At 65.3% G+C, this 114,460-nt stretch carries 105 protein-coding genes (2 of these 105 cut by a window edge); 54 read left to right on the forward strand and 51 right to left on the reverse strand.

Going from position 1 to position 114,460, the window contains the following annotated elements:
• Positions 1–163, forward strand: partial view of a DUF3117 domain-containing protein gene (locus ADBZ9O_RS10685; RefSeq protein WP_005059648.1) — the 3' portion only. The gene continues 5 nt to the left of window position 1, outside the view; the window shows 163 of its 168 coding nt (coding positions 6–168); its start codon lies beyond the left edge, outside the window; the stop codon is at positions 161–163.
• A 77-nt stretch (positions 164–240) separates the two neighbouring features.
• Here ADBZ9O_RS10685 and glgA read toward each other — a convergent pair whose 3' ends face one another.
• The gene (glgA, locus tag ADBZ9O_RS10690) at positions 241–1,401 is read right to left on the reverse strand and encodes a glycogen synthase (RefSeq protein ID WP_526530968.1); all 1,161 of its coding nucleotides are present in this window, start codon (positions 1,399–1,401) and stop codon (positions 241–243) included.
• A gap of 175 nt (positions 1,402–1,576) precedes the next feature.
• Between glgA and glgC the strand changes: the two genes are divergently transcribed.
• Both glgC and ADBZ9O_RS10700 read left to right on the forward strand, forming a co-directional pair.
• Positions 1,577–2,791 (forward strand): glucose-1-phosphate adenylyltransferase, encoded by a 1,215-nt coding sequence (gene glgC, locus ADBZ9O_RS10695; protein WP_526530970.1) that lies wholly within the window; start codon positions 1,577–1,579, stop codon positions 2,789–2,791.
• Positions 2,792–2,901: 110 nt separating this feature from the next.
• Entirely contained in the window at positions 2,902–4,143 is a 1,242-nt protein-coding gene (locus tag ADBZ9O_RS10700; protein WP_526533046.1) for a diguanylate cyclase domain-containing protein, read from the forward strand.
• A 7-nt stretch (positions 4,144–4,150) separates the two neighbouring features.
• Here ADBZ9O_RS10700 and ADBZ9O_RS10705 read toward each other — a convergent pair whose 3' ends face one another.
• The 7 genes from ADBZ9O_RS10705 to ADBZ9O_RS10735 form a co-directional block, all read right to left on the reverse strand.
• Entirely contained in the window at positions 4,151–4,678 is a 528-nt protein-coding gene (locus ADBZ9O_RS10705) for a DUF4126 family protein (RefSeq protein WP_526533048.1), read from the reverse strand.
• An 87-nt stretch (positions 4,679–4,765) separates the two neighbouring features.
• Positions 4,766–5,440 carry a methyltransferase family protein gene (locus ADBZ9O_RS10710; RefSeq protein WP_526530972.1) on the reverse strand — a complete coding sequence of 225 codons (675 nt, stop codon included), beginning with the start codon at positions 5,438–5,440 and terminating at the stop codon, positions 4,766–4,768.
• A 22-nt stretch (positions 5,441–5,462) separates the two neighbouring features.
• On the reverse strand, positions 5,463–7,103 hold the full coding sequence (locus tag ADBZ9O_RS10715; protein ID WP_526530974.1) for an ABC transporter permease: 1,641 nt from the start codon (positions 7,101–7,103) through the stop codon (positions 5,463–5,465).
• Positions 7,100–8,053, reverse strand: coding sequence for an ABC transporter ATP-binding protein (locus ADBZ9O_RS10720; protein WP_526530976.1), 954 nt, complete (start codon positions 8,051–8,053; stop codon positions 7,100–7,102). Before ADBZ9O_RS10720 ends, ADBZ9O_RS10715 begins: the two co-directional genes overlap by 4 nt.
• The gene (locus ADBZ9O_RS10725) at positions 8,025–8,705 is read right to left on the reverse strand and encodes a TetR/AcrR family transcriptional regulator (protein WP_526530978.1); all 681 of its coding nucleotides are present in this window, start codon (positions 8,703–8,705) and stop codon (positions 8,025–8,027) included. The genes ADBZ9O_RS10720 and ADBZ9O_RS10725 overlap by 29 nt, the downstream gene beginning before the upstream one ends.
• Positions 8,706–8,779: 74 nt before the next feature.
• Positions 8,780–9,835 carry a class I SAM-dependent methyltransferase gene (locus ADBZ9O_RS10730; RefSeq protein ID WP_526530980.1) on the reverse strand — a complete coding sequence of 352 codons (1,056 nt, stop codon included), beginning with the start codon at positions 9,833–9,835 and terminating at the stop codon, positions 8,780–8,782.
• 44 nt (positions 9,836–9,879) lie between these two features.
• Positions 9,880–10,545, reverse strand: coding sequence for an O-methyltransferase (locus ADBZ9O_RS10735; RefSeq protein ID WP_526530982.1), 666 nt, complete (start codon positions 10,543–10,545; stop codon positions 9,880–9,882).
• A 333-nt stretch (positions 10,546–10,878) separates the two neighbouring features.
• Here ADBZ9O_RS10735 and sigE point away from each other — a divergent pair, with 333 nt between their 5' ends.
• The 4 genes from sigE (at position 10,879) to tatB (ending at position 14,083) form a co-directional block, all read left to right on the forward strand.
• Entirely contained in the window at positions 10,879–11,517 is a 639-nt protein-coding gene (gene sigE, locus ADBZ9O_RS10740; RefSeq protein ID WP_526530984.1) for an RNA polymerase sigma factor SigE, read from the forward strand.
• Between the two features lie 123 nt (positions 11,518–11,640).
• On the forward strand, positions 11,641–12,042 hold the full coding sequence (rseA, locus tag ADBZ9O_RS10745; RefSeq protein WP_526530986.1) for an anti-sigma E factor RseA: 402 nt from the start codon (positions 11,641–11,643) through the stop codon (positions 12,040–12,042).
• A gap of 75 nt (positions 12,043–12,117) precedes the next feature.
• Positions 12,118–13,626 carry a serine protease HtrA gene (gene htrA / locus ADBZ9O_RS10750; protein WP_526530988.1) on the forward strand — a complete coding sequence of 503 codons (1,509 nt, stop codon included), beginning with the start codon at positions 12,118–12,120 and terminating at the stop codon, positions 13,624–13,626.
• Between the two features lies 1 nt (position 13,627).
• Positions 13,628–14,083 carry a Sec-independent protein translocase protein TatB gene (gene tatB, locus ADBZ9O_RS10755; protein WP_526530990.1) on the forward strand — a complete coding sequence of 152 codons (456 nt, stop codon included), beginning with the start codon at positions 13,628–13,630 and terminating at the stop codon, positions 14,081–14,083.
• A 101-nt stretch (positions 14,084–14,184) separates the two neighbouring features.
• On the opposite strand, the gene ADBZ9O_RS10760 is transcribed toward tatB, so the two are convergent.
• The 4 genes from ADBZ9O_RS10760 to ADBZ9O_RS10775 form a co-directional block, all read right to left on the reverse strand.
• Positions 14,185–15,321: a P-loop NTPase gene (locus ADBZ9O_RS10760; protein WP_526530992.1), complete on the reverse strand. Its 1,137-nt coding sequence runs from the start codon at positions 15,319–15,321 to the stop codon at positions 14,185–14,187.
• Positions 15,322–15,347: 26 nt separating this feature from the next.
• Complete coding sequence (locus ADBZ9O_RS10765) at positions 15,348–16,682, reverse strand: lytic transglycosylase domain-containing protein (protein WP_526530994.1); 1,335 nt, start codon at positions 16,680–16,682, stop codon at positions 15,348–15,350.
• A 120-nt stretch (positions 16,683–16,802) separates the two neighbouring features.
• On the reverse strand, positions 16,803–17,423 hold the full coding sequence (locus tag ADBZ9O_RS10770) for a DUF1003 domain-containing protein (RefSeq protein WP_526530996.1): 621 nt from the start codon (positions 17,421–17,423) through the stop codon (positions 16,803–16,805).
• The gene (locus ADBZ9O_RS10775; protein WP_526530998.1) at positions 17,420–18,715 is read right to left on the reverse strand and encodes a magnesium transporter MgtE N-terminal domain-containing protein; all 1,296 of its coding nucleotides are present in this window, start codon (positions 18,713–18,715) and stop codon (positions 17,420–17,422) included. The genes ADBZ9O_RS10770 and ADBZ9O_RS10775 overlap by 4 nt, the downstream gene beginning before the upstream one ends.
• 24 nt (positions 18,716–18,739) lie before the next feature.
• On the opposite strand from ADBZ9O_RS10775, the gene ADBZ9O_RS10780 reads away from it, so the two are divergent.
• On the forward strand, positions 18,740–19,708 hold the full coding sequence (locus tag ADBZ9O_RS10780) for an HpcH/HpaI aldolase/citrate lyase family protein (protein ID WP_526531000.1): 969 nt from the start codon (positions 18,740–18,742) through the stop codon (positions 19,706–19,708).
• Here ADBZ9O_RS10780 and ADBZ9O_RS10785 read toward each other — a convergent pair.
• Positions 19,705–20,130, reverse strand: coding sequence for a DUF4190 domain-containing protein (locus tag ADBZ9O_RS10785; RefSeq protein ID WP_526531002.1), 426 nt, complete (start codon positions 20,128–20,130; stop codon positions 19,705–19,707). The genes ADBZ9O_RS10780 and ADBZ9O_RS10785 overlap by 4 nt on opposite strands.
• Positions 20,131–20,141: 11 nt before the next feature.
• Positions 20,142–20,789 (reverse strand): DUF4190 domain-containing protein, encoded by a 648-nt coding sequence (locus ADBZ9O_RS10790; protein ID WP_526531004.1) that lies wholly within the window; start codon positions 20,787–20,789, stop codon positions 20,142–20,144.
• Between the two features lie 195 nt (positions 20,790–20,984).
• Between ADBZ9O_RS10790 and ADBZ9O_RS10795 the strand changes: the two genes are divergently transcribed.
• The 6 genes from ADBZ9O_RS10795 to ADBZ9O_RS10820 all read left to right on the forward strand — a co-directional run bounded on the left by ADBZ9O_RS10795 (position 20,985) and on the right by ADBZ9O_RS10820 (position 26,622).
• A complete protein-coding gene (locus tag ADBZ9O_RS10795; protein WP_526531006.1) occupies positions 20,985–21,512 on the forward strand; it encodes a general stress protein in 528 nt (175 codons plus the stop codon).
• Positions 21,513–21,713: 201 nt separating this feature from the next.
• On the forward strand, positions 21,714–23,072 hold the full coding sequence (locus ADBZ9O_RS10800; RefSeq protein ID WP_526531008.1) for an ABC transporter substrate-binding protein: 1,359 nt from the start codon (positions 21,714–21,716) through the stop codon (positions 23,070–23,072).
• Positions 23,073–23,143: 71 nt separating this feature from the next.
• Complete coding sequence (locus ADBZ9O_RS10805) at positions 23,144–23,995, forward strand: carbohydrate ABC transporter permease (protein WP_526533050.1); 852 nt, start codon at positions 23,144–23,146, stop codon at positions 23,993–23,995.
• Between the two features lie 14 nt (positions 23,996–24,009).
• Positions 24,010–24,834 carry a carbohydrate ABC transporter permease gene (locus tag ADBZ9O_RS10810; RefSeq protein ID WP_526533052.1) on the forward strand — a complete coding sequence of 275 codons (825 nt, stop codon included), beginning with the start codon at positions 24,010–24,012 and terminating at the stop codon, positions 24,832–24,834.
• 4 nt (positions 24,835–24,838) lie between these two features.
• Positions 24,839–26,017 (forward strand): ABC transporter ATP-binding protein, encoded by a 1,179-nt coding sequence (locus tag ADBZ9O_RS10815; protein WP_526531010.1) that lies wholly within the window; start codon positions 24,839–24,841, stop codon positions 26,015–26,017.
• A complete protein-coding gene (locus ADBZ9O_RS10820) occupies positions 26,014–26,622 on the forward strand; it encodes a suppressor of fused domain protein (RefSeq protein WP_526531012.1) in 609 nt (202 codons plus the stop codon). Before ADBZ9O_RS10815 ends, ADBZ9O_RS10820 begins: the two co-directional genes overlap by 4 nt.
• A 124-nt stretch (positions 26,623–26,746) precedes the next feature.
• Here the strand turns inward: ADBZ9O_RS10820 and corA are convergent, their stop codons facing one another.
• The gene (corA, locus tag ADBZ9O_RS10825) at positions 26,747–27,853 is read right to left on the reverse strand and encodes a magnesium/cobalt transporter CorA (RefSeq protein WP_526531014.1); all 1,107 of its coding nucleotides are present in this window, start codon (positions 27,851–27,853) and stop codon (positions 26,747–26,749) included.
• 157 nt (positions 27,854–28,010) lie between these two features.
• Between corA and ADBZ9O_RS10830 the strand changes: the two genes are divergently transcribed.
• Complete coding sequence (locus ADBZ9O_RS10830) at positions 28,011–29,189, forward strand: NAD(P)-dependent malic enzyme (protein WP_526531016.1); 1,179 nt, start codon at positions 28,011–28,013, stop codon at positions 29,187–29,189.
• 22 nt (positions 29,190–29,211) lie between these two features.
• Entirely contained in the window at positions 29,212–30,057 is an 846-nt protein-coding gene (locus tag ADBZ9O_RS10835; RefSeq protein ID WP_526533055.1) for a glycine betaine ABC transporter substrate-binding protein, read from the forward strand.
• A 9-nt stretch (positions 30,058–30,066) separates the two neighbouring features.
• On the opposite strand, the gene ADBZ9O_RS10840 is transcribed toward ADBZ9O_RS10835, so the two are convergent.
• Positions 30,067–30,897 (reverse strand): SDR family NAD(P)-dependent oxidoreductase, encoded by an 831-nt coding sequence (locus ADBZ9O_RS10840; RefSeq protein WP_526531018.1) that lies wholly within the window; start codon positions 30,895–30,897, stop codon positions 30,067–30,069.
• 110 nt (positions 30,898–31,007) lie between these two features.
• Here ADBZ9O_RS10840 and ADBZ9O_RS10845 point away from each other — a divergent pair, with 110 nt between their 5' ends.
• A complete protein-coding gene (locus ADBZ9O_RS10845; RefSeq protein ID WP_526531020.1) occupies positions 31,008–31,379 on the forward strand; it encodes a DUF732 domain-containing protein in 372 nt (123 codons plus the stop codon).
• Between the two features lie 45 nt (positions 31,380–31,424).
• Here the strand turns inward: ADBZ9O_RS10845 and ADBZ9O_RS10850 are convergent, their stop codons facing one another.
• Complete coding sequence (locus tag ADBZ9O_RS10850; protein ID WP_526531022.1) at positions 31,425–35,183, reverse strand: multifunctional oxoglutarate decarboxylase/oxoglutarate dehydrogenase thiamine pyrophosphate-binding subunit/dihydrolipoyllysine-residue succinyltransferase subunit; 3,759 nt, start codon at positions 35,181–35,183, stop codon at positions 31,425–31,427.
• A gap of 167 nt (positions 35,184–35,350) precedes the next feature.
• Positions 35,351–36,157: a hypothetical protein gene (locus ADBZ9O_RS10855; RefSeq protein ID WP_526531024.1), complete on the reverse strand. Its 807-nt coding sequence runs from the start codon at positions 36,155–36,157 to the stop codon at positions 35,351–35,353.
• A gap of 144 nt (positions 36,158–36,301) precedes the next feature.
• On the opposite strand from ADBZ9O_RS10855, the gene ADBZ9O_RS10860 reads away from it, so the two are divergent.
• Positions 36,302–37,594 (forward strand): multidrug effflux MFS transporter, encoded by a 1,293-nt coding sequence (locus tag ADBZ9O_RS10860; RefSeq protein WP_526533057.1) that lies wholly within the window; start codon positions 36,302–36,304, stop codon positions 37,592–37,594.
• 235 nt (positions 37,595–37,829) lie between these two features.
• Positions 37,830–40,145, forward strand: coding sequence for an MFS transporter (locus ADBZ9O_RS10865; RefSeq protein ID WP_526531026.1), 2,316 nt, complete (start codon positions 37,830–37,832; stop codon positions 40,143–40,145).
• Here the strand turns inward: ADBZ9O_RS10865 and ADBZ9O_RS10870 are convergent.
• Both ADBZ9O_RS10870 and ADBZ9O_RS10875 read right to left on the reverse strand, forming a co-directional pair.
• Entirely contained in the window at positions 40,142–43,570 is a 3,429-nt protein-coding gene (locus ADBZ9O_RS10870) for a TM0106 family RecB-like putative nuclease (RefSeq protein ID WP_526531028.1), read from the reverse strand. The genes ADBZ9O_RS10865 and ADBZ9O_RS10870 overlap by 4 nt on opposite strands.
• 40 nt (positions 43,571–43,610) lie before the next feature.
• Positions 43,611–44,222 (reverse strand): LppP/LprE family lipoprotein, encoded by a 612-nt coding sequence (locus ADBZ9O_RS10875; protein WP_526533059.1) that lies wholly within the window; start codon positions 44,220–44,222, stop codon positions 43,611–43,613.
• Between the two features lie 66 nt (positions 44,223–44,288).
• Between ADBZ9O_RS10875 and ADBZ9O_RS10880 the strand changes: the two genes are divergently transcribed.
• Genes ADBZ9O_RS10880 through ADBZ9O_RS10890 form a run of 3 tightly spaced genes read left to right on the forward strand, consistent with a single transcriptional unit; the run spans position 44,289 to position 47,926 of the window.
• Positions 44,289–46,025 (forward strand): DEAD/DEAH box helicase, encoded by a 1,737-nt coding sequence (locus ADBZ9O_RS10880; protein WP_526531030.1) that lies wholly within the window; start codon positions 44,289–44,291, stop codon positions 46,023–46,025.
• A 10-nt stretch (positions 46,026–46,035) separates the two neighbouring features.
• Complete coding sequence (locus ADBZ9O_RS10885; protein ID WP_526531032.1) at positions 46,036–47,175, forward strand: acyltransferase family protein; 1,140 nt, start codon at positions 46,036–46,038, stop codon at positions 47,173–47,175.
• A gap of 34 nt (positions 47,176–47,209) precedes the next feature.
• Positions 47,210–47,926, forward strand: coding sequence for a siderophore-interacting protein (locus ADBZ9O_RS10890; RefSeq protein WP_526531034.1), 717 nt, complete (start codon positions 47,210–47,212; stop codon positions 47,924–47,926).
• On the opposite strand, the gene ADBZ9O_RS10895 is transcribed toward ADBZ9O_RS10890, so the two are convergent.
• From ADBZ9O_RS10895 to ADBZ9O_RS10905, 3 genes are read right to left on the reverse strand one after another with little or no spacing between them, the layout of a single operon-like run.
• Positions 47,923–48,504 carry a TetR/AcrR family transcriptional regulator gene (locus ADBZ9O_RS10895; RefSeq protein ID WP_526531036.1) on the reverse strand — a complete coding sequence of 194 codons (582 nt, stop codon included), beginning with the start codon at positions 48,502–48,504 and terminating at the stop codon, positions 47,923–47,925. The genes ADBZ9O_RS10890 and ADBZ9O_RS10895 overlap by 4 nt on opposite strands.
• Positions 48,504–49,745 (reverse strand): cytochrome P450, encoded by a 1,242-nt coding sequence (locus ADBZ9O_RS10900; protein ID WP_526531038.1) that lies wholly within the window; start codon positions 49,743–49,745, stop codon positions 48,504–48,506. The genes ADBZ9O_RS10895 and ADBZ9O_RS10900 overlap by 1 nt, the downstream gene beginning before the upstream one ends.
• A 57-nt stretch (positions 49,746–49,802) precedes the next feature.
• Entirely contained in the window at positions 49,803–52,949 is a 3,147-nt protein-coding gene (locus ADBZ9O_RS10905) for a hypothetical protein (RefSeq protein WP_526531040.1), read from the reverse strand.
• A gap of 170 nt (positions 52,950–53,119) precedes the next feature.
• On the opposite strand from ADBZ9O_RS10905, the gene ADBZ9O_RS10910 reads away from it, so the two are divergent.
• Positions 53,120–56,644, forward strand: coding sequence for an ATP-binding cassette domain-containing protein (locus ADBZ9O_RS10910; RefSeq protein ID WP_526531042.1), 3,525 nt, complete (start codon positions 53,120–53,122; stop codon positions 56,642–56,644).
• Between the two features lie 16 nt (positions 56,645–56,660).
• Here ADBZ9O_RS10910 and ADBZ9O_RS10915 read toward each other — a convergent pair whose 3' ends face one another.
• Positions 56,661–58,022, reverse strand: coding sequence for an FAD-binding oxidoreductase (locus tag ADBZ9O_RS10915; protein ID WP_526533061.1), 1,362 nt, complete (start codon positions 58,020–58,022; stop codon positions 56,661–56,663).
• An 18-nt stretch (positions 58,023–58,040) separates the two neighbouring features.
• On the reverse strand, positions 58,041–59,285 hold the full coding sequence (gene tap / locus ADBZ9O_RS10920; RefSeq protein ID WP_526531045.1) for a multidrug efflux MFS transporter Tap: 1,245 nt from the start codon (positions 59,283–59,285) through the stop codon (positions 58,041–58,043).
• 39 nt (positions 59,286–59,324) lie between these two features.
• Here tap and ADBZ9O_RS10925 point away from each other — a divergent pair, with 39 nt between their 5' ends.
• Together ADBZ9O_RS10925 and ADBZ9O_RS10930 are read left to right on the forward strand one after the other, a co-directional pair.
• A complete protein-coding gene (locus tag ADBZ9O_RS10925) occupies positions 59,325–60,167 on the forward strand; it encodes a uracil-DNA glycosylase (RefSeq protein ID WP_526531047.1) in 843 nt (280 codons plus the stop codon).
• A gap of 8 nt (positions 60,168–60,175) precedes the next feature.
• Positions 60,176–61,225, forward strand: coding sequence for an LLM class flavin-dependent oxidoreductase (locus ADBZ9O_RS10930; RefSeq protein WP_526531049.1), 1,050 nt, complete (start codon positions 60,176–60,178; stop codon positions 61,223–61,225).
• 1 nt (position 61,226) lies between these two features.
• On the opposite strand, the gene ADBZ9O_RS10935 is transcribed toward ADBZ9O_RS10930, so the two are convergent.
• Both ADBZ9O_RS10935 and ADBZ9O_RS10940 read right to left on the reverse strand, forming a co-directional pair.
• On the reverse strand, positions 61,227–61,667 hold the full coding sequence (locus ADBZ9O_RS10935; RefSeq protein WP_526531051.1) for a nitroreductase family deazaflavin-dependent oxidoreductase: 441 nt from the start codon (positions 61,665–61,667) through the stop codon (positions 61,227–61,229).
• 2 nt (positions 61,668–61,669) lie between these two features.
• On the reverse strand, positions 61,670–62,104 hold the full coding sequence (locus ADBZ9O_RS10940) for an HIT family protein (RefSeq protein WP_526533063.1): 435 nt from the start codon (positions 62,102–62,104) through the stop codon (positions 61,670–61,672).
• Positions 62,105–62,171: 67 nt separating this feature from the next.
• Between ADBZ9O_RS10940 and ADBZ9O_RS10945 the strand changes: the two genes are divergently transcribed.
• Together ADBZ9O_RS10945 and ADBZ9O_RS10950 are read left to right on the forward strand one after the other, a co-directional pair.
• Complete coding sequence (locus ADBZ9O_RS10945) at positions 62,172–63,569, forward strand: amidase (protein WP_526531053.1); 1,398 nt, start codon at positions 62,172–62,174, stop codon at positions 63,567–63,569.
• A gap of 17 nt (positions 63,570–63,586) precedes the next feature.
• Positions 63,587–63,862 (forward strand): ribosomal protein L7/L12, encoded by a 276-nt coding sequence (locus ADBZ9O_RS10950; protein ID WP_526531055.1) that lies wholly within the window; start codon positions 63,587–63,589, stop codon positions 63,860–63,862.
• On the opposite strand, the gene ADBZ9O_RS10955 is transcribed toward ADBZ9O_RS10950, so the two are convergent.
• Positions 63,859–64,350 carry a DNA-deoxyinosine glycosylase gene (locus tag ADBZ9O_RS10955; protein WP_526531057.1) on the reverse strand — a complete coding sequence of 164 codons (492 nt, stop codon included), beginning with the start codon at positions 64,348–64,350 and terminating at the stop codon, positions 63,859–63,861. The two genes, ADBZ9O_RS10950 and ADBZ9O_RS10955, sit on opposite strands and share 4 nt — an antisense overlap.
• The gene (locus ADBZ9O_RS10960; protein WP_526531059.1) at positions 64,350–66,176 is read right to left on the reverse strand and encodes an NAD(P)-binding domain-containing protein; all 1,827 of its coding nucleotides are present in this window, start codon (positions 66,174–66,176) and stop codon (positions 64,350–64,352) included. Before ADBZ9O_RS10960 ends, ADBZ9O_RS10955 begins: the two co-directional genes overlap by 1 nt.
• A gap of 128 nt (positions 66,177–66,304) precedes the next feature.
• On the opposite strand from ADBZ9O_RS10960, the gene ADBZ9O_RS10965 reads away from it, so the two are divergent.
• Genes ADBZ9O_RS10965 through ADBZ9O_RS10980 form a run of 4 tightly spaced genes read left to right on the forward strand, consistent with a single transcriptional unit; the run spans position 66,305 to position 70,637 of the window.
• Positions 66,305–67,351 (forward strand): 2,3-butanediol dehydrogenase, encoded by a 1,047-nt coding sequence (locus ADBZ9O_RS10965; RefSeq protein WP_526531061.1) that lies wholly within the window; start codon positions 66,305–66,307, stop codon positions 67,349–67,351.
• Positions 67,352–67,363: 12 nt separating this feature from the next.
• On the forward strand, positions 67,364–68,149 hold the full coding sequence (locus ADBZ9O_RS10970) for an acetoin reductase (RefSeq protein WP_526531063.1): 786 nt from the start codon (positions 67,364–67,366) through the stop codon (positions 68,147–68,149).
• Between the two features lie 58 nt (positions 68,150–68,207).
• Positions 68,208–69,512 (forward strand): GAF domain-containing protein, encoded by a 1,305-nt coding sequence (locus ADBZ9O_RS10975; protein WP_526531065.1) that lies wholly within the window; start codon positions 68,208–68,210, stop codon positions 69,510–69,512.
• 9 nt (positions 69,513–69,521) lie between these two features.
• The gene (locus ADBZ9O_RS10980; protein WP_526531067.1) at positions 69,522–70,637 is read left to right on the forward strand and encodes an adenylate/guanylate cyclase domain-containing protein; all 1,116 of its coding nucleotides are present in this window, start codon (positions 69,522–69,524) and stop codon (positions 70,635–70,637) included.
• On the opposite strand, the gene ADBZ9O_RS10985 is transcribed toward ADBZ9O_RS10980, so the two are convergent.
• The gene (locus ADBZ9O_RS10985) at positions 70,634–72,187 is read right to left on the reverse strand and encodes a class I adenylate-forming enzyme family protein (protein ID WP_526531069.1); all 1,554 of its coding nucleotides are present in this window, start codon (positions 72,185–72,187) and stop codon (positions 70,634–70,636) included. The genes ADBZ9O_RS10980 and ADBZ9O_RS10985 overlap by 4 nt on opposite strands.
• Positions 72,187–73,134, reverse strand: coding sequence for an AIM24 family protein (locus tag ADBZ9O_RS10990; RefSeq protein WP_526531071.1), 948 nt, complete (start codon positions 73,132–73,134; stop codon positions 72,187–72,189). The genes ADBZ9O_RS10985 and ADBZ9O_RS10990 overlap by 1 nt, the downstream gene beginning before the upstream one ends.
• 34 nt (positions 73,135–73,168) lie before the next feature.
• On the opposite strand from ADBZ9O_RS10990, the gene ADBZ9O_RS10995 reads away from it, so the two are divergent.
• Positions 73,169–73,372: a hypothetical protein gene (locus ADBZ9O_RS10995; RefSeq protein ID WP_526531073.1), complete on the forward strand. Its 204-nt coding sequence runs from the start codon at positions 73,169–73,171 to the stop codon at positions 73,370–73,372.
• A gap of 77 nt (positions 73,373–73,449) precedes the next feature.
• A complete protein-coding gene (gene abmR / locus ADBZ9O_RS11000) occupies positions 73,450–73,995 on the forward strand; it encodes an ATP-binding transcription factor AbmR (RefSeq protein ID WP_526531075.1) in 546 nt (181 codons plus the stop codon).
• Positions 73,996–74,031: 36 nt separating this feature from the next.
• Here the strand turns inward: abmR and ADBZ9O_RS11005 are convergent, their stop codons facing one another.
• The 4 genes from ADBZ9O_RS11005 to ADBZ9O_RS11020 all read right to left on the reverse strand — a co-directional run bounded on the left by ADBZ9O_RS11005 (position 74,032) and on the right by ADBZ9O_RS11020 (position 79,185).
• Positions 74,032–74,997, reverse strand: coding sequence for a DDE-type integrase/transposase/recombinase (locus tag ADBZ9O_RS11005; RefSeq protein WP_526524875.1), 966 nt, complete (start codon positions 74,995–74,997; stop codon positions 74,032–74,034).
• 35 nt (positions 74,998–75,032) lie between these two features.
• Complete coding sequence (locus tag ADBZ9O_RS11010) at positions 75,033–75,467, reverse strand: hypothetical protein (RefSeq protein WP_526528211.1); 435 nt, start codon at positions 75,465–75,467, stop codon at positions 75,033–75,035.
• A gap of 86 nt (positions 75,468–75,553) precedes the next feature.
• A complete protein-coding gene (locus ADBZ9O_RS11015) occupies positions 75,554–77,455 on the reverse strand; it encodes an ABC transporter ATP-binding protein (protein ID WP_526531077.1) in 1,902 nt (633 codons plus the stop codon).
• Entirely contained in the window at positions 77,452–79,185 is a 1,734-nt protein-coding gene (locus ADBZ9O_RS11020) for an ABC transporter ATP-binding protein (protein WP_526531079.1), read from the reverse strand. The genes ADBZ9O_RS11015 and ADBZ9O_RS11020 overlap by 4 nt, the downstream gene beginning before the upstream one ends.
• A gap of 160 nt (positions 79,186–79,345) precedes the next feature.
• On the opposite strand from ADBZ9O_RS11020, the gene ADBZ9O_RS11025 reads away from it, so the two are divergent.
• Both ADBZ9O_RS11025 and ADBZ9O_RS11030 read left to right on the forward strand, forming a co-directional pair.
• Positions 79,346–79,906 carry a DUF3558 family protein gene (locus tag ADBZ9O_RS11025; protein WP_526531081.1) on the forward strand — a complete coding sequence of 187 codons (561 nt, stop codon included), beginning with the start codon at positions 79,346–79,348 and terminating at the stop codon, positions 79,904–79,906.
• Between the two features lie 8 nt (positions 79,907–79,914).
• A complete protein-coding gene (locus ADBZ9O_RS11030; RefSeq protein ID WP_526531083.1) occupies positions 79,915–80,454 on the forward strand; it encodes a DUF3558 family protein in 540 nt (179 codons plus the stop codon).
• 6 nt (positions 80,455–80,460) lie between these two features.
• Here ADBZ9O_RS11030 and ADBZ9O_RS11035 read toward each other — a convergent pair whose 3' ends face one another.
• Positions 80,461–80,988 carry a SixA phosphatase family protein gene (locus ADBZ9O_RS11035; protein WP_526531085.1) on the reverse strand — a complete coding sequence of 176 codons (528 nt, stop codon included), beginning with the start codon at positions 80,986–80,988 and terminating at the stop codon, positions 80,461–80,463.
• Between the two features lie 138 nt (positions 80,989–81,126).
• Here ADBZ9O_RS11035 and ADBZ9O_RS11040 point away from each other — a divergent pair, with 138 nt between their 5' ends.
• Together ADBZ9O_RS11040 and ADBZ9O_RS11045 are read left to right on the forward strand one after the other, a co-directional pair.
• A complete protein-coding gene (locus ADBZ9O_RS11040) occupies positions 81,127–82,281 on the forward strand; it encodes a metallophosphoesterase family protein (RefSeq protein WP_526531087.1) in 1,155 nt (384 codons plus the stop codon).
• Positions 82,278–84,914, forward strand: coding sequence for an AAA family ATPase (locus ADBZ9O_RS11045; RefSeq protein ID WP_526531089.1), 2,637 nt, complete (start codon positions 82,278–82,280; stop codon positions 84,912–84,914). Before ADBZ9O_RS11040 ends, ADBZ9O_RS11045 begins: the two co-directional genes overlap by 4 nt.
• A 73-nt stretch (positions 84,915–84,987) precedes the next feature.
• Here the strand turns inward: ADBZ9O_RS11045 and ADBZ9O_RS11050 are convergent, their stop codons facing one another.
• Positions 84,988–86,214 (reverse strand): acyl-CoA dehydrogenase family protein, encoded by a 1,227-nt coding sequence (locus ADBZ9O_RS11050; protein WP_526531091.1) that lies wholly within the window; start codon positions 86,212–86,214, stop codon positions 84,988–84,990.
• 87 nt (positions 86,215–86,301) lie between these two features.
• On the opposite strand from ADBZ9O_RS11050, the gene ADBZ9O_RS11055 reads away from it, so the two are divergent.
• Positions 86,302–87,570, forward strand: a complete 1,269-nt coding sequence (locus ADBZ9O_RS11055; RefSeq protein ID WP_526531093.1) for an alpha/beta hydrolase — start codon at positions 86,302–86,304, stop codon at positions 87,568–87,570.
• Here the strand turns inward: ADBZ9O_RS11055 and oppA are convergent.
• From oppA to oppB, 4 genes are read right to left on the reverse strand one after another with little or no spacing between them, the layout of a single operon-like run.
• Positions 87,560–89,239, reverse strand: coding sequence for an oligopeptide ABC transporter substrate-binding protein OppA (oppA, locus tag ADBZ9O_RS11060; RefSeq protein WP_526531095.1), 1,680 nt, complete (start codon positions 89,237–89,239; stop codon positions 87,560–87,562). The genes ADBZ9O_RS11055 and oppA overlap by 11 nt on opposite strands.
• 11 nt (positions 89,240–89,250) lie before the next feature.
• On the reverse strand, positions 89,251–91,113 hold the full coding sequence (gene oppD / locus ADBZ9O_RS11065) for an oligopeptide ABC transporter ATP-binding protein OppD (RefSeq protein ID WP_526531097.1): 1,863 nt from the start codon (positions 91,111–91,113) through the stop codon (positions 89,251–89,253).
• Positions 91,110–92,021, reverse strand: a complete 912-nt coding sequence (oppC, locus tag ADBZ9O_RS11070; protein WP_526533065.1) for an oligopeptide ABC transporter permease OppC — start codon at positions 92,019–92,021, stop codon at positions 91,110–91,112. Before oppC ends, oppD begins: the two co-directional genes overlap by 4 nt.
• A 38-nt stretch (positions 92,022–92,059) precedes the next feature.
• Positions 92,060–93,031, reverse strand: a complete 972-nt coding sequence (gene oppB / locus ADBZ9O_RS11075) for an oligopeptide ABC transporter permease OppB (RefSeq protein WP_526531099.1) — start codon at positions 93,029–93,031, stop codon at positions 92,060–92,062.
• Positions 93,032–93,250: 219 nt separating this feature from the next.
• On the opposite strand from oppB, the gene ADBZ9O_RS11080 reads away from it, so the two are divergent.
• The 5 genes from ADBZ9O_RS11080 (at position 93,251) to ADBZ9O_RS11100 (ending at position 97,800) form a co-directional block, all read left to right on the forward strand.
• Positions 93,251–93,556 (forward strand): hypothetical protein, encoded by a 306-nt coding sequence (locus ADBZ9O_RS11080; protein WP_526531100.1) that lies wholly within the window; start codon positions 93,251–93,253, stop codon positions 93,554–93,556.
• A 72-nt stretch (positions 93,557–93,628) separates the two neighbouring features.
• Positions 93,629–94,120, forward strand: a complete 492-nt coding sequence (locus tag ADBZ9O_RS11085; protein WP_526531102.1) for a beta-class carbonic anhydrase — start codon at positions 93,629–93,631, stop codon at positions 94,118–94,120.
• A 142-nt stretch (positions 94,121–94,262) separates the two neighbouring features.
• Positions 94,263–95,192, forward strand: coding sequence for a sulfate adenylyltransferase subunit CysD (gene cysD, locus ADBZ9O_RS11090; RefSeq protein WP_526531104.1), 930 nt, complete (start codon positions 94,263–94,265; stop codon positions 95,190–95,192).
• Positions 95,192–97,042 (forward strand): sulfate adenylyltransferase subunit CysN, encoded by a 1,851-nt coding sequence (cysN, locus tag ADBZ9O_RS11095; protein WP_526531106.1) that lies wholly within the window; start codon positions 95,192–95,194, stop codon positions 97,040–97,042. Before cysD ends, cysN begins: the two co-directional genes overlap by 1 nt.
• On the forward strand, positions 97,039–97,800 hold the full coding sequence (locus ADBZ9O_RS11100; protein ID WP_526531108.1) for a 3'(2'),5'-bisphosphate nucleotidase CysQ: 762 nt from the start codon (positions 97,039–97,041) through the stop codon (positions 97,798–97,800). Before cysN ends, ADBZ9O_RS11100 begins: the two co-directional genes overlap by 4 nt.
• On the opposite strand, the gene ADBZ9O_RS11105 is transcribed toward ADBZ9O_RS11100, so the two are convergent.
• The gene (locus ADBZ9O_RS11105; RefSeq protein WP_526531110.1) at positions 97,787–99,358 is read right to left on the reverse strand and encodes an esterase-like activity of phytase family protein; all 1,572 of its coding nucleotides are present in this window, start codon (positions 99,356–99,358) and stop codon (positions 97,787–97,789) included. The two genes, ADBZ9O_RS11100 and ADBZ9O_RS11105, sit on opposite strands and share 14 nt — an antisense overlap.
• An 85-nt stretch (positions 99,359–99,443) precedes the next feature.
• Here ADBZ9O_RS11105 and ADBZ9O_RS11110 point away from each other — a divergent pair, with 85 nt between their 5' ends.
• Positions 99,444–100,037, forward strand: a complete 594-nt coding sequence (locus tag ADBZ9O_RS11110) for a cysteine hydrolase family protein (protein ID WP_526531112.1) — start codon at positions 99,444–99,446, stop codon at positions 100,035–100,037.
• Here the strand turns inward: ADBZ9O_RS11110 and ADBZ9O_RS11115 are convergent.
• Both ADBZ9O_RS11115 and ADBZ9O_RS11120 read right to left on the reverse strand, forming a co-directional pair.
• A complete protein-coding gene (locus ADBZ9O_RS11115; protein ID WP_526531114.1) occupies positions 99,993–100,556 on the reverse strand; it encodes a signal peptidase II in 564 nt (187 codons plus the stop codon). The genes ADBZ9O_RS11110 and ADBZ9O_RS11115 overlap by 45 nt on opposite strands.
• 70 nt (positions 100,557–100,626) lie before the next feature.
• Positions 100,627–100,920, reverse strand: a complete 294-nt coding sequence (locus tag ADBZ9O_RS11120) for a hypothetical protein (RefSeq protein ID WP_526531116.1) — start codon at positions 100,918–100,920, stop codon at positions 100,627–100,629.
• Between the two features lie 76 nt (positions 100,921–100,996).
• Between ADBZ9O_RS11120 and ADBZ9O_RS11125 the strand changes: the two genes are divergently transcribed.
• Positions 100,997–101,476, forward strand: coding sequence for an Rrf2 family transcriptional regulator (locus tag ADBZ9O_RS11125; protein WP_526531118.1), 480 nt, complete (start codon positions 100,997–100,999; stop codon positions 101,474–101,476).
• A gap of 38 nt (positions 101,477–101,514) precedes the next feature.
• Here ADBZ9O_RS11125 and ADBZ9O_RS11130 read toward each other — a convergent pair whose 3' ends face one another.
• Complete coding sequence (locus tag ADBZ9O_RS11130) at positions 101,515–101,685, reverse strand: hypothetical protein (RefSeq protein ID WP_526531120.1); 171 nt, start codon at positions 101,683–101,685, stop codon at positions 101,515–101,517.
• Positions 101,686–101,780: 95 nt separating this feature from the next.
• Positions 101,781–102,260 (reverse strand): DUF4429 domain-containing protein, encoded by a 480-nt coding sequence (locus ADBZ9O_RS11135; RefSeq protein WP_526531122.1) that lies wholly within the window; start codon positions 102,258–102,260, stop codon positions 101,781–101,783.
• 50 nt (positions 102,261–102,310) lie between these two features.
• Between ADBZ9O_RS11135 and ADBZ9O_RS11140 the strand changes: the two genes are divergently transcribed.
• Positions 102,311–102,733 carry a DoxX family protein gene (locus ADBZ9O_RS11140; protein WP_526531124.1) on the forward strand — a complete coding sequence of 141 codons (423 nt, stop codon included), beginning with the start codon at positions 102,311–102,313 and terminating at the stop codon, positions 102,731–102,733.
• 20 nt (positions 102,734–102,753) lie between these two features.
• Entirely contained in the window at positions 102,754–103,908 is a 1,155-nt protein-coding gene (locus ADBZ9O_RS11145) for a TDT family transporter (protein ID WP_526531126.1), read from the forward strand.
• On the opposite strand, the gene ADBZ9O_RS11150 is transcribed toward ADBZ9O_RS11145, so the two are convergent.
• Positions 103,909–104,322 carry a VOC family protein gene (locus ADBZ9O_RS11150; RefSeq protein ID WP_526531128.1) on the reverse strand — a complete coding sequence of 138 codons (414 nt, stop codon included), beginning with the start codon at positions 104,320–104,322 and terminating at the stop codon, positions 103,909–103,911.
• A 77-nt stretch (positions 104,323–104,399) separates the two neighbouring features.
• On the opposite strand from ADBZ9O_RS11150, the gene ADBZ9O_RS11155 reads away from it, so the two are divergent.
• From ADBZ9O_RS11155 to ADBZ9O_RS11175, 5 genes are all read left to right on the forward strand, one after another.
• Entirely contained in the window at positions 104,400–105,278 is an 879-nt protein-coding gene (locus tag ADBZ9O_RS11155) for an LLM class flavin-dependent oxidoreductase (RefSeq protein WP_526531130.1), read from the forward strand.
• Positions 105,278–106,438 (forward strand): lactate 2-monooxygenase, encoded by a 1,161-nt coding sequence (locus tag ADBZ9O_RS11160; RefSeq protein ID WP_526531132.1) that lies wholly within the window; start codon positions 105,278–105,280, stop codon positions 106,436–106,438. Before ADBZ9O_RS11155 ends, ADBZ9O_RS11160 begins: the two co-directional genes overlap by 1 nt.
• Positions 106,439–106,503: 65 nt before the next feature.
• Positions 106,504–106,914 carry a hypothetical protein gene (locus ADBZ9O_RS11165; RefSeq protein WP_526531134.1) on the forward strand — a complete coding sequence of 137 codons (411 nt, stop codon included), beginning with the start codon at positions 106,504–106,506 and terminating at the stop codon, positions 106,912–106,914.
• Positions 106,915–106,937: 23 nt separating this feature from the next.
• Positions 106,938–107,606, forward strand: a complete 669-nt coding sequence (locus ADBZ9O_RS11170; protein WP_526531136.1) for a pyridoxamine 5'-phosphate oxidase family protein — start codon at positions 106,938–106,940, stop codon at positions 107,604–107,606.
• 81 nt (positions 107,607–107,687) lie between these two features.
• A complete protein-coding gene (locus ADBZ9O_RS11175; RefSeq protein WP_526531138.1) occupies positions 107,688–109,091 on the forward strand; it encodes a DUF222 domain-containing protein in 1,404 nt (467 codons plus the stop codon).
• Between the two features lie 31 nt (positions 109,092–109,122).
• On the opposite strand, the gene ADBZ9O_RS11180 is transcribed toward ADBZ9O_RS11175, so the two are convergent.
• Positions 109,123–110,016: a DUF4436 domain-containing protein gene (locus tag ADBZ9O_RS11180; protein ID WP_526531140.1), complete on the reverse strand. Its 894-nt coding sequence runs from the start codon at positions 110,014–110,016 to the stop codon at positions 109,123–109,125.
• A 536-nt stretch (positions 110,017–110,552) separates the two neighbouring features.
• Between ADBZ9O_RS11180 and ADBZ9O_RS11185 the strand changes: the two genes are divergently transcribed.
• Positions 110,553–111,440: an ion transporter gene (locus ADBZ9O_RS11185; protein ID WP_526531142.1), complete on the forward strand. Its 888-nt coding sequence runs from the start codon at positions 110,553–110,555 to the stop codon at positions 111,438–111,440.
• On the opposite strand, the gene ADBZ9O_RS11190 is transcribed toward ADBZ9O_RS11185, so the two are convergent.
• The gene (locus ADBZ9O_RS11190; RefSeq protein ID WP_526531144.1) at positions 111,437–112,777 is read right to left on the reverse strand and encodes a flavin monoamine oxidase family protein; all 1,341 of its coding nucleotides are present in this window, start codon (positions 112,775–112,777) and stop codon (positions 111,437–111,439) included. The two genes, ADBZ9O_RS11185 and ADBZ9O_RS11190, sit on opposite strands and share 4 nt — an antisense overlap.
• Before the next feature lie 114 nt (positions 112,778–112,891).
• The gene (locus tag ADBZ9O_RS11195; protein WP_526531146.1) at positions 112,892–113,284 is read right to left on the reverse strand and encodes a hypothetical protein; all 393 of its coding nucleotides are present in this window, start codon (positions 113,282–113,284) and stop codon (positions 112,892–112,894) included.
• 284 nt (positions 113,285–113,568) lie between these two features.
• Here ADBZ9O_RS11195 and ADBZ9O_RS11200 point away from each other — a divergent pair, with 284 nt between their 5' ends.
• Entirely contained in the window at positions 113,569–114,081 is a 513-nt protein-coding gene (locus ADBZ9O_RS11200; protein ID WP_526531148.1) for a DUF4232 domain-containing protein, read from the forward strand.
• On the opposite strand, the gene ADBZ9O_RS11205 is transcribed toward ADBZ9O_RS11200, so the two are convergent.
• Positions 114,070–114,460, reverse strand: partial view of a DUF4097 family beta strand repeat-containing protein gene (locus ADBZ9O_RS11205; protein WP_526531150.1) — the end only. Its footprint extends 515 nt past the window's final position; only the last 391 of its 906 coding nucleotides appear in the window; its start codon lies off the right edge, out of view; its stop codon occupies positions 114,070–114,072. The genes ADBZ9O_RS11200 and ADBZ9O_RS11205 overlap by 12 nt on opposite strands.

A 114,460-nucleotide genomic window follows, 5' to 3' on the forward strand; every position in this document is an offset into this window, starting at 1 on the left:
GGCCATGAAGCCCCGGACTGGCGACGGTCCTCTGGAAGCAACCAAGGAGGGGCGCGGCATCGTGATGCGGGTACCACTGGAAGGCGGAGGCCGACTGGTCGTCGAGCTGACACCGGATGAGGCTGCCGCATTGGGCGATGAGCTCAAGAATGTGACCAGCTAGAGCTTCTTGTGACACCTAGCCCCGCGCCTCGGCGCGGGGTTCGTGTTGGGTGGCCACCGCCCCGGTAGCGCCCGCTACTAGGAGATCGCGCGGTAGATCTCGAGCGTCTGCTCGGCGATATGCGCCCAGGAGAACTCGTCGATACACCGTTGACGGCCGGCCACTCCGTACTGGGCAGCCTTCTCGGGATCGGCGACCAAGGCGTTGACGGCGGCGGCCAGGTCCGCCTCGAAACCCCGCGGATCCTCGGCGTCGTAATGCACCAGCGATCCCGTTTTGCCGTCGTCGACCACCTCGGGGATGCCTCCGACGTCGGAGGCGACGACCGCCGTCGAACAGGCCATCGCTTCCAGATTGACAATCCCGAGCGGTTCGTACACCGATGGGCAGACGAAAACGGCTGCGGCAGAAAGAATTTCGCGAATTTTGCCGATGGGGAGCATTTCCCGCACCCAGAAAACGCCGGTCCGTGCCTTGGCCAGCTCCTCTACCGCGTTGGCTACCTCTGCGGCGATCTCCGGGGTATCCGGGGCGCCCGCGCACAGCACCAGTTGAATCTGCGGATCGAACTTGTGCGCCGCCGCCACCAGGTGCGCGACACCCTTCTGCCGGGTGATCCGGCCAACGAATGCCACCACTGGGCGCGTCGGGTCCACCCCGAGATCGCTGAGCACTGAGTCGCTGGGGTCGGGCGCTACCGGATACCAGGCTGTGGTGTCGATACCGTTCTTGACCACATGCACCCGGTTCGGGTCGAGCGCCGGGTAGACGCGCAGCACGTCCGCGCGCATCCCCGAGCTCACCGCGACGACAGCATCGGCGGCTTCCATCGCCGTGCGTTCCACCCACGACGACACCCGGTAACCGCCGCCGAGTTGTTCGGCCTTCCACGGGCGCAGCGGTTCCAACGAATGCGCGGTGACCACATGCGGGACGCCGTAGAGCATCGACGCCAGGTGACCCGCCATCCCGGTGTACCAGGTGTGCGAGTGCACGACGGACGCCTGGGAGGCGCTGTTGGCCATCACCAGGTCCGCTGACAGCGTCGATAACGCCGCGTTGGCATCGGCCAGGGCCGGGTCCGGTTGAGCCAGGATCACCCCCGGTCGAGGTGCCCCCATGCAGTGCACATCGACCTCGCACAGCCGCCGTAATTGGGCTACCAGTTCGGTGACATGCACGCCGGCTCCGCCGTAAACCTCAGGCGGATACTCCCGAGTCATCATCGCTACCCGCATGCGCACGACGGTAGTAGTCGCGGCGCGCTACCGCAGCTTTGTGCACAAGGTGACGCGAATTTGGCTACTCGCCGCGCCAAATACCTTGACGGACAGTCCGTCAGACCGCAGAAGAAGTGATGCCAATCGGGCCGTTGCCCTAGCCGCAGTCCGCGGTGGCCGATAGGTTTGTCGTATGAGGGAAGCGCCACACGTGCTGGGTATCGTCCTGGCCGGCGGGGAGGGCAAGCGGCTGTACCCGTTGACGGCCGACAGGGCAAAGCCCGCGGTTCCTTTCGGCGGTGGCTACCGGTTGATCGACTTCGTCCTGTCAAACCTGGTGAACGCGAGATTCTTGCGGATCTGCGTTCTCACGCAATACAAATCGCATTCGCTGGATCGCCATATTTCGCAGAACTGGCGACTGTCGGGGCTAGCCGGTGAGTACATCACTCCGGTGCCTGCGCAGCAGCGCCTCGGCCCGCGTTGGTACACCGGCTCGGCGGACGCCATCTACCAGTCGATGAACCTGATCTACGACGAAGACCCCGACTACATCGTCATCTTCGGTGCCGATCACGTGTACCGGATGGATCCCGAGCAGATGCTGCAGCATCACATCGATACCGGCGCCGGGGCGACCGTCGCGGGTATCCGGGTGCCCAGGGCCGAGGCATCGGCGTTCGGCTGCATCGACGCCGACGAGTCCGGCCGGATCCGTGGATGGGTGGAGAAGCCGACCGACCCGCCCGGTACGCCGGATGATCCCGAGATGACGTTCGCGTCGATGGGCAACTACATCTTCACCACCAAGGTCTTGATCGACGCGATCAGGGCCGACGCCGACGAGGACCACTCCGATCACGATATGGGCGGCGACATCATCCCGCGCCTGGTCACGGACGGCATGGCATCGGTGTACGACTTCAACAACAACGAGGTGCCCGGCTCCACCGAACGCGATCACGGCTATTGGCGTGACGTCGGTACCCTCGATGCTTTCTATGACGCCCACATGGATCTGGTGTCGGTGCATCCGGTGTTCAACCTGTACAACAAGCGCTGGCCGATCCGCGGCGGCTCGGAGAACCTGGCCCCCGCCAAGTTCGTCAACGGTGGGTCCGCGCAGGAATCGGTTGTCGGTGCGGGCAGCATCATCTCCGCCGCCTCGGTGCGTAACTCCGTGTTGTCGTCGAACGTGGTGATCGAGGACGGCGCCATCGTCGAGGGCAGTGTGCTGCACCCGGGAGTTCGGGTCGGCCGCGGCGCTGTGGTGCGTAAGGCGATCCTGGACAAGAACGTTGTCGTCGGACCGGGTGAGATGGTCGGCGTCGACCTGGACAAGGACCGTGAGAAGTTCGCAGTGAGTGCAGGCGGGATCGTCGCCGTCGGCAAAGGCGTCTGGATCTGAGCCTCGGCAATTTTGACCGAAGCGCGGGGGAGACGAAGTCCGACGATCGCACGCGTGACACCGATTCCACCGAAACATTTTTCGATGCGCTGTGCCTGACGGCCCAGTCCCTGTTCGGGGTTGAGCGGGCGTTCATCTGTCTCGACGACGGCACCGGCGATCCCGAACCCGTGGCAGCCGAGATCCTCGCGGCGCTTGGCCAGCCCTGGCCCTGTCCCCGAACGGTATTGATCGTCGAGGATGCCCTGCGCGAGGCCGAGCTGGCCCAGCATCCACGGGTGGTCGCGCCTGGCGGCATCCGATTTTTCGCCGCCGCACCGATCTTCGGCCAACCGGGTATTCCGGCTGGAGTGCTGTGCCTCACCGACACCGTTGCCCGCGCTGTTGACCAGGACCGCCGCCGCCGACTCGACGACCTAGCCACGATCGCGTCCGCGCGCCTGCGCGCACAATTCCAGAAGCGCGCGTTGGAAGAGCAGGTGACGCTGTACCGGACACTGGTCGAGAACTCGGCGGACACCTTGGTCCGAGGTGGTCTCGACGGTATTCGGCAGTATGTGTCGCCCTCCCTGCGTTCGCTTCTGGGCTTCGGGCCGGAGGAACTGGTCGGCACCAGGGCAAGTGGTTTCGTGCATCCGGACGATCTTCCCGAGTTCACCGCGATGATGCGCGGTCTGATGGACGGCAGCATCGGCAGCTTCACCACCGAGCACCGACACCAGCACAAGGACGGCTCCTGGGTCTGGCTGGAGGCCTTCGTCCAGGCCACCAGGGACCCCGTCACCGGTGAACAGGACGGCTATGTCACGTCGGTGCGGGGGACCGCCCGCCGCAAGGAACTTGAGACCCGCCTGGTGCACAGTGCCTCCCACGACCCACTGACCGAGCTACCGAACCGGGCGCTGTTGTACGAACGGCTGGACCTGCTGCTGGCCAATGCGACGGAATTCGCGTTGTTCTGCCTGGACCTCGACGGATTCAAGCAGGTCAACGACAGGTTCGGGCATGGAGCCGGCGATGCCGTGCTGCAGGATGTGGCGCACCGGCTCCGATCCTGCGTGGACAGCGGAGACACGGTGGCGCGCCGTGGTGGGGACGAATTCGTCGCGATCCAGGTCTGCTCCGCGACGCAGCCCGAGGCCGCGATCACGTTGGCGCAACGCATGATCCGCGAAGTTGCGGCGCCGATGGACCTCGACGGCGTGCCGATCAATATCGGATTGAGCGTCGGGATCGCCTTCGTCCCCGGCGCGGGTACGGACGTTGATGGTGTGCTGCGAGCCGCCGACGCGGCCCTCTACCGAGCCAAGCAGGCGGGCAGAAACGGGTACCGCATCTTCGGTAGGGAGTGAGCCGGATTCAGCCGGCCGGTGCTCGTTTACGCCGTCGCCTGCGCCACAGTCTGACCACCCCCAACGCCAGCGCGACGATGATGACGAGCACCAGCACTGGGACCAGTAGCGCGACGATCACCAAACCGACGCTGGCGATATCTTCGATCGTCGACAGCACCGGGGCCGCCACCCCGGCGGTGGCCACGTTGGCCGCGGGCCGGACCGCGGATTTCGTCAGGTGCACCGCCAACGCGATGACGACGCCGATCGCCACGGGTATCCATTTGCCCGACTGGGCGAATTCACCGGGGTCGGCGACGGCCGCGGTCTGAGCGGCCGTACCTGAGCCGAACACGATGCCGCCCGCGGTGGGCCGGACGAAGGTCTGGATGGTGTCGTTGACCGAATCCAGCGCAGGCACTTTATCGGCGATGACCTCGACGACCAGCAGGACAGCGACGATGGTCAGCACCCAGCCGTTCTCCAGCCACGACCACCCGTTCGGTAGCGACACCACATCGGTGAAGCGGGCTGCGAGGCCGAGCAACAGCATGGGGATATAGGCATTCAGACCCGCAGCGGTCGCCAGCCCCAGCCCCGTCAGCAGCCCCTCCACGCTGTTCAGTATGCCGCCGCAACCTCACCACACGTGAGGAATCAGCCGGTAACGCACGTGCGTGCGGTAGTCGCGGTAGCCGTCGAGCTCGTCGGTGAGCAGCTCCTCCTCGTCGACGATCCGTAACGCAAGCGCCAACAGGGCGGGAATCACGACGAGCAGGCCCCAGACCGAATCCAGCGCAAGGGGCGTGCCCAGCATCATCACCAGCGCGCCGACGTACATGGGGTGGCGGACGATGCCGTACAGGCCAGAGGACACCAACGGCTGGCCGTCTTCGACGGTGATAGTCGCTGCGGCGTAATTGTTCTGGATGACCACCAGCTGTGCGAGGGTGAGCCCGATCCCAACGAGCGCAAAGCCGATCACGGTGACCGGTGTCGGCACCGACGACCAGCCGAACCGATGATCAAGGGCGCTGACCACGAGTAGGGCCACCACCATCGCCACGGTGGCCGCGATCGCAATCCGTTGCCGCGGCCTGGTTTCGGCGGTCGGGCCGGCATGCAGGCGCCGCGCCAATGTCTCCGGTTTGCAGACGGCGAGGTACATGCTCGGCCCCATCGTCGATGCCGTGAACACTGCGATGAAAACCCACGCCTGCCAATAGTGGAACGTCCACGCGGGCAGGAACAGCGCCACGCCGAAGAACAGGATGCCGAAGACCATCGACACGACGGACTGGATGACGAGTTTCATGGCTGTCCTCCCTCAGGTGGAACTAGCGCAGGTCGCGGCGTTGAAAAGTGATGACGCCCAACGTCATCAGGGCGACATCGGCGGTCAGCAGCCAGAGCAGGGGGGCCGCGGTGAAATCGGTGCCGATGCGCGGCGTGTGTGCGAACGGCCCGAGGTCGAGCAGCCACTGCGGGGCGCCGGCCAGTGAGCCCAGCAGGTACAGCGCAATGCACCCGACCAATACGCCCCAGGCCACCGGGGTGAATCGGGGCAACACACCGAACAGGGCGACTGTCACGGCCGCGAGCAGCCAGACCACTGGCAACTGCACGGCAGCGGTGGCCAGCACCGTCGGCAGCTTTCCGCCGATATCGTGCGCCGCCGCACCGTAGGTCAGCCCCGTGACCAGTCCGGCGATCAGCATGGCCAGGCCGGAGCCGAGCACCGCAATCATCAGATGACTTGCCAGCCACCGTATTCGGCTGACCGCACCGGCCAGCACCGGTTCGGCATGTTGACTCGATTCCTCCTGATGCAACCGCAGCGTCAGCGAGATGGCAAACGCGGCCGCCACCATGCCAAGCATGGTGAACGCGACGGTGATGAACGCCTGCTCCATGGCGTCGGTTCCGCCCAGGCGTGCGACGATCTCGCGGGCTACACCGCTATCGCCGATCTCGCTACCGACACCGTTCACGACGCTGCCGACCAGCAGTCCGTAGATGCACAACCCAATCGTCCACAGGACAAGCGCGCCACGGCTGAGTCGCCAGGCCAGCCCTAGCGGCCCGCTCAACGTCGGTGCCGCCGCTGGGCGGCCGAGCCGTTCGGCGATCAGGCCCGCGCCCACATCGCGGTGGGCCAGCAGTCGGTAGGCGAGCAGCGTGAGTAGCACGCTTGCCGCGATATGCAGTCCCAGGATCCAAAAGTGGTCCCCGGCAAATGGTTTGACCTGTAGCGACCAGCCAAGCGGTGACAGCCAGGACAGTGTGCCTGCACCGGCATCACCCACGGCGCGCAGGGTAAAGGCCGCTGCCAGTACGCCGAACGCCGCACCCCTGGCGAACCTGGCGCTCGGTGAGAGCTGTGCGGCGACTGCCGCCACCGCGGTGAACACCAGCCCCGAACCGATCAGGGCGAAGCCGAAGGCGATCGACCCGGCCGCCGGGATATCGAGGGTGAGCAAGCCGGCGATGCCGATCAGACCGGTCAACAACGTCGCACCCGATGTCAGGAGCAGTGCTGCGGTCAACGCGGCATGACGGCCCACTGCGGTCGAGTCGATCAACTCGGTGCGGCCGGTCTCCTCGTCGGCGCGGGTATGCCGGATCACGGTGAGTATCACCGCTACCGCGATGAGCAGATGGAACATCCCGGCCTTCCAAATCCCCACGGCGCCAAGGCTGTCGTTGTAGATGTTGCCGTAGAGCGCCCGTTGCGCCGGGCTGGCCATGATCGACGCCGCGAAGTTGGCCCGGTCGGCGTCCGTTGGGTAGACCGCGTTCACGCCGCCGACGTACACCGTCGACAACGGCACCGACAGCAGCAGGATCCACAGGGGTGCGACGATCCGGTCCCGGCGCAGGTTCAAGCGCAGTAGCCCCAGCGTGCCGGCGAAATTCCCCGTGCGCGCCGACGTGCGATGAGCGGGCCGCGGTGGGCGGTCCAGTGTGGCGGTATTCATGCGGGCACGCCCTCGGGGGAGGGGCCGGAAACTCCGTAGTGGCGCAGGAACAGATCCTCCAGCGTCGGCGGTTGGCTGACCAGGTTGCGCACCCCGGCATCACCGAGCACCCGGATCAGCTCGCCGATGCTCTCGCTGTCGACTTGCGCCCGCAGGGTGTGGCCGTCGAAGCTGATATCGGTGACGCCGGTGATGCGGGCCAGATCGCCTGGATCCCGCACCATTTCGGCCTTGATCGAGGTCCGGCTCAGGTGCCGCATGGACTCCAGCGTGCCGCTCTCGACGGTTCGGCCCGCCCGGATGATGGTGATCCGATCGCATAGCGCTTCGGTCTCGGCGAGGATATGACTGGACAGCAGGACCGTGGTACCGCGATCCCGCGCTTCGGCGACGCACTGCTGGAAGACGTTCTCCATCAACGGGTCGAGGCCGGAACTGGGCTCATCCAACAGTAGTAGGCGAGCGTTCGAGGAGAAAGCCGAGACCAGAGAGACCTTCTGGCGGTTGCCTTTTGAGTAAGTGCGGGCCTTCTTCCGCGGGTCGAGGTCGAAACGTTCGATCAGCTCCGCGCGTCGTGTGGTATCGATACCGCCACGCATCCGGGCCAGCAGGTCGATGGTTTCCCCGCCGGTCAGCGTCGGCCAGAGCGTGACATCGCCTGGCACATAAGCGATCTGTCGGTGTAGCGAAACGGCATCGCGCCACGGGTCGCCACCGAGGAGGCGGATCTGCCCACCGTCTGCCTGAGCCAGGCCGAGCAGGATCCGGATGGTGGTGGATTTGCCGGCACCGTTGGGTCCAAGGAAGCCGTGCACCTCACCCTCGTCGACGGTGAGGTCGAGTCGGTCCAATGCCCGCACCGCGCCGAAGGATTTGGTCAGTCCGCGGACCTCGATGGCCGCGCGGCCGGTCGAGGAGCGGTCACGGTTTGGCCGAGACGTCGTTGTCATGGTTGTCTCCTGGGGTTTCTGCCGATTTCTCTTGTTGAGCCACGAAGGCGTCGTACATGGTGGGGTCGGTCAATAGGCCGTTGGTGTAGATCTCGAGGGCCGGCAGCATCATGTCGTTGCTGTAGTCGCGCAGCACAGCGCGCAGATCCGTTGGGGTGTCGTGCATCTGCAGATACAGCAGGAAGCCGCCGCCGCCGATGATACCCAGGAATTTGGCCCTGGCTTTGGGGTCGCGGCTCGGCTTGATCGTCCCGGCCCGGACACCGTCTTCGAGATACCCCTCGGTGTTGCCGATCATCTTGCGCCACAACGTCTTCGCCAGGTCGCCGCCGGACTGCATGCTGCGAACCAGATAGGCGATCATCGGCGCGAACGATTCGATCTCGGCGACCTGGGTCAGCCAGGTGGCCGGATCGTGGGACTGTAGCGCCTCGGATTTTTCGCTGCGGATCTCCTCGGCGATGTAGTCGTCGCAGACCCGCAGGAGTGCGTCCTTGGAGCCGAAATGGTGAATCACCAGTGCCGCACTCACCCCGGCCGCTTCCGCGATGGCGCGCAGGCCCACGTCGAAACCGTGCTGACCCACCTGCTCGATGGCCGCATCGCGGATGCGGGCGGGGGTGGTCTTGTCGGCGTGGTCCACTGAACGCATGTTCAGCATGCTAAACGTGTGTTCAGTGTGCAGTCAAGGGGGTGGCCACCCAGGAATGCGACAGAAAAGTTCGATCAGTACCCGGGGTCGGGTGGCGCCGATTTCCGGTAGACCCGCCAGCGCAGCTCGATCGGGGAATCATCGCGCGGCACGTCAAAGACGTCCTGGCCGCTGACCCACTGCTCGTACCAACTCGTCTGCGGCCATGCGCCCTCGGGAAGGTGTGCCTTCTCGAAGTCGTAGACCGAGACGTCGTCGATCAGTTCCAGGGCCAACCCGGTTGCGGCCATTGCGATCTCGTCCTCGGTGAAGATCGAGGTGTAGAACTGCTGCCCGAGTTCGCGGGCCGCGTCGTCGGGCTGGTAACCGGGTTTGGGCAGGAACGCGTTGAAGACCAGCTGCCCGCCGGGGGCCAGGCACTCGGCGGCCAGTTCGAAGACACTGCGCACCTGCCGCGTCGTGCGGAAATCCGATACCACTTCCGAGAGCAGGATCAGCTGGTAATCGCGGCGCAGGTCGAGGGCAGAGGTGAACACGTCACCTTCGAGGACGTGCACGTTGAGCGATTCGCGCGCAGCGTCAGCTGCGATCACCTCGGCGAACTTCGGCGTCAGCTCGACGGCATCGACGGGGTGTCCGCGACGAGCCAACGCCAAGGCGTTGCGCCCGGTGCCGGCGCCGATGTCGAGGATCGGGTGAGCGGCGGGGTCCGTTGCTTCATTGGCCAGCGCCAAGACCCGCGCGTCCGGTTGGCTGCCGAACAGGGGTGGCTCTCTAGTGCTGAGCCACCGTTCATAGGCCTCTTCGAGCGTGGACCATTCGGTGGTGACTTCGTAATTCAGCACTGACGCCGACGGCGCTTGATAGGAAATGTTGACGGTCGCCCTGGGCGAATTGCTGTACGCCACAGCGAGTTGCTGCTCCAGCACCGACCTCAGATGAGCGAGCTCCTCGTCGCTGAACATCCGTCCGAGGTCGGCGAACACAATGCCGCACATCGTCACGTAGTCATCGATCATGCCGGGTACCGCTGGCAAGCTGATGCGGCCCTCCACCGCGGAACGTCGGTACAACCGTCGGGTCATCGACTCGCGCAGCGGCGCGGAACTTTCGTGCTGGTGGTTGCCCATCGGTACCTAGCTACCCGAATTCGGCACGGTTTATCAAGGCCGGCTCAGTCCCGGGCCGCCGCGAGGATGCCATCGCCGAGTGGGACGAGCACCGGCGTGAACCGTTCATCCTCGGCGATCAGCCGGGCCGCTTCCCGTACCGCGGTCACTTCGGCGTCCTGTGCAGCCGGGTCACCCGCGCGTCCGCCGAGCGCCGCGCGGTGCACGACGATCACACCGCCGGGCCGCAGCAGCCTGATCCCTTCGATGACGAAGTCCGGCTGATCGAGCGGTTCGGCGTCGATGAAGACCAGATCGTAGGACCCGTCGGCGAGCCGGGTGAGCACCTCCTGGGCGCGGCCGCTGATCAGCCGGGTGCGCGACGGGCCGATACCGCCCTGGACGAAGCCCTGTTTGGCGATCCGCTGGTGCTCGGGTTCGATATCGATGGTGGTGAGTACCCCGTCCACCCGCATCCCCGAGAGCAGCCACAGCCCGCTCACACCTGCGCCGGTGCCGACCTCCACAACGGCTTTGCCGCCGCTGAGCCTGGCCAGCATCGACAGCAAAGCCCCGACGGCCGGGGTGACGGCCCCGGCTCCGATGTCATCGGCACGTTCGCGGGCGGCGGTCAACACCGCATCCTCGGAGATCGATCCCTCGGCGTGGGCTACCAGCGATTCGGCCACACTGGCCCGACTCTGGCCGGGCGATTCATCTGCAGAGGCCATTCCCGCAGCGTAGAGCCAACCCCTGGCACGGCTGGGCAGGCGCGCCCGATTCCAGGGCCGCGCCTCGCCGAGACGACACGCCGGAAGTAAGGACCGTCACCTATTCGTAATGTGCGCTATCGCCGCAGGACAACCGGCCTGACGCACGCTTTCTCAGGAAAACCTAAGTTTGCTCATATGCGCGCCACACGCCGATAGACAACGGTATGGCGCATGGAACGTGGCGGCTTTCGGGCCGGGAATAGCCCAGAGCATCTCCATGTTGTCCGGAGCAATGACCTGCCGGCCCGATTCGGCAGTCCTGACCAGGAGGGTCTGACGACCGACACAACGATGGTCCGCACGAATATGCCCAACCGCGAGCTGATCGAGGACTCGGGATGGGTAGAGCCGTCGGAGGAACTGCAGGGAACTGCGGTTTTCGACGCCACCGGCGATATCGCCTCGATGCCGTCGTGGGATGAGCTGGTTCGCCAGCACGCCGACCGCGTGTACCGATTGGCCTACCGTCTCTCCGGTAACCAGCACGACGCGGAGGACCTGACGCAGGAAACCTTCATCCGTGTGTTCCGGTCGGTGCAGAACTATCAGCCGGGGACGTTCGAGGGGTGGCTGCATCGCATCACCACCAACCTGTTCCTGGACATGGTCCGCCGTCGCAGCCGCATCCGCATGGAAGCGCTGCCCGAGGACTATGACCGCGTGCCCGCCGACGAGCCGAACCCCGAGCAGATTTATCACGACTCCCGGCTCGGGGCTGATCTTCAGGCCGCCCTTGACTCGCTGCCACCGGAATTCCGTGCCGCTGTTGTCCTGTGCGATATCGAAGGTTTGTCGTACGAGGAAATCGGCGCGACGCTGGGCGTGAAGCTGGGCACCGTCCGCAGCCGCATCCACCGCGGGCGCCAGGCGCTCCGCGACTATTTGGCAGCACATCCACAGGACCCGGGTTTCGCCGCCAACTCGGCGTAACTATTTCCTGCTGTCTTGCAGTGTCCAGTGCCCTTTGGCGCGCTACATTCGAAAGAGGCGCAGTAGCGCATGTCAGATGGAGATCTGAGATCAGTCACGATCAGCCAGGAAAGGGGGCCGGTGATGTTCGACCGGGGACATGTGTTCCGTCGGGCGTTCTCCTGGCTACCCTCCCAGTTCGCGTCGCAGAGCGACGCACCGGTCGGGGCCAGGCGTTTTGGCTCCACGGAGCATCTCTCGACCGAGGCCATCGCCGCCTTTGTCGACGGTGAGCTGAGGATGAACGCCCACCTGCGCGCCGCCCATCACCTTTCGATGTGTGCGCAGTGCGGCGCCGAGGTGGAGGCGCAGAAGCAGGCCCGCACCGCGTTGCGGGACTCTTGCCCGGTCAACATTCCCAGCACGCTGCTGGGCATGTTGTCGCAGATTCCACACGCGCCGATCATCCCGCCTGATGACGCTGTGGGACCGCTGACCGGCGAATTAGCCGACGACGCAACTCGTAGTCGGCGTCGTCGCCGGTAGGGTGGAGCGTGCCGGACCCGGCCCAAGGGTCGGGCGCATGCGCTAGGAAGAGCCCTCGCTGCAGAAGAGGATGATTTGAGTTCCAATCAGGACAACTCCGCCCAGGGGTCGGCTGGCCCTCGCCTGGCGCCCCGTCCCGTCTCTCGACCGCCCGTTGACGACGCCTCCCGCCGCACGTTCGGCAGGCCCGACGGTGTCGACGGATCCTTCGTGGCTGCAGATCTGCGGCCGAAGAAGTTCCAGGACGGCGGCGAGTACGAGCCCCGCGACCAACCGCCGGACCCTGTCTTAGAAGAGGCCTTCGGCCGGCCCTACCTCGGTGGCGAGTCGCTGCAACGCCACCCTGTCGACGCCGGTGCGCTCGACGCCGAAAGGGATAAGAGTCTCGACGAGCCAGACGACCCGTGGCGCGACCCGGCGGCACCCGCCGCACTGGGCACCCCGGCCGTCGCCCAAGTGGCCCCTGAGGTCGTCAGCGGGCCCAGCGGCAAGCTCGGCGTGCGCGACGTGCTGTTCGGCGGAAAAGTCTCCTACACCGCACTGGCGATCCTCGGGGTCGTGGCTCTGGTGATCGGACTGGCCGGTGGCTGGGTCGGTCGCAAAACTGCCGAAGTCGTCGAGGCCTTCACCACGTCGAAGGTGACACTGTCCACCGCCGATAGCGGCGATATGCCCACCGGACGGTTCGCGCAGGTTGCGGCGTCGGTGGCCAACTCGGTGGTGACCATCGAGGCGGTCAGCGATCAAGAGGGTTCGCAGGGCTCCGGTGTCGTCATCGATGGCCGCGGCTACGTCGTCACCAACAATCACGTGATCTCCGAAGCGGCGCAGAATCCCAGCCAGTACAAGATGACCGTCGTCTTCAACGACGGCAAGGAAGCTCCGGCGAACCTGGTCGGCCGCGACCCCAAGACCGACCTGGCGATCCTCAAGGTCGATAGCGTCGACAACCTGACCGTGGCGCAGCTCGGTGACTCCGACAAGGTGCGGGTCGGTGAAGAGGTGATCGCCGCCGGTTCGCCCCTGGGTCTGCGCAGCACGGTCACGCACGGCATCGTCAGTGCGCTGCACCGCCCGATTCCGCTCTCCGGTGACGGATCCGATACCGACACCGTCATCGACGGTATCCAGACCGACGCCTCGATCAACCACGGCAACTCCGGTGGCCCACTGATCGATATGGATTCGCACGTCATCGGAATCAACACCGCAGGCAAGTCGCTCTCGGACAGCGCCAGCGGCCTTGGTTTCGCGATCCCGGTCAACGAGGTCAAGCAGGTCGCCGACGCGTTGATCAAGGACGGCAAGATTTCGCACCCGACGCTCGGCCTGAGTGCGCGTTCGGTCAGCAATGACCTTGCCTCCGGTGCCCAGGTGGCCAATGTGAAGGCCGGGGGGCCCGCCGAGAAGGCAGGCATCCTGGAGAACGACGTTGTGGTCAAGGTCGGCAACCGCACGGTCGCCGACGCCGACGAGATGACGGTTGCGGTACGCCAGCTGCCGATCGGGCAGGCATCTCCGATCGAGGTGGTCCGCGACGGCCGTCATGTGACCTTGCAGGTGACCCCGACGCCGGACAGCTGAGGTGTTCGCCAACCTCGGCTGGGGCGAGATGCTGGTGTTGGTCATCATCGGCCTGGTCGTGCTCGGCCCCGAGCGGCTGCCCGGCGCGATCCGCTGGACCGCCGGAACGGTGAAGCAGGCCCGCGATTACATCAGCGGTGCTACCAGCCAGCTGCGCGACGATCTCGGTCCCGAGTTCGACGATCTGCGACAGCCGTTGAGCGAGCTGCAGAAGCTGCGTGGGATGACGCCGCGTGCTGCGATCACGAAACACCTTCTCGACGGCGATGATTCGTTCCTGACGGGGAATTTCGACGGCACCAACCCACCCAAGAAGGCGATCGACAGCACCGCGGAGAAACCCGCCGATATCATCGTGGCACCCGGTGCCGCACTGCGGTCGCCCGCCGCTCCCGAGTCCGACACCACAGTGCCGCCGGGCGAGCGCCCCACCCCGTTCGACAGCGACGCCACCTGATTTCCAGGCCGTTGGTTGAGCGCTGGCGTCGCACATTTCGCACAAATGTCGAACGTGGGTGCTATGTCAAAGTTGCCGGTTGACGATCTCGGCGAACCGAACTATCGACGGGTGGTGTCCAGTCCCAACGACATCCCAGCCAACCCACGCCGTCGCGATGACAGGCTGTCGGCGATCTTCTGCAATTCCTTACCGGCCGCGGAATCCGGTGCGCTGAGTACCAGCGGCACCCCGGAGTCGCCCGCGGTCACCAGCGCTGGATCCAGCGGAACCTGGCCGAGCAGCGGCACGTCGGCGCCGACCACGCGCGACAGCGACTCCGCAACCCGCTGACCGCCACCTTCACCGAAGATCTGCATCGTCGATCCGTCGGGCAGGACCAGGCCGGCCATGTTCTCCACCACGCCGGCGACCCGCTGGCGCGTCTGCAATGCAATCGCTCCGGCCCGCTCGGCCACCTCGGCGGCCGCCAGCTGCGGGGTGGTCACCACCAGGATCTCGGCGGTGGGCACCAGCTGGGCGATCGAGATCGCGATGTCGCCGGTGCCGGGTGGGAGGTCGAGCAACAGGATGTCGAGGTCGCCCCAGTAGACGTCGGCGAGGAACTGCTGCAGAGCGCGGTGCAGCATCGGTCCGCGCCAGACCACCGGGGTATTGCCCTGGGTGAACTGGGCGATCGAAATCACCTTCACCTCATGGGCGATCGGCGGCAGGATCATCGACTCGACCTGGGTGGGACGCTCGTCGGTGCCCATCATGCGCGGCACGGAGTGGCCGTAGATATCGGCATCCAGCAGACCGACCGACAGTCCGCGTGCGGCCATGGCGGCGGCGAGGTTGACCGTCACGCTCGATTTGCCGACGCCGCCCTTACCGGAGGCCACTGCGTACACCCGGGTCAGTGAACCGGGCTGGGCGAACGGAATAACGGGTTCAGCCGCGTCACCGCGAAGCGATTTGCGCAGCTCAGTGCGCTGTTCGTCGTTCATCACGCCGAGGGAGACCTTGACGGCGCCGGTGCCGGGGACATCGGTGGCGGCCTTGGCGACGAGGTCGGTGATCTCAGTCTTCTTCGGGCAGCTGGCCGTGGTCAGCAGGATCTCGATGTGAATACCGGCGTCGGGTCCGACCTCGATGGCCTTGACCATATTGAGTTCGGTGATCGGTTTCCGCAGTTCAGGGTCGATCACCTTGGCCAGCGCGGACCGCACTGCCGACTGGAGTTCTGTGTCGCTCATATCAACGCACAGTCTAGGCGTCGGGGTCAGGCGGCTGGACCGGGCGGCGGTCCCAAGGGGAGCTGCGCAGCGGGAACCGGCTCGGGCGCCGGCGGCGGGGGCGGTGCGAAGGGGTTGAACGGCGCCGGAGCTGGGGGCGGTAGCCCGGGCAGGCCCTCCGGGGCAGCCGGCACCGCGTCGGGTGGCGGCACGAACCCCGGCGGGAACGCATCGGCAGGCTGCGCCGGTGGCACCGGCGCGGAATTCGAGCTGATGCAGAAGATGACGCAGGGCGCGGTGAGCGGCGTGGTGTCCGCTGGACCGGCGGCAGGTCCCGGGGGGACCGGCAACCGGTTTGCGACATCGGACTGGCCGAGGCTGAAGATCGAGAACTGGGACAGCGGATCCCCGGCGGGCAGTCCGATGGCGCTGACCGGCAGCCCGGGACCCAGGCCCTCGGGGTTGTCCAGATGCGCGTCGCCCATGGCTGGGATGGGACCGTTGATCGGCGGCAGGTCAACGGGCGCGACGCCGGTGGCATACGCCCCCGCCCAGCCGAGCACATTGCGCGCGTAGGCGACCGAGTTGTTGTAGCGCAGGATCGCGGTCATCACCTGCGAGGGATCGCGCAGGTTCAGGTTGCCGCTGCACAGGTAGCGGGCGGCGGCCAGCGCGGAGTCATAGAGGTTCTGCGGGTCGGCCTTACCGTCACCGTCACCGTCGGAGGCGTACCGCGACCACGTGCCCGGCAGGAACTGCATGGGCCCCATCGCCCGCGCGTAGTTGGTCCGGCCGGCTTGGCTGCCCGCCACGATGATCTCGTTGCCGGGCAGGGTGCCATCCAGGGCGGGACCGTAGATCGGACGCACGGGGTTACCGCGGGCGTCGGTGGCGCCGCCGTTGGCGTGCATCGACTCGATCCGGCCGATACCGGCCAGCAGGTTCCAGCTGATACCGCACGCGGGATACGCGCGGGCCATCATCATCTCGGCATTGCGGTAGGCGCTCAGCGCCATCGCGGGGATGCGCAGCGCACCGGGTGAGGTCACCACGACCGCTGGCGGCGGGGCGGCCTGCGTCGAGGCGGCGATATGGAAGTTCGTCGGTGTCCGGCGGACGGCGATCACCGTCGGCCCGTTCATCTCCGGGGGGACCGGGGCGACGGCCGCCAGTGGCGTGACATCCGCATCGCGGACGGGCGGTGCGGTCGCCAGGCCCGCGTTCGTCGGGCCGGAAGCGCCGACCGCCGCAGCGAGGATGAGCGGGGTGATGACCGCGATCCCCAGAGCGGGTCCGCGGGCCGCCTTGGACATCTGGGTCCGGGCAGAATTCACCGCACTCGCGAGGGTCGGGCGGGCGCCCAAGCCTCTCCCTATGCGCACGCGACCGCCCTTGATTTTGTGACCCGTTGGAAACCCGGTTGAGACCTGTGAACCAAGTCACCATACATACTCTTGTGACCCCTGTGGCAACAATGGTCCCTGCTGTTTGCGCCCCGGCGGTCAGACCTGATTCTCGGGTTCCGCGACGTCGGCTGGGTCGTCGGATTGTCCGCTCGGTTGACTGAGGTCACCGGCCGGTTGCGGGGTGCTCGTTTCCCTGGCTTCGGCTTTGTGTCGCTTGGACTTCGGCGGCTTGGCAGGCTTGTCCGGCTGCATCGCCGTCAGCATCTCGCGCAGCTCTTCGAGTTCACGCCGCAGGTAGTCGCGGGTGGCCACCTCACCGACGGCCAACCGCAGGGCCGCCAGCTCACGGGCGAGATATTCGGTGTCGGCCTTGGTCTGTTGCGCCCGACGACGGTCCTCGTCCAGGGCCACCCGGTCGCGGTTCTCCTGGCGGTTCTGTGCCAGCAGGATCAACGGCGCGGCGTACGCGGCCTGAGTCGAGAACGCCAGATTGAGCAGGATGAACGGATACGGATCCCAGCGCAGATTCACCGCGGCCAGGTTCAGGATGATCCAGACGATGACGAAGACGGTCTGGATCAGCAGGTAGCGACCAGTTCCGAGGAAGCGGGCAAACGACTCGCTGAGCCTGCCCGCGGCCTCAGGATCGATGTTGATGGCGAAGCGCCGTGAGCTGCGCGGGGTGTCGAGGCGCTGGCGGGCGGAGATCTCGCTCATGTCGCAGCTTCTGTCACGGGTAGCTCTGGTTCATCTTCGCGTTCCCGCCAATCGTGGGGCAGCAGGTGATCGAGAACGTCGTCTACGGTCACCGCGCCGAGGAGATGGCTCTCTTCGTCGACTACCGGTCCGCAGACCAGGTTGTAGGCGGCGAAGTAGCGGGTCAGGGCCGCCAGCGACATCTCGGGGGTCAGGTTGGGCAGGTCCTTGTCGATCATCCCGCTGACCAGTGAGGCCGGCGGTTCGCGCAGCAGTCGCTGCAGATGGACGCAGCCCAGATATCGTCCGGTCGGGGTGGCCGTCGGTGGTCGCGCCACAAACACCAGCGATGACAGCGCGGGGGTCAGGTCCGGGTCGCGGACCCGGGCCAGCGCTTCGGCGACGGTGGTGTCGGGCGCCAGCACCACCGGCTCTGATGTCATCAGACCGCCCGCGGTGTCGGGCGAGTGTTTGAGCAGCCGCCGGACCGGATCCGAATCCTCGGGATCCATCCGGGCCAGCAGCACTTCGCGCTCGGTCGGGTTCAATGCACCCAGCAGATCGGCCGCGTCGTCGGGATCCATCGCTTCGAGCACGTCGGCCGCACGTTCGGTCTCGAGCTGCATCAGCAGATCGGTCTGGTCGTCCTCGGGCAGCTCCTGCAGGATGTCGGCCAGGCGCTCGTCGTCGAGCGCGTTGACCACCTCGTTGCGGCGCTTCGGCGGTAATTCGCGGATGGCATCGGCGACCTCGACGGGCCGCTGATCCTCGAACTGGTGCAACAGCTGTGCCACGCCCTGGCCGGGCATCGCCAGGGCCGACGGGGTCAGGCCCTGCACGTTCTGCCATTCGACGACATAGACCGAGGTCCGTCGGCCAAGTCGGCGGTGGCTGCGCACCGCCACCCTGGTGACGATCCAGTCCCTGGACCGAATCTGCTCGATACCCAGATCGGTGACGACGACGTCGACGGCTTGGAGCTGCGTGAGTTCGGGATCGTCGACGCGGACCCTGGTATCGAGCACCTGCCCGACCACCAGCACCTCACCTGGGCGCTGAGCGAACCGGCGCAGTGAGACGTTCGCGGTGATCAACGTCACCGCATGCGGCTCGATCGCCGTGACCCGCAGGATCGGTACGAAAATTCTTCGGCGCGTGAGCAATTCGACGACCAGACCCAGGACCCGAGGCTGCTGGCGCACGATGCTCATGCTCACGACGACGTCGCGAACGCGGCCTAGCGACTCACCGTCGGGTCCGAGGACCACCAGACCCGCGAGGCGAGCCGCGTACACCCTGTTGACCGACGACATGACACAAAGGGTAGGAGTGAAACCGTGAATTCCGCTTATCGACCCCGTCGAACCTGCTTATCGGTACCTGGTAGTAGCCGCAAGATGATCGATAAGGCCAAGGGGCTGCCCGCCGACGAGATCTTCCTCGACCTCGAGGATGCCGTTGCCGCCGATGCCAAAGCCCACGCTCGTGACACGGTGGCCGCCGCGCTTGCCGAGCCGGGCTGGGGCGGTCAGTTGCGCGGGGTACGGGTGAACGACTGGACGACGCCGTGGACCCATCTCGACGTCATCGCCGCAGTTTCTGCCGCGGGCGCCGAGCTGGATGTCGTGGTGTTGCCGAAGGTCACCGACATCGCCCATGTACAGGCCCTGGATCTGTTGCTGACGCAGCTGGAGCTCGCCGGCGGGTTGGACGTTGGCCGCATCGGTATCGACGCGCAGATCGAAGATGCGCGGGGTCTCACGCTGGTCGACGCAATCGCCGCGCACCCGCGTGTGCATGCGCTGGTGCTCGGGCCTGCTGATCTGATGGCCAGCCTCAACATGCGCACCTTGGTCGTCGGTGAGCAGCCGGAAGGCTATGACGTCGGTGATGCCTATCACCACATCCTGATGAAGATCCTGATCGCCGCGCGGGCCAACGGGATTGCCGCCATCGACGGGCCCTACCTGAAGGTGCGCGATGTGGCGGCGTTCCGACGGGTGGCGGGCCGCTCGGCGGCGTTGGGCTACGACGGGAAGTGGGTGCTACACCCCGACCAGATCGCGGCGGGCAACGAGATTTTCAGTCCCCGCCAACAGGATTACGACCACGCCGAGCTGATTCTGGAGGCCTACGAGTGGCATACCTCGTCGGCTGGTGGATCCCGCGGCGCGGTCATGCTTGGCGACGAGATGATCGACGAGGCCAGCCGCAAGATGGCGTTGGTGATCGCCGGTAAGGGCCGGGCCGCCGGAATGGCCCGGCTGGCCGAGCCGTTCAGCCCGCCCAGCTCGTTGTCGCGCTAGCTACCTAAGACCCCGAGGAGCATGAAGCCCAAGCCGAACAGCAAGGTGGCGGCGCTGACGAGGACGGCGGCCAGTGCGATGCCATGACCCGCCTGGCCGGTCTGCCTGGTCTGGCCCATGGCGACGAACCCCAGCACCAGGGCGATCAGCGACGGCAGGAAGCACATGCAGGCGGGGATGCCGATCACCGCAATGACCAGCGCAGCGATCGCCTGGCCGTTGGTACCGGTCGGATGTACCGGCCGGTAGGGGTCATACGGGGCGGCGAACTGGCCCGGATACAGCGGGTAGGGCGCCGGATAAACCGGCGGGGGCAGGGCCGGGTAGCCCGGCGGATACGGCGGCGCATACGCGGGCGGGACGTTCTCCAGCGGCGGGTACTCGATACCCCGCTGCGGCGGGTCTGGCTCGGGTGTGGTCATCGGCTCAGGCGTCAGCGCAGCGCGAAGATCATCCAGACGATGCTGATGGTCAGGGACGCACAGCCGACCACCACGCCTGCCATGGCCAGGTTGTAGCCCTGCTGCCCGGTCTGCTTGATCTGTCGAAGCGCAATCCAGCCGAGCACGATCCCGACGATGGACCCGACACCGCACAGCACGCCGATCACCGATGCCACCAACGAGCCGATGGCCAAGGTGTTGGTCCCGGCCGGCGGTGGCGGCCCGTAGCCGCCGGGGTAGTTCGGTGGCGGGTAGCCGGCGTAGTTGGGCGGGCCGTAGTTCGGTGGCGGTGCGCCGTATTGGGGCGGCTGTGGAGGATAAGAGGGCGGGGGATAGGCAGCGCCATACCCCGGGCCATACCCCTGGGCGTAGCCCGCCGGGTCCTGGTATCCGGGCGGCGGATATCCGCCGGACTGCGGGGGCGGGTAGCCGGCCGGCGGCGGGTAGCCAGGCGGTGGGTAACCCGGCTGCGCATAGCCCTGCGGTTCCGGCGGGGCCTCGTATGCGGGCTGTTGCGCCGCCTCGATCGGCGGTGCCTCGTATGCGCCCTGAGGCAGGTTCGCATCGGACCCGTCCGACGGCTCCTTTTCGGCCTCGTCGTGCGGTTTCTCGCCGGAGTCGCCGCCGGGAAATGTCATGCTGATCAACCTAGCGTATGTGCAGGTGGAGCGGCAGGAGCCGGTCCTGCGGGCACCATTGCGACGCGCTGATCGTTGACTTTTTCCAAGAGCGTGTCTTGAGAAAGGCCGAGCGCTCCCCGGAAAGGCATGAAGGGCCGGATGAGGCCCGGATAAGTCGGAAAAGACGCTGGACAGAATGGAGAATAGCGAGCTATGACAAGTCCCTTTCAAACCGGACAGACCCCGGAGCCCAAACCCGGCGCCACACGGCCGGGGCGGCGCGGTCCCGTTGCGCTGCCGACCCCACCGAAGGGGTGGCCGATCGGCTCCTACCCGACATACGCGGAGGCGCAGCGCGCCGTCGACCACCTCTCCGATCAAGAATTTCCCGTCGAGCAGGTGACCATCGTCGGTGTCGACCTGATGCAGGTGGAACGGGTGACCGGCAGGCTGACCTGGCCCAAGGTGATCGGTGGCGGCGTGCTCACCGGTGCGTGGCTGGGCATCTTCATCGGTCTGGTGCTCGGATTCTTCAGCCCCAACCCGTGGTCGGCCCTGCTGACCGGTCTGATCGCCGGTGTCTTCTTCGGGCTGATCACCTCGGCGGTCCCTTATGCGATGGCCCGCGGCACAAGAGATTTCAGCTCGACCATGCAACTGGTGGCCGGGCGCTACGACGTACTCTGTGACCCCCAAGGCGCGGAAAAAGCCCGGGACATGTTGGCGCGCTTGACCCTCTGACCTCGCGCATCGGCACAATCAGGTCCGCGACGCGCGGTCGATAGTGTTGCATCTCACGCTCGAATGGCTCTACGGTTCACGCGCGGGACAAACCCGCCAGGAGAGCCAGAGGGCGGTGGTCGAGCGTTGGTCGCGACAAGCGCACGATTGCGAGGCCGATCCGCGCGGACACGCAAACTCGGGGCAGCCGCGCTGGCAGCGTTGACTGCGGCCTCGCTGGTCTCGGCGTGCGGGTCCAGCAGCGGTGGCCTGGTGATCAGCTACTACACCCCGGCAAGTGAGACGGCGACGTTCACCGCGGTGGCCAAACGGTGCAACGAGCAACTGGGCGGCAAGTTCACCATCCAGCAGATCAGTCTGCCCAAGGGTGCCGACGATCAGCGCCTGCAGTTGGCCCGCCGGCTGACCGGTAACGACCGCACGCTCGACGTGATGGCGCTGGACGTGGTGTGGACCGCGGAGTTCGCCGAAGCTGGTTGGGCGGTCCCACTTTCCGATGACCCGGAGGGTCAGGCGGAGTCCGACGCGACGTCCAATACCCTGCCGGGACCGCTGGAAACAGCCAAGTGGCAGGACAAGCTCTACGCGGCCCCGATCACCACCAACACCCAATTGCTTTGGTACCGGGCAGATTTGATGTCCGAGCCGCCGACCACCTGGGATGCGATGGTGGCTGAGGCCACCCGTCTGCATGCTGCGGGTAAACCCAGTTGGATTGCATTGCAGGCCAAGCAGTACGAAGGCCTGGTGGTCTGGTTCAACACGTTGCTGGAAAGTGCCGGCGGCTCGGTGCTTTCCGCTGATGGCAAGACCGTCACCCTCACCGATACCCCGGAACACCGGGCGGCAACGGTCAAGGCACTGTCGATCATGAAAGCTGTTGCCACCGCCCCCGGTGCCGATCCGTCGATCACCCAGACCGATGAAGGCACCGCGCGGCTTGCCCTCGAACAGGGCAATGCGGCGCTGGAAGTGAACTGGCCGTTCGTGTTGCCGTCGATGCTGGAGAACGCGGTCAAGGGTGGGGTGTCGTTCCTGCCGCTCAACGAGATTCCCGAGCTGCAGAGTGCGATCAACGATGCGGGTACCTTCTCCCCGGACGACCAGCAGTTCACCACGGCCTATGACGCGAGCAAGAAAGTCTTCGGTTTCGCCAATTACCCGGGAGTGCGCGAGGGTGAACCCGCGAAGGTCACCCTCGGCGGGCTGAACCTTGCGGTGGCCAAAACCTCGCAGCACAAGGCAGAGGCGTTCGAAGCCGTGCGGTGCCTGCGGAATCTGGAGAACCAGAAGTACACCTCCATCGAAGGCGGCCTGCCCGCGGTGCGGACCTCGCTCTACTCGGACCCGGCGTTTCAGGCGAAATACCCGCAGTACGAGATCATCCGTGAACAGTTGACCAACGCGGCTGTCCGCCCGGCGACGCCGGTCTACCAGTCGGTGTCGACGCGGATGTCGGCCACCTTGGCACCGGTCAGCGGTATCGACCCGGAGAAGACAGCCGACATCCTTGCCGAACAGGTTCAGAAGGCGATCGACGGAAAGGGGCTGATTCCGTGACGACCGCCGCCCCCACCTCTGCAGCGCCGTCCGCCGCGTCGCGTACCGACGACAACAAATCCGAGCGGCGCCTGGCGTTCTGGCTGATCGCCCCCGCGGTGATCCTGATGCTCGCGGTGACGGCGTATCCGATCGGCTACGCCGTGTGGCTGAGCCTGCAGCGCTACAACCTGGCCACGCCCGACGATATCGCCTTCGTCGGGCTGGACAACTACGTCACCGTGCTCACCGATGGCTACTGGTGGTCGGCCTTCGCGGTGACATCGGCGATCACAGTCATCTCGGTGGCCATCGAGTTCGTCCTGGGACTGGCGTTGGCACTGGTGATGCATCGCACCATCTTCGGAAAAGGCTTGGTGCGCACTGCGATTCTGGTGCCCTACGGCATCGTCACCGTCGCCGCGTCCTACAGCTGGTATTACGCCTGGACCCCGGGAACCGGATATCTGGCCAACCTGTTGCCCGAAGGTACGGCTCCCCTGACACAGCAGATTCCGTCGCTGGCCGTGGTTGTGCTCGCCGAGGTGTGGAAGACGACACCGTTCATGGCGTTGCTGTTGCTGGCCGGCCTCGCCCTGGTGCCCGACGATCTACTCAAGGCCGCCGAGGTTGACGGGGCGGGTGCATGGCACAGGCTGACCAGGATCACCCTGCCGCTGATCAAACCGGCGATCTTGGTTGCCCTGCTGTTTCGGACCCTGGACGCGTTCCGCATCTTCGACAACATCTATGTGCTGACCGCAGGGGCGAATAACACCGCCTCGGTGTCGATCCTTGGCTACGACAACCTGTTCAAGGGATTTAGCCTCGGTCTGGGTTCGGCGATCAGCGTGCTGGTGTTCCTGTGTGTCGCGGTCATCGCCTTCATCTTCATCAAGCTGTTCGGGGCATCAGCGCCCGGCGCCGACGACGGGGTGCGATAACGATGTCGGATCGGATTGGGGCGCGACGTGGGACCGGCTGGGCGGTCATCAACATCATCGTCGTGCTGTACGCGTTGTTCCCGGTGCTGTGGATCCTGTCGCTGTCGCTCAAGCCGACGTCAACGGTCAAGGACGGCAAGCTGATTCCGGAGTCCATCACCTTCGACAACTACAAGGCCATTTTCGAAGGGGACGTGTTCAACTCGGCGCTGGTCAACTCGATCGGCATCGGGCTCATCACGACGGTGATCGCCGTGGTGATCGGCGGGATGGCGGCCTACGCCGTGGCGCGACTGGCCTTCCCCGGTAAGAAGTGGCTGATCGGTGCGGCGCTGCTGATCGCCATGTTCCCCCAGATCTCCTTGGTGACACCGCTTTTCAATATCGAGCGACGTCTGGGCTTATTCGACACCTGGCCGGGCCTGATCATCCCTTACATCACCTTCGCGTTGCCGCTGGCGATCTACACGATGTCTGCCTTCTTCCGCGAGATCCCGTGGGATCTGGAGAAGGCCGCCAAGATGGACGGTGCCACCCCGGCCCAGGCGTTCCGCAAGGTGATCGCGCCGCTGGCCGCTCCCGGCATCGTCACCGCGGCGATCCTGGTGTTCATCTTCGCCTGGAACGACCTGTTGTTGGCGTTGTCACTGACCGCGACCAAGGCGGCGATCACCGCTCCGGTGGCGATCGCGAACTTCACCGGCAGTTCGCAGTTCGAGGAGCCGACCGGGTCGATCGCGGCTGGCGCTATCGTCATCACTATTCCGATCGTGATATTTGTTCTCATCTTCCAGCGACGGATCGTCGCTGGTTTGACCTCCGGCGCAGTGAAGGGGTAGCGCGATGGCTGAGATTGTGTTGGCTCACGTCAGCAAGAATTACCCCGACGGCGCGACCGCGGTGAAAGATCTGTCCCTGACAATCGCCGACGGCGAGTTCATCATCCTGGTCGGGCCGTCCGGGTGCGGGAAGTCCACCACCTTGAACATGATTGCCGGGCTGGAGGATATCTCGTCTGGTGAGTTGTCCATCGGTGGTGAACGGGTCAACGAGAAGGCACCCAAGGACCGCGATATCGCGATGGTGTTCCAGTCCTACGCCCTCTACCCGCATATGACGGTTCGCCAGAACATCGCGTTCCCGCTCACCCTCGCGAAGATGGCGAAGGCCGATATCACCAAGAAGGTTGAGGACACGGCGAAAATCCTTGACCTGACCGACTTTTTGGATCGCAAACCCGCCCAGCTGTCCGGCGGGCAGCGCCAGCGGGTGGCGATGGGCCGCGCCATCGTGCGCAACCCCAAGGCATTCCTGATGGACGAGCCGCTGTCGAACCTCGATGCCAAGCTGCGGGTACAGATGCGCGGCGAGATCGCCCGCCTGCAGAGCCGGCTCGGAACCACCACCATCTATGTCACCCACGACCAGACCGAGGCGATGACGCTCGGCGACCGGGTGGTGGTGATGCGGGCAGGCATAGCCCAGCAGATCGGTACGCCCGAGGAACTCTATGAGCGGCCGACCAATGTGTTTGTCGCCGGCTTCATCGGTTCGCCCGCGATGAACTTCTTCCCGGCCACGCTGACCGATGTCGGCGTCAAACTGCCGTTCGGTGAGGTCACGCTGACGCAGGAAGTGCACGATGTCCTGGCCACCCACCCGACCCCGAAGAACATCATCGCCGGGCTGCGGCCCGAGCATCTGGAGGATGCGGCGCTGCTCGACGGGTACGCGCGCATCAGGGCGCTGTCATTCGAAGTGACAGTCGATCTGATCGAGTCACTCGGCGCCGATAAGTACCTGTACTTCACCACGTCCGGCGACGGAGCCAAGTCCGATCAGCTCGCCGAGCTCGCAGCGGAGTCCGGTGCGGGGGAGAACGAGTTCGTGGCCAGGGTGTCCACGGAAAGCAAGGCCGCGAAGGGCCAACCCATCCAGCTGGCGTTCGACACGTCCAAACTGGTCATCTTCGATGCGGACAGCGGTGTCAATCTGACCATCCCGCCGCCGTCGACGGAGTGACACAGGTTCTGACCGAGGTCCGCGCACACCTGCGCGGTCATTTCGCTCGCCTCGCCACCGATCGGGAGCCGGATTCGGCGAGTGTCACATTCCTCGGGGTCGAACGCATCGAGGTGTTGCGGTTCGGACCCGACTCCGGTCCTGGGCAAGACGGTGTCTATCACTACGTCTCGTTGGGCTGTTCCCGGCATCCGATGGGTGATCCGACGGCGCTGGCCGCCGACCCGTTGCGCGGCCCACGCGCCGAAGTGGTTGTCAGCCTGCGGGATACGGCCCCCACCCCCGGGTTGGCCCGTACCGTCGCGCTACTGGCTGCCACGCCCGCGGTGGACGGCGTGGTGCTGCTACCCGATGCGCTGATCGACCTGGGATCGCCGCTGTGGAGCCCGTCGCCTTTCACCGCGGTGTTGTTGGCGAAAAGCGATGTCCCAGAATTGGTTTTGGACCCCCCGCGCGAACCGGTGACGTTTCTGAGCGCAACCCCGATCTCGGCAAACGAGGCAGCCTGGGTGCGCCTCAAAGGTGTTGACGCACTGCGCGAGACATGGCAGGCCGACGGCGTGGACGTCCTCGACCCGCGACGCCCCGCCAAGCAACCGCGCTGAACGCGACTAGCGTTGATCCTTTTTGGCCTGCCGCCGTGCGCCTGCGGCAATGGTGGAGGCCTCGCGCTTCTTTCGACCCGGCGATTCACGGGTGGTGTCCACCCGGGCCGGTGCAGCCGTGTGGTTAGAGCCAGTGGTTGCGTCGGAAGTTGCGGTACAGCAGGGAACACCCGCCGAACATGACCGTGAGCACCGCGGGGTAACCCCACACCTGATGTAGCTCAGGCATATCGTCGAAGTTCATCCCGTAGATGCCCGCAATCATCGTCGGCAGGGCGGCGATCGCCACCCACGCCGAGATCTTGCGCATATCGGTGTTCTGCTGCATGCCGACCTTGGCCAGTGCGGCCTGTACCAGTGACGTGAGCATCTCGTCGTAGGTGGTGATCTGATCGGCCGCGGTGGTCGCGTGGTCGAGCACGTCGCGCAGATATCGCAGCACCTCCTTGCTGACCAGATCCTTATGGTCGGCGGGAAGGCGGGCCAGGGCCACCGACAGCGGATTGACGGCCCGCTTGAGCTCGACGACCTCGCGCTTGAGCAGATAGATGTGTTCGATATCGGTCTTGCTCTCCGGCGAGAACGCGTCGGACTCGATCGAGTCGATATCGCATTCCATCAGCCGCGTGACGTCGACGTAATGGTCGACGACGTGGTCGGCAATCGCGTGCATCACCGCGTACGGTCCGAGTTTGAGGTGCTCGGGGTCGTGGTCCATGGCTTTACGGACGCTGGCTAGCCCGCTGTGGTCGCCGTGGCGGACCGTCACGACGAACTGTGGGCCGACAAAAATCATGATCTCGCCGGTCTCGACGATCTCGCGGGCCAGCGCCACCGACTCGTGCGGCACATAGTTGACCGTCTTGAGTACCAGGAACAGGGTGTCGTCGTAGCGTTCCAATTTGGGTCGCTGGTGAGCGTGCACCGCATCCTCGACGGCCAGTGGATGCAGTCCGAAAACCTCAGCGACGGCGTGCATCTGATGATCGTCGGGTTCGTGCAGCCCAATCCAGACGAACGCCTCTCGCCCTTCCGCGCACATCTCGCGGACCTTGTCCTGCGCGGCGGCGTGGGTGTACTTGCCCGGTAGCCGGGCTCCGTCGACGTAGACGCCGCAGTCCACCATCGCCCGCGCGACAGGAACGTGAATGCGCTTGGCGTCGACGACGGATGCAGGCTTAGCCCGGTTGGGGTTGATCAGTGACGGCGGTAATGCGCGAAACGACGGCATGGTGGCACCTCCCTGCGCGCGGTACGGGAGCCTGTCGGCTCCCTTGAAAACTCATGCGGAATGCTACGCGTCAGTAGTAACAACGGTCGTCACACAAGGTCCTCACAAGGGCAGAACCGCCCTCGGTGAGGCTGTCCGGTGAAGTAGCCTGACGCTCGTGGCCGAATCGGTGAGTCCCCCCCACCTCGTCATTGACGACGAGGAGATCTTCAAAGCTCATGAAGGCGGAAAGCTGTCTGTGGGGTTGAACTCCCCGCTGGACACCCAGCGCGCCCTGTCGATCGCCTACACCCCGGGTGTCGCCCAGGTCAGCCGCGCCATCGCCAACGACGCCACGCTGGCCGAGCGCTACACCTGGGCCAACCGGCTGGTCGTCGTGGTCAGCGATGGCAGCGCCGTGCTCGGTCTCGGTGATATCGGGCCTGCGGCGTCGCTGCCGGTGATGGAAGGCAAGAGCGCGCTGTTCAAGACGTTCGGTGGCCTCGATTCCATCCCGATCGTGCTGGCCACCAACGATCCCGACGAGATCGTCGAGACCCTGATCAGGCTGCGGCCGACGTTCGGCGCGGTCAACCTGGAAGACATCTCGGCACCGCGGTGCTTCGAGATCGAGCGCCGGGTGATCGAGGCGCTGGATTGCCCGGTGATGCATGACGATCAGCACGGCACGGCGATCGTCGTGCTGGCTGCGTTGCTCGGTGCCTCGAAGGTGCTCGATCGCGATATGACGGCGCTGCGCATCGTGATCTCCGGGGCCGGCGCGGCCGGCGTGGCCTGTGCCAACATCCTGCTCGCTGCGGGTATCGGCGATATCACCGTGCTGGATTCCAAGGGCATCGTGCACACCGGCCGCGATGACCTCAACCCGTTCAAGGCAGAACTGGCGCAGCGCACCAACCCCAGTGGTCGCACCGGTGGTATCGCCGAGGCGCTCGACGGTGCCGATGTGTTCCTGGGCTTGTCGGCGGGCCTGGTTCCCGAGGAGTGCATTGCCACGATGGCCCCCGGCGGGATCGTCTTTGCGATGTCGAACCCCGATCCGGAAATCCATCCCGATATCGCCAAGAAGTACGCCGCTGTGGTGGCCACCGGGCGCAGCGACTTCCCGAACCAGATCAACAACGTGCTGGCATTCCCCGGAGTGTTCCGGGGCGCACTGGACGCGGGCGCGCGCCGGATCACCGAGCGGATGAAAGTTGCTGCCGCCGAAGCGATCTTCTCGGTCGTCGGCGACGACCTGGCGGTGGACCATATCGTGCCGAGCCCGCTGGATCCACGGGTCGCGCTGGCGGTGGCCGCCGCGGTAGCGCAGGCGTCGCAGGTTGGCGAATCCTAAAATCAGGCGTCCCACCAAAGGTTTGACGTCGGTGATTCGGCTGGCGCTTATCGCACTGCTGGCGCTGCTCACGGCGTGCGGCGGGCAGTCAAGCACGGCGACGTCGATGGTCGTCGGTGCGGGCGCGGACCCGCAGTCCGCGCTGCTGGCCAATGTCTATGCGGCCGCGCTGCGGTCCTACGGCACGCCAGCACACGTCGAAACCGTGCCCGATCCACTGGCCGGATTGGATTCCGGTGCGGTCAGCGTCGTGCCCGGCTTCACCGGAGCGCTGTTGACCAGCTTTGCCCCCGGGGCGTCGGACACCTCTGATGAAGAGGTCTACAAGGCGATGGTCGGCACCCTGCCCGAGGGGGTTTCTGCGGGTGATTACGCCACCGCCGCCGAGGACAAGCCGGCAGTTGCGGTGACCGAAGCGACGGCCGCGAAGTGGGGCGGCCGTGATCTGACGGCGTTGGCGAGCCATTGTGCCCAGCTGCGCGTCGGCGCGGTGGAGGGCGCCACCACCCCTGCCAAGGTGGGCACGTGCACGCTGCCGGCGGTGCGCGAATTTCCTGATGACGCCGTGCTCTTCAACGCGCTTCGGGCCGGCGAGATCTCCGCGGCGTGGACCACGACGGCCGATCCGGGCGTGCCCGCCGAGGTGCTGGTGCTCGCCGATGCCAAACCGGCGCTGATCCAGGCGCAGAACGTGGTGCCGCTATATCGCCGCAACGAGCTGACCGCGCGCGAGGTGCTGGCCATCAACCAGGTGGCCGGCGTGCTGGATACCGCAGCGCTGAAACAGATGCGCCAACAAGTGGCCGGCGGTGCCGATCCGCGCGCCGTCGCCGAGGGCTGGCTCGCCGATAACCCTCTCGGCCGCTGAGGTCGAAGGTCAGTGCACCCGCGGTAGGGCCTTGGCCATCGCCGAGGAGAACAGCCGCTGATAGCCCGAACCGGTGATCCGCACAATCACATCCAGAGCCTTGGCGTCGGGGCCGACCAGCACTCGGGCCTTCTTCTTGCGAACAGCTTCCAGGATGATCCTGGCGGCGCGCTCCGGGGTGGTGTTGGCCAGCTTCTTGTCGAACATCTTGGCCAGCTCCTGGGGATCGAGCCCCTCGGCGGCGGTGGCGTTGCGGGCGATCGCCGTCTTGATCCCGCCGGGGTGGACTGTGGTCACCTCGACCGGGTGCTTGCTGTGCATCATCTCTTGCCGCAGGGCCTCGGTGAAGCCGCGGACAGCGAATTTCGCGGCGTTGTACGCCGCCTGGCCGGGCACCGCGAAGATGCCGAACAGGCTGGAGACGTTGACGACGTGACCGTCACCAGAGGCGATCAGGTGCGGTAGGAACGCTTTGGTGCCGTTGACGACGCCCCAGAAGTCGACGTCCATCACGCGCTCGATGTCCTTGAACGCGCTGACCTCGACGTCACCGGTGTAGGCGATCCCGGCGTTGTTGTAGATCTGGTTGACCTTGCCGAAATGGGCTTTGACCTCGTCGGCATAAAGCAGGAACGCTTCGCGCTCGGTGACATCGAGGCGGTCGGACTTGACCGGCACGCCGATGGCCTTGAGCCGCTTTTCGGTCTCCGCCAGACCTTCGGTGTCGACGTCGCTGATGGCGAGCTTGGCGCCGGAGCGGCCGAGCTCGAGGGCCAACGCCTGCCCGATACCCGATCCGGCGCCCGTGACCACAGCGACCTTGCCGGCGAAGCCTTCCATGCACCACTCCCTTGTTGTCGCCCCGTTGACTTGCGTCGAGTTTAGCCAGTACCGCCGGTACCGGTCAGGCCCGGGGTAACGGCACAGTCCGCTGTAGCGATTTCACAGTCATGAATTACACGCGCGCAGCGCTGGTCGTCTCGGCCGGACTGCTGGCTGCCTCATCGGCACTCGCCGCCCCCGCCCAAGCCGACCCGATCAATTCAGACTTTCTCGGCGCGCTCGCCAACTCGGGCCTGGGCGGTATCGACCCGGCGACCGCCACGTCGGTCGGCCAGTCCGTCTGCCCGATGCTTGCCGAGCCCGGCCAGAACCTCGCCGACGTCGCGTCATCGGTATCCGGCGCGATTGGCAGGCCACTCGGGCCGGCCACCATGTTCACCGGGCTGGCGATCTCGATGTTCTGCCCCGCGGCGATGTCATCGCTGGCCAACGGGGATAACCCGCTGGCCGGACTCCCGCTCAACCTGCTCGGCATCTAGACGATTTCGGCGTGCCGGGTAGCGCTACCCGGCACGCCGAAATCGCTAAGACCCGAAGGCTTCGTCGAGAATTTCCTGCTGCTCGACGGCGTGCACCTTCGATGAACCCGATGACGGCGCCGACATCGCGCGCCGGGAGATCCGCTTGATACCGGTCAACAGATCCGGCAACTTCTCCGGCAGCGCCAGGCCGAATGTCGGCCACGCGCCCTGATTGGCCGGTTCTTCCTGCACCCAACGGAATTCGGTCGCGTTGGGATACTGCTCCAACGTCTTGCGCAGGCGCTTATCCGGCAGCGGGTAGAGCTGTTCGATCCGCAAGATGGCCACATCGTCGCGCTTGTCCTTGGTCTTGCGGGCCACGATGTCGTAGTACAACTTGCCGCTGCACAGCAGGATCCGGGTCACCTTTTCGCGATCGCCGGTACCGACCTCGTAGGTGGGCTCTTCCAGGACCGACCGGAACTTTTGCTCGGTGAAGTCCTTGACGTCGCTGACCGCAGCCTTGTTGCGCAGCATGGACTTTGGCGTGAACACCACCAGTGGGCGATGGATACCGTCGAGCGCATGCCGGCGCAGCAGATGGAAATAGTTCGCCGGTGTCGACGGTACGGCGACCGTCATCGACCCTTCGGCGCACAGCTGAAGGAAGCGTTCGATCCGGCCCGAGGTGTGGTCGGGGCCCTGGCCTTCATGGCCGTGGGGCAGGAGCAGCACCACATCGGAAAGCTGGCCCCACTTGGCTTCACCAGAGCTGATGAACTCGTCGATGATCGACTGCGCGCCGTTGACGAAGTCACCGAACTGGGCTTCCCACAACACCATTGCGTCAGGGTTGCCCACCGAGTAGCCGTATTCGAAGCCGACGGCGGCGAACTCCGACAGCGCGGAGTCATAGACCAGGAACTTGCCGCCGGTCGGGGTGCCGTCCTCGTTGACCGCCAACATCTGCAGCGGGGTGAATTCCTCACCGGTCTTGCGGTCGATGATCACCGAGTGCCGCTGAGTGAAGGTGCCGCGGCGGGTGTCCTGGCCGGAAAACCGAATCAACTTGCCTTCGGCGACAAGGGTTCCCAGCGCCAGCAGCTCGCCGAACGCCCAGTCGACCTTGCCCTCGTAGGCCATCTCGCGGCGCTTCTCCAGCACCGGCTTGACCCGCGGGTGCACCGTGAAACCGTCCGGCACCGCCAGGTGCGCATCACCGATCCGGGCCAGCAGCGACTTATCCACCGCCGTGGTGAGTTTCGTCGGGATCACCTGATCGGATTCCACCGACTCGCTCGGCTCGATCTCGTGCTTCTCCAGGTCCCTGACCTCGTTGAAGACGCGCTCGAGTTGCCCCTGGTAATCACGCAGGGCGTCCTCGGCCTCTTTCATCGAGATGTCCCCACGGCCGATCAGCGCCTCGGTGTAAGTCTTGCGGACGCCTCGTTTGTGGTCGATGACGTCGTACATCGCCGGCTGGGTCATCGACGGGTCGTCACCTTCGTTGTGCCCGCGGCGGCGGTAGCACAGCATGTCGATGACGACGTCCTTGTGGAACTTCTGCCGGAAATCGGTGGCCAGGCGGGCCACCCAGACGCAGGCTTCCGGATCATCGCCATTGACGTGGAAGATCGGCGCGCCAATCATTTTCGCGACATCGGTGCAGTACTCCGATGACCGTGAATGCTCAGGCGAGGTGGTGAAGCCGACCTGGTTGTTCACGATCATGTGGATCGTTCCACCGGTGCGGTAACCGCGCAGCAGTGCCAGGTTCAGCGTTTCGGCGACCACGCCCTGGCCGGCGAAGGCGGCGTCACCGTGCAGCATCAGCGGCACCACGGTGTACCCCTCGGGGGTGTCGCCCTTGTCGAGCAGATCCTGTTTGGCGCGGACCAGCCCTTCCAGCACCGGGTCGACAGCCTCCAGGTGTGACGGGTTCGCCGTCAGCGATACCTGAATATCGTTGTCGCCGAACATCTGGATGTAGTTGCCGGTGGCGCCGAGGTGGTACTTGACGTCACCGGAACCATGCGCTTGGCTCGGGTTCAGGTTGCCTTCGAACTCGCCGAAGATCTGCGAATATGGTTTGCCGACGATATTGGCGAGCACGTTGAGCCTGCCGCGGTGCGGCATCGCGATGACGACCTCGTCGAGCCCATGATCGGCACACTGGTCGATCATCGCGTCCATCATCGGGATGACGGCCTCGGCACCTTCAAGTGAGAACCGCTTCTGGCCAACGTATTTGGTCTGCAGGAAGGTCTCGAAAGCCTCAGCGGCGTTGAGTCGGCTCAGGATGTACTTCTGCTGAGCCACAGTGGGTTTGACGTGTTTGGTCTCAACCCGTTCCTGTAGCCAGGCCTGCTGCTCGGGCTCGAGGATGTGGGTGTACTCGACGCCGACGTGGCGGCAATACGCGTCGCGCAGGACCGACAGCACGTCGCGCAGCTTCTTGTGGTCTTTGCCCGCGAAACCGTCGACCTTGAACTCGCGGTCCAGATCCCACAGGGTCAGGCCATGGGTGAGCACGTCGAGGTCGGGGTGGCTGCGGAACCGGTCCTGTTGCAGGCGCAGGGGATCGGTATCGCTCATCAGGTGGCCGCGGTTGCGGTAGGCCGCGATCAGTTCGATAACGCGTGCGTTCTTGTCCAGGATTGAGTCGGGATTGTCTGTGCGCCAACGGATCGGCTCGTACGGGATGCCCAGTTCGCGGAAGATCTCGTCCCAGAAATCGTCGGAGAGCAGCGACTGGTGAATGGTGCGCAGGAAGTCACCGGACTCCGCGCCCTGGATGATGCGGTGGTCGTAGGTCGAGGTCAGCGTGATCAGCTTGCCGATCCCGATCTCGGCGATCCGCTCTTCGCTGGCGCCCTGGAATTCGGCGGGGAATTCCATGGCACCGGCACCGACGATGGCACCCTGGCCCGACATCAGGCGAGGCACCGAATGCACGGTGCCCAGCGTCCCCGGGTTGGTCAGTGAGATCGTGACGCCCGCGAAATCCTCTGCCGTCAGCTTGCCGTCGCGGGCCCGCCGGACGATGTCCTCGTAGGCCGCGATGAACTGGCCGAACGCCATCGTCTCGCAGTTCTTGATCGCCGCGACCACCAGGGACCGCTGGCCGTTCTTGCCCTGCAGGTCGATCGCCAGGCCGAGATTGGTATGCGCCGGTGTGACGGCGTTCGGCTTCCCGTCGATCTCGGCGAAGTGCCGGTTCATATTCGGGAACGCCTTGACGGCCTGGACGATCGCGTACCCCAGCAGGTGGGTGAACGAGATCTTGCCGCCGCGGGTGCGCTTGAGGTGGTTGTTGATGACGACGCGGTTGTCGATCATCAGCTTGGCCGGGATCGCCCGCACACTGGTGGCCGTAGGAACGGTCAACGACGCGTCCATATTGCGCACGACGGCCGCCGAGGCGCCGCGCAGGATCTGGGTCTCCTCAGCGCCGGAACCGGCATCGGCAGATCCGCCGGTGGCGGCAGCCTTGGCCGGGGGAGCAGATTTCGCCGGGGTCGGCGTCCCGGCACCATTGCTGGTCGGTGGCGTCTTGACCGGCGGCGCGGGCTTTGCCGGGGCTGGCGCTGGCTGGGGGGAGGGCGGCGCCGCGGCAGCGGCCGGGGCGGGTGTGGCGGATTTCACCGCGCTGGTCTGCCCGTTCGACCCGGAGGCCGACACCTCCGACACCGGGTCCGGGTTGTAGTCCACCAGGAATTCATGCCAGCTGGGGTCGACCGAAGAAGGATCTTCCCTGAACTTCTGGTACATCTCTTCGACCAGCCATTCGTTCTGCCCGAATGGTGAACTTGTACTGCTCACGGCAGCTACTCGCCTCAATTCGTGTTCTGTTGTCTACAGGCAAGCTCTGCGCTGCGGCCGCTTGCCACATTTTCCGGCACCGGGTTAAACAATGTCGTGATGCCCGGGGACTCCCCGGCTCGTTTCGCCCCCGGTAAAGGCTAACGCGTTCTGCGCGGGTCAGCGGGCTACTGCCGACTCTCGATCGCCGGAAGCACGTGCAGGCTGCTGGGCCAGCGCCCCGGCGGTGGCCCGAACGCGGCGTGAGCGTTGGAGATGATCTTCTTGCCCATCAACCGATTGCCGCCGCCGCCGATGACCGCGCCGATACCTGCGGGCAGGATTTTGCCGAACGCCAGCGCACCTTTTTTGACCGCGTACTTCTTCATGAAGTACTTCAACAGCCGCGAGTTCAGCTGCGACAGCGCAGGCAGTGGCAGCGTCGCCGCGCCTTCGCTCAGCCATGCGCCGCTGGTACGGCCGGGCCCGACGAGATCGGTCACCGCCTGCTTACCGTCCTCGCCGACCAGAACCGCCAGCACCAAAGCGCGTCGGCGTTCGCGGTGCTCCGCGGGGATGCCGTGTACTTCGGCGACGGCGAGCACGTAGACCGCGGTGGCCTCAAGGAAGACGACCGTCTCACCGGCGGCGGCCGACAGGGCCACCAGCGTGCCGATGCCGGGGAACAAGGCCGCTGAACCGACTGCCGCGCCGCTGGCCATTACGGCGGCGAGGTAGTACTTCTCCAGTTTGGCGGTGATTTCGGCGGGTGTGGCCTGGGGATTCGCGTGGCGCAGCCGCTCGACGTAAGCCTTGATCGCCGGTGCCTGGACGCGTGACCCGGTCTCGATGACATGGGATAACGCGCGTGCGGCGGCGCTGGGGTCATCGTCACCCGTCGCGGTCAGGTTTCCGCCGGGTTGATACCCGGCAGGTGCCCTCCCCGCGGGCAGTTTGACAGGGGTGTTGTTTTTCTTGTTTCGTCCGGCGCTCATATGTGCCTCCCCTGGGAATGGCCTGCCCTGTCAGGCTAGCGAACAAGCAACGAACGGTGGCTTCAATCGGTGCCCGGAGAGTGACTCCGGTCACGGTCTGTCGCCTCGGGAAGAATTTTGCCGCTCCACGTGCTGACCTGGGGCATGGCCTTGGGTTCACCGGCAGCGAACAATGCTGCGCACGATTCGCTTGAGGCACCGCTCGTGGCTGCGCCGGGCACTCCCAGCCGGATGAAAATGACGGTCGTCCTCGGCGCGTTGTTGGCGCTGGGCCCATTGACCATCGATATGTATCTGCCGGCGCTGCCGAATATCGCCGACGACTTGTCGGTGACCTCGTCGGTGGCGCAGTTGACGCTGACGGGAACGCTGGCCGGGCTCGCGATCGGTCAGTTGGTGGTCGGGCCGCTATCGGATTCGCTGGGGCGCCGTCGCCCATTGATGGCCGGCATCGTGCTGCACATGGTCGCGTCGTTGCTGTGCCTGCTGGCGCCGAACATCGAATTGCTCAGTATCGCCAGAGGACTCCAAGGCATGGGGGCGGCGGCCGGGATGGTGGTCGCCATCGCCGTGGTCGGCGATCTGTACGCCGAGTCGGCCGCGGCGACCATACTGTCGCGGCTGATGCTGGTGTTGGGCGTGGTACCGGTGCTGGCGCCGTCGCTGGGGGCAGTGGTCCTGCTCAAACTCTCGTGGCACTGGGTGTTCGCCGTGTTGGTGGTATTGGCTGGATTGCTGCTGATCATGGCCGCGCTGGCGCTACCGGAGACGCTGCCGCCGTCGCATCGCCGACCGCTGCAGGTGCGCGGGATCCTGCGCACCTACGGCGAACTGTTGCGGGACGTGAAATTCGTCATCCTGGTACTGGTCGGTGCGCTGGGCATGGCGGGGCTCTTCGCCTATATCGCCGGTGCCGCGTTCGTGCTGCAGGGTCACTACGGACTGAGCCAGCAGAGCTTCGCCGTGGTGTTCAGTGCCGGTGCGATCGCGCTGATCGGGGCGACCCAATTCAATGTCGTGCTGCTGAAGTGGTTTTCTCCGCAGCGGATCGTGCTGTGGGCGTTGGTCGCGGCTCTGGTGGCCGGCGTGGTGTTCGTCGCCATCACCGAGACGCATACCGGCGGCTTGTACGGCTTCCTTACCCCGGTGTGGGTCATCCTCGGGGCGATGGGTTTCGTCATTCCCAACGCGCCCGCGGTGGCGCTGTCCCGGCATCAAGAAGCCGCGGGTACCGCGGCGGCACTACTGGGCGCCGCGCAGTTCGGACTCGGCGCCGCCGTCGCCCCGTTGGTCGGGGTCCTGGGCAATGACGAGAGTGCCCTGGCCCTGGTGATGGCGGTCTGCAGCGCCATCGCCTTGGTCTTGCTGCTATCGGTGCGCACGACGGGCACCGACCCGGCGCCTGCCACGGACAACCTCCTCGCCGAACCTGCATAGATCTGCATCCCCCTGCAAAGAAGTCCATGTCTTCAAAGAAGTCCAGGCCGTCAGCTTGTGGCCCGGAAAAGGAGTCCGTATCGTCGGCCCGGCATATCCGGGGTGGGATCCGAGTGGACCCGAGTAGATCAGTCGGCCCGGAATTGCGGCCTGGTTCGGGGCGGGCGGGCCGCCCCGATCCTGACGATCGGGCCTGATGACGAGGAGAAGCCCGCGTGCCCTATCAGGTGGCGATATGAGCGCTCCCAAGCGAAGGCCGCCCACTTCGGCTGCGGGGCGGGCCGGTTCGGGCCCCAAAAAAGCGCAGGTCAAACCAGGTAGCAAGACGGCCAAGAAATCGTCTGTGCAGGACTCCGGCGCCGGTGGGACACCGTTGAATCCGTGGAATGCCCTATGGGCCATGCTGGTCGGCTTCTTCATGATCCTGGTCGACTCGACCATCGTGTCGGTCGCCAATCCGACCATCATGGACAAGCTGCAGACCGACTACGACGCGATCATCTGGGTGACCAGCGCGTACCTGCTGGCCTACGCCGTGCCGCTGCTGGTCGCGGGTCGTCTCGGGGACCGATTCGGCCCGAAGAACCTCTACATCGTCGGGCTGTCGGTGTTCACCCTCGCCTCGCTGTGGTGTGGGCTGTCGGGTTCCATCGAAATGTTGATCGCCGCCCGCGTCGTGCAGGGCATCGGCGCTGCGCTGCTGACTCCGCAGACCCTCTCGACGATCACCCGGATCTTCCCGCCGGAGCGCCGGGGCGTTGCAATGAGCGTCTGGGGTGCCACCGCTGGCGTCGCGACGCTGGTGGGACCGCTGGCCGGCGGCGTCCTCGTCGATCACCTGGGCTGGCAGTGGATCTTCTTTGTCAACGTGCCGATCGGGATCATCGGTCTCGTGCTGGCCGTGCGGCTGATCCCGGTGTTGCCGACCAACAAACACCATTTCGACTGGTTAGGTGTCGCCCTGTCCGGCGTCGCGATGTTCCTGGTGGTCTTCGCTCTGCAGGAAGGCCAATCGCACGGCTGGGCGCTGTGGATCTGGGCGATGATCATCGGCGGTATCGCGATGATGGCCGTGTTCATCTACTGGCAGGCGGTCAATAAACGCGAGCCACTGATCCCGCTGCGAATCTTCCGGGACCGCGATTTCAGCCTCGCGAACGTCGGGACGGCGGTCATCGGATTTGCGATCGTCGCGCTGATCGTGCCGGTGATGTTCTACGCGCAAGCCGTCTGCGGGCTGACTCCGACCCGGGCGGCGCTGCTGACCGCACCGATGGCCATCGCCAGCGGTGTGCCGGCACCCTTCGTCGGAAAATTGGTCGACCGGGCCCATCCGGGTCCCATCATCGGCTTTGGCTTTTCGACACTGGCCATCGCGCTGACGTGGCTGTCGATCGAGATGACGCCGACGACACCGATCTGGCGCCTGGTGCTTCCGCTGACGGCGATGGGCGTCGGAATGGCATTCATCTTCGCGCCGCTGGCTGCGACCGCCACCCGCAATCTGCCCTCGCACCTGGCCGGCGCCGGGTCTGGCGTCTTCAATGCCACCCGGCAGGTCGGGTCGGTGCTGGGCAGCGCTGGTATGGCAGCGTTCATGACCTCCCGCATCAGTGCGGAAATGCCCGGTGGGCAGGCGGGGGCAGGCGGCGAGGTCGCGGTGACACAGCTGCCTGCGTTCCTCCATGCCCCGTTCTCCTCGGCGCTGTCCCAGGCTGTGCTGCTACCGGCGTTCGTCGCACTGTTCGGTGTGGTTGCGGCACTGTTCCTGAAAGGTTTCGACCGCAAGCCCGTCAAGGTGGCACCGGCCCGCCTCAGCGACCGGACGACGTTCACCGAGTTCGACCGGGACCGCACCGAGGTCATCCCGATCGTCCGCGGCTACGCCGACGGTGATGAAGACAGTTACGACGACAGCTTCTCGGACGGATATGTCGACGATGACGACGGCTACGTCGAGTACCGCGTCATCCGAGAACCAGAACCAGAACCAGAACCCGCACCTGAACTCGTGCTGGACGTTGACTACGTCGAAGAGCCGGCGCCTTTTTTCGGCGGCGGCGACGGTGATGGGGACACCGCGCCGTTACCGATCCGGGTTGAGCATCCACGGCCGGCGCCCGCCGAAGCGTGGCACAGTGCGCCGGTCGAGACCTGGCATTCCCTGCTGGCCGATGATACGTCGGCGGTTGAGCCGATCGGCTTCGCGCACAACGGATTTCATGTTGACGCCCAAGAGACGTTCCGCCCCGTCGCGCCGCCTCCCGCAGTCGCGCCGGAGCCTGCACCTGCGGCCGAGTCTCAGGCTGAACCCGAGATCGACGGCTTTGACCGGCTGGCCCACAGTATCGACAGTCTGTCCGATAGTTTCGCCGATCTCTTTGAGCGGCAACGGGGATACGGTGAATCGTCTGCGCCGTCGAACGGCCGGCGAGCCAGGCACGAACTGTCCGAAGAACCGCCGGCCGCGCAGCGCCGGGCCAGGCACTATCGCGAAGACCCCGACGATGTGCCCAGCTACGGCAGGCATTCGTCGCCGTCGCACGACTAACTCGGCGCTACCAGCACCGGATCGGTCAGTGACAGGAACGCGCCGAGGTCGATCAGCCCGTCCGGCGTGCTGGGCAGGTATTCGGTCAGCAGGGGCGATCGCACGATGACGGCGGCATACTTCGCCCGGCTGGCGGCCACGTTGAGCCGATTCCTGTTGAGTAGGAACGAAATTCCGCGGGGTACGTCATCGCTGGAGGAAGCCGTCATCGAGATGAACACCACCGCTGCCTGCTGGCCCTGGAATTTGTCGACCGTCCCCGCCGGGACATCGGTCAACCCCGCCGCGTCGAGATGTCGTCGCAGCATCACCACCTGTGCGTTGTAGGGCGTGACCACCAGGACGTCCGCGGCCGTCAGCGGGCGGGTGCCTTTTTCGTCGGACCACTGCATCTGCAGCAGGCGGGTGATCTCGGTGACGATGGCCGCCGCTTCTTCTGGGCTGTCGGTGGAGTTTCCGTTATGTGCCACCGTCATCAGCTGCACACCGGCGGGGTAGCCGTGTAGGCGACGGGCCGCGGTGACTGCCTCGTGGGAATGAAGCCGCCCGTCATAGGAGAGCTTGGAGACCGCCGCGCATACCGACGGGTGCATCCGGTAGGAGCGCTCCAGGAAGTAGCCGAGGTGCGGCGGCAGGGTATGGCCGCCGTCGACCAACCAGCCCAGCGCCGAGGTGGCCACCGGCTCTGGATGGGTGCCCTGGCTGACTTGGGGTAGCTGCTGCGGATCGCCGAGCAGTAGCAGGTTTCGGGCCGCGGGAGCCACCGCGATGGTGTTGGCCAGGCTGTACTGCCCGGCCTCTTCGATGACCAACAGGTCAAGCGCTCGCCGCGGAATCTTGTTGGCGTTGGCGAAGTCCCAACCCGTGCCACCGACCACACAACCATCGTGGTCGGCGATGAATCCGGCGAATCCGGCGTTGTTCACATCGGTCCAACCACCATTGACGGTATTGAGCTTCTTGGCGACGCGCTCACCGTCGACGCCGGCTTTGAGGACATCGCGGAACAGGTTCTCCACCACCGCATGCGATTGCGCGACGATGCCGATCCGCCAATGGTGCTTGTTGACCAGACGTTCGATGACCTTCGCCGAGGTGAACGTCTTGCCCGTGCCCGGCGGCCCGTGCACGGCGACGTAGGACGAGTCGAGGCGCAGCAGTGCTTGGGCGATATCGTCGGCGACGTCGCCGCTGCGGGGGAGTGGGCCGGCACCGGTCAGGCGTGGGGCCCGCCGCAATAAGATGTCCACCACCGCGTCGGCGGGTAGGTTCGGCAGCCCGGCGGCGATATCGCGGGCGGTGTCGGCGATGGACTCCTGCAACGGTTTGGTGTTGATCGGCGGCCCAGGGGTCAGCGCGAACGGGGTCTGGTCGAAAACCCCCTCTGCGGACTGCTTCTCGACGATGATCACCTCGGTGGGCGCCTCGGGATTATCGCAGCTGGCCACCGTCACCGAACCGAATGCCCGCCGATCCGGATCATCGGCGAGGCTGGCCGGCGCGGGTGGGTCATAGAGCGCGTACATCTCCTTCGCGAGATCGCCGTTCGCGAGCTCACCGATGAGCCGGACATGTCGCTGGGGCTTTCTCGCCCTGGGAGGTTGGTGCCAGTCCTCGACGATCTCGGCCCGCTCGGCGATGAAAACGTCGCTGTTGTCGGACCATTCGTCGACGGGGTTGTTGACGCGGTCGAAGTGGCCCCACCAGAACGGCTTGTCCTCCCGCTGGTGGAAACCCCTGGCGGCGGCCACCATCGCGACGGCGGACTGTTCGGCAGTGCGCTCCTCGACACCGTCACCGGCGAACTTCAGCAGTCTGCGCTCGAGCTGGTCGCTGGGCTCGGCTGGTTCATCATCGATACCGCGGCGCAGAAGTTGCGGACCGCGCGGCGGTACCCCAGATTCGATCGCGCGGGCCATCAACCAATCACGAAGGCGACGCGTCGAACGGCAGTCGTAGCGGTTGTAGTCCTCGATATCCTTGAGCACCTTGGCTGCTTCGTCGTCGCGGCCCTCGTCGCGCAGCTGGCAGTAACGGGCATATTCGGTGATGGAGTCGGTGGCCGTGGTCACCTCACCGTCGCGTAGTTCGTTACCCATGTACAGCGGCTCCAGCGATTTGATGCTGTAGTTCGCGCTGCCCACCCGAATGCTCTTGCGTACCAACGGATACAGGTCGACGAGCGTGCCGTTGCGCAGCATATCGTCGACATCTTTTTCGCCGACGCCGTAGCGGCCGGCCAGCCGCAGCAGGGTGCTCTTCTCGTAGGCGGCGTAATGGTAGATGTGCATGCCGGGGTAGCGCTTGAGCCGCTTGCGCACCATGGTCAGAAAATCGACCAGCGCCTGGCGCTCGCTGGCCCGGTCGTGCGCCCAGAAAGGATAGAAATCGTCAGTGATGGTCAGCACGCCCCACAGGTATTCCAAGCCCCACTGGGTGCCGCCGACCGTCCACAGCGGGTCGCCTTCGAAATCGAAGAACAGATCGCCCTTATCGGCGTCCGGCAGGACCATCAGCGGCTGCGCGTCGATCAGCTCATAGGGCGGCTTACCGTTCACGCGATCGGAGACCTGCAGCCGGGCTTGGGCCGCCAACGTGGTGACCGTCCTGGTGGAGAGTTGCGCTACGGCGCCGGTGTGCTCGGCCAACGCGTGCGCGGTGGTGATACCCGCATCGATCAGCCGGGCCCGCTGGCTGACCCGCATCCCGGCGACCAGCAGCAGGTCGTCGTATTCGCGAACCTTGACCACGCATTCCGGGCAGCGGAAACAGGCCCGGATGTCCTCGTCCTCCCAGCTCACCGCGGACCCGCCGGCGTGATGGCGGTCCAGCAGGCGCTGAAGTTCGGCCCGCCGCGGCAGGTAGGCGGGGATCAACTCGTCGAGTCGGTAACGGGCGCAGGTGCGATCGCCGAAGATCAGCTCAGCCTCGGGCGCCACGGGGATGCCCGCCCGGCTCAACGCGTCGGCGTAGGCGGCGAGCTGCAGCAGCGCCTCGACCTTCGCCGAGCGCGCCAGTTTGGTGTCGACCACCCGGTAGCGGCCGTCGTCGGCGACCAGGAAGTCGGCGAAACCGGCGAACCGGCCGTCGAACATCGCGGCCTGGTAGATGACCTTTGCGCCGTCGCGCACGGCCCGCATGGTCTGCTCCGCGGCCGCCGTCAGGCCGGCCACGGTGTACTGGGGACGGCCGATGGTGGTGATCTCATCGCCGAACTGGCCGCGCAGATCATCAAGAGCCCGGCTTTCGTGCTCGTCGCCGAGGGTGGCTGTGCGCTCCAGCAGCTCGTCGGCGACCGGGACTGCCTGACTACGACCCAGCTTGGCATCGAAGGCCCGCAGCAGCGAATATTCGCAGCGCGCCGCCGCAGCGAGGTCGGAGGCGCTGTAGATGACGCTGCCCTCTTGATCCCCCGTCACGAACACAGCAGCCACTGTAGGGCGACACTCGGACAGCGCCGACCCGTCAGCGGGTGGGGGTGTTCCCGATCAATTCGACCCCGTTGCCGTTCCAGTGGAACCTGACCACGCTGTCCAGACCGATGCCGCTGGAGTACTGCAGTGCGACGGTGTCGCCGGTGCTTTGGGAGGTGTCGATCCCGTTGAACCCGAATGTGTCGGGCACACCGGACGGGATGTACTTGCCGAGGTGGAACAGAACTGCCCGGGTGCTGGGGTTATCGGCGTTGGTGTTGGCCTTGATGATCACCGCGGACAGTGGCGCGCATTCGTTGTAGTTCCCGGCGATTGGTTCCGGGTTCCAGGCCTGATTGCTGCGAAGATCGCGCGGCAACGTCGATACCGCCTGAGCTATCGCCGGGGCAGCCAGGTTGACCGCACATGGATCCGGCGGTGGCGGGGTGGTCGGTTCCGGTGGCGGGGCAGCGGTGGGCGGCGGTTCGACTGTCGGTGACGGTCCAGGTGGCGCTGCCGGGCTCGACGCCGCGCTCGTGGTCGCCTCGGGAGTTTTGGAAACCGTCGAATCGCCCGAGCCGCACGCCGCCAGACTGACCGCACACGACACCGCGCCGGCGGCACCGGCGACCCGCCGAACGGTCATCGCGAACACACCGGGCAGGCTACCGGCTTGGCGGTGATGTGCTGGTCAGGCATGGCCGGGTTGGGGCATTAGACTGAGGCGGCTATGACGTTCCCAGACTCGGACCAGACCGATACGCCGCCGACGCCCGATGTGACGTTCGCGGACCTGAATATCCATCCGTCGGTGCTGCAAGCGGTCGTCGAGCTGGGCTATGAATCCCCGTCGGCGATCCAGGCGGCCACCATTCCCGCGCTGATGGCGGGCTCCGATGTCGTCGGGCTGGCCCAGACCGGCACCGGTAAGACCGCGGCCTTCGCGATCCCGATCCTGTCCAAGATCGACACCACCAGCAAGGCCACCCAGGCGCTGGTGCTGGCACCCACCAGGGAGCTGGCGTTGCAGGTCGCGGAGGCATTCGGCCGCTACGGCGCCAAGCTGCCGCGGGTCAACGTGTTGCCGATCTACGGCGGCCAGTCCTACGTCGTACAGCTGGCCGGCCTCAAACGCGGCGCGCAGATCGTGGTCGGCACACCCGGCCGGGTGATCGACCACCTCGAACGCGGCACTCTTGATCTGACCCGGCTGGACTATCTGGTGCTCGACGAAGCCGACGAGATGCTGCAGATGGGCTTCGCCGAGGATGTCGAACGCATTCTGCGCGACACCCCCGAATACAAGCAGGTCGCGTTGTTCTCGGCGACCATGCCCGGCGCCATTCGCAAGATCACCACCAAGTACCTGCACGACGCCGTCGAAGTCAAGGTCGAGTCGAAAACCGCCACGGCCGAAAACATCACGCAGAGCTACATCCAGGTCGCCGGTCCCCGCAAGATGGACGCGCTGACCCGGTTCCTCGAGGTCGAGGAATTTGAGGCGATGATCGTGTTCGTCCGCACCAAACAGGCCACCGAAGAGGTGGCCGAACGGCTGCGGTCGCGTGGTTTCAACGCGGCCGCGATCAACGGTGATATCAACCAGTCGCAGCGTGAGCGCACCATCGCCTCGCTCAAGAACGGCACCATCGACATCCTGGTCGCCACCGATGTCGCGGCCCGTGGTCTTGACGTCGAGCGCATCTCGCATGTGCTGAACTACGACATCCCGCATGACACCGAGTCCTACGTGCACCGCATCGGCCGCACCGGCCGCGCCGGGCGATCCGGTAAGGCGCTGCTGTTCGTCTCGCCGCGGGAACGCCACATGCTCAAGGCAATTGAAAGGGCGACCCGGCTCAAACTGACCGAAGCACAGTTGCCCAGCGTCGACGATGTCAACGCCCAGCGGGTGTCGAAGTTCCGCGATTCGATCACTGATGCGCTCGGCGCACCCGGGGTCGAGATGTTCCGCCGGATGATCGAGGACTACGAGCGCGAAAACGACGTCCCGCTGGTCGATATCGCGGCCGCACTCGCTGCGCAGTCCCGCGACGGTGAGGCGTTCCTGATGGCGCCCGAACCGCCGCAGCATCAACGCAGCTTCGACGACCGTCCAGACCGTCCCGATCGCCCCGAGCGGCCAACGCGCCAGCCCGGCGAGGGGTTCGCAACCTACCGGATCGATGTCGGCAAGCGGCACAAGGTGATGCCGGGCGCGATCGTCGGCGCTATCGCCAACGAAGGCGGGCTGCACCGCAGCGATTTCGGCCACATCACCATCCGGCCCGACCATTCTCTGGTCGAGCTTCCGGAGAAGTTGTCGCCGCAGACGTTGAAAAACCTTGAGAGAACCCGCATTCAGGGCATTTTGATCAATCTCCAGCCTGATGGTTCGCCGGCCCGTCCGCAGTTCCAACGCGGTACCAAGCCGGGGAAGAAGCCGAAGAAACCGTACAAGCAGTAGCGACGTAAGAATGACGTTGCCGACGGCGCAGGATGCCCAGGGCGGACTCGAGCAGGTCTCCACCAAGGACCGGGTCAGTTCCCTTACCGGCATTCGCGCGGTCGCCGCGATCCTCGTCGTCGCCACCCATGCCGCGTATACGACCGGTAAATACACCCACGGTTATATCGGCCTCATCTACTCGCGCATGGAACTGGGTGTGCCGCTGTTCTTTGTTTTGTCAGGCTTTCTGCTCTTTCGGCCATGGGTGCAGGCCGCCGTCACCGGCGGGCCTTCGCCGTCGGTCCGGCGTTACGCCTGGCATCGGGTACGCCGCATCATGCCGGCCTACATCGTCACGGTTCTGGCCTGTTACGTCATCTATCACTTCCGGATAGCGCTGCCCAATCCCGGCCATACCTGGATCGGGTTGTTACGAAATATCACCTTGACGCAGATCTATACCGATCAATACATGTATTCCTATCTGCACCAAGGACTTACGCAGATGTGGAGCCTGGCGGTCGAGGCGTCGTTCTACGTGGCATTGCCGCTGCTGGCGTATCTGCTGCTGGTGGTGTTGTGCAGGCGGCGCTGGCATCCAGTGCGGTTGATCGTCGGGATTGCCGCGCTGGCGTTGATCACCCCGGCGTGGATAGTGTTGGTGCACTGGACTTCCTGGCTGCCCGACGGTGCGCGGCTGTGGCTGCCGACGTATCTGTTGTGGTTCCTCGGTGGGATGTTGCTTGCGGTGCTGCAGCCGATGGGGGTGCGCTGCTACGCATTGTTGGCTATCCCGGTGGTGGTGGTCAGTTATTTGATCGCGTCGACCCCGATCGCCGGTGAGCCGACCACCTCACCGCAAGCGGCGTCGGAGGCGCTGGTCAAGGCCGCCTTCTATGCGTTTATGGCCACCTTGCTGATTGCCCCGCTGGCGCTGGGGGACCGGGGTTGGTATGCGCGCGTGCTTGCGACTCGACCGATGGTGTGGCTCGGTGAGATTTCCTACGAGATCTTCCTGATCCACCTGGTGGTCATGGAGATCGCCATGATCAAGGTGCTGCGCCAACCGGTGTACACCGGCTCGCCCGGAGCGCTGTTCGTCGCGACGATGGTTCTCACCGTGCCGTTGGCGTGGCTGTTGCATCGCTTCACCCGGGTGCGGAGCTGACCGTACGGTCGCGACTTAGGGTAGCCTAACTTGCATGACCGACGGTAAGGCATCACGAGGACTCCAGGGCGCACTGGTCAAGCTGTTCCGCGGCGGCGACTACGAATTGACGCTCACCGGACGCACCGAGATCAGCCCGCACTATCTGCGGTTGCACTTCGATTCCGGCCTGCTCCTGGCCGAGCGCACGGTGCATCCGACGATGTGGGTGCGGGGTTGGTTCCCCGACGGGGATGCGGCGCATCAGCGTGGGTACACGTTGGTCAACCCCGACGCCGCGGCCGGAACCGTCGATATCGACTTCGCCATCCATGACGGGTTGGCCGCCCGCTGGGCCGCGAGCGCACGCGAGGGCGACACCCTTGAGGTCACGGTGCTTGGCAGCAGCTTCTCCCTGCCGAGCCCGGCACCGGCCGGGTACGTCATCGTCGGCGACACCGCGTCACTGCCTGCGATCAATTCACTGCTGGCGGCCATCGGTGATGCGCCCGCTCGGGTGTTCTTGGAGGCGGCCCACGATGGGGACCGGGACCTGCCGGTCGCCCGCGACACCGGCATCGTTTGGGTCGATCGCAAGAATGCCGGCGAGGCGCTGGTCGAGGCGGTGCGCTCGTCGGCATTCGACGCACACGATCACTTCGGGTGGGTGGCGTCGGATAACCGGACCACCCGCACGGTAGCCAAGGTGCTGCGCGAGGATTTCGGGATTCCCCGCAGAGCCCTTAAGGCACAGGCGTACTGGTCTGCCTAGCGCGTGCGGGTCGATGCGATGGTCGGCACCAGAAACTCCTCGACCATCGCGCGCTCGTCATCGGCGTCGCGGCCTGGGAAGATCAGCAGCGAGGTCAGTATCCGGACCAACCAGCGGGCCTTGCGGTCGACGGCGACTGGATCATCATGCGGGCCAAGCGATACCACGAATGCCGAGCCCATCGCCTTGATCACATCAGACTGCTCGGCGATCTCCGCGCCGATCGGGGCATCGCTGGTGGCGAACCACGACTGCAGTGCCGGGCTCTGCCGGACCAGCTCCAAGGAGGTGAGGAAACCGGCGATCAACCGCTCCCGCGAATCGCTGATATCGGCGATCCGCTCAAGCAGTCGGTGGTGCAACGCGTAGGCCTCCCGGTGTACGTAGGCGGTGTGCAGCGCCTCGCGGTTCTCGAAGTACCGGTACAGCGTGGCTCTGGAACACCCGGCGGCCTTGGCGATCTCGTGCATGCCCACCGAACCGGGGCGCAGTTCGGCGAACAGCTCACCTGCGGCGTCGAGGATCCGGTCGGCCGCGACTTCGCTGCGCCGCTGACCGAGCCAGTCGTTACCCGCCATCAGGACCGCACCTCGAACGGCACCGACAGCGGCCTACGTACGTAACTGCCACCGGCCCAGACGATTCCGGACTCGTCGACCTCGAAGTCGGGGCAACGGGCCAGCAATTCGGTCAGTGCCACCCGCGATTGCATGCGCGCCGCTGCGGCACCCAGACAGTGGTGCGCGCCGTGGCTGAAGGTCAGGATGTTGCGCGGCCGCCGCGTCACGTCGAGCTCACCGGCGTCCGGGCCGTACTGCCGTTCGTCACGGTTGGCCGAGCCATAGAGCAACAGCACGCGCCGACCCGCGGGGATGGTGGTGTCACCGATGGTGACGTCGCGGGTGACGGTCCGGGCCAGGCCCTGCACGGGTGAGGTCACCCGCAGGAACTCGTCGATGGAATCCGTTATCAAATCCGGGTTTTCGGCCAGTAACCGACGTTGCTCGGGGTGACGGTGCAGGTATTCGACCGAACCGCCCAGCATCCCGGTGCTGGTGTCGTTACCGCCGGTGACCATGGTGAAGGTGAAGGCCAGTACCGACAGGGTGCCCGCGATGTCGCCGTCGGCTCCGACGCCTGCGGCCACCAGATGCGAGATGGTGTCGTCCGCTGGGTCGAGTCGCCGCCGCTCGATGAGTTCGGCGAAGTACCCCATCATCGATCCCACCGCGTCACCGAGGGTGGCCAGCGCGCCCGCTATTCCGCCCTCGGCGGTGTTCGCGGCGACGATCGCGTCGGTCCAGCCGTCGAACTGGGCGCGGTCCTGTTCCGGCACACCGAGATAGTGCGCGACGACCATCGACGGCAGAGGTTTGAACAGCTCGGCGACGATGTCACCGCCGCCGTTGGCACGTAACGCTTCGATGCGCTCGACGACGAAATCGCGCACCTTGGGTTCGACGGCTTGCACCTGGCGCGGGGTAAAGCCACGCGAGACGAGCTTGCGAAATTCGGTGTGCACCGGCGGATCCTGCATCACCATCGGTGGGTTATCTTGCAGCCCAATCATTTCCAGCTCGCCGTAGTTGACGGTGAGGCCCTGGGCTGAGGAGAAGGTCTGGTGGTCGCGCGCTGCGTTGAAGATATCGCTGTGCCGCGAGAGCACGTAGTAGTCCTGATCGGGATGCTCAATGGGGATCACGTGGTGCACGGGATCGCGATCGCGTAGCGCCTGGTACATCGGCCAGGGTTCGGCCCAGGTGTCGGCGGTTGCCAGCCGAAACTTCGCCGGTACGGAGTGAGACACTGCCGCTGTCATGTCTTATGAATACGACAGATGTGTATATCTGTCAACCTTTGAGGCCGAGTGCGCCAGTTATTTCACAGGCTCGGAATCCCTCTTCTTGCAGATCTGGGGCTCCGCGGTCTCGGCGGTGAACCATTGCGCCACGATCTCCGCGTAGCACTGGTTCGCATTTCTGCCCAGCTGATTCTCGAGCGAGGTCTGCGAGTAGTACGACAGCGTCCACCCGAGGGGTGCTTCGATGCCGGGTGTGGCAACCGGGTAGAAATCCACCACGTTCGGAGACGTCCAACCCTCCACCGTCGGTGCCGTCGGGCAATTCTTGCCCAGGGCTTTTCCTTGGAAGGACTTCTGGAATGCCAACGCGGCCGCTTGCCGCGCGGCCGCGCTTCTGGCGCCGCTGATGGCCCCCGACGCGGTCAGGGGTGCGACGAGTTCCAGCGGCCGGGCCGGCGGTTCGGCTTCGGTCTGGCTTTGGTACCCGTTGTCGATGATGATGAGTTTGGGTGAGTAGCAAGCCGATTGGCTACTGAGCCAATTGGCGATATCGGGCCACATTTGCGCAATCGGCCCGGCGGCCGATGAGTCGATAAGGCCGCCATCGAGGTCGAACGTCCCGCTGTCATCATTACACGAGAACAGACCCCCGGTTGGGGAGACGTAGGGGAATCGGGCACTCAGCAACGCCGCAGTAGACAGTCTGATGTCCTTGGCGGCGGGATCGGTTGGCGTGCAGGTGTTGTCAAAAGCATCCTTGGTGGCCGCGAGCGCTGGCTTGAATGCGTTCGCATCACTGAACTGCTCTTCGTCGAGAGCGAGACAGTTTTCGGCTCCTGGATTGTCTCCAGTGCTGCTCGCGTTGGTCGGCCTCGCCAGGTCGAGGGTCGAGACGGCGACTCTGCACCCATCTGTAACCGACGTTCCGTTCAGAAGTAACAGCGGAAATTTCGGCCTGCCGTCGCTCCGGTAAGCACTGTTGGTCATGTCGGGCGTCAGATCGCCATTGTTGACCTTCGCAGCGTTCTCCCACGCAACTTCGAGGGCCGCCGCCCTGTCCTGGCCGGAAATATTCACTCGGAGCAGCGAATTGGGTAGATCGCGAAACGCCATCGCCGCGATTGTCGGCGCGAGAAAGTCGAACTTGAGTGCCTCAAGCCGGTCTTTGCGGTTGGGAATGGCCTGTGTCGCAGCAAGACCGAGACTGCCGCCCGAGATGCCGCTGGCTAGGAAGATGCTGTCCTTGGACATCTTTGACTTCTCGCAGGACGTCGCCTCCTTCGGGAGTCCTCCTGGACGGGGGTAATCACCTTCCCCGGGGATGATGCATCCCAGCACCAACGCAGTCCAGTACGCCGCGCGAATTCCCCCTCCCGCTGACGCCACGAACACCAGCGGTACCGGCTTGCCGGTTGGTCTGCCGAGCGCAGGGTTCTTCGACCATTCTCCGAGCGCGTCCTTGAGTTGCAGCTCCGAGTGTTTGGCGTCGTTGGTCAGTCGCGTGTTGTGGTAGTTGGTGTGGTCATCGAGCGTGGATGCCACGATGGAGCACAGCACGACTGCGAGGATGAGGGGCGCCCGCCGAAATCCCAGGATGGCCAGCACGGGCCAATTGGGAATCCGGTTGCTCAATAGGACCAATGCGGTGGCCGCCAGCAGAATGGCGGAAGAGAAGGCGAAGACGAGTCCCCAAGGGCCGAGCCAGGTTCCGCTGAGTTGAACCGACCAAGCGAAGAATACGAAGACAGCAAGCGAGAGGCTCGCGAGTGCGGCCGGGAGAAAGATCTTGCTCCCAGACAGACGAGCAGCAAATCGCCGGTACCAGGTTGGAATCCATCTCCACCGAGACGCCCGCTGTGTAAAGCGCTGCCAGAGCGGAGGGTCCAATTGGGCGAGTGTCACCACGACCCACCCTACATATGTCGCGATCACCGGGAACACGACTAGAAGGCCAAGCCCGTATCCGAGTTTGTAGATCGTCAACAGGCGTATGCCATTTCGCACCGCCAGCGCGGTGAGAACCACCAGCGGAGTCACTGCCAACGCGATCGCGAGCATTGGCAGGAGGTAGACCGCGGATAGTGCTGATTCTTGGGACTCCTGAGCAGGGCGGTCGGAGGCGTTGTAGTCGCGGGTGGTCTTCGGCCAGTAGCTGATCAGGGCGAGCAGCGCGAGCATGGCGCCAGGTACCAACAGCGCCACCCCAACTGGCCACCGTTGCCACAGCGCGATACCGCCGATGATGGCCACCAGGGACCCTGCCACCAATTGACAGTGCACCGTAGCGGGAGGCCAGACGTGAGCGGTGTGCTCCGCGCGGTATTCGGCTAGGCACGCCCGCGCGGTCAGCGCCATCGCGGCGACCAGGATGACAACGGCAATGACTGTTTTGACAGCCATCCCGAACCGCTCGCCGCCGAACGGATAGAGAAACGCGTCATCGAGTTGATGCCCCAGGTCGCCGGGCAGCAAGGCGAAAATCAATAGAAAGGCGGCCACCCCAAGGTGAACTCGCATAGCCCGAACGGGCTCCCAGTGGTCTTTGGCGATCGCGGCGAGGGAACGTGAGTCATCGTCGGGAAGGCGTTGCGCGCCCGGCCTTCCGACAAGTCCGATGATCAATCCGACCAGGGCAGCGCCGAGAAACAGCCACTTGCCGATCGACAGTATGCCCGTCGCGATCACCGCACCGATCGACGTTGAAGTCCCCGCGAGAAACAACGCCACATTCTCGCTGGCGTCTAACGCCAGATAAAAGTAGGCGGTAGTTCTGGAAATGTTCAGGAGCCCTCGGATGGCGCTTTCTCGGGCGGCCGACAGTCCCAGCGAGAGAAGCCGACTATCGGCATACGTGCAGGCGCGCCGAAGCAACAGAGCGACCGGGACCGCGATCAAGAGCAGATCGAAGACCATGTATAGACCTAGCATCCCCCAGAGCGGCATGACTGCCGGCAGGCCCGATGGAGCCCAGTCGTTCCACCCGATCACGACCTGCTGAGCGGCAGCACTGGACAGCGCGGACGACGGTGATGCGATGGACGACGCGGTTCCAGCCACGCCGCCTGGCAGGTGCATTCGCGACACTGTCTCGTCGAGAACGCCGATAGCGCCAAAGCCGACGTAGATCGCGATCAGCAGTCCGGTTTTCGAAGCGATCCACTTCGGAATCGACCTGACCGCCGCCTTATGCGCGTCCAGAATTTTCGACACAGAAGCCTTCACGGGACCCCCTCCCCAGACAGCGCCCCCACGCTGATCCCGTCAGTGTCACAGCGAGTGGCTGTCGTGTTTGCCGAATCGTCAAAAATTCATGTGGAAGCGTCCGCTGAAAATAGGGGTGCAAGCGGCCGTCGTCGCTGTGTACCGTGCCAGGCGATGACGACCACAAAACGATGACTTACGACAACGCGATGACGTACGAAAGCCCGACCACTGCGGCCACCGACCGTCACCGCGACGACCTCGACCGCACCGTGGACTGGCGCCGATTGCGCAGGCCGGGTGCAGGTATCGCTCTGGCCGCCTTGGTGATCGCCGCCATCCTGCAGGCGGTGGGAACGGTCGTCGTCGGCCGGTTGGCCGCCAGCCCCAACTGGAGTTTGATTGCGATCCTTGCCGGGTGCCTGCTGGGGTCCGCCCTGCTGGATACGGCGGGGAGCACGATCTGGGCGGTCATCGCCGACCGGGCGGAGGGCAAACTGCGTGGTGAACTGCTCTCGGCCGCGTTGAATCAGCCGCTCGAACGATTGTCCGAACAGGCCGTAGGTGAAGTTCTGGACCGCGTTGACGACGACACCCATGAGGTGGGATCGCTGGTTCGCGCGCAGCTGTGGACGGCGATGCAGACCGTCGTCTTCGTCGTACCGATGTGGATCGTCGCGGGCCTGACGTGGTGGCCGGCGTGGATCCTTTTCCCCGTCATCGCCCCACTGGTTATCGTGGCCATCCGACCGCTGCTGCGTCAGCTCAGCGATCGCAAGGTGCTCGAAGAGGCGGCGTGGACCGATCACGCCGCCGCCATGGAGGAGGGCATCGCCGCGCGCGATGACGTGCGGACCAGCCTCGGACAGGCATACGTACTTCGGCGGTGTGCCGAACTCTCGGGCCACGTGCAACGACGCCTGGTCGATGTCGTGGCCGTGGAATCTCGGATCACGTTGCGCGCAGGCGGATTGCTGCATGCGTTCTTAGGTGGTGTGGTCATTGCTGGGGTTGCGTTGGTCACCGCCGACCACCTTGATGTCGCTGCGCTGGTCACTCTGTTCCTCGTCAGCGCTCTCGTGGTCAGCGGGATATCTCAGCTCGCGCGCCAGTTTCCCGAACTGCAGGCGGGGATGGGCGCCGTTATCCGCCTGCGGCAGTTGGCCGCCAGCGAGTCGGAACCCATTGGTGGACAGCCATTTCCGCTCGGTCCGGCAGATATCGAGTTCAAGAATCTGCATTTCGCCTATACCGAGGGGGTTTTCGCACTCGACGGTATCGAGTTGAGCGTGAAGGCGGGCACTACCTGCGCGCTCGTCGGCCGGACGGGGTCGGGCAAGTCGACCCTGGCGTCGTTGGTCTCTCGCGCAGTCGATCCCGAGCCTGGCTCGTTGACCATCGGCGGCGTGGATGTTCTCGACCTCGACCTGCAGCAGTTGCGTGCGTCGGTGGGGGTGGTCACGCAGCGCACCGAGATCCTGGGCGGATCCCTGGCCGAGAACATCACTCTGTTCGCCGATGTGCCGCGCGAACGCGTGCAGGATGCGGTCGCCGAACTTGAGCTGACAGAGTGGGTGGGGAGCCTGCCCGACGGCCTCGACACCCTCCTCGGCCCTGGCGGAACGACGTTGTCGGCGGGGGAGGAACAACTCGTCGCATTTGCGCGACTGCTGGTCCGCGCCGTGCAGATCGTCATTCTCGACGAGGCGACGGCACGCATGGATCCGCTCACCGAGACCAGGGTGATCCGGGCGGCGGACCGACTGCTGGCTCGTCGCACCGGAATCCTGATCGCCCACCGCCTGTCGACTGTCACACGTGCCGACTACGTTGCCGTGCTCGACGGCGGGCAGCTGATCGACCGGGGTCCGCGCAGGGAGCTTGAGTCGCGCCCCGGCCCGTTCCGGCGCCTTCTCGACGCCTCCGGAGGCCAGGACGTCGCGGTGGTCGAAAACGAGAAAGCGGCCGGCGAGGACGCGGTGCTCGGTGGTGCCCGACGCCAGGGCGCGGCACCGGAGGCGCCCGTCGTTGACGGCGGTCCGAGCCTGGCTCGCGGCATCTTCCGCATGGTCTGCACCTATCCGTCGTGGGGCCTGCTCGGCGCCACGATGTTCATGGTGAGCGGACTGGTGGGATCGACCGGCGCGATCAGTGGATTCGCCTGGGGGCACCTGGTCGAGAGCTTGCAGGAGGGCAACACGTCGATATTGCTGACCATCGCCGTCGTGCTCAGTATCGGGGTGGAGCCACTGGTCCTGGCATTGGCGATTCGCCGGTTCGTGCCGTGGTGGTCGGCATGTTCACTCCGCATCCGGATGACGGTGCTGGACAGGCAGACCCGGCAACACCGGCTGGTTCGGACGCCACCGGGTGAGGTGGTGTCGCGGGTCCTCGACGCCGACAGATTCCTGCACTACGCCGACCGCAGCAACGACGTCGTCGCCGGACTGGTCACCGTGGTCATCGCGTCCTTGCTCAGCGGGTCGGCGATCGCGGGAGCCATCCTGTTGGCGGTCATGGTCGGCGCGGCGGTGGCGTCGGTCGCAGGTCGCCCGATGGCTGGACGGTCGGCGACGGCGGCGTCGGCTACCCGTGCTGACTTCGGCCGGGCGCTGGTTTCAGCATTGGAGTGTGTGCGCACCGTCAAGCTCGCGGCCGCCACGGGTGATGTGCACGCGCATCTCGACCGCGTCGATGCCGGTCGCGTCGGCGCCGCGGTGCGTGAGCATCGGATCCAGGCGATCCTCTTCGGTGTGCCGGTGGTGATGGTGCAGGTGGGCTTCGTCGCGGCCTGGATCATGTATCTCCTCGGCGGATGGAATCTCGCTACGGCGCTTCTGGTTTCGGGTGCTGTCGCCGGATTTGGCTATTTCGGCAGTGTCGCCGGAGCGGTGATCACCGAGGCGCCAGGAACTCGCGCGTGGCAGCAGGTCACCAGCAGCTTCGCCGGCGGCGCTGACTTGATGGATGTTCCGCCGGGCGTCGACGTCATCGCAGGAACCGCTCCCCGGCCGACGCCGCCGCCGCGAATTCCGTTGCAACGGATTGAGCTTCGCGATGTGACGGCGGTGCACGATGACGGTACGCGCGGGGTTACCGGCGTCGACCTCACCGTGAGCGTCGGCGAACTGGTCTTGCTACTCGGCCAGGTGGGGTCGGGAAAGTCGAGTCTGCTGTCGACACTTTGCGGCCTGGTGGGCCACACCGGCGAAATCCTCTGGAATGGGGCGGATATCGCGGACCCTCAGACGTTCCTGCGGCCCAGTCAGATCGCGTACGTGGCACAGGTGCCCCGGGTGCTGTCGGGAACCTTCGCCGAGAACGTGCTGCTGGACCACGACCGCGAGTTCACGCGGGCGGTGACCGACGCGTGCCTCGCTTCGGATATCGCGGCGGCTGGCGGTGCCGACGCGGTCGTCGGTCATCGCGGTGTCCGGCTCTCTGGTGGCCAGGTCCAGCGGCTGGCACTGGCCAGGGCGCTGGCCGTGGAACCGGAACTGCTTCTTGCCGATGACATTTCAAGTGCGCTTGATGCCACCACCGAGATGGAGCTGTGGAACAGTCTTCGGGCGCGGGGCACTACGGTGCTCGGCGCCACCTCCAAGAGGGCGGCGCTGGCACAGGCTGATCGGGTGGTGGTACTCGTCGACGGGCAGGTCGCCGAGGTGGGACCGTGGGCAGAGCTCGCGCCGAGGTGGAATCACCTGGCCGCATAACCGCACCGAGCGATGCTCAGACGATCGCGCCCGGGTTCAGGATGCCCGCGGGATCCAGTGCGGTCTTGATCCGTCGGTTCAGCTCCATCGCCTCTGGCCCCAGATATCCAGCCAGCCACGGTTTCTTCAACCGGCCGACGCCGTGCTCGCCGGTGATGGTGCCGCCGAGGCCGACCGCGAGATCCATGATGTCGCCGAAGGCTTTCTGCGCCCGCTCGGTCTCGGCGGCATCGGCGGGGTTGTAGACGATCAGCGGATGGGTATTGCCGTCGCCGGCGTGGGCGATCACCGAGATCATCAGTCCGGTATCGGCGGCCAGCTTCTCGATACCGGCCACCAGGTCGGCCAGCGCCGACAGCGGTACTCCGACATCCTCCAACAGCAGCGACCCCTTGGCCTCGACCGCGGGGATGGCGAACCGACGCGCGGCGACGAACGCCTCGCCTTCGTCGGGATCGGAGGTCGAAAACACTTCGGTGGCACCGCATTCGGTGAACACCTGCGCCATGAATTCGGCGTCCTCGGCTCCGTTGGCGCCGCGCTCGTCGGAGGCGGCCACCAACATCGCGGCCGCGCCCCGGTCCAGGCCCATCTTGAGCTTGTCCTCCACGGCGTTGACCGCCACGGCATCCATGAATTCCAGCATGGCCGGGCGGATCTTGGCCGTGACGGCACCGACCGCATCGCATGCCGAACGCACCGACGCGAACGACGCCACCACCGTGCTGGGCGTGTGCTGGGGCGGCAGCAGCCGCAGCGTCACCTCGGTGACCACCCCCAGGGTGCCCTCGCTGCCGACGAACAGCTTCGTCAAGCTCAGTCCCGCAACATCTTTCAAACGTGGTCCACCGAGGCGCACCGCGGTCCCGTCGGCCAGCACCACCTGTAGGCCCAGCACATAGTCGGTCGTGACGCCGTACTTCACGCAGCACAGTCCGCCGGCATTGGTCGCGATATTGCCGCCGATACTGCAGATCTCGAACGACGACGGGTCAGGCGGATACCAGAGCCCGTACTCGGCGACGGCCTTCTTCACCTCGGCGTTGAGCAGCCCGGGCTGGGCGACGGCGGTGCGTGTCACCGGGTCGACGGTGATATCGCGCATTTTCTCCGTCGACAGCACGATGCCGCCATCGACTGCGGTCGCACCACCGGACAGTCCGGTGCCCATCCCGCGCGGGACCACCGGCACACCGTGCGCGCTGGCCCAGCGCAATACGGTCTGGACCTCTTCGGTGCGCCGCGGGCGGACCACGGCCAGCGGGGTGCCAGCATCGGGGTCGAACGCCCGGTCCTGGCGGTAGGACGCCAGGATGTCCGGGTCGACGACGACGGTGCCATCGGGGAGTTCTGCCGTCAGCGCTGCCACGTTGGTGATCTGGGCCACGCTTTGATCCTACGAGCCGCCCGGCGCGGGCCGGTCCAACTCCCGCAGCGACGGGAGGCCGAGTGCGACCAGCCCCAGCAACAGCATCGGCAGGGCCAGTGCGAGGAACGTCGTTTTGAGCCCGGCGCTATCGGCCAGCGGGCCTGCGACGATCAGGCCCAGCGGTCCGGCGGCGTAGGCGAGGGAGCCCATCACACCCACCACCCGACCGCGCAGATGTTGCGGGGCTCGCGTCTGCATGACGTAGTTGTAGATCGGTGCGATGGGCCCGTAGACCAGCCCGACAACCGCGCACAACCCCAGGATCATGGGCAGCGGCGGCAGGAACGAGATGACCGTCATCGCCACCCCCAACGTCAGCAGGGCCACCAGCATGACGGTGCGCCGCCTGGTGTATTTCGACAGCACGGCGTACCCCAGCGCACCAACCAGGCCGCCGACAGCCAGGGCCATCAGTACCCAACCCAGGTGAGCGGGCTCATTGCGGTCGGTGAAGTACTTGGGGAACAGCACGCTCTCCATCGGCATGTAGAGCCCTGTCGCGGTCAGGTCGATGAATGCCAGCGTGCGCAGCACTTTGTTGTTCCAGACGAAGCTCAGCCCCTCGACGATCCCGGACCAGACGCCCTCGGGCCGGGTGGCGCGGTCCGGCTTACCCGCACCTTCGAGCCGGAACACCCGCAGCGTCGCGATGGCGATGATCGACAGCACGAACGTGCACGCCGTGACCCACATCGTGCTGATCCCGCCCAGCGTCGCGATCAGCAGGCCACCGATACCCGGGCCGACGATGTAGGCCAGGTTGAAGATCGCCTCGTAGACGCTGTTGGCATGGTCCAGGGTCCAGCCGGCGCGCGTGGCGGCCTCGGGCAGCATCGATTCGCGGGCGGTCAGGCCGGCCGGATCGAACAGCGAGCCGAACGCCGCCAGCGTGGCCAGCACCGCCACGTTGACGGCGTCCACGCCATACGCCATCGCGATGATCGGCACTCCCGCCACCGATAGCGCGGACAACGCGTCGGCGATCATCGAGATGCGTCGGCGCCCGACGATATCGACCGCGGTACCCGCGATCAGCGTCGACGCGAGCAGCGGCAACGTGCCCGCCATGGCCACGATCGAGGCGTCCAGCGCGGACCCGTTGTGCTGCAGTACCAACCAGGGGAAGGCGACGATCGAGATCCCATTGCCCGCACCCGCCATCAACGCAGCGAACAGGATCAGTAGTAGCGGACCGCGCTTGCTCTTGGCCATGGGTTATCGCCGAAAAATGTAGCAGTGCACGATGGTCTGATGCTTGCGCACCCGCGTACCGGTCAGGGGTTTTTATCGCCGGTGCCACCTGGCACCGGATGGCCCGGTGATCCGGCAGCCGCGTCGACGCCGATCGCTGCCGATTCCGCGTCGGTGCAGCGATTGGCTGGTGCGGCCACGTCGGTGGCTGAGCTTGACGCGCAAGTCAGTGTGTGTCGGGCCTGCCCACGGCTGGTGGCGTGGCGGGAGGAGGTCGCCGAGGTCAAGCGGCGCTCGTTCATCGACCAGCCCTACTGGGGGCGGCCCGTCCCGAGTTGGGGTGCGCCCAAACCGCGGTTGCTGATCGTCGGATTGGCGCCCGCGGCCAACGGCGCCAACCGGACCGGTCGGATGTTCACCGGCGATCGCTCGGGCGATCAGTTGTTCGCCGCGCTGTTCCGGGCCGGGTTGGTCAATCAGCCGACCAGTGTCGACGCCGCGGACGGTTTGCGGGCCAACAAGATTCGGATCAGCGCACCGGTGCACTGCGCGCCGCCCGATAACAAGCCGACGCCGGCCGAGCGGTCGACGTGCTCGCCGTGGCTGGCCGCCGAATGGGCACTGATCCGGCCCGATGTGCGGGTGGTCGTCGCGCTCGGTGGCTTCGCCTGGCAGGTGGCGCTGTCGATGCTTGCCGATGAGCTGGCCCCAGGGGCGAAGCCGAAGTTCGGCCACCACGCCATTGCGGAGCTGCCGTCGGGTTTGGTGCTGGTCGGCTGCTATCACCCCAGCCAACAGAACATGTTCACCGGACGGCTGACCCCGCCGATGCTCGACGATATTTTCACCGATGCCCGCCATCGTGCCGGCATCGGGGAACGAACCAGGCCGCCACGCTGTTAACTCACGTTATGCGGCTTTCTGTCCTTGACCTCGTCCCCGTCCGCACCGATCAGACCACCGCCGGTGCGCTGGCCGCCACCGTGCGGCTCGCGCAGACCGCCGACCGGCTGGGTTTCACCCGCTACTGGGTGGCCGAGCACCACAACATGCCTGCGGTCGCGGCTACCAGCCCGCCGGTGGTGTTGGCCTACCTGGCTGCGCAGACCGCGCAGATCCGGCTCGGCTCCGGCGGGGTGATGTTGCCCAACCACGCCCCGCTGGCCGTCGCTGAGCAGTTCGCGCTCCTGGAAGCCGCCGCCCCGGGCCGCATCGATCTCGGCCTCGGCCGCGCACCGGGCTCCGACCCGGTGGTGTCGATGGTGCTGCGCGGCGCCGCTGGCCGGGATGACACCGATATCGACAAGTTCCCGCAGTACCTCGACGAGGTCGCGGCGATGATGAGCGTCACCGGTGTTCGCGTCGAGCTTCCGGCTCGGATGATGCGGCCCGATTACATCCTCAAGGCCACCCCGGCCGCGGCCAGCGAACCGCGGGTGTGGCTGCTGGGCTCGTCGATGTATTCCGCGCACCTGGCCGCCGCCAAGGGTCTGCCGTACGTGTTCGCCCACCACTTCGCCGGGCAGGGCACCGAGGAGGCGCTGGCGACCTACCGCTCGGAGTTCCGGCCCAGCGATCTGGCGGCCGAACCCGTCACCTTCATGACGGTCAACGCCTCGGTCGCACCGACCCGCGACGAGGCGGAGGCGCTGCTGCTGGCTAACCTGCAGATGATGGCCGCGCTGCGTACCGGTAAGCCGCTGCACGCGCTCGACCTGGTAGAGGATGCGCAGGCCAAAGGCTTGACCGCCCAGGAACGCGCCATCGTCGAATCCGGTTTTGGCAAATCCATCGTCGGTGCGCCTGCCGAGGCGGCCGACCAGGTCCGTGACATCGCCGAACGCTTCGGCGTGGACGAAGTGATGCTGAACCCGGTCGGCACCGCCTACCGAGGAACCGATCCGGCGACAGCGCCTGCCCGCGAGCAGACGCTGGAACTCCTGTCGAAAGAACTCTTCTAGCTCAACGCGGGCTGAGCTCGATCACCGCGATGGGCCGATCGGTGCGCTCCTGGTAACCGTCGTAGCGATCAGAGTTGTTCTTGTTCGCGATTCTCCAGAGCCGGGCGTAGTCGGCGTCATCCGGTAGCACGATCCGCGCCGTCACTGGAAACCGCTTGGGCCCGACGTTGATCTCGACGTCGGGATTGGCCTTGAGGTTGTGATACCAGCCCGGATAGCGATTGGCGCCGCCATTGGACGCGACGATGAGGTAGTTCCCGCCGTCTGACGCGTAGGTCAGCGTGTTCGTCCGAGCCTTGCCGGTCTTGGCACCGACGCTGTGCAGCAACAGGTTTGGTGGAGCGAACGGAATCCGATGCCCGATCCACCCGCCGCTGCGTTGGTAGATGATGTCATGCACGCTCAACACCTTGAGCGCGAGCTTCTGCACGCGGGGGTCCATCCCTACTCCTTTACCGCGTCGATTGCGGCCAGCGCGTCGCGCAGAATTTGGCCGGTGGCCTCCCGATCAGGATCGCGTCGCACGACGAGTCCCTTGGCGAAGGAGAGCTTGTCGCCGAGTTGGCGGGGCGCCACGTGGAGGTGGATATGGAACACGCTCTGGAATGCGGCTTTACCGTCGTTGATGACGATGTTGTTGCCGTCGGCTTTGAGTTCGGAGTTGCGGGCCGCTTGCGCGATGCGCTGACCGATGGTCACCATATCGGCGACCGTCGCTGCGGGGGTGTCGGTCAGGTCGACGGTGTGCCGCTTGGGTAGGACCAGCGTATGGCCGCGGACGATCGGGCGGATATCGAGGATCGCGAGGTAGTTGTCGTCCTCGTAGATGCGGACCGCCGGTGCGTCGCCGGCGATGATGGCGCAGAAGACACAAGACATCTGGCCACCGTAGCGTGGCTCCCCGGTCGTCGGCCGCCGGTCCAGAGCCAGCGATACGCTGCGGGCCATGGACTCGATCGAATTGGCGTTCGCCGGCGCTGCCGAGCATGGGCGGATGCTGGCTGCCGGCGAGGTCACCGCGCCCGCACTCACCGACCTCTACCTGGAGCGGATCGCCCGGCTGGATCCGGAGTTGCGCGCGTACCGGGTGGTGTTTGTCGATTCGGCGCGTGCCGAGGCGCGTGCCGCGCAGGAGCGCCTCGACGCCGGTGAGCGGTTACCGCTGCTGGGGGTTCCGATCGCCATCAAGGACGACGTCGACGTCGCCGGTGCCACCACCACCTACGGCAGCACCGCGCACGGCTCGGCGGTCACCAAGGACGCCGAGGTGGTGCGCCTGCTGCGGGAAGCTGGGGCGGTGATCCTGGGCAAAACCGCGGTGCCGGAGATGATGATCTGGCCGTTCACCGAATCTGTCAGCTTCGGCGCCACCCACAATCCGTGGGATATCGCCCGCACGCCCGGTGGGAGCAGCGGCGGTAGCGCTGCCGCGGTGGCCGCTGGGTTGGCCTCGCTGGCGCTGGGTTCCGACGGCGCGGGGTCGATCCGGATCCCGGCAACGTGGTGCGGTCTGTTCGGGATCAAGCCGCAGCGCGGTCGGGTTCCGTTGGCTCCGCATGACGACGCCTGGTGCGGGATGTCGGTCAACGGACCGCTGACCCATACCGTCGAAGATGCCGCGCTGTTTTTGGATGTGACGGCCGATAAGACGATGCCAGGCCCCGACGGGGGCTTTGTCGGGGCGGTCTCGCGGCCGCCGAACAGGTTGCGAATTGCGTTGAGCACCAAGGTCCCTCCACCGTTGACGGCCTACCGTGACGCTGAGCAACGCGCTGCGGTGCATCAGGCCGGCGCGGTGCTGCGCGAACTCGGCCATGACGTTGTCGTCCGTGATTTCGACTATCCGCTGACCGCCGTCTACGGCCACGTCCTGCCGCGCTACTTCCGCGGTATCTACGACGATGTGCGGGCGCTGCCACACCCGGAGCGCCTCGATTCGCGCACCCGCGGGATGGCCAGGATCGGCAGGATGTTCTCCGATCGTCGGATCGCCAAGATCCGGGATGCCGAGGCTGATATCGCCGCGCGGATGGGAGCCATCTACGCCGACGTCGACGTGGTGATCACCCCTGGCACGGCGACCGGACCGTCGCGGGTCGGTGCCTATCGCAAACGCGGGGCCATCGCGACGCTCGCGCTCATCGCCGCAAGGGTGCCCTATCAGGCCATTTTCAATGCGACGGGCCAGCCGGCCGCGGTCGTGCCGTGGGGTCTCGACCGCCACGGCTTGCCGCTGTCCATTCAACTTGTCGGGCGGCCCTTCGACGAGGCCACCCTGCTATCGCTGTGCGCCGAGATCGAAGCCGACCACCCGTGGGCGCATCGGCGCCCGGCGGTCAGCTGAGCTGCCAGAATGTCCACGTGGGGATCTTCGGAAGTTCGGATAGCAATAGCGGCGATGACGGCGGCCTGCGCCGTCGTGTCGAGGAGTTGGAGCGTCGCGTAGCGGCACTGGAATGGGCCGCCCGTAGTGCGGGTCAGTCCGGGGCGCCGGTGGCGACACACAATGAGTCAGGCGTCAGCGCCGACGTGGCGCAGCTCGCGTTGCGGGGCGAAAAGATCCAGGCGATCAAGCTGTTGCGCGATCAGACCGGCCTGGGTCTGCGGGAGGCGAAAGAGATCGTCGACCGGCTCTAAGTGCCGATCTCCTGCCACGCTGCCAGCTTGGCTGCGAATGACATGGTGTGCGCAGGGCTGGTCGACGGCAATCGGTACCTCACGGGGCCGACATCGCCAACCAGCCGGCGGTAATTGGTCTCCGCCGCCGCGCCGTTGAAATACACCCGCTCGATACCAGGCCAGCGCTCAAACAGCCCGGCAAAAGCGTTGGCCACCATACTGTCTGGTTCCACCGCCGAATCCAGGCTGCCCACTCGACGGCAGGAGGCGAGCACGTCCCACACTGCGACACCGTGCGCGATCAACGCCGACACCCGCTCGCCGTATGGCGCATCGGGGGAGAAGTCGAACAGCTCACCGGCAATCCGCCAGAACGCGTTACGCGGATTGCCGTAGTACTGCTGTCCGGCCAGCGACAGCACGCTGGGCATATTGCCAAGGATCAACACCGAAGGGCTGCCACCGACGATCGGTGGCAGCCCCGTCAGCTGCGGTGAGCGCGTCATCAACTCACATGATGCACCTCTTGTTGGCCGTACACCGGTGTCGGGATGCCCTCATGTCGTGCCTTGAGCTGCAGCGCCAGATACAGCGAATAGTGCCGCGACTGGTGCAGGTTGCCACCGTGGAACCACAGATTCTCCTGCTGGGTGGGCTTCCACATATTGCGCTGCTCGCCTTCCCACGGGCCGGGATCCTTGGCCGTATCGGAGCCCAGGCCCCACACCTTGCCGACCTTATCGGCGATCTCCTGACCCATCAGGTCGGCGGCCCAGCCGTTCATCGAGCCGTATCCGGTCGCGTAGACCACCACATCAGCAGGCAGTACGGTGCCGTCGGCCAGTACCACCGAATCCTCGGTGAGCTGCGAGACCTGACCGTGGGCCAACTTGATTTTGCCGTCGGCCACCAGATCGCAGGCACCGACGTCGATGTAGTAGCCCGACCCGCGGCGCAGGTACTTCATGAACAGCCCCGAATTATCGTCGCCCCAATCCAATTCGAAGCCGGCCGCTTCCAACCGCGCGTAGTACTCCTTATCGCGTTCGCGGATCGCGTCGTAAATCGGGATCTGGAATTCGTGCATGATCCGGTACGGCAGTGAGGCGAACGTCAGGTCTGCCTTTTCCGTCGTCATCCCCGCAGCCACTGCGCGCTCCGAATACAGATCGCCCAACCCCAGATCCATCAACGAATCTGATTTGACGATATGCGTCGACGAGCGCTGCACCATCGTCACGTCAACGCCATTCTCGTACAGCGCCTTACAGATATCGTGGGCGGAGTTGTTCGAGCCGATCACCACCGCACGCTTGCCCGTGTACTGATCGGGGCCCGGATGTGCGCTGGAATGGTGCTGATCACCGCGGAAGATGTCCTGGCCGGGCAAGGTTGGCACACTGGGCTTTCCGGACATGCCGGTGGCTAGTACCAGCTGCGTCGGATGCAGCGTCAGTCGCTCACCGTCGCGGTCGAGTTCGACCGTCCACTGCTTGGCCTCCGCGTCAAACACAGCGGACAGGCACGTCGTCTTCGACCAGTACGGCACCTCCATCACCCGGGTGTAGAACTCCAGCCAGTCGCCGATCTTGTCCTTCGGCGCGAACACCGGCCAGTTCTGCGGGAACGGCAGATACGGCAGGTGGTCGTACCAGACCGGGTCATGCAGGCACAGCGACTTGTACCGCTTGCGCCATTGGTCACCGGGCCGCTCGTAGCGGTCGACGACGATCGCGGGCACCCCGAGTTGGCGCAGCCGGGCGCCCAGGGCGATGCCGCCCTGTCCGCCTCCGATGACCAGTGCGTACGGCTGAGTCGTGTACCCCAGAGCGGCGTCTTCGGCGGCCTTCTTCTCCGCCCACGACCGCGGGTCGGGGTCGCTGCCGTGCACCGCGCCCATCACCCGGGTCGCACCCTTGCGCTCCTCGTGGCCCTTGAGTTCCTGCATGGCGGTCAGCAGGGTCCAGCACTGATCGTCTTTGAGACGGAGATGGCCGGTACCGCGTCCGGTGGCCGTTTCGAACTCGATGAACGCCGAGGTGACACCGCCATCTTCGGTGGCAGGTTCCCTGGTCCGGAACCCCGAGGGGTCGGTGTCCGCCAGCCGGCTCTCCAGCATGTCGGCAACGCCTTCGCGGCCCTCGACGGTCTTGATGTTCCAGGTGAAGGAGACGAGGTCGCGCCAGAAGCTATCGGTAGCGAACTTCGCGACGACGCGATCGATATCGCGGGCGGCAAGCGCGGCCTCGAAATCGGCCAGCCAGGTGTCCATCCGTTCCTGCGGTGAGACGGCCGCCGTGGACTCGGCGGTGGGTTCCAAGGTTTGTGTCATGTGCCCCAGGTCACACCCTGATAGCCTCTCGGCGCAAGAGTTGCACCCGGTTGCAGCGGCAACGTGCACCGAGGGCGCAACCCCCTGCAACTCTTTCGGTTGTGGTCGCGGTCACATAGACATGCCCCATGAGAGCAGCTGTGTACTACGGACCGAACAAGCTCGAAGTCGCCGACGTGCCCGAACCCTCGCCGGGGCCGGGCACGGTGAAGGTCAAGGTCGCATTCAACGGAATCTGCGGCACCGACCTGCACGAGTACTACGCGGGACCGATCTTCTTCCCCACCGAACCGCACCCACTGACGCATGCGCAGATCCCGCTGGTGATGGGCCACGAGTTCTCCGGCGTCATCACCGATATCGGCTCTGGCGTGACCGGCTGGGCCGAAGGGGATCGGGTCGCCATCGAACCGATCTACAAATGCGGGCACTGTCCAGCGTGTCAGGCCGGTAATTACAACATCTGCGCGCAGATCGGCTTTCACGGTCTGATGTCCGACGGCGGGATGGCCGAGTACACCGTCGTCCCGACGAGCATGTTGCACAAACTGCCCGATAACGTCTCGATGAAACTCGGGGCCCTGGTTGAGCCGATGTCGGTGGCCTATCACGCGGCCACCCTCGGCGACACCAAACCTGGCGACACCGCGATGGTCTTCGGGGCCGGTCCGATCGGCATCGGACTGTGGTTTGCCCTGCGCGGTAAGGGTATTGAGGATGCCTTCGTCGTCGAGCCATCGGCCACCCGGCGAGCCTCGATCGAGGCGCTCGGGGCGCGCACCCTGGACCCGCTCGCGCTGGATGTGCCTGCGTTCATCGCCGACCACACCGCAGGACGCAAGGCCGACGCCGTGTTCGACGCGGCCGGGGTCACTCCGGCTGTGGAGACGGCGCTGGCCTGCGTGGGCGCGCGGCGTCCGATGGTCAGTGTGGCCATTTACGAAAAGCCGCTGACCACTCCGCTTCTCAATCTGGTGATGAACGAATCCCGCATCCAGGGTTCACTCTGTTACACCTCGGCTGACTTCCAGGCAGTCATCGCGCTGATGGCCAAGGATGCCTACGACACCACCGGCTGGGTGGAATCGATCGCCATCGACGACGTCATCGACGAAGGCTTCGAGGCGCTGCATGCCGGCGCCAAGATGAAAGTCCTCGTCGACCCCACGATCTAGAAGGAAGCAATCATGACAGGATCACTCACCGGAAAAGTCGCGCTCGTCACCGGAGGCGGGCGGGGGATCGGCCGCGGTATCGCGCTGCGGTTGGCCCGTGACGGTGCCGATATCGCCCTGGTCGATGTGCGGCCAGACGGGATCGACTCCGTAGCCGCCGAGATCGCCGAAATCGGTTCGAAAACTACCACTTTCGTAGCCGATGTCGGTGACCGTGCGCAAGTCTTCGCCGCCGTCGACCATGCGGCGTCGGCGCTGGGCGGCTTTGACATCATGGTCAACAACGCGGGTATCGCATTGGTGGGCCCCATCGCCGATGTGACACCGGCGGAGATCGCGAAGATCTGGTCGATCAACGTCGACGGCGTGCTGTGGGGTATTCAGGCTGCCGTCGCGAAGCTGAAAGAACTCGGGCGGCCGGGCAAAATCATTAATGCCTCGTCCATCGCCGGTCACGACGGGTTCGCCATGCTCGGTGTGTACAGCGCCACGAAATTCTCGGTGCGGGCGTTGACCCAGGCCGCGGCCAAGGAGCATGCCGCCGACGGAATCACCGTCAACGCGTACTGCCCCGGCGTGGTCGGTACCGATATGTGGGTGGAGATCGACAAGCGGTTCGCCGAACTCACCGGCGCCGCAGAAGGCGAAACCTACGACAAGTTCGTCGGTGGTATCGCGCTCGGTCGTGCGGAGACGCCCGATGACGTCGCCGGTTTCGTGTCCTACCTGGCTGGGCCGGATGCCGATTACATGACCGGCCAGGCCGGTCTGATCGACGGCGGGCTGGTGTACCGCTGACGGCGCTGACCGATCGGACAGTAGCGCCGCCCTGTGACGGGGAGCACAATCGACAGTGATGCCCAGCATGTCCGCAAGCCTGTCCGCACCCGAGCCGTCGGTGGCTGTCGGCGAGGACCCGCGTAGCTATGCGCGGTTGATGTCGGCTGTCTACGACGCCACCATGGCCGGTGACCGCGCCCCGGCGCGGCCCCGTTCGGTGATCGGCGACTCCTGGCAACGCATGATGGCCAAGGGCGTCGACCCCGACGGTCTGCGCGCGCCGGTCGTCGAGGCCGGCTCGATCGATATGCTCCGGCGCTCGTCGGGTTTGATGTCGGTGCTCGACGATGTCTCCCGCGGACTGGAATCCCTTGTCGCCGAAGGCGATAACATCCTGGTGGTGGCCGATGCCCGGGGCCGGGTGCTATGGCGCTCCGGATCGCCGACGGTGCTGGCCAACGCAGACCGGCTCGGCTTCATCGAAGGTGCCAACTGGGGTGAGGGCGCGGTTGGGACCAACGCCATCGGTACCGCGCTGGTTTCCAACCGAGCCGTTCAGGTGTTCTCCGCGGAACATTTCATGCGCAGCCACCATTCCTGGACCTGCGCGGGCGCTCCCATCAAGGACCCGCGCACCGGGCAGGTCATCGGCGTCGTCGATGTCTCTGGACCGGCAGCGACCGTGCACCCGACCACGGTCGCCCTGGTCGACGTAGTGGCCCGGCTGGCCGAATCCCATCTTCGTGAACAGCACGATCGCGTCCTGAACCGGCTCCGCATGGTGGCCGCGCCCATCCTGGCACGGATCGGAAAACCGGCGTTGGCTGTCGACCAGGACGGCTGGGTGGCCGCAGTCGATTCGTTGCCGCTGCACAATCGCATCCTGCTGCCGGAACAGATCGCCCCCGGCCGGGCGTGGATCCCGCCGCTGGGGATGTGCGAGGTGGAACTGCTCCCCGGCGGCTGGCTGGTCCGGCTTGCCGATGAGACCGACACGGCCGCGATATCGCAGGTGACGCTCGATCTGCGGCACCCCAGCGGACCGGCGCTGGAGATGGTCGGGCAGTTCGGCTGCTGGCGCCACGCTATTACCTTGCGCCACGCCGAGATCCTGCTGATCCTGGCCTTGTTTCCCGAGGGTCGCTCCGCGCCGGAGCTGGCCGACGACCTTTACGGCGATCGCTCGCGGGTGGTGACAGTCCGTGCCGAGATGTCGCGGCTGCGAAAGCAGTTCGCCGGACTCGTGCAAGGCCGGCCATACCGGTTCCCTGAGGCCGCGGCCGTGGCTGTGTGTTATCCCCGCGAGATGAGCGCGCTGCTGCCGTCGTCGATCGCGCCGGCTGTCCGTGCCGCCCGCAACGTGGCGTCGGATCCGCGGTAGCTTGACTCGGTGACCGCCGATTTCGATGTAGAGAAGTCAGGGCTTCTCGACGGACTCGAAGGTGACGCTCGTGCCGAACGAGCGGAACTGATCCCATGGCTGCTTGAACGCGGGATTACCGTCGAGCAGATCCGCAACGCATTCGCGCCGATGCTGATGGCATCGCGGCGGGTCATCGGTGACGACGGCGCCTATGTGTCCACCCGGGAGCTCAGCGAGAAGACGGGGATGGATCTGGAGTTGACCGCGCGGGTGCTGCGCGCTGCCGGACTGCCAAGGGTCGACGACCCCGATGCCGCCGTGCACCTGCGGGCCGACGGCGAGGCCGCCACCTATATCCAGAAGTTCATCGATCTCGGGATGGACCCCGAGCAACTCGTGCAGGTCACCCGGGTACTCGCCGAAGGGCTGTCGCATGCCGCCGAGGTGATGCGCTCCACCGCGTTGGCTGCGGTATTACGCCCTGGGGCAACGGAAGTCGAGATCGCCGAGGGCTCAGAGGCGTTGGTCAGTCAGGTCGCCCCGCTGCTGGGACCGATGATTCAGGACATGCTGATGCTCCAGCTTCGCCACGCGATGGACACCGAAGCCGTCAGTGCATCCGAACGTGCGGCGGGAGCGCCGCTGCCCGGTGCGCGTCAGATCGCTGTCGCGTTCGCCGATCTCGTCGATTTCACCCGACTCGGGGAAGCTGTCGAACCCGAAGAGCTGGAAAGGCTTTCGCGACGGCTGGCGGAAATCGCCCGTGACGTCGCGGTGCCACCGGTGCGGTTCATCAAGACCATCGGCGATGCCGTCATGCTGGTGTGCCCGAATCCGACGGCGCTCCTGGAAGCCATGCTGGCCCTGGCGGCAGCTGCCGACGCGGACGAGGCCGTCCCGATGCTGCGGGTCGGTATCGCCTTCGGGGAGGCGGTCAGCCGGGCCGGCGACTGGTTCGGCAGTCCGGTCAACCTGGCAAGTCGGGTAACCGGGGCCGCCCGGCCAGGGTCGGTACTGGTGGCGGAGTCGGCACGCAACGCCATCGGCGACGCCGACGGTATCGCGTGGTCATTCGCCGGCGCCCGCAAGCTCAAGGGCATCGGTGGGGAAGTCAAACTGTTCCGGGCCCGCAGAGCCGGTTAATCGCGGAATTCGCTTGCCAGCGTCCGTTTGTCGACCTTCTCGCCGGCCAACGTCGGGAGCGCCTCGGCGCGGATCTCCCAGCGAGTGGGGATGGCGAAATACGACAGCACACCGCTGCAGTGCTCGGTCAGCTCGGCCACCGTCGGTGGTTGCGCCTCGGCCTGATGCACGACCACCGCGGCCAACTCCTCGCCGAGATCGGCGTGAGCAAGCCCCAACGCGGCGACTTCGACGACACGAGGATGCGATGCGATCGCGGCCTCGACGTGTGGGCAGGCGATGTTCTCGCCGCCGCGGATGACGACATCCTTACTGCGCCCGTCGATGAACAGGCAACCGTCCTCGGAGAGGTGGCCGAGATCGCCGGTGTGCAGCCACCCCTCGGCATCGACGGTGTCATCGCCGAGGGCGCCTACGTAACCGTTCATCACGGTGGGGGAGCGGGCCAGCACCTCGCCGATACCGTCGCTATCGGTTGCGGCGATGCGGATTTCGACGACGGGGTACGGGCGGCCCACGGTGCCAGGGTGCAGGCTCAGGTCGCTGGCATCGGCGACAGTCAGGAAACCGCCCGCCTCGGTCATGCCCCAGGTGTTGCTCAGTCCGCGGTCCCGCAGGCGTGGCAGCTTCGTCCTGATCCGGTCGAGCAGGGCCGGGGTGACGGGCGCTCCGCCCAGCGGCCAGGATTTCAGGCTCGACAAGTCGAACTTCTCGAAGTCGGGGTGCTCGAGGATACGAATCGCCATGGTGGGCACCGCACCCCAGATCTGGATGCCTTCACGCTCGATCAACCCCATGATCTGCACCGGGTCGAAGCGGCCTTCGCTGATCACGATCTTCCCACCGGTGAGGAAATGTGTCAGCAGGCTTGAGAGTCCACCGATATGGAACATCGGCGTGGTCGCCAGGCTGATCACCTGCCTGGCGTCGGGGCCGAGAGCGGGTGGTAGGCGACCGGTGCGTTGCAGGATGTTGTGCTGGTTGTACAACACCGAGCGGCGCGACAGTTCAACGGCTTTCGGCATACCGGAACTACCGGAGGTGAACAGGATCAGGGCCGGTTCGTCGACACCGCTGGTAGGGGCGGGCGATAGTGTGTCGGGACCGGATTCGAACGCCAAGCGCAGATCGGCCAGTGCACTGCACGGGATGTCAACGGGCACAACCGTATCGGTGAGGACGTGTCGAGGCGCGAGAAGTCTGACGGCGTGCTCGATCTCGGCCGGGCTCCACCACCGGTTGGCCAGGACGGGGACCGCTCCGGCCAACCACAGTGCCCACAACGCGACGACCCATTCGGGACTGTTGTAGCCGAACACCATCACCCGATCACCGACACCGATTCCGAGACCCTGCAGGTGCGCCCTGGCCGCCTGGGCTGCGGCCCGGAATTCGGCGAAGCTGATGCGGCGCTCGCCGTGCACGAGGAACGTCCGGTCAGTCCATCCGGTGGTGACCGCGAGGAGGTCGTCGAACGTCGACGGCCCCTCGGTGTAGAGCAGGCCATCGTGGCCCGCGTAGGAGCCCCGCTTGACGGACGGGCCCCACATCACGCGTGATGCGTTGGGTACTGAATACCCTCAGAAGGTTGCACGATGACGAAACCGTCTCCGTAGAAGGAGACTTGGAGTGCTTCGCCCGACCCACGACCGATCAGTGCGCCGGCCTTGAAACTGGTCTTCAGCTGCGTCTGCAGGTTCGCCGACCAGGCCACCACGGCGTTGGTATCGGCGAAGGTGGGCGCTTCGGCGGCGTTGAGCACCACCGGCGGTCCATCGGTGGTCAGCGCCACCCAGCCGCTCCCGCGAAGGGTGGTGTTGAACAGCCCGCCGGTGGCCATGCTGCCGCCCTTGACCCGCTCGATGTTCCAGTCCAGGCTCGACGAGAACGCCAGCACGTTCTTCCCGCTGATCGACAGGCCCGTGTTGGTCAGGTTCAACAAGTGCACGTCATGGGCCTGTTCGGCGAGGAACACGTCGCCTTGCCCTTGGCAGCGCATCAGCGGCAACCCCTCACCGGTCAGTGCCTTCTTGAGGAACTTGCCCGCGCCGCCGCCCTCGAAGGAGAAGTCCACATTGCCCTGGTAGGCAACCATCGAGCCCTGCCGTGCCATGAACGGTTCGCCGAGGCGCACCCGCAGTAACTTCGCGTTCTGGTTGGCGATCGGCTTGGCTTCTTTTTCGCTGAACCGACCGTCGACCAGATCACCGGTGATCCCGGCGAACCCGTCGCCGACCGTGGCGGCCTGCCGCGGTGCCGCGCTCTGCTGGGGTATGTAGGGCTCCGGTGTCGACGCCTGCGGGGTCTGCACCGCCGCCGGGCTCTCTGCCACCGGCGCGCCGCCGAGCGGTGATCGGCCCAGCTTGCCCTGATGGGACACCTGATCAGTCCAGCTCTGGCCATCCCACCAGCGGTACTCGTAGCGGCCTTCGGGATCGGGCTGCCAGCTACCAGGTCCAGTTCCAGTCACGTTGGCTCCTCTGCCGTGGGTGGTCATTGCCCATCATGCTCGAAGGCAGCATCCTTGAGATATGTCGGGGAAAGAAATCGACCGCCAGCGGGCGCAGAGCGCACTGGCCGTCATCAAGCAGCATCCAGGGATGGCCCTGTTCATTGCGTCGCCGGCCCTGATCGCCCTCGGTGCCGTGTGGTGGCTGGCCGGGTCCGGGTGGGCGGCGATTCTGCTCGTTGTCATCCTCGTCGGCGGTGGCGCGGCACTGCTGCTCAAGCGCTGACCTCGCGTTACTCAGTCATGGTTCTGCCCGGGGTGAACGCCGCCCTACCAGCGTTGTAACGGTGTAATCATGTAATCATGAGACACCAACACCATGATCGACATGGAAAACGAGAGCAACCGGACGCTTCCGATGCCGCCGAGTGGTTCGCCGGCCGACTGCCGGAGGCCTGGTTCGACGGCGACCCGATCGTCGTCATCGACCGCGAAGAAATCACCGTCATCGGCCGACTGCCCGAACCGACCACCGAAGGGACCGAAGCCAGGGTCTCCGGGCGGGTCTCGCGCTTCCGCGAGGAGACCCGATCCGAGCGCATGCATATCGCCGACGAGGCGCAGGACAAGTTCGGCCGCAAGGTCTCCTGGGGTCTGGAAGTCGGGTCCGAAAAAGGAACAGAGCGGATCCTGTTCACCCATATCGCCGTTCCGGTGATGACCCGGCTCAAACAGCCCGAACGCCAGGTGCTCGACACTCTGGTCGACGCGGGAGTGGCCCGGTCGCGTTCGGAGGCGCTGGCCTGGTCGGTCAAACTCGTCGGCGAGCACGCCGAGGAATGGCTGGACAAGCTGCGCAATGCGATGTCAGAAGTGGACGAGCTGAAGACGCAAGGCCCGCAGCTCTAGGGATTTGGGCGCGCAAACCCGCGCTGACGGGCGTTGTCAAGCTGCGTGGAGTCGGTCGGGATTGTTTTCGGCGGGGAGGTTGATGCCGACGATGGGGCTGGGCTGTGTTGTGGATGGGCGGTTGCGGAATCGTTCTGGGTGGGCGTCGTAGTAGGCCTGTAGGGCGTGGTCGCGGCAATTCCAGTGCCGCGTCCAGGTGCCGTTGTGGACCTCGTCGGGAGTGAACAGTGCGATGCCAGTGTGGCGGTGATGCTGGTTGTACCAGGACACATAGGCGTCCACCCACTGCCGGGCGGTTTCGAGGTCGTCGAAGACGCCCGGGTAGTTGGGCCGGTATTTCATCGTGCGGAATTCCGATTCGGAGAACGGATTGTCATTGCTGACCCGCGGCCGGTTGTGCGTCTGGCCGACGCCCTGATCGGCCAGCAGGTCCTTGAGGAGTGTCGAGCGCATCGCGGGTCCGGAATCGGCGTGCACCACCGTGGGCAGTCCGTGGTCGGTGAACGCGGTCTCGAACATGTCCACGGCGAGGTCGTCGCACTCGCGTTCCTCGACCCGCCAGCCCACGATCTTGCGGGAGTAGATGTCGATGACCGAGTACGCCTTGAACGCCACCCCGCGCCACGGGGTGCGTAGATCGGTGATGTCCCAACTCCAGATCTGTTGCGGTCCCGTTGCTTTGAGCACCGGCGCGACCCGCGGCGTCTGGTTCGTCGCCCGGGTCGGTGCGATCGGCCGCACACTTTGATCGGTGATGGCTGCGGCGATGCGCCACCACGACCGCCGCGAGGCCAGCATCGTGCCGGCATCCCAGGTCGAGGCGAACGCCTGGTCCACCGAGGTGCCCGCGAGCCAGCCGGCGATGATCTCGTCGCGGATCGCGGTGCGGTCGGCCTCACCGATACGCGACGGGTAGGCCCGGTCCCGGTGCGGCAACGGGTCGGGCACCGGGGTGCGCGGATGCGATCGGTAATGCCACGTCGAACGTGACAGATCGATCATCGCCAGCGCCCGGCGCTGCGATCCGATCGCCGCGGTCAGCTCGGCGACGAGTCCGTTCTCGGCGTCGAGGAAGCACCGAGATCGTGGATCGTCGGGGTCACGTCGGGCTCGTGCACGTTCATCTCGTGCAAGAGCCCGATAGCTTTTCCCAACGCCTCGTTGGTCACCTCGAGCTCGCGCACCCGTGCCTGCAGCCGGACCAGTTCGATCTCGTCGCGATCGTGCTTGTCCGCCTCCGCCTTGGCCAACGCCCTGCGTTTCGCTGGGGGAACTGTCATGGCTCCACCTTCTCGCGGAATCAGTCCCCGGTCGAGGTCACCGTCGAACAACGCCGACTGCCACCGCCGGAACTGGCGGTTCGACACCCCCACAGCAGCAAGGAACGGCCCCTTCTGCCCACGACCCAACAGCTGGTAGTCCACGACAAGCTCACGAATCTCGGTGGGGGTGAACCCCGGACTGATCGACATAACCCAACCTCTTCACACTGGCTGCAACTGACTCACAACCAGCCTGGCAAAGAGGGTCACCGCGGCTTTGCGCGCCCAAATCGCAACTAGGCCTGCGTCATCGACCAGTAGGCACCCCGACGGGCCAGCAGCTCGTCGTGGGTGCCCTGCTCGACGATCCGGCCGGCGTCCATCACCAGAATCAGATCGGCATCGCGGATCGTCGAAAGGCGGTGCGCGATGATGAAACTCGTCCGATCGCGCCGGAGTTCACCCATCGCCTGCTGAATCAGTAGCTCGGTCCTGGTATCCACCGAACTCGTCGCCTCGTCGAGGATGAGCAGATGCGGCTGAGCCAGGAAGGCCCGCGCGATGGTGACCAACTGCTTTTCGCCCGCGCTGATATTGCCGCCGTCATCGCTGATCCGGGTGTCGTAGCCGTCGGGCAGCATGTGCACAAACCTATCCACGTACGCCGCCTTGGCCGCTTCGACCACCTCGGCCTCTTCTGCGTCGGGCCTGCCGTAGGCGATGTTCTCGCGAATGGTCCCGCCGAACAGCCAGGTGTCCTGCAGCACCATGCCGATCCGCGACCGCAGCGAATGCCGGGACACCGTCGCGGTGTCGACGCCGTCGATCAGGATCCGCCCGGAGTCCACGTCATAGAACCGCATCAACAGATTGACCAGCGTGGTTTTACCGACCCCGGTCGGGCCGACGATTGCGGTGGTGCTCCCGGGTGGGGCCACCAGCGACAGATCCGCGATGACCGGCGTGCCCTCGACGTAGCTGAAGTTGACGTGCTCGAACTCCACCCGCGGTGCCGAACCTCCGACCGCGGGCAACACCGCGTCCCGGTCGGGCGACTGCTCGGGCTCGTCGAGGAAGTCGAACACCCGCTCCGCGCTGGCGACCCCGGATTGCAAGGTGTTGTACATCGCGGCGACCTGGGTCAGCGGCTGGTTGAACTGACGCACGTACTGGATGAACGCCTGGATGCTGCCGAGCGTGATCTGTCCGGTCGCCACCTGCAGACCACCGACGACGGCGACGGCGACGTAGCTCAGGTTGCCGATGAAGTTCGTTGCGGGGGAGACCAATCCGGAGAAAAACTGCGCACCGAAGCTGGCGTGGAAGACATCGTCGTTGTATTCGCTGAACTGTTCGCGGGCGCCCGCGCGATGGCCGAACGTCTTGACGACGGTGAACCCGCTGTAGGTCTCCTCGATATGCGCGTTGAGCCGTCCGGTGTTGCGCCACTGCGCAACGAACATCTTCTGGGAGCGTTTGGTGATCGCCCTGGTCGCCCACAGCGATAACGGCACCGTCACCACCGTGATCAACGTCAGCAGCGGTGAGATGGTCAGCATCATCACCAATACCGCGAGCACGGTCAGGATCGACGTCAGCAGCTGGCTGATGGTGACCGACACCGACGTCTGAATATTGTCGATATCGTTGGTGACGCGGCTGAGTAGTTCGCCGCGCTGCCGGGCGTCGAAGTGGGACAACGGTAGTCGGTGGACTTTGTCTTCGACGTCGGACCGCAGCGCCACCATCGTGCGTTGCACGGTGACGTTGAGAAGTCGGGCCTGCATCCAGACCAGCAGGGCGGCAACCAGATACAGGGCAAGGGCGAGAGCCAGGGTGCGACCCACCGCGGCAAAGTCCACCCCTTGGCCGGGTACGACGTTCATTCCCGAGAGCAGGTCGGCGAACGTGTTGTCGCCACGGGCCCTGGCCGCCGCGATCGCCTGTTCTTTGGTCAGGCCCGCGGGAAGTTGGCGCCCGATCACCCCGTTGAACAACAGGTCGGTGGCATGCCCAAGGATCCGGGGCCCGATCACCCCGATCGCAATACCGAAGACCGAGAGCACGATGACGGCGCTCGCCATCCCGCGCTGGGGGATCAGCCTTTTGACGAGCCGGGTCGCGGTCGCGGTGAAATCGCGGGAGCGTTCGGCAGGCGCCTGCTGCATGCGCAGCGCACCGCGCATCGGTCCGCTCATCGCCCCGCACCCAGCGATTGCGAGTCCGCGAACTGCGCGTACGTCGGGCAGTCGAGCAGTAAGGTCTCGTGCGTCCCGGTCCCGACCACCCGGCCGTCGTCGATCACGATGACCTGATCGGCGGCCACCACGGTCGAGATGCGCTGCGAGACAATGATGACGGTGGACGCGGCGGCGATCTCGCGCAGTTGCGCTCGTACCAGCGCGTCGGTGTGGACGTCGAGTGCGGAGAATGCGTCGTCGAAAAGGTAGATCTGCGGCCGACGGATGACAGCCCGCGCGATAGCCAGTCGTTGGCGCTGGCCCCCGGAGAAATTGATACCGCCCTGCGCGACGCGCATCGCCAGGCCGTCGGCGTGGGCAGCGACGAAGCGCTCGGCGCATGCCACCCGCAACGCCTCCCACATTTCGTCATCGGTCGCGTCAGCCTTGCCGTACCGCAAATTGTCGGCAATGGTGCCGGAGAAGAGATATCCGCGTTGCGGCACCAGGCCCACCGAGGACCACAACCGTTCGGTCAGGTAGTCCCGGACATCGATATCGTCGAGGAAAATCGCGCCGGAACTCACATCGTAGAGTCGGCAGATCAGCGATACCAACGTCGATTTACCGGACCCCGTGCTGCCCACCACTGCGGTGGTGGTGCCTGGTCGGGCCGTGAACGAAATATCCTGTAACACCGGCCGTTCCGCCCCGGGATAGCTGAAAGTCGCGCCAGCCAGCCGCACTTCGCCCGTGGTGCCCCCGGCGGGTTCTTTGGCGAGCACCGGATTGCTGATCGCCGGCGTCGTCGATAACACCTCGGTGATCCGCTCGGCACAGACCGATGCCCGCGGCAACATCGCCAGGAAGACGGTCGACATCAACACAGCCATCAGGATCTGCATGAAGTAGGCGAGGAACGCGATCAGCGAACCGACCTGCATCTGCCCGGCGTCGATGCGCAGCCCGCCGAACCAGATCAGCGCGACGCTGGAGAGGTTGATGGTCAGGGTGGTCACGGGCAGCATCAACGCCTGCCAGCGCCCCGCAGCCAGGGCGGTGTCGGCCAATGCCTGGTTGGCGACGCCGAAGCGCTCCCGTTCGAAGGGTTCGCGAGCGAAGGCCCGGATGACGCGGATACCCGAAAGCTGTTCGCGCATCACCCGGTTGATGCCGTCGATCAGCCGCTGCATACTGCGGAAGATCGGCAGCATGTGCCGGATGATCCAGTAGTTCCCCAACCCCAGCACGGGCACGCTGACCAGCAGCAACCAGGACAGGCCGGCGTCTTGATGGATCGCCATGATGACCCCGCCGATACACATGATCGGGGCGGTGACCAAGACGGTGAACGTCATCTGCACCAGCACTTGGATCTGCTGGACGTCGTTGGTGGTGCGGGTGAGCAGCGACGGCGCGCCGAAGCGGGCGGTCTCGTGCTCGGAGAACGTGGTGACGTGGAGAAACATCGACGCGCGCAGGTCACGGCCGAAACTCATGCCCGCCCGCGACCCGAAGTAGACGGCACCGACCGCGCACACCACCTGCAGTGCGGTCACCGCGAGCATCGTCGCGCCCAGGTGGATGATCCGGTCGGTATCGCCTTGCGCGACGCCGTCGTCGATGATGGCGGCGTTGATGGTCGGGAGATACAGCGACGCCAGTGTGCTGATCAGCTGGAGCACCATCACCACCGCCACCAACCGCCGGTACGGCCGCACGTACTGTCGCAGCAGTGCCAGGAGCATCTGGCTACTGTCGCATACGGCCCTAGCCTGCGCTTGTGCCGGCCAACATCAATAAACTTCGCAGCTGACACGACAAAAGACCTGGTCAATAGGCGTGTCGGTGGTTCCTCGTCAGCGCTGCCGCTACAGTGCAGTTTGTGAGCGGCATCGGGAATAAGGAGTGCGCGAACCTGTGAAACGCTTTCCAGTGGCGCTGGCCGTCGCAGTCGTGGCGGCGGTACCCCTCTTCGCCGGCTGCTCCACCGACAACCCCAACCAGCCCCAGCCGGGCCCGTCCAGCCCTGGGCCTGCGCCCAGTGCCAAGCACGGCCCGATCTTTCCGGAGTGCGGCGGTATCACCGATCAGACGGTCGGGCAGCTGACTCAGGTCGCCGGGCTGGTCAACACCGCGAAGAACTCCGTCGGCTGCCAGTGGCTGGCCGGCGGAGGCATCATCGGGCCGCACTTCTCGTTCACCTGGTTCCGGGGCAGCCCCATCGGGCGTGAGCGCAAAACCGAGGAGTTGTCGCGCACCAGCGTCGACAACATCACCATCGACGGCCACGACGGGTTCGTGGCCATCGGCAGCGATCCGATGGCCGGGGACAACCTGTGCGAGATCGGCATCCAATTCGGGGACGATTTCATCGAATGGTCGGTGAGTTTCGCTGCCCAGCCCTACCCCGCTCCGTGTGATGTGGCCAAGGAACTGGCCAGTCAATCGATTGCGAATGCGAAATGAGTCGGCCGGTGCGTCAAAATCTGCTCATCGGCGCGGCCGTCGCCATCTCGGCGCTCAGCCTGGTGACGGGCTGCGCGCGATCGGTGGACGGTACGGCGGTCAAGGCCGGTGCCGGCCCGCGCAACAACGACTCCCAGCAGAACTACCCGAACCTGCTCAAGGAATGCGATGTCCTGACCACGGACATCCTGGCCAAGACTGTCGGCGCCGATCCGGCCGATATTCAGAGCACGTTCGTGGGGGCGGTGTGCCGTTGGCAGGCAGCCAACCCGGCCGGGCTGGTCGATATCACCCGGTTCTGGTTCGAACAGGGCAGCCTCGATAACGAGCGCACCGTCGCCCAGGCGTTGAACTACAAAATCGAAGACAAGCGCATCGCCGGCGTCGATTCGATCATCATGCGCACCGCCGATCCCAATGGTGCCTGTGGTGTGGCCAGCGATGCGGCCGGCGTGGTCGGCTGGTGGGTCAACCCGCAGGCGCCCGGTATCGATGCGTGCGGGCAGGCCACCAAGCTGATGGAGCTGACGCTCGCAACGAACAGCTAGCCGCCGCTACCTGGGCACGTGAAACGCGACCAGTGCAGCGCTGCCGAGCTGCACCGTGCGCCACGGGCCGCTGATCCGCAGCACCGCCATTGACGACGTCGGGTATTTCGTCGAAATGCGTTCCGCGGCATCAGTATTGGTTCCCTCGGCACCGGCAAGGCCGAGTGCCAGCTGCGACATCGCGGGTTCGTGACCGATCACCAGCAGGGTGCGGACGTCGAATCCGAAGGTGTCCTCGGTGTCGTTGATCTCGTCGATGACAGCGCCGGGCGTCGCGTCGTAGATGCGGTCGACAAAGCGGACCTCGGCATTCAGCCCGGTCCTGGCGAGGGTTTCGCGCGTTCTGGTTGCCGTCGAACACAGCGCGGCCTGCACCCGCGGATCGATCAGTGGGTCGGAACGCAGCCACTCGCCGGCCAGCCCGGCCTCACGTTGTCCCCGCGGCGCCAGCGGCCGGTCATGGTCGACCACCCCGTCCGGGTAGTCCGATTTGGCGTGTCGCAGCAGGATCAACGTGCGTGGTTCGTCGCTCACAGCCACCACGGTAAGCCAGTCGAGCACATACCGGTGCACGTCCCCGGACTTGTCGGCACCCGGTTCTACACTCGCGTTGCCCATTCAGTACAGGCCCATTGACGACGACCAGGACGAGACAGGAGGGACGGCACCGAAATGCGATTTGTCCACACCGCCGATTGGCAGCTCGGGATGACCCGTCACTTCCTCGAGGGTGAAGCCCAGCCCAGATACTCCGCGGCTCGCCGTGATGCGGTGGCCGGGCTCGGCGCCCTCGCCGCGGAAGTCGATGCCGAGTTCGTGGTGGTCTCCGGTGATGTCTTCGAGGACAACCAACTGGCGCCGCGGGTGGTCAGTCAGTCGCTGGAAGCCATGCGCGCCATCGGTATTCCGGTGTATCTGCTGCCTGGTAATCACGACCCTCTGGATGCCGCCTCGGTGTACACCAGTGCACTGTTCACCGCCGAACGTCCCGACAACGTAACCGTGCTGGACCGCGCCGGTATCCACGAGGTGCGTCCGGGTCTGCAGATCGTCGCGGCGCCATGGCGATCCAAGCGGCCGACCACCGATCTGGTCGCCGAGGTGCTGGCAGATCTGCCCGCGGACGGCACCACCCGCATCCTGGTCGCACATGGTGGCGTCGACATCCTCGACCCCGATCCCACACGGCCGTCGCTGATCCGGCTGGCCGCAGTCCGCGCCGCTATCGACAGCGGTGCCATCCACTATGTCGCGTTGGGCGACAAGCACTCCCGGACAGAGGTCGGTGACTCCGGACGGATCTGGTACTCCGGGTCGCCGGAAGTGACCAACTACGACGATATCGAGGCCGATCCCGGGCACGTCCTGATCGTCGATATCGACGAGGCCGATCCGGGCCGGGCAGTGTCGGTGCAGGCGCGGCATATCGGTCGGTGGCGGTTTGCGACGTTGCGTCGCAACGTCGACGACAGCAGGGATATCGCCGATCTCGACCTGAATCTGGACCTGTTGCCCGACAAGGACCGCACGGTGGTGCGGTTGGTGCTGACCGGCACGTTGACGGTCACCGACCGCGCGGCCCTCGATGCGTGTCTGGACAAGTACGCCAGGCTGTTCGCGTGGCTCGGCCTGTGGGAGCGGCATTCCGAGCTTGCAGTGGTACCCGCCGACGGCGAGTTCGCCGAACTCGGCATCGGTGGCTTCGCGGCGTCCGCGGTGGACGAGTTGGTGGCGACTGCCCGTTCGGGCGACAGTGCCGCCCAGGATGCGCAGGGCGCTTTGGCGCTGCTGCTGCGGCTGACGGCCGCAGGAAGTGGAGCGGCATGAGATTGCACCGGCTGGTCTTGACGAATTATCGCGGAATCACCCACCGCGATATCGAATTTCCCGATCACGGTGTCACGGTGGTGTCCGGGTGCAACGAGGTCGGCAAATCGTCGATGATCGAGGCGCTCGATCTGCTCTTGGAGTCCAAGGACCGCTCGACCAAAAAGGACGTCAAACAGGTCAAGCCCACCCATGCCGATGTCGGAGCCGAGGTCACTGCCGAGATCAGCACGGGCGCATACCGTTTCGTCTATCGCAAACGGTTCCACAAGAAGTGCGAGACGGAGCTGACGGTGCTGGCGCCCCGCCGTGAACAGCTGACCGGTGACGAGGCGCATGACCGGGTGCGGACCATGCTGGCCGATACCGTCGACACCGGGCTGTGGCAGGCCCAGCGTGTGCTGCAGGCCACGTCGACAACGGCCGTGCCGTTGGCGGGTTGTGATGCCTTGTCCCGCGCGCTCGATATCGCGGCGGGTGATGCTGCGGCGCTGTCCGGGCTCTCCGGTGCCGAACCGGTGCTGATCGAACGGATCGACGCAGAATACGGCCGCTACTTCACGCCCACCGGCCGACCGACGGGGCAGTGGGCCGCGGCCATCGAGGCGTTGAAAACGGCAGAGGAAGATGTGGCGCAATGCGCTGCCGATGTCGCCGAAGTCGATGACCGGGTGCGCAGGCATGCTGTCGCCACCGCCGAGCTCGCCGAGCTGGACGGTCAGCGCCAGGCCGTGATCGAACGTCATATCGCCGCCAAAGCCAGGGCCGATTCGATTGCGGCACTGGCTGATCAGCGCAATGCGGCGCGCACCGAGGCTGCCGCCGCCGATGCCACCAGCATCGCGGCCGGGGCAGCGCACGGCGAGCGGCAGCGGTTGCGCGCCGACGTCGAAGCCAGGGCCGCCGCTGTCGGTGCTGCCGAGGCCGGTGCGCTGGAGGCCGCCGAATCCGAGGCCACCGGCCGCGCCGTCGTGGTCGCTGCCGAGGCGGCGGTCACCGAGGCGATGGCAGCACTGGATGCGGCCGAAGAACGACTCGACGCGGCGCGACGGGTCGTGACCCAGCTCGCCGAGCGCGACGAGGCGCAACGCCTCCAAGCCCGACTGGGCCGCATCGATACCACGGCGCGTGATCTCGATCGCGTCGCTGCCGAACTCGCTGCAATCACGCTGACGGACAGCATCTTTCGTGGCATCGAGGTCGCTGCCGCAGCCGTTGATGTGGCCAGCGCCCAGGTGGAGCTGACATCGACCACCATAGAGTTCACCGCCGAGGCCGATATCGAGCTGATGGTCGGCGACCGCCGGCTGGCGCTGGCTGCGGGCCAGGTGTACGCGCTCACCCCTGCCGATGCCGTCGCGGTACAGCTCCCAGGTCTGCTGACAGCGCGGGTGCAGCCCGGTGTGACCGCAGCCGACAGTCACGCGAAACTGGCTGCAGCACAAGAGCATCTGCAGGGGCTACTGACGACTGCCGCCGTTGCCGATATCGACCAAGCGCGGCTCGTCGTACAGCACCGTCGCGAGCTGGTGTCGCGCCGGGACCAGTTGAGCGCGACCCTGCTCGGTGTCCGCGGCGATGACGATATCGCGGCACTGAGGACCAGGCTGGCCGCTCTCGTCGCCGACCAACCGGCGGAGCCGGGACTGTGGGATGGCGCGGTGGATGCAGCTGCTGCTCGTACGGCCCTGGACGTGGCGGCTGCCGAAACAAAACAGGCCAAAGCCCAATGCGAGACCCAACGTAAAGTCGCCGCTGCAGCGGCTGCTCAACTCGTCGAACGCACCACCCGCGCAACGATTTCCCGCGAGAAGGCAACCGCAGCGACCGCCGAGCTGGCCGCGGTCACCCAGCGGCTGGTCGACGCCAGGGCGGCAGTCGGCGACGACGAGCTGGCGCTGCGGGCGCAGACCGCCGCCGATACCGCTCGGGTGGCCGGCGACCGCGTTGCCGCGCTATCGGTGGCCCTGGCCCAGGCGGCGCCGGACGTGGTGGCCGCCGAGCTTGTGGCGGCACGTACCGCCGCCGAGGAGCTGGCCCGTAGGCACGACACGGTGGCCATGGTGCTGCGCGACGCTGCCGTCGAGCTCGCCCTGTTCGGCACCGAAGGTCGTACCGGAAAACTCGACGCCGCCCAGATCAAGCGCGAACACGCCGGGGCGGCCCACGCGCGCACCCGCAGCAGGGCCCAGGCCGTACAGCTGCTGCGGACGGTGATGGCACGTCACCGCGATAACACCCGGCTGCGCTACGTCGACCCGTTCCGCACCGAGGTCGAGCGGCTCGGCCGCGCGGTCTTCGGCCCCACCTTCGAGGTCGATGTCGACAGCGATCTGCAAATACAAAGCCGCACCCTGGACGGGCGGACCGTACCGTATGAATCGCTATCCGGTGGTGCCAAAGAACAATTGGGGCTGGTGACTCGGTTGGCCGTCTCCGCGCTGGTCGCCAAGGAGGACACCGTCCCGGTGGTCATCGACGATGCCCTCGGGTTCACCGACCCCGACCGGCTGGTCAAGATGGGTGCGGTATTCGACCTGATGGGTGCTGACGGCCAGGTGATCGTCCTGACATGTACTCCCGAGCGCTACAGCGGTGTCCGTGACGCGCACCGCATCGAATTGAGCGCATAGCGCCGCCACGCGGATCGGTGATTAGGGCGCGGAAACCCGCGCTCACCGCGGGTTTCCGCGCCCAAATCACTCGTCAGAAGTAGGCGTTGGCGGGCAGGGCGGTGCCATGGAGCAGGTTCTCGCCGATCGCCCGGGCCTTGTAGGCCACCGGGTTGTGCAGCGTGATGGTGCGGACGTTGCGCCAGTGCCGGTCCAGGTTGCGCTCGCGACTGCTGGCACTGGCGCCACCGAGTTCCAGCAGCCTGGTGGCGGCATCCGGGGCGACAGCGTCCAGATGCACCTTGACCTCGGCCACCTTGATCTGCGCCTCTTCGGCCAGTCGGGCGTCGGGGATACCGTCGCGTTCGGAGTCGGTGGCCGCACCAATGGCCTCGGCGGCATCGAGGACGGCCACCCTGGCGATGTAGGCGGTGCTGGCCAGCTCGCCGAGCAGCTTCTGGTGGAACGGGTCGTCCACTGGGCTCTCGGTCAGGGCGTGGCTGAAGCTGCGGGTGCGGGAACGCAGCAGTGCGATCCCGTCGTCGACCACCGATGCGAGTACGCCCGCCACCACGGCGTGGATATAGAGCTGCAATGACGCGTACTGAACGGTCGGTGACGGCTGCGCATCGTAGGGGGAATCGGCGAGCACTTCGTCAACAGACACCGCGACGTCGGTGAACACGGTGGTCCCGGTCCCCGTGCGGCGCTGACCGAAGCCGTCCCAGTCGTCGACGATCCGCACACCGGCCCGCGTGGCTGGGATGAGCACCGAGGCAACCGAATCGTGATCGGTGGTGGCGGCCACCGTGAGGTAGTCGGAGAACAGGGTGCCGGTGCTGTAGAACTTTTCGCCATCCAACCGGTAGCCGCCGCCATCTGCGGGCAGCAGTCGCGTGTTGAACACCAGACTGCCCACCGCCAGCGCACCCTTCTCGCTGAATGCGTTGGCGAACAGCTTTCCGGCCGTCACCTCACCCAACCACCGTCGGGAAGCCTCATCGGATGGGTTGGCGCCCAAGGCGCGAAGACGCTCCTCGACGAACCAAAAGTGCGCCCGGAAGATATGGGCCACAATGGGATCCGCGCGGGCAACATCGATCACTGTCGAAAATAGCTGGCGCACCGAGAATCCGGGGCCGCCGAGCTCTGCCGGCAACCGCAAGGTGCCGAATCCGGCCTGTTTGAGTGCGTTGACCTGATCAAACGGATTCTCGTCGTTGCGGTCGCGGTCTCGAGCGCCAGCAGCGATATCGGCGAGTAGGGAATCGAACGCTTCGGTGCCAGGTAGCCGGAGCTCGACGGCAGTTGCTTGGGTCATGACTTCGTTGTACCGACGGCCCCCTGGCGAAACACTGCTTTGGATCAGGCCGAACCTAAGGACCGGCCGACGGGCACAATGGAGACGATGACTCTCAACGCCAAGCGCAGGCGTGCGCACGACAAGCTCGCCGCCCTGCCCGGGGTGAAGTCGGTGCGCAGACCGGTGGCACCGGATAGCGACGAACAGTTCGGCCTCTACTACGTTCGCTCCGGCCCGGAGTCCGAGCATCCACTGGTGATCATTCCCGGCGGCCCGGGGGTAGCGTCGGTGCAGCTCTATAAGGGTTTTCGGCGTCGAGCCGCGACCAAGGGGCTCGACGTCATCATGGTCGAACACCGCGGTGTGGGGATGTCCCGGCACGACGATTCCGGTGCCGATCTGCCTCCGGAGGCGATCACTGTGGACCAGGTGGTCGACGATATCGCCGCGGTTCTCGACGACGCGGGCGTCGATAAGGCCATTCCGTACGGCACGTCATACGGCACCTATATCGCGGCAGGCCTGGGTGTGCGGTATCCCGATCGGGTGCACGCGATGGTGTTGGACTCGCCGGTGCTCTCCGCTTCCGATATCGACGCGGTGCGGGAAGCGGTCCGGCGTGTATTGCTGCACGGAGCAGAAGACGACACGGTGGATCTGGCCGCCAAGGTGCGCCAACTCGTCGATGACGGTGTGATGACCCCGGCGGCGGGTCAGGTGGCGGCGGCCGTCTACGGCCTCGGTGGCGCCGACCTGCTGGACCGTCAGCTTGATCTGCTGTTGAGCGGCCGCACTCTGCTGTGGCGGGCGATCGACCAGATCGGCAAGCTCACGATGCGAAAGGCGCCGTACCGCAACGAGGTTGACCTGGTCGGCCGGATCGCCTTCCGGGAATTGGATTATGTCGGCGAGCCCGACGGGCTGCCACTCGACCCATCCGAGGTGCTTGCCGAGATGGCGCAGCAGATCGCCGGACCGACACCGGCTTTCGAGTCCGAGCCCTACGACCTCGTCACAGAGATGCCGCGGTTCGCCTGGCCGACTGTGGTGATCTCCGGCGGCCGCGATCTGACGACGCCGCCCGCGGTGGCGGACCGGGTCGCGTCGTTGATTCCCGGCGCTGCCCTGGTCCGATTGCCGACGGCTGCGCACAGTGCACTCGACACCCGCGACCGCGCAGCACTGGAGATCGCGAAAGTGGTGGCCGACGGTGATATCGCCGAATTGCCAACCCGTGGCGACGAATTGGACGGCCTGCCCGGCAACACCGCGGTGCGGCTGCTGGTCTCCGCGATCGCCGCGGCCGCCGCGATCGAGAGTGCGGTGCCGGCCAGCCTGCACCCCACTGCCGCGGTCAACCCAGTTACTTCATGAAGCCGATCTTGGTGTAGTCGAGGTCACCGAGACCGGCGGGCCCGAAGTTGGCCAGACTGCTGCGGACCGCGAGGTTCCCCGGCGACTGGAACAGCGGCAGGCTGAAACCTTCGGCCCAGATCAACTTGTCCACTTCGTTGGCCAGGGTGCGCGATTTCTCGGGATCGAGCTCATTGAGGGTCTCCTCGACCTTCGCGTCGATCTCCGGGCTGCTGATCTTGCCGAAGTTGCTCTCCGCGCCGGTGGTATAGATCTGCGTCAAACAGCAGAGTGCGAAAGCGTCACCACCCCAGGAAAACTGGACCATGTCGAAGTTACCGACGATGACCCAGTCGGTGAAGAATCCATCGCCGGGTTTGGGCTGGATCTGCAGGTTGACCCCGATCTGGGCCAGGCTGTTCTGCGCGATCTGGGCGATCTGCTTGGTGCTCTCGGCGTCGTAGAGGACATCGCGAACAACCAGCTGTTTACCGTCCTTCTCGCGGAACTGGCCGTTGAGCTTCCAACCCAGCGCATCGAGTTCGGCCTTGGCTTTCTCGGGGTCGTAGGCCAGCACATCGCTGTTGTCCTGGTAGCCCTTCTGCCCGGCCACGTAAATGTGGTTGTTCAGCGGGGTCGGGGTGTCGACCAGGCCGCGCTGGGTCACATCGGCGATGGCTTGACGGTCGATACCCTTGGCCACCGCCAGTCGCAGGGCCTTGTCGGCCAGGATCGAGCCCGGCGCCCCGTTGAAGGTGAAGTGATACCAGCTCGGCGACGGCGCCCGCCGAATCGAGATCCCAGCGGTATTGCGGGCGGTGGTCAATTCGGCCAGCGAGCCGACCCCGGCGGCATCGATGGTGTTGTTCTGCAGCGCGGGAATCAGGGCGGCGTCGTCGAGCACGGTGTAGGTGACCGAATCCAGCAGCGGCGGGGTGCCCCACCATTTCGGGTTGCGGCTCAACGTGATCCGCTGTGCCGTGCGGTCGACATTGGTGATCATGAAGGGGCCCGCCGACGGCCCGGGTGTGGTCAGTTGGCCCTTGTTGAAGACATCGGGATTTTCGGTCATCTTCTTCGGGAACAGCATGCCGTTTCCGGCGAACATGCCTTTCCACTCGGCATAGGGCTTGGCGAAGGTCATCACGGCTTGGCGGTCGTCGACGCCACGGGTCACCGACGCGACCCTGTCGCTGCCGGCCGCGCTGGCGATCAGGTACCGAGGATCCTTACCGTTGGTCGAGCTGACCTCGGAGGCGATGTCCTCCCACGTGATGGGGGTGCCATCGGTCCAGACCGCCTTGGGGTTGATGGTGTAGGTCACCACCTGCGGGTTCTCACTGGTCAACTCGACGCTGGTGAAGTAGTCGCTGTTGACCGTCGTGGTGCCGTCCGGCGCGATGCGGAACGCCCGGGGCAACGTCCACCGCAGCATGCCCCCGGTGGTGCCCTCGTTACCGTCGACGGTCAGCGTGTTGAAGTTGGCGGGCAACGAGGGCAGTGACAATCTCAGATCACCGCCCTGGCGCAAGCTGGCCGGATCCTGCGGATTGAGATCGCTGGTGCTCCCGAGTTCGGCGTTACCGCCGATCGGTGGCGGCTGACCCGGACCACCGGAGCAGCCGGAGAGGATCAGTGCGGCGGTGAAGACCAGCGCAGCGCAGCGGCCGAGCGGCTTGAAGAGCGACATGCAATCTGACCCTACCGGGGGGTTGGCTGCGGGACGGCGGCGAGCAACGTCTTGGTGTATTCGTGTTGCGGGTCACCGAACACGGCGTCGGCTTCACCCTGTTCGACGATGGTGCCCTTGTGCATGACCGCGACGCGGTGGGCGAGGTGCTTGACCACCGAGAGGTCATGCGAGACGAACAGATACGACAGGCCGAACCGCTGCTGAAGGTCGAGCAGCAGGTTGAGGATGCCGGCCTGGATGGACACGTCAAGCGCGGATACCGGCTCGTCGAGCGCCAGGATCTTGGGCTGCAGCGCCAGCGCCCGCGCGATCCCGATGCGCTGCTTTTGCCCACCGGAGAATTCGGCCGGGTATCGGCTGGCATCGCCGTGGCGCAACCCGACGATATCGAGTAGCTCGGCCACTCGAGATTGAATGCGAGCCCTATCGAAACCGTTGGCGTGCAAGGGTTCTGCCAGTACCTCCGATACCGGCAGGCGGGGGTCCAGTGAAGCCACCGGATCCTGGAAGACCACCTGCAGATGGCGGCGCATCGTCTGCCGTTTGGAGTTGTCCAGGCCGGCCATATCGACGCCGAGCACCTCGATCGAACCGGACTGGGGAGCGCTCAATTCCAGGATCTGGTGCAGCGTGGTCGATTTCCCGGAACCCGACTCGCCGACGATGCCAAGGGTGCGCCCGCGGGGCAGATCGAAGCTGATGCCGTCGACGGCGCGTACCTCGCCGATGGTGCGGCGGAACACCACACCCTTGGTCAACCGGTAGGTCTTGACGAGATCACGCACCGAGAGCACCGGATCCGGCGTGTCGTCAGACAGCGCCGCCTCGATGGGTTCGGGCACCGTCGCCACCCCGAAGATCTCAGCGGCGCTGCGACCGGCGACCTGATCGGTGCGGATACAGGCCGCGGTATGTCGCTCGGTCTCGTCGGCATCAACGGCTGCGAGTTCTGGTTCCGCAGTGCGGCATTCGTCGATGACCAGCGGGCAGCGCGGCGCGAACGGGCAGCCAGGGTCAAGGCCGGCCAGCGACGGTGGCGCACCCGGGATGGGCACCAGCCGTTCGCCTTGACGGGCATCGAGGCGCGGCACCGAGCCCAGTAGGCCTGCGGTATACGGCATCCGGCGGTCGCGGTAGAGCGCAGGCACCGAGGCTTCTTCCACCGCGCGCCCGGCGTACATGACCAGGGCGCGATCGGCGAATTCCGCAACGACACCCAGGTCGTGGGTGATGATCAGGACACCGGCGCCGGTGACATCCCGCGCGGTTTTGAGCACGTCGAGGATCTGCGCCTGCACCGTCACATCGAGCGCGGTCGTCGGCTCGTCACAGATCAACAAGTCGGGGTTGTTGGCGATCGCAATCGCGATCACCACGCGCTGACGTTCGCCGCCGGACAGCTCGTGCGGGAACGCTTTGGCCCGCCGTTCTGGCTGCCGGATGCCCACCAGCTCAAGCAGTTCGATCGCGCGGTGGCGGGCTGTGTCCTTTTGGGCATATCGCTGCCGTGGCTGGTGCACCGTGATGGCCTCGGCGATCTGATCGCCGACGGTGTACACCGGGGTCAACGCCGACATCGGATCCTGGAACACCGTGCCGATCGCCTTACCGCGGATCCGCGACATCGCGGTATCGCCCATCCCGATCAGTTCGTCGCCGCGCAACCGCACGGACCCGGACACCTCGGCGTACTCGGGAAGCAGGCCGATCAGGGCCATCGCTGTTGCCGACTTGCCAGAACCGGATTCGCCGACGACGGCCACCACCTCGCCTGGGTCGACGCGAAAGCTCAGGCCCCGCACCGCGGTGACCGGCGCGGCATCGGTGGGGAAGGTGACGGCGAGGTCAGTCACCTCAAGAAGCGCGCTCACCGCTTACCCCGTTTTTTCCGCCGGAGGTTACCGGCGCCGGGGTCGACGGCGTCGCGCAGTCCGTCTCCGATCAGGTTGGCGCACATGATGATCAGGACCAGCACGCCGGCCGGGAACAGGAACACCCACGGGAACGTCGTCGCCGATTTGGTGCCGTCGGCGATCAGCGTGCCCAACGACACATCCGGTGGTTGGATACCGAAACCCAGGAAGCTGAGCCCGGTTTCGGCCAGAATCGCCAACCCGACGTTGAGGGCGGTGTCGATGATCAGGATCGACGCCACGTTCGGCAGGATGTGCCGCAGGATGATCCGCCAGTTCGATACGCCCATATACCGTGCGGCCTGAACGAATTCGCGTTCCCGCAGGCTGATGGTCATGCCTCGTACCATGCGTGAGCTGATCATCCAGCCGAACGCCGACAGCAGCAGAATCAGTGCGATGACGCTGCCGCTCTCCCTGATTCGCGGTGTCACGATCGCGATCAGGATGAAACTCGGCACCACCAGCAACAGGTCGACGAACCACATCAACCTACGGTCGCGCCAACCGCCGAAGTATCCGGCGGCGGTACCTACGCCGGCGGCGATGATCGTCGAGATCAGCGCCACACATACGCCGATCAGCATGGATTTCTGCATTCCACGCAAGGTCTGGGCGAACAGGTCCTGGCCAAGAGCGTTGGTACCGAACCAGTGGCTGCCGGTCGGCGGTTGCTGTAGCGAGTAGAAATCGAGGTCGGTGTAGGACCACGGCAGCAGCGGCGGTAAGGCGTAGCAGCCGATGAACATCACGACGAGCACCACCAGGGATACCGCTGCCGGTCGGTTCCGCAGGAAGCGGCGCCACACCAGGGTGCGTCGGGACGCGAACCTGTCGGAGTCGACGCCGACTTTCGCGGTCGACATTGAAGCCGTCGTCGCCGATTCGGTGGTCACAGGTTCGGTCATGCCACCCGCACCCTAGGGTCGAGCGCGGCGTAGATCACGTCGGAGAGCAGTCCCGAGAGCAGGATCACCCCACCCGCGAATACGGTGATGGCCGCGATGATGTTGGTGTCCTGGGTGCTGACGCCCTGGATGACCCATTCGCCCATCCCGTGCCACCCGAAGATTTTCTCCACGAAGACCGCGCCCACCACCAGGCCGCCGACGCTGTAGGCGAACAGGGTGGCCATCGGTATCAGCGCGGTGCGCAGGCCGTGTTTGAACAGCGCCTGCCGTCGGGTCAGTCCCTTGGCGCGGGCGGTGCGGATGAAATCCTGGCCCAGGACGTCGAGCATCGCATTGCGTTGGTAGCGGCTGTAACCGGCGATGGATCCGAGCGCCAGGGTGAACGTCGGCAGCAACAGGTGCATGAAACGATCCGCGATCTGATTCCAGAGTCCGGTCACGCCTGGGGAGGTTTCACCGGTGTAGGACAGCTGGATCCCGAAGAGCGAATGCACCTGCAGCGCACCGAGCGCCAGCAGGTTCGCGATCACAAAGGTCGGGGTGGCCAGCACCAGCAGGGACGCCACCGTGATGACACGATCGGAGAGCCGATACTGCCGGATGGCGCTCCAGGCGCCGACCAGCACACCGAGCACCGTGCCGAACAACGATCCGATGATCACCAGTCGCAGGCTGACACCGATCCGACGGCCGAGCTCCTCCGACACCGGATGCCCAGTCACCGTCGTCCCGAAATTGCCCTGGATCGCGTTGGACGCCCAATGCACGTAGCGCAGCGGGATCGGCTTATCGAGGTCGAGTTCGGCGGCCTTGGCGTCGATGACAGCGCGAGGCGGCCGAGGGCTGCGTTGTTCGAGGCTGTCGAGGGGTTTGAAGGCCAGCGAGGTCAGGCAGAACGTCAGGAACGAGGCGAGCACCAGCAGCACCACGTAGTTGAGCAGCCGACGGATCAGAAACCGCGTCATGCGCGAGAACTCCGACCGTGCCTCATGGGCACAGGGTAGGAGATATCGGCTGCCAAGATCCGCGCAGGATCATCCGGCGCGTCCCCACGGTGACCGAACGGCCCCAGCGGGCTGTGTTTTCGCTGCACGTTTCATGGCGGTTCCCTTTGGTTAACCACCTCAGGAGCAGGCGCAAGGAAGCGCGCTAGACATCCGAAGACCCGAATGGAGTGGTTAGACGTGAATTCGAAAACCAACAGCCCGGCCCGGGTGAAGCTTGTCTCGGCCGTGATCGGCGGCAGCGCCATCGTGGCGCTGGGTGCGCTGGGAGTGACCTTCACCGAAAGCAGCAGCACCTTGGTGTCGGATCCGGCAACGCCGGTGGTGCCCTTCCCGACGTCTGAGTCGCCGGCAACCGAGGCGCCGGTGCCACCGGAGGCCAGTACCGCCGTGACGACCACGCCGACCACGCCGCCCCCGGCTCCCGAAACACCGCTCGCTACGCCGGGTATCACCACCACGCCGACGTCGGCTGAACCCGGCTGATAGAGCCCTACCAATTGCGATCAGGCTGAGTAAAGCTCTGGGCCGGGTGTGATCCGTTGTTAGCGTCGACTGATGACCGTCACCGACGAATACCTGGCCAATAACGCGGAATATGCCCGTACCTTCTCCGGCCCTTTGCCGTTGCCGCCGAGCAGGCACGTCGCGGTGGTGGCCTGCATGGACGCCCGCCTCGACGTCTACCGGGTCCTGGGCCTTGCCGATGGGGAGGCGCACGTCATCCGCAACGCCGGGGGAGTGGTGACCGACGACGAGATCCGTTCCCTCGCGATCAGCCAGCGTCTGCTCGGGACCCGGGAGATCATCCTGATCCACCACACCGACTGCGGCATGCTGACATTCACCGACGATGCGTTCAAAAGCGATATCCAGGCCGAGACGGGTATCAAACCCGAATGGGCGGCAGAGTCCTTCTCCGACGTCGATGACGACGTGCGCCAGTCGCTGCGCCGCATCGAAGCGAGCCCCTTCGTGACCAAACACGAATCGCTGCGGGGCTTTGTCTTCGACGTCGCCACCGGTCGGCTCAACGAGGTCACGCTCTAGGGATTCGGGCGCGCAAAACCGCGCTGACCGCGGGTTTGCGCGCCCGAATCGCACAAAACCTTGACATCCCGCGCGGGCGGCTGATTTCATACTTGGGCAAGAGTGTAATTCTGGTCAGTTCTACCAACTTTACGAGGAAGCAATGACCGCACACGTGACGGCGCAGCCGGCCGCGGGACAGTACGAGCTGAGCCACCTGCGCTCGCTGGAGGCCGAGGCCATCCACATCATCAGGGAGGTGGCCGCCGAGTTCGAGAAGCCGGTTCTGCTGTTCTCCGGTGGCAAGGACTCCATCGTGATGCTGCACCTGGCGATCAAGGCGTTCCTGCCGGGACGACTGCCGTTCCCGGTGATGCACGTCGACACGGGCCACAATTTCGAAGAAGTGATCGCCACCCGCGACCGGCTTGTCGCCGAACATGGCGTTCGCCTGGTCGTGGCCAGCGTCGAAGAGGACATCGCAAAGGGCCGGGTGGTGGACAACGGCCCGTCCCGCAACCCGCTGCAGACGGTGACGCTGCTGCGCGGTATCCGGGAGAACAAATTCGACGCCGCGTTCGGCGGTGCGCGCCGTGACGAGGAGAAGGCCCGCGCCAAGGAACGGGTGTTCAGCTTCCGCGACGAGTTCGGGCAGTGGGACCCCAAGGCGCAACGCCCGGAACTGTGGAACATCTACAACGGTAGGCATCACAAGGGTGAGCACATCCGGGTGTTCCCGTTATCGAACTGGACCGAATACGACATCTGGGCCTATATCGGCGCAGAGAACATCACCTTGCCCGGCATCTACTACGCGCATCGCCGACCGGTCTTCCAGCGCGACGGCATGCTGCTGGCCGTCCACGAATATCTGCAGCCCAACGCCGATGAGGAGGTGTTCGAAACCTCGGTGCGCTTCCGCACCGTGGGCGACGTCACCTGCACGGGCTGCGTCGAATCCACTGCCGTCACAGTCGACGAGGTCATCGCCGAGACCGCGCTGTCACGGCTGACCGAGCGGGGCGCGACCCGCGCCGATGACCGCATCTCCGAGGCCGGTATGGAAGACCGCAAACGAGAAGGGTACTTCTGATGGCGACACTGCTGAGGCTGGCGACCGCTGGCTCCGTAGACGACGGAAAGTCAACGCTGATAGGGCGTTTGCTCTATGACTCCAAGGCCGTCATGGAGGACCAGCTGGCCGCCGTGGAGCGCACGTCGCGCGAACGCGGCAACGATTTTACCGATCTGGCGCTTGTCACCGATGGTCTGCGCTCGGAGCGCGAGCAGGGCATCACCATCGATGTCGCATACCGCTATTTCGCCACCGCCAAGCGCAAATTCATCATCGCCGACACCCCGGGGCACCTGCAGTACACCCGCAACATGGTGACAGGTACCTCGACCGCTCAGCTGGCGATCGTGCTCGTCGACGCCAGGCACGGCCTGCTGGAACAGTCGCGCAGGCATGCCTTCCTGGCCTCGCTGCTCGGTATCCAACACATCGTGCTCGCGGTCAACAAAATGGACCTGATCGATTGGGACCAGCAGCGTTTCGAGGAGATTCGCGACGAGTTCCACGCGTTCGCAGCACGTTTGGACGTCCAAGACGTGACGACCATCCCGATGTCGGCGTTGCAGGGCGATAACGTCGTCACGAAATCGACCAAGACCCCGTGGTATGAGGGGCCGGCCCTGCTCTCGCACCTCGAAGAGGTGTTCATCGCAGGCGACCGCAACCTGATCGACGTGCGCTTCCCCGTCCAGTACGTCATCCGGCCGCAGACCCGCGACCACGCTGATCACCGTAGTTACGCGGGCACCGTGGCCAGCGGCGTGATGCGCCCCGGTGACGAGATCATCGTGCTCCCGACCGGCAAGACCAGTCGTATCACCACCATCGACGGCCCCAATGGCCCAGTGGACGAAGCGTTTCCGCCGATGGCGGTGTCGGTGAGCCTGGCCGATGATATCGATATCTCGCGGGGCGACATGATCGCGCGGGTGAACAATCAGCCCGACGCCACCCAGGATTTCGATGCCACGGTGTGTTGGATGGCCGATGAGGCGGCCCTCGAGCCGGGCCGTGACTACATCATCAAGCACACCACGAAGACCACCAGGGCCAGGGTGACGTCGCTGGACTACCGCCTCGACGTCAACACCTTGCACCGGGACAAGAGCGCAACAGCGTTGAAGCTCAACGAACTTGGCCGCATCACCTTACGCACCCAGCAGCCGCTGCTGCTCGACGAATACTCGCGCAACGCCGCCACCGGTTCCTTCATCCTGATCGACCCGGATACCAACGGCACGGTTGCGGCGGGCATGGTCCGCGATACCGCACCGGCGGCCACCCGTGCCGCGACCCCCAACACGGTGCGCCACCAGTCGCTGGTGACCGCGCAGGATCGGCTGTCCCGTGGCTGCACGTTGTGGTTCACCGGCTTGTCCGGCTCCGGCAAATCGTCGGTAGCGGTACTGGTTGAACAGAAGCTGCTCGAAAGTGGCCGTCCCGCTTATATTCTCGATGGCGACAATCTGCGGCACGGACTCAACGCCGACCTGGGGTTCTCGATGGATGATCGCGCCGAGAACCTGCGCAGGCTCGCCCATGTCGCGACGCTGCTGGCTGACTCCGGACAGATCGTCCTGGTGCCGGCGATCAGTCCGCTCGCCGAGCACCGTGATCTCGCCAGGAAGGTGCATACCGACCAGGGCTTCGGCTTCTTCGAGGTCTTCATGGACACCCCGCTGGCGGACTGTGAGGCACGCGATCCCAAGGGGCTGTATGCGAAAGCGCGGGCTGGCGAGATCACGCATTTCACCGGCATCGACAGCCCGTATCAGCGGCCCAAGGATCCTGATCTGCGGCTCACCCCGGAGTGGACGCCAGATGAGCTGGCACAACAGGTGATCGACCTGTTGGATCAACACCTGTGAGCGATCACGAACTCGCGGCCCGGTTGGCCACCGAAGCGGGCGAGCTGCTGCTGAAGGTGCGCGTCGAGCTGGCTGATGCCACCGCCGAGGAGCGAAAAGCCGCCGGTGACAAGCGGTCCCACGATTTTCTGATGGCGGCCCTCGGCGCGGAACGGCCCGAGGACGCGGTGCTGTCCGAAGAGGGCGCCGATGACCCTATCCGGTTGCGCAGCGAGCGCGTCTGGATCGTCGACCCGTTGGACGGCACCAGGGAATTCTCTGAACTGGGTCGCGACGACTGGGCCGTGCACGTGGCGCTCTGGCAGCGCAACGGCAGCTCCGGCGAACTCATCGCGGGTGCGGTGGCGCTGCCTGCCCAGGGCGTGACGCTGGCCACCCCTGACGTCGCGTATCCGCCCGCAGTTGACGGCCCACCCCGCGTGGTGGTGTCGCGGACCAGGCCACCGGCGGTCGCGCTGCAGGTGCGCGACGCCCTCGACGGGACACTTGTCGAAATGGGTTCGGCGGGAGCGAAGGTCGCCGCTGTGGTGCAGGGCCGTGCCGATGTCTACGTGCACGCCGGCGGTCAGTACGAATGGGACTCGGCAGCGCCGGTCGCGGTGGCGCGCGCGGCGGGTCTGTTCACCTCCCGGATCGACGGTTCCCCGCTGATCTACAACCAGACCGACCCGAAGCTGCCCGATCTGGTGGTGTGCCGACCCGAACTTGCCGACGCCGTGCTGGCCGTGACCCGTGCAAATGGGGCTAGTCAATCCTGATCGTGACGGTGCGCTTCGTGGTCTGAGCCGGCAACTTTGACGTGTCGACCACCAGGAACTCGCTGGTGTCGGGCCTACCGTTGGGGAGCATCTTCGGCTTGAGCGCCATCGGCGTGCTGTCGGAGACGATGCCGGCAATCCCGAAGTCGCCGTCGTTGGCGATGATCAGCGTCTTGCCGCCATCGGGTGTGGCGAGCCCTTCGATCTTGTCGTGACCGAAGAACTCGCCCTTGGGATTGAGTTCGGTCAGTAGCGCGCCGAGGTCCAGCTTCAGCGATTTGTCTGCGACGGTGATGCCACGGCCTTTGAGCTTGTCGATTGCCGCGGTGTCGGTGGTGACGCCAACGAGTGTCTCGATGGGCTTGCCGTCGACCAACAGCCCGCCGGCGTCGCCCTGGTAGGTGGAGCCCACCACCGTCGCGTTCGGGCCGACATCGGTGGCACCGGAAATGTCGGCGAGGTAGATCTTCTTGTCGGCGCCCGGTTCGACCTTCCCGTCGCGCTCGTCGACTAGGAAGGTGGTGTTGGACAGGGCGGTGATCTCCGATACCGCGACTCCGGTCTTCTCCGGATCATCCAGCGGATAGAGGTACTCGCCGACGGCCTTGGTGGCCAAATTGATCGTGACGATCCTGGTCAGCGGCACCGACTTCGACGAACCGACCAGCCCGGGGGTCTTCAGCGCCGACTGCAGGATGGCGACCAAGGTGGAACCGTCTGGAGTGATCGTCAGGCCTTCCAAACCCTGGTTGGCTCTGCGGTCGGCCAGTTCGCGGGGCAACGACCCGTCGAAAGGTGACAGTCGCGCCAATTCCTTTCCGGTGGAATCGAAGTGGACGATGAAGGGCCCGTACTCATCGGATACCCAGAAGGTGCCGTCGGGCAGGGCGACCAGGCCCTCGGAATCGAGACCATGGTCCGATGTCGGTAGCGGCATCCCGTTGATGTCGACGAGCGTCTCGCCGGTATCCGCGCCTGGGTCAACCAGCCCGACCATCGGCTTACCGTCACGACCGGTCAGTGCGATCGTCTGCTCGGCAGTGGCGATCCCGTCGGTGAGCCGATATTTGACGATATGCGGATTGAAATCGGGGACCGGCAATACCTTCTCGTTATCGGAACGCCCATCGACATTCGGGCCGCGGTCGGTGAGGCCGTACAGCTCGTCGGAGCTGCCCGGCACCATCGCGATAGCGGAACCCGCTGCCGCACTCTGGATTTCCACGCCGCCAACCGTCGCGATCGGGGGTGAATCAGTGGCGTACAGCTTGACGGCGTCGGTGGTGGTCACCGTGAACTGATCGGTGCCGGAGTACCCATCCGATGGCGTGTAGATCATGGCGCCGGCGGGACCGTAGGTGAGTTGACCGTGAGCGGGCTTACCGAAGGAGACCGGTGTTGGACCACCGGTTGTGGCAAGGAGCTGGCCCGCCGTGATCGTCAGGGCCTGGCCGACGCCGGTGGAGAAGTCACCAGAGCTTCCGCTCTGGTGTGAGCACCCCGTGATGACCATCAACGTTCCGACCGCCAGTGCTCGACGAATTCCAACGACCATCATCAACGACTAGCACTTCGAAGCGACATCGGGCTATCGATCTCATGAACGAAGCAGGCCGTGCACAGCTGCACGGTAGATTCGGGAGATGTCTGCGACGTTGCGTGCGTTATCCGGTCTGCCCCTGGAGCCGGTGAGCCTGGCCGAGTCCACGCTGATCCTCATCGACTGTCAGAACACCTATACCGAGGGTGTGATGGAACTCGACGGCGTGCAGCCCGCGCTGGACGAGACGGCGACGCTGCTGGAACGCGCCCGTACCGCGGGTATTCCGATCATCCACATCCAGCACTCGGACGGACCGGGGTCGCTGTATGACATCGACGGCCACACCGGGGCGATCGTCGATCGGGTCGCCCCCCGCGATGGTGAACCCGTCGTGGTCAAGGCTTACCCGAACTCGTTCGTGCAAACAGATCTCGAGCAGCACCTCAAAGGACTGGGTGCCACCAATCTGGTCCTCGCGGGTTTCATGACGCATATGTGCGTGAACTCCACCGCGCGTGGCGCGTTCAATCTCGGTTACGCGCCGACGGTGGTCGCGGCCGCGACGGCCACCCGTGCGCTGCCTGGGGTCGGGGACGTCGAGGTGCCCGCTGCGGCACTGCAATCCGCCAGCCTGGCCGCGCTGTCCGATCTATTTGCCGTCGTCGTACCGGCGGGGGCCGCAATACCCGACTGAGACATCGGCATTCATCGAGAACACCACCCAGGCGATCAAGCACGCCGCGCCGCCGAGGACCGCGGTATCGGCGATATTGAACACCGGCGACCCGCCGATCGACAGGAAATCCACCACGTGCCCGCGCAACGGGCCTGGCGCACGGAAAAATCGGTCCGTGAGGTTTCCGGCAGCGCCGCCCAAGAGCACGCCGAAACCGACCGCCTGCCAGCGTGAGGTCAAGCGCCGCCCGATGCAGACGATGGCCACGGCCACCCCAGAAACGACGAGGCTGAGCGCAACGGTGTAGCCGGCCGCGACCGACAAAGCCGCACCCGAATTGCGCGTGAGAACACCCGTCACGGCGTCGCCGAACAGCCGAACAGGCTGTCCCGGTTCGAGTAATCCGACCGCCAGCGCCTTGGTGACGACGTCGACGACGAAGATCCCCGCGGCGATCGCCAACAGCAGTGCCACCCGTGGTCGAGGCGACACCCCCGGCACTGTCCACCCATGGGTCCCCACCTGGTCGACGGTCACCGCTGCATACTGACCTACCGAGGTGACGCCGGCGGGCGACATCAGTCGACGGATGGATGAACAAAACCCGCTACGTGCGCGTGGGCCTGGCTCCCTGATGGCCGAACGTCTGCGCTGATCGCCGTGGGGTCGGGGCGGGCCGTACTTCAGGGAAGCGTTTGTGCAACCCCTCGATGAGGCGATGCGCCTCGTACAAATCGCGACGCAGGTCCGCTGCACGGCGCTGATCTGCGGCGGTACCCCGGGATCGGAGATTTCGGCTGTTTCGTTCGGCGGCCTGCAACTTGTCGGAGATCTCGGTGACCTGCTCGTGCAGCGCCGCCAGCAGTAACAACGCCTGCTCCACGGCTGGGTCCTCGGGCATGGTCGCATCGTCTCATCGGACCGTGATTCGGCGCGCGGCGGGGGTCCCTGCCCGCAGGAATGGCACAATTGCGCGAATGCGCATGTCGGCCAAGGCGGAGTACGCGGTCAGGGCCATGGTCCAACTGGCCACGGTCGACGACGGCACGCTGGTCAAGACCGAGGATCTGGCGAACGCGCAGGGGATTCCGCCGCAGTTCCTGGTCGATATCCTGTCCGATCTTCGTACCGACCGACTGGTCCGCAGCCATCGTGGCCGAGACGGGGGATATGAACTCGGCCGTCCAGCAGCGCAGATCAGCATCGCCGATGTGCTGCGTTGTATCGACGGGCCGCTGGCCAGCGTTCGCGATATCGGGCTCGGCGACTTGCCGTATTCGGGACCGACCGCGGCGCTGACCGATGTCTGGCGGGCACTACGGGCCAGCATGCGGTCGGTGTTGGAGGAGACAAGCCTTTCGGATGTGGCATCGGGAGAGCTACCGGGCCACGTCGTGATACTTGCCGACGATTACCGCGGCCAGGAGAGCGATCGCGGCCACCGCACCGTCAGCTGACGCAGTTTCGCATCAGAGTTGGTGTAGGTCAGGAACTTTCATCGGCTGTCCTTGCTGTCCTTGCTGTACTTGGGATTGCCGTCGTCATCGAGCCATTCGCCGACCGCGGTACCGGCCACCGTCCTGTCGGAACCGGGCAAGACAACCGTGGGGCGATCGTCATAGGCCTTACGCATTTCCTTGGCTTTTTCTCGCGCCGAGTCAGTCACTTCCACTTCTGCTGAGTCATTCGCTGCGTCCGTCATAGCTCACGGCTGCCCGAAAGTGTGATCTGCGAAACAGTTGCAGGTACGCGGCACGGGGACTATCGAGAGTTGAAGAAACCGGTGACCACTGCGCCGGCGGCGGCTTTGGCAAAGCGGCTGCGCCAACTCGGTGGCGTTGCGGGGATCTCGGGCGCTTCGGGCGGTTCCCAGTCTTCGGCACCGAGCGGCTCGACGCCGGCCACCGCGGCCTGCACGGCTTTCGCGAACGGTGTCGGGTCGTCACCGCAGGTCAAACCATGAGGGTCGCGTCGGACGCCGTGCAGCCAAGGCTGCTGGCCCCGCAGTGAGACATAGACCCAGCTGCCGAACGTGCCCTTTTTGTATTCGACGGAACTGATTGCTCCGAGTGGCACCACCACCGGTGACAGCGCCTTTTGTTCGTCGGAGCTGCCGAAACCCCAGTGCTCGAACGTCAGCGTCTTGGCGTCGGTGTCCAGTGTCGCGGTGCACGACGCGCCTTTGAGGCGGTTGGGGTTGCTCGCGACCATGTCGAAATTGTGCACGATGACTTTCTGCATCTGCCATGGTCTGTTTCGGTGACCGCACTACTTGGCCCCGGGAGGTCCGCATGTCCGCACCATCTACAGCGCAGAACGTCACCGATACCCAGAAGCGAACGCGGAGCCAGCTCGCCGGCATCGTCATCAGTGCCATCGTCGGCCTGTTTTTGATCTTCGACGTCGTCACCAAACTGGTCCCGAACGACGCAGTCAAAGAGGCGATGGAAAAGCTCGGATTCCCTGCCGGACAGGCCGTGGTGATAGGCATTGTCTTGGGGGTTTGCCTTGTGGTGTATGCGATCCCGCGCACTGCGGTGCTTGGCGCTGTAGGTATCACCGCCTACCTCGGCGGCGCGGTCACGGCGAATATGCGGGTTGAGGCACCGCTGTTCAGCACCATCCTGTCCGCGGTCTACGTGGGGATCCTGTTGTGGGTCGGTCTTGTCCTGCGCCGTCCCGCGCTGTGCAAGGTCCTCGGCCTGACGCGTTGATGCAGTAGCCTCCCGGGCTTATGGCCACTGAATTGCCTGGTGATGACGGGACGACTTCACCGGCGCCGCCCACCGCTGTGCTGGGCAACCTGGGTCCCAACTGGTTCGCATCCGTCATGGGCACCGGCATCGTCGCGAACGCCGCGGCCAGCCTGCCGGTACACGTGCCCGGTCAACGGGCCTTCGCTCAGATCGTCTGGGTGATCGCGGCGCTGCTGCTGGTCGCCCTCGTCGTGACAGTGGGGGCGCACTGGGTTCGGCACCCGACAGTGGCCCGCACGCATGCACGTAATCCGCAGATGGCCCATTTCTACGGCGCCGCGCCGATGGCTTTCCTGACCGTCGGCGCGGGATCGATTCTGGTGGGCGGTGATCTGGTCGGGGCGCGGATCGCCGTCGACCTCGACTGGGTGCTGTGGACGGCGGGCACGGTTGGCGGTCTGTTCACGGCGCTGACCATCCCGTATCTGATGTTCACCCAGTACAGCGTCGAACCGGATGCGGCGTTCGGTGGGTGGTTGATGCCGGTGGTGCCACCGATGGTCTCGGCGGCGACGGGCGCACTGCTCATACCGCACATGGCGCCGGGCTCCGGTCGGCAGACCATGCTTTACGGCTGCTACGCGATGTTCGGGCTGTCTCTGGTCGCCTCGCTGATCATCATCACGCTGATCTGGAGTCGGCTCGCGTATTACGGCACATCCGGTACCGCACGGGTTCCGACATTGTGGATCGTGCTCGGTCCGCTTGGGCAATCCATCACGGCGGCAGGACTTCTCGGGACGGCTGCGGCGCATGCTGTGGCACCTGAGATAGCCAGCGGCATGAGCGTCTTCGCCATTCTGTTCGGCGTACCGGTCTGGGGTTTTGCCGTGCTGTGGATCGGGTTGGCGACATCGTTGACGGTTCGTACCGTGCGGCGTGGGATGCCGTTCGCCCTGACCTGGTGGAGCCTGACCTTCCCCGTCGGCACCTTCGTCACCGGCACCAGCCAGCTTGCGCTGCACACCGGCCTGCCGGCTTTCAAGGTTGCCGCCGCAATCGCCTACATCGGCCTACTGAGCACCTGGCTGTTGGTCGCAGTACGCACGGCGCGGGGCAGCTTGCGAGGCAATCTGTTCCTGCCGCCGCCGGCCGCCGGTCCGGTCAAGGCGCACAAGGATTCTGCGGTCTGACTACTTCGGTGCGGTGAGCTCGAGGGCGATGTTATCGGGGTCGCGGAACTCCACGATATAAGCGATACCGATATCCTTGACTGCTTCATGGGCAATCCCGAGGTCGTCGAGATGTGCTACGGCTGAATCTAATTCGTCCTTGCTGGCCAATCTGAACGCCAGATGATCCAGGCCCACCCGATCCTCGTCGAAGGTGTCATGGCCCACCGGACGAAGGCCGATCAGGCAATGGCCGATGTTGTAGATGCACCCCCCGAACAGGAAGCTCAGCTGGTCGCGCGTGGCTTGGTCGGCGTCATCGGGCAGCTCGATGGCGATCGGCCAGCCGAAGACATCGTCGTAGAACTTTCTGGACCGCACGATATCGGTGACCGTGAGACGGACGTGGGCAATGGCGGACGTCGTGATCGTCATGGTGCTCATCGTGCCAGCGAGCGATTCGAGACATCACAGCGGCGCCGCGTGCCAGAATCGCCGTCGTGCAGATTGGGATGACATTGCCCGTGATGGAACGGGACCTAGACGCGTCGATACTGAAGAGCTGGACCCGCATCGTGGACGAAGGGCCATTCTCGTCGCTGTGCTGGGGCGAACGCATCGCGTTCGACAACCCCGACAGCCTGACGCTGCTCGGTGCGTTGGCGGCCTGGACGGACCGGGTGCAGCTGGTCACCACCGTCATCGTGCCGCAGCTGCATGACCCGGTGATGTGCGCCAAGGCCCTGGCCACCGGCGATATGCTCTCCGGCGGGCGGCTGACCGTCGGGATCGGGGTCGGCGGGCGGCATGAGGACTACAACGCCGTCGGCGCAGACCCCAAGACGCAAACGATGCGCGGGATGGCCGAGCGCGTCGAGGTGATGAAGCGTGTCTGGGCGGGGGAGAAGATCACCGAGTCTGTGTTGCCGGTCGGACCGCCGCCGGTCCGCGAGGGCGGACCAGGACTGCTGATCGGAAGTATCGGTCCCAAAACCGTCCGAAGTGCCGCCGGCTGGGCCGACGGGATGGCCGGAACCACGATGGATCTCAACGCCGAAGCGCAAAACGAGCTGTTCGACGTCGCACGCCAAGCCTGGGCGGAGGCGGGTAAACCTGCGCCGCACCTAGCGACGTCGTTCTGGTTCGCCATCGGCGAGGGCGACGGGCCGCGCGCCCAGATGCACCACCACCTGCGCCGCTACATGAACTGGATCCCGGCCGAGTTCGTCGACGCGATCGCACCGACCACCGGCTGGGCAGGTGATGAGGACTCGCTGGCCGCTACCTTGCGTGCGTTCGAGGCCATCGGCACCGATGAGATCCATCTGATCCCGACTAGCACCGACATCGATCAGCTGCGGCGGGTCGCAGATGTGGTGAAGGACTTCTGATGTCGTTCGGCAACTACCAGTACGAGATCTATTTCGGTGGTTTGACCGGCGTACTGCCCACCATGCCGATGGCCTATGACGAACTGGCATCCCGGGCGGAACAGGTGTTGCCCCCATCGGTGTGGTCGTACGTCGCGGGTGGGGCTGGCGATGAAGGCACGCAGCGGGCCAATGCCGAAGCGTTCTCGCGGTGGGGACTGATGCCGCGGATGTTGGTCGGGGCAACCGAACGGGACATGTCCGTCGAGCTGTGGGGCAAACGTTGGGCCGCACCGATATTCATGGCACCGATCGGGGTGATCGCCTTATGCGGTCAGGACGGCCACGGCGATCTGTCGACCGCGAAGGCCGCCGCGCGGACCGGTGTGCCGATGTGTGCGTCGACGCTGACCGAAGATCCGCTGGAAGACGTCGCCGCCGAATTCGGCGATACACCAGGCTTTTTCCAGCTCTATACACCAACCGACCGCGACCTGGCGGAGAGCTTTGTGCACCGCGCCGAGGCGGCGGGTTATGCGGGCATCGTGGTCACGTTGGATACCTGGATTCCCGGGTGGCGTCCACGCGATCTCGCGACGGCGAATTTCCCGCAATTGCGCGGCAAGTGCCTGGCCAACTACACCAGCGACGAGAACTTTCGCTCGAAGGTCGACGCCGACCTCACCGCGGATCCTCGGGCTGCGGTGCCATACTGGGCCGGCATTTTCGGTAAGTCGGTGACGTGGGACGACCTGACCTGGCTGCGTTCGCTGACCAAGCTTCCGCTGATTCTCAAAGGTATCTGTCATCCTGAAGATGCAAGGCGTGCAATAGATTACGGCATCGACGGAATCTACTGCTCCAACCACGGCGGCCGGCAGGCCAATGGCGGATTGCCTGCCATCGACTGCCTGCCCGGCGTCGTCGAAGCTGCCGGGGATGTGCCGGTGCTTTTCGACTCGGGAGTGCGTTCCGGCGCTGATGTGATCAAAGCGCTCGCGCTGGGCGCCAGCGCTGTCGGAATCGGGCGCCCGTATGCCTACGGGCTGGCCTTGGGTGGGGTCGACGGGATCGTGCACGTGTTGCGCTCGATCCTGGCCGAAGCCGACCTGATCATGGCTGTGGACGGCTATCCGACGCTGAGCGATCTGACCCCCGAGGCGTTGCGCCGGATATCGTGAGACCCATGAGCCGGTTGTCGACCCGACGATGCGGCGAGGCACGAGCCGGGGAGGAGCGGAAGACAGTGAAGTCTGTTGCGATCGTGGTTGCCGCGGTACTGGTGTTGGTCGGCTGCTCGTCGGGTGATAAGGCCAGCACCACCGAGACCGGTAGTTCGGCGCCGCCGAGTGCCATCCACTCCACCCTGATCGACCTCGAACTGCCGCTGGGGACCAAGATTTCAAGCCATGCCGACGGCGTGGAGATCTGGCGGACACCGGGCGACCAGGCCGACACGGTCGCGGCGGTGAAACCGAAACTGCCGATCGGTAAGGATCTCAAGGGGCTGCCGTGGTGCTCGGAATCGACCGATGCCAAGACCGGCACCGTGGAGTGGAAGTGGGGCGGACCCAGTGGCTCGATCGATATCACCATCCTCAATGACGGCGAGATGACCATCGAGCAGGCAACGACCCCCGCTACCGGGTGCACCTAGCCTCTGCATGCGATATTTAGCCCATGTCGCAGCCCTCGACGAAGATTTCTCGTCTCAACGAAAAGCAGAGCCAGTCACGCCAGGATTTGGATGCCCTGCTCGATAGCACTCCACTGGCGACCATCGCGTTCGTGCGCGACGGGCATCCGGTCGCACTTCCCACCGGCTTCGCCCGCATCGGTGATGACATCGTCATCCATGGCTCGACCGGATCGCCGTGGCTCCGGGCGGTCGCTGCAGGCACACCGGTTTCGGTATCGGTGACAGCGCTCGACGGAGTCGTGGTGGCGCGCAGTGCCTTTGAGTCCTCGTTCCACTACCGCAGCGCGACGCTGTTCGGTGCCTTCGAGCAGATCGACGCCGCCGAGAAGGTGCGTTATCTGGAAATGCTGACCGATACCTTCATCCCCGGCCGCGTCGCCGAACTGCGCGAGAGCTCGCGCCGGGAGTTGGCTGCGACGGTCGCAATGCGGTTGGCGATCGGGTCAGGCAACTGGTCGTTGAAGCTGAGCACCGGTTGGCCCGAGGATCCCGACGAGGACATCGCCGCCGGCGCCTGGGCCGGGGTGGTCCCGCTGACCACGGTCTACGGGGAGCCTCGTCGAGCTCCTGACTGCAATGCCGATATTCCGGTGCCCGGCTCGGTGCTCGGGTTGACGGGCCTCCTGGCGAACCGGCACCTCCCCGGCTGAGGGTTATCCCCAGTTGGGGTTTTATCCACAATCTCGATATTTGGACTGTTGGTCGAACGGGTGTTCGAATAGTTTTGGGGGATGGATTCCGGTCGCCCCTTCGTCACCGCCGCGGTTGCCCGCGAGCAGGTGGACGCGGATCTGGCGGCGATCGACGCGGCGCTGACCCGGCTACGGAACACCTCCACCGACTTGGTGGGGCATGGGTTTCGGGTCGAGGTCGCGGCCCGGTTGGAAACCATCACCCGCACTGTGGGCGGCCTGTCGTATCGGATGGTCGGGGAGCTGTTCGACCCGCCGGATGAAGCGGCGAGGCCGGGGGTCAAGGAGCGGTTGGCGACCCGGCTGCGGGTGTCGCGGGGTGAGGTGGGGCGCCGGGCGACGGTGGCCGCCCGGATTGGGCCGCGACGCACCCTGGCTGGCGAGGTGCTGGACCCGGAGGTGCCACGGCTGGCCGAAGCGGTCGCCGCCGGGCAGGTCGGTGAGGACCATATCGGCGCGGTGTTGACGGCGCTGAACCGGTTACCGGCAGCGGTGTCTGACGCCGACCGGGGCTGGGCGGAGAAGAAACTCGTCCAGCACGCCGCGACACAGGATTCGGCGTTTGTGGCGGCGGTCGGACGGGCGATTGATACCAAGCTCAACCCGGATGGGCATTTCGATGACCGGGACCGGGCCGCACGGCGCGGGCTGACGATGGGTCGCCAAGGCCGCGACGGGATGAGCACGATTTCGGGTCATCTGACTCCGGAGGCGCGGGCGTATTTCGAGGCGATCAGTGCCGCGGTCCGCCCGGGTCATCACCTACCGGGCTCAGCCCAGAGCGTGGTCGGTGCCGCCGCCGATACCCGCACACCGGCACAGCGCTGCCATGACGCGTTTGCGTGGGGGATGCGGACCGCGCTGGAATCAGGGAGTTTGGGTCAGCATCGGGGGTTGCCGGTGACGGTGATCGTGACGACGACGTTGGAGGCGCTGCAGCAGGCCGCAGACGCAATAGTGGATCCGAGCGTGCCGATGCCGGCGCCGGCGGTGACCGGGGGCGGGTCCAGCTTGCCGATGCGCGATTTTATCGGGATGGCATCCGGGGCGATCCCGTTTTTGGCGGTATTCGACGGCCATTCGAATCGGCCGTTGTATTTGGCTCGGGGTCAGCGGTTGGCCACGGCGGATCAGCGGATCATCTGTTATGCCCGCGACCGAGGCTGTACGGGCCCGAACTGCACGGTGCCTGGGTATGGCTGCGAGGTGCATCATGCCCCGGCCTGGGTTCCCGGCGGCCCCGGTAACGCCAACGCACTGTTCTTCGCCTGCCCTCCGACCAATCAGGCCGAGGCCCGCGGCGAGTACACCTCGACCGTCACCGACGAAGGACGGCTGGCCTGGACCGACGGCACCGGCCCACCCCAAGTCAACCGACTACATCATCCGGAGGAGTTGTTGGCCGATTCTCCGGAAGAGCAGTTGGGCGAGGACGATCCGTGACACCGAAACATCAAGTGCGACTATGGAATTGCTAGTCGATCTTCCGGTACCAATGGGCTACGTAGACCACCATGGACCCGACCAGCGCGACGATTACCCACAGGACCAATGCCTGGTCGATCCAGGCGCCCGGCGGCGGAGCCCCCGGCAGGATGTTGCGGAGCGGGACGACCGCGAACAGCATTGCCGTGAACCACGTCGTGAAGGTCATTTGGAACTCTTTGCGTCCCGTGACTACCTGGAACGTCGTGAACACCGAGAGAATCGGCAGTGTGATCAGCACAAGGCAGATGCCCAGATCGAATGTGAGCGGGCCAAGTGCACGCGCCAGCGTCAGTTTCACGGAGTCGCCTTGACCCGTCGAATCAGGTGATGGCGGCCCGTCATCGCGGGTGATGGACCAGCCGTCGATGGACCCCTCGACCTCGACGCGAGCTGGGACAAACTGCCGCTCGTCGCCGGCGCCCACCAGCACATCGGCGCTGATGTTTTCCGTTGAGTAGGAATCGAACGGCCAGGTGTCCGAATCACCGTTCAGGTCAAGGGATGTGGTGGCCTCGCCCGGCGCTTCGCCTTCCTTGAAATGCAGATCACCCGAGGTGTTCCACGGATAAATTCGCACCGAGATATCGGTGTTGAGGGTGTCGAGGCGCTCATCGACCAATGTGTCCTGAGGAATGACCGACACTCTGACATCGAGTTTGCGGTCGACTGTCTTCAACGACTGCACGGTGATCAGGACGACGGTCTGCGACCGGTTCTGAATGTCGGGTGGGTCCAGTTCTTGTGACGAAGCGGAAAGCCACCAGTACGCAAACAGCGATCCAAAGTAAGCCAGGAGGACAACGAGAACGACGCCGATCTTGACCCCTAGGCTGCCGCCTCGGCGTGGTTCTTCGGTTTCTGGCGCCGACGTGTTGTGCACGGACCGAACAATAGCGGCGGAATCCACTTTCCGCTACAACTACTTCGCGGATTTCGCCACTCGAATTTGAACGGTGGCAGTCGGATTTTGCGGCTATATATTGAACACCTATTTGTTGTCGAATTGGAGGCTCCGACGCAAATTGACGTAGCCGATACCAGTTGCCACGCCCACTCGCCCTCTCCCAGCCAACTCACAGATCATACAGGGCGAAGAGCGCACGGTCAGCGCAGATGTGTGGCCAAGAGCAGTGTCAAGTGCGGTTATGGCGCTGGTGTCTACGCGGTCTGAACATGGCTGGATCGGTACGGCAAAGTTAGCCGAGCACCCTCAGCTATGTGTTGATTGGAGAGGTATCAGGGTTGCAGTCATAAGGGGTATTTGCATACGCAAATTCAACAGAGAAGACCAGGTCAGATGAATCGCTTCACCAAGGCTAGATAACTGCTAATCGTGGCTGGTCGGCAACTGAGAAGCGGTGCGCCAAACCGGCTGTTCATTGCGCACACGAGGTCCATTTTTGCTATGCACATACCGTGCAACCCACCCCTGCCGATTCCGCGGCCACCGCAGCCTCAACGCCCACGCCGAATGCGCCGAAGATAGTCGAGTTCTGCAGGGCGCTTGTCGCGAAGCCGCCATTCGACATCGTGATACTCGTCGTGATCCTGATCAATGCGGCAGTGCTGGGGCTGGAAACCTTCGACAGCATCGCGGCCGGGTATCACGGCCTGTTTGACGTGGTCTACAACGTCATCCTCGGGATCTACGTCGTCGAGATCTTGATCCGGTTCACGGCCACCGGCTGGAATGTCCGCGCGTATGTCGCCGACCGGTGGAACATCTTCGACTTCCTGGTGGTCGCGGCGGTACTGATACCAGGTTTTCGCAGCGCTGCGATGGTTCTGCGCTTGGTGCGACTGGCCCGGATCGTGCGCATCGTGCGGTTCCTGCCCGACCTGCGCCTGATCATCGGCGCAATCGGCAGGGCTATCCCCGGGGTGGCGTCCTTGGGCGCGGCGACGGCCCTGCTGATCTTCATCTACGGAATGCTCGGCTGGGTCTTCTTCGCGGGCCACGATCCCGAGCACTACGGCAACGTCGGGCAGGCGATGCTGACGTTGTTCGTCATGCTCACGTTGGAGAACTTTCCCGATAATGTCTATATGGGCCAAGAGGTTTCGCAGTGGTCGGTGCTGTTCTTCATCAGCTACGCCGTCATCATGAGCTTCTTGATCTTCAACCTGTTCATCGGGCTGGTGCTCTCCGCGATGGAAGAGGCACGCGGAGCTGATCGCGAAAAGCACGAAACCGACGATCTTTTGGAGCGGTTGCGCGCGGCCCGCGCGGCGCTGGAGGATGCGGAACGCGAACTGCAACGCACCCACCGCGACGACCAAGGCCGACACGTCACCCCCGGTTAGCTGAGGATGCGTTCAGCCTCACGAATACCACTGAGATACGCACCATGGACGGTGCCGAACCATTCGCGGTTTGTTGCCTCGCCGGCGAACATCAGACGTTCGCCGGCAGGCTCGGCGAGGGCGTCCATATCGTCGGGGCTCGAGCCGGCCGCGATGAAACTGTAGGAACCGCGAGCGTAGGGGTCGGAGCCCCACCGCGTGACGATGGACCCCGTCGGCTGCGGCGCATTCAGCGCGGTGATCAGTTCGTCGATCGCTTCGGCATCGGTCAGCTTTTCGCGTGACCACGCGGCCTCCCCACCGCGCAACCCGACCAGCAACGGTGTGCCCGCGAACATGAGCCCGTTGACCAGGTCGGTGACGGGCTGGTTGGCCCCGACAAGTCCGATCATCGGTGTGGCTTTCGGCCAGAACGGTTCGTCGAACATCGCGACCACCTTGTTCAACAGGCCGAAACCGAGTACGTCGATAGCGTGGCGCTTATGGTCAGGAAGGGCGGGGTCGAAGGCGATCGTTTTCGCCTTGAGCACTCCGAGCGGGACCGTGACGATGACCTTATCGGCGGTCACAGTGCCCTTCGAGGTCTCGATGCGGACCTCAGAGCCGCCATAGGAGATCCGCGATACCTCGGTGTCCTGCTGGATATCCAATCCTTTGGCGAGGTGCTGGGACAGCTGCGTGTAGCCGCCAGGGAAGAGGACGTCCGGTCCCTTGAATTGCCCCTCACTGCTGAACCAGCGCAGCGAGAGCTCGTCGGCGTCGGCCGCGTACTCGCCTGCGGTCCGTGAGGTGACATTCCAGGCGACCAGCGGATCGTCGAGATTCGCCAGACCTACCAAGCCTTCGGCGACCGTCTCGTCATCGTCGGCATCTGCGCCGCGAGATTCGAGCTCATCGGAGATTTTCTGCCATCCTTCGTTCAACCCTGCGGCAGCAGCGCGGTCGACCTCGGCGTGGTTCTCCAGCAGCACAAAGTCTTCGAAGTTCGTCGAGACGGTCTTGGCCCCAGCCTCTTCAGCGAGTTTCGTCAGGGGGTTGCCGTCGGTGCCGTGAATCCATGACGCACCGATATCGACGGGCACACCCAGGGAAGTGTCAGTCCGCGTCCGGCCGCCGATTCGATCCCGCGCCTCCACTATCGTCACGCGCACACCCGCGTCGACCAGTCGTCGCGCGGCTGCAAGCCCGGCGAATCCGGCACCGATGATCACCACGTGCTGATTGCTTGGTGGCGTCTTTGCGGATGTGTCTTGTTTGCCGCCGCAACCGGGGAGAAACGACGCCGCCAAGAGCGTGCCGATACCGAGAGTGAATTCACGGCGCCCCACCGATGCCATGGCGCTGACGTTATTCCCCTCGGGACGGCCGCCACAGCCAAATGCGAGATGTCAGCGCTGCTGCACTCGCGAAAGTAATTGCAAACAAAAGGATTTAGCGGATCCTCGTCAACTCTAGAAGAGTTCCCAGGGCAACTTCGGCTCCCACGGCATCCGGATCAGCTTCGGCCCTTGCGGCGGCGGTGGCGGCGGCAGGTCGGGCAGCTGGAACTCCGGAGGGGGCAACAGCAGCGGGGGCGTAGGGATGCTGGGTATCGACAGGTTCGGCAGCTGAGGCATCTGGAAATTCTCGGCATCCCGCTGGATCTGCTCGATGTTGGCAATGTCGACATCGGAAAGGCGGATCTGCGATAAGTCGATGTTGGACAGCGCACAGTCCAGTTGCTTCTGGTTGCAGTCATTCTGCTTGGCGGGGGCAGCGACCGCCGCACCTGCGCCCAACCCCAGTGCAGGCAGGCCGATAACGCAGGCGACCGCCGCCCGCACAACAATTTTCTTCAAAGTCACGTGTCGTCCCTCGGATGCGCCATCGTTCGCCGGAGTTTGCTGATCTTATGCCGAATCGGGGCCGCAGGTGACCAGTTGGCCACGTCGACGCCGGTAGAGCGCGGCGAAGTCCCTCTGACCTGCAGCCGGCACCATCGCACGATGTATGCACAAGCCGTCCACAAGCGATGCACAAGTCATCCCCAGAACTATCCCCAGAAGCCCATCCGCACCAAGTCGCTCCCCGACAGGCCTCGTGGACACTAGAGTGCTCCCACCAGCAGAGATCCCAAGGGGACAGCCTGATGACTCCGAAATTGCCGGTATGTGCGGCCAGCGTGGGCATTGCGACTGCGCTCGCCTTCCCGGCGACAGCCGCAGCACTACCGTCGTGTGGATACGTCGGTACCGAGCTCAGTGCCGGGACGGTCACCGAGGTGGCAGGCTACGTCGGTCAATTTCAGTTTCCTTTGACGCTCACCAATATCCGGACTGACGAATCCTGCACTACGCAGGACCGTCTTGATGTGGTCCTCGTCGGTCCTGACGACCCCACGCTCGGCCCGGCCTATCAGCTGTGGCACGTGCCTGGCGACCCGCAGGAGATCACGCTCCCACCTGGGGGATCGGCCAGCAGTGTGCTGACATTCCTGTCGGGCGACCCTGACGGCCACTGGGTGCCGACCACGATCATCGCGACCCTGCCGGGCTCGTCGTCCTATCAAGGGGTCCCATGGCCGAGTAGCAGCAGCGTCCTACGGCAGGACGCCGCGACAACCCACGGCACCTACGTCGGGCCGCTGCAGTTAACGCCCTGACATCGGTTCGCTGTCCGACGTGCGGATGGTGATGTCACCGTCCTGGGCGCTGACCGTCACCTGCCCGACGGCGCGCGCCGGATCGTCGGTCTGAGGCACCCGTACCTGGGTGGAGCCACCGGAGGCGCGGACCAGATACGGCCCGACCGGGGGCAGCGCGACGGAGACGTCCCCGTCCCTGCTGACGATATCGATGCGGCGCGGCGCGGTGTCAGCGAGGTCGACGGTGATATCACCGTCGGCGGACTCTACGGTGAACGACTCGGAGATCGAAACCGGTTTGCGCGTAACGACATCGCCGTCGGTGGTGCGGATATCGACGCGACGCGCATTGCCGTCGAGCACCACCGCACCGTCGGTATTCCGAGCCGTCAACTGC

Source organism: Mycobacterium sp., assembly GCF_965229105.1.
GTDB lineage: Bacteria > Actinomycetota > Actinomycetes > Mycobacteriales > Mycobacteriaceae > Mycobacterium.

Coding starts and splice junctions, on each gene's coding strand:
- ADBZ9O_RS11135 (WP_526531122.1), bottom strand. CDS start 102,260: ATGCAGAAAGTCATCGTGCACAATTTCGACATGGTCGCGAGCAACCCC.
- ADBZ9O_RS10710 (WP_526530972.1), bottom strand. CDS start 5,440: ATGAAACTCGTCATCCAGTCCGTCGTGTCGATGGTCTTCGGCATCCTG.
- ADBZ9O_RS11155 (WP_526531130.1), top strand. CDS start 104,400: ATGACATTGCCCGTGATGGAACGGGACCTAGACGCGTCGATACTGAAG.
- ADBZ9O_RS10715 (WP_526530974.1), bottom strand. CDS start 7,103: ATGAATACCGCCACACTGGACCGCCCACCGCGGCCCGCTCATCGCACG.
- ADBZ9O_RS10885 (WP_526531032.1), top strand. CDS start 46,036: ATGACGTTGCCGACGGCGCAGGATGCCCAGGGCGGACTCGAGCAGGTC.
- ADBZ9O_RS11110 (WP_526531112.1), top strand. CDS start 99,444: ATGTCTGCGACGTTGCGTGCGTTATCCGGTCTGCCCCTGGAGCCGGTG.
- ADBZ9O_RS11160 (WP_526531132.1), top strand. CDS start 105,278: ATGTCGTTCGGCAACTACCAGTACGAGATCTATTTCGGTGGTTTGACC.
- ADBZ9O_RS11200 (WP_526531148.1), top strand. CDS start 113,569: ATGACTCCGAAATTGCCGGTATGTGCGGCCAGCGTGGGCATTGCGACT.
- glgA (WP_526530968.1), bottom strand. CDS start 1,401: ATGCGGGTAGCGATGATGACTCGGGAGTATCCGCCTGAGGTTTACGGC.
- ADBZ9O_RS10880 (WP_526531030.1), top strand. CDS start 44,289: ATGACGTTCCCAGACTCGGACCAGACCGATACGCCGCCGACGCCCGAT.
- ADBZ9O_RS11170 (WP_526531136.1), top strand. CDS start 106,938: ATGTCGCAGCCCTCGACGAAGATTTCTCGTCTCAACGAAAAGCAGAGC.
- tap (WP_526531045.1), bottom strand. CDS start 59,285: ATGGCCAAGAGCAAGCGCGGTCCGCTACTACTGATCCTGTTCGCTGCG.
- ADBZ9O_RS11050 (WP_526531091.1), bottom strand. CDS start 86,214: ATGACCCAAGCAACTGCCGTCGAGCTCCGGCTACCTGGCACCGAAGCG.
- ADBZ9O_RS11085 (WP_526531102.1), top strand. CDS start 93,629: ATGACCGTCACCGACGAATACCTGGCCAATAACGCGGAATATGCCCGT.
- ADBZ9O_RS10815 (WP_526531010.1), top strand. CDS start 24,839: ATGGCTGAGATTGTGTTGGCTCACGTCAGCAAGAATTACCCCGACGGC.
- ADBZ9O_RS10760 (WP_526530992.1), bottom strand. CDS start 15,321: ATGAGCGACACAGAACTCCAGTCGGCAGTGCGGTCCGCGCTGGCCAAG.
- ADBZ9O_RS11125 (WP_526531118.1), top strand. CDS start 100,997: ATGCGCATGTCGGCCAAGGCGGAGTACGCGGTCAGGGCCATGGTCCAA.
- ADBZ9O_RS10855 (WP_526531024.1), bottom strand. CDS start 36,157: ATGAGCGCCGGACGAAACAAGAAAAACAACACCCCTGTCAAACTGCCC.
- ADBZ9O_RS10720 (WP_526530976.1), bottom strand. CDS start 8,053: ATGACAACGACGTCTCGGCCAAACCGTGACCGCTCCTCGACCGGCCGC.
- ADBZ9O_RS10975 (WP_526531065.1), top strand. CDS start 68,208: ATGCCCAGCATGTCCGCAAGCCTGTCCGCACCCGAGCCGTCGGTGGCT.
- ADBZ9O_RS10775 (WP_526530998.1), bottom strand. CDS start 18,715: ATGTCGTCGGTCAACAGGGTGTACGCGGCTCGCCTCGCGGGTCTGGTG.
- ADBZ9O_RS10960 (WP_526531059.1), bottom strand. CDS start 66,176: ATGACACAAACCTTGGAACCCACCGCCGAGTCCACGGCGGCCGTCTCA.
- ADBZ9O_RS11005 (WP_526524875.1), bottom strand. CDS start 74,997: ATGATCGATCTGTCACGTTCGACGTGGCATTACCGATCGCATCCGCGC.
- ADBZ9O_RS10930 (WP_526531049.1), top strand. CDS start 60,176: ATGCGGCTTTCTGTCCTTGACCTCGTCCCCGTCCGCACCGATCAGACC.
- ADBZ9O_RS11175 (WP_526531138.1), top strand. CDS start 107,688: ATGGATTCCGGTCGCCCCTTCGTCACCGCCGCGGTTGCCCGCGAGCAG.
- ADBZ9O_RS10995 (WP_526531073.1), top strand. CDS start 73,169: ATGTCGGGGAAAGAAATCGACCGCCAGCGGGCGCAGAGCGCACTGGCC.
- ADBZ9O_RS10770 (WP_526530996.1), bottom strand. CDS start 17,423: ATGAGCGAGATCTCCGCCCGCCAGCGCCTCGACACCCCGCGCAGCTCA.
- cysD (WP_526531104.1), top strand. CDS start 94,263: ATGACCGCACACGTGACGGCGCAGCCGGCCGCGGGACAGTACGAGCTG.
- ADBZ9O_RS10860 (WP_526533057.1), top strand. CDS start 36,302: ATGGCCTTGGGTTCACCGGCAGCGAACAATGCTGCGCACGATTCGCTT.
- ADBZ9O_RS10925 (WP_526531047.1), top strand. CDS start 59,325: ATGCTTGCGCACCCGCGTACCGGTCAGGGGTTTTTATCGCCGGTGCCA.
- ADBZ9O_RS11120 (WP_526531116.1), bottom strand. CDS start 100,920: ATGCCCGAGGACCCAGCCGTGGAGCAGGCGTTGTTACTGCTGGCGGCG.
- ADBZ9O_RS10955 (WP_526531057.1), bottom strand. CDS start 64,350: ATGACGCGCTCACCGCAGCTGACGGGGCTGCCACCGATCGTCGGTGGC.
- oppC (WP_526533065.1), bottom strand. CDS start 92,021: ATGTCGACCGCGAAAGTCGGCGTCGACTCCGACAGGTTCGCGTCCCGA.
- ADBZ9O_RS11020 (WP_526531079.1), bottom strand. CDS start 79,185: ATGCTCCTGGCACTGCTGCGACAGTACGTGCGGCCGTACCGGCGGTTG.
- ADBZ9O_RS10795 (WP_526531006.1), top strand. CDS start 20,985: ATGACAAGTCCCTTTCAAACCGGACAGACCCCGGAGCCCAAACCCGGC.
- ADBZ9O_RS10985 (WP_526531069.1), bottom strand. CDS start 72,187: ATGTGGGGCCCGTCCGTCAAGCGGGGCTCCTACGCGGGCCACGATGGC.
- ADBZ9O_RS10785 (WP_526531002.1), bottom strand. CDS start 20,130: ATGACCACACCCGAGCCAGACCCGCCGCAGCGGGGTATCGAGTACCCG.
- ADBZ9O_RS10725 (WP_526530978.1), bottom strand. CDS start 8,705: ATGCGTTCAGTGGACCACGCCGACAAGACCACCCCCGCCCGCATCCGC.
- ADBZ9O_RS10790 (WP_526531004.1), bottom strand. CDS start 20,789: ATGACATTTCCCGGCGGCGACTCCGGCGAGAAACCGCACGACGAGGCC.
- ADBZ9O_RS10945 (WP_526531053.1), top strand. CDS start 62,172: ATGGACTCGATCGAATTGGCGTTCGCCGGCGCTGCCGAGCATGGGCGG.
- ADBZ9O_RS10895 (WP_526531036.1), bottom strand. CDS start 48,504: ATGGCGGGTAACGACTGGCTCGGTCAGCGGCGCAGCGAAGTCGCGGCC.
- ADBZ9O_RS11045 (WP_526531089.1), top strand. CDS start 82,278: ATGAGATTGCACCGGCTGGTCTTGACGAATTATCGCGGAATCACCCAC.
- ADBZ9O_RS10840 (WP_526531018.1), bottom strand. CDS start 30,897: ATGGAAGGCTTCGCCGGCAAGGTCGCTGTGGTCACGGGCGCCGGATCG.
- ADBZ9O_RS10705 (WP_526533048.1), bottom strand. CDS start 4,678: ATGCTGTTGCTCGGCCTCGCAGCCCGCTTCACCGATGTGGTGTCGCTA.
- ADBZ9O_RS11040 (WP_526531087.1), top strand. CDS start 81,127: ATGCGATTTGTCCACACCGCCGATTGGCAGCTCGGGATGACCCGTCAC.
- oppA (WP_526531095.1), bottom strand. CDS start 89,239: ATGTCGCTCTTCAAGCCGCTCGGCCGCTGCGCTGCGCTGGTCTTCACC.
- sigE (WP_526530984.1), top strand. CDS start 10,879: ATGGTCCGCACGAATATGCCCAACCGCGAGCTGATCGAGGACTCGGGA.
- glgC (WP_526530970.1), top strand. CDS start 1,577: ATGAGGGAAGCGCCACACGTGCTGGGTATCGTCCTGGCCGGCGGGGAG.
- ADBZ9O_RS11140 (WP_526531124.1), top strand. CDS start 102,311: ATGTCCGCACCATCTACAGCGCAGAACGTCACCGATACCCAGAAGCGA.
- ADBZ9O_RS10900 (WP_526531038.1), bottom strand. CDS start 49,745: ATGACAGCGGCAGTGTCTCACTCCGTACCGGCGAAGTTTCGGCTGGCA.
- ADBZ9O_RS10935 (WP_526531051.1), bottom strand. CDS start 61,667: ATGGACCCCCGCGTGCAGAAGCTCGCGCTCAAGGTGTTGAGCGTGCAT.
- ADBZ9O_RS10735 (WP_526530982.1), bottom strand. CDS start 10,545: ATGGCCTCTGCAGATGAATCGCCCGGCCAGAGTCGGGCCAGTGTGGCC.
- ADBZ9O_RS10940 (WP_526533063.1), bottom strand. CDS start 62,104: ATGTCTTGTGTCTTCTGCGCCATCATCGCCGGCGACGCACCGGCGGTC.
- ADBZ9O_RS10965 (WP_526531061.1), top strand. CDS start 66,305: ATGAGAGCAGCTGTGTACTACGGACCGAACAAGCTCGAAGTCGCCGAC.
- ADBZ9O_RS11015 (WP_526531077.1), bottom strand. CDS start 77,455: ATGAGCGGACCGATGCGCGGTGCGCTGCGCATGCAGCAGGCGCCTGCC.
- cysN (WP_526531106.1), top strand. CDS start 95,192: ATGGCGACACTGCTGAGGCTGGCGACCGCTGGCTCCGTAGACGACGGA.
- ADBZ9O_RS11105 (WP_526531110.1), bottom strand. CDS start 99,358: ATGATGGTCGTTGGAATTCGTCGAGCACTGGCGGTCGGAACGTTGATG.
- ADBZ9O_RS10845 (WP_526531020.1), top strand. CDS start 31,008: ATGAATTACACGCGCGCAGCGCTGGTCGTCTCGGCCGGACTGCTGGCT.
- oppB (WP_526531099.1), bottom strand. CDS start 93,031: ATGACGCGGTTTCTGATCCGTCGGCTGCTCAACTACGTGGTGCTGCTG.
- ADBZ9O_RS11150 (WP_526531128.1), bottom strand. CDS start 104,322: ATGACGATCACGACGTCCGCCATTGCCCACGTCCGTCTCACGGTCACC.
- corA (WP_526531014.1), bottom strand. CDS start 27,853: ATGCCGTCGTTTCGCGCATTACCGCCGTCACTGATCAACCCCAACCGG.
- ADBZ9O_RS10910 (WP_526531042.1), top strand. CDS start 53,120: ATGACTTACGACAACGCGATGACGTACGAAAGCCCGACCACTGCGGCC.
- ADBZ9O_RS10730 (WP_526530980.1), bottom strand. CDS start 9,835: ATGGGCAACCACCAGCACGAAAGTTCCGCGCCGCTGCGCGAGTCGATG.
- ADBZ9O_RS10990 (WP_526531071.1), bottom strand. CDS start 73,134: ATGACCACCCACGGCAGAGGAGCCAACGTGACTGGAACTGGACCTGGT.
- ADBZ9O_RS10890 (WP_526531034.1), top strand. CDS start 47,210: ATGACCGACGGTAAGGCATCACGAGGACTCCAGGGCGCACTGGTCAAG.
- ADBZ9O_RS11055 (WP_526531093.1), top strand. CDS start 86,302: ATGACTCTCAACGCCAAGCGCAGGCGTGCGCACGACAAGCTCGCCGCC.
- ADBZ9O_RS11145 (WP_526531126.1), top strand. CDS start 102,754: ATGGCCACTGAATTGCCTGGTGATGACGGGACGACTTCACCGGCGCCG.
- ADBZ9O_RS11190 (WP_526531144.1), bottom strand. CDS start 112,777: ATGGCATCGGTGGGGCGCCGTGAATTCACTCTCGGTATCGGCACGCTC.
- rseA (WP_526530986.1), top strand. CDS start 11,641: ATGTTCGACCGGGGACATGTGTTCCGTCGGGCGTTCTCCTGGCTACCC.
- ADBZ9O_RS11010 (WP_526528211.1), bottom strand. CDS start 75,467: ATGTCGATCAGTCCGGGGTTCACCCCCACCGAGATTCGTGAGCTTGTC.
- abmR (WP_526531075.1), top strand. CDS start 73,450: ATGAGACACCAACACCATGATCGACATGGAAAACGAGAGCAACCGGAC.
- ADBZ9O_RS10865 (WP_526531026.1), top strand. CDS start 37,830: ATGAGCGCTCCCAAGCGAAGGCCGCCCACTTCGGCTGCGGGGCGGGCC.
- ADBZ9O_RS10970 (WP_526531063.1), top strand. CDS start 67,364: ATGACAGGATCACTCACCGGAAAAGTCGCGCTCGTCACCGGAGGCGGG.